The organism is Zestomonas insulae, assembly GCF_016901015.1.
GTDB classification, from domain to species: Bacteria; Pseudomonadota; Gammaproteobacteria; order Pseudomonadales; family Pseudomonadaceae; genus Aquipseudomonas; species Aquipseudomonas insulae.
In genome coordinates this window covers 395,810-505,910 of the sequence record NZ_JAFEUP010000006.1, presented here as the reverse complement: position 1 = coordinate 505,910, position 110,101 = coordinate 395,810, and the positions used below count along the sequence as shown (strand labels likewise).

Annotated in this window: 98 protein-coding genes and 1 tRNA gene (1 of these 99 only partly in view); 45 read left to right on the top strand and 54 right to left on the bottom strand. The window is 64.4% G+C overall.

From position 1 onward, the window contains the following. Positions 1-255: hypothetical protein (locus JQX08_RS20745; RefSeq protein ID WP_205350319.1), on the top strand; the 255-nt coding region annotated here is incomplete at its 5' end. A 133-nt stretch (positions 256-388) separates the two neighbouring features. On the opposite strand, the gene pssA is transcribed toward JQX08_RS20745, so the two are convergent. The 4 genes from pssA to JQX08_RS20725 all read right to left on the bottom strand — a co-directional run bounded on the left by pssA (position 389) and on the right by JQX08_RS20725 (position 4,634). After that, positions 389-1,207, bottom strand: coding sequence for a CDP-diacylglycerol--serine O-phosphatidyltransferase (pssA, locus tag JQX08_RS20740; protein WP_205350318.1), 819 nt, complete (start codon positions 1,205-1,207; stop codon positions 389-391). Between the two features lie 144 nt (positions 1,208-1,351). Further along, the gene (gene ilvC / locus JQX08_RS20735) at positions 1,352-2,368 is read right to left on the bottom strand and encodes a ketol-acid reductoisomerase (RefSeq protein ID WP_205350317.1); all 1,017 of its coding nucleotides are present in this window, start codon (positions 2,366-2,368) and stop codon (positions 1,352-1,354) included. Between the two features lie 41 nt (positions 2,369-2,409). Further along, entirely contained in the window at positions 2,410-2,901 is a 492-nt protein-coding gene (gene ilvN, locus JQX08_RS20730) for an acetolactate synthase small subunit (protein WP_205350316.1), read from the bottom strand. 2 nt (positions 2,902-2,903) lie between these two features. Next, a complete protein-coding gene (locus JQX08_RS20725; RefSeq protein WP_205350315.1) occupies positions 2,904-4,634 on the bottom strand; it encodes an acetolactate synthase 3 large subunit in 1,731 nt (576 codons plus the stop codon). A 407-nt stretch (positions 4,635-5,041) separates the two neighbouring features. Here JQX08_RS20725 and JQX08_RS20720 point away from each other — a divergent pair, with 407 nt between their 5' ends. Then, positions 5,042-5,473 carry a DUF4124 domain-containing protein gene (locus JQX08_RS20720; protein WP_205350314.1) on the top strand — a complete coding sequence of 144 codons (432 nt, stop codon included), beginning with the start codon at positions 5,042-5,044 and terminating at the stop codon, positions 5,471-5,473. Between the two features lie 27 nt (positions 5,474-5,500). Here the strand turns inward: JQX08_RS20720 and JQX08_RS20715 are convergent, their stop codons facing one another. The 3 genes from JQX08_RS20715 to mrcB are packed head-to-tail and all read right to left on the bottom strand — an operon-like array spanning position 5,501 to position 8,917. Continuing rightward, on the bottom strand, positions 5,501-5,830 hold the full coding sequence (locus JQX08_RS20715) for a YqcC family protein (protein ID WP_205350313.1): 330 nt from the start codon (positions 5,828-5,830) through the stop codon (positions 5,501-5,503). Then, positions 5,830-6,552 carry a tetratricopeptide repeat protein gene (locus JQX08_RS20710; protein ID WP_205350312.1) on the bottom strand — a complete coding sequence of 241 codons (723 nt, stop codon included), beginning with the start codon at positions 6,550-6,552 and terminating at the stop codon, positions 5,830-5,832. Before JQX08_RS20710 ends, JQX08_RS20715 begins: the two co-directional genes overlap by 1 nt. Positions 6,553-6,589: 37 nt before the next feature. Next, entirely contained in the window at positions 6,590-8,917 is a 2,328-nt protein-coding gene (gene mrcB / locus JQX08_RS20705; protein WP_205350311.1) for a penicillin-binding protein 1B, read from the bottom strand. Between the two features lie 156 nt (positions 8,918-9,073). Between mrcB and JQX08_RS20700 the strand changes: the two genes are divergently transcribed. The 3 genes from JQX08_RS20700 to JQX08_RS20690 all read left to right on the top strand — a co-directional run bounded on the left by JQX08_RS20700 (position 9,074) and on the right by JQX08_RS20690 (position 11,946). Further along, positions 9,074-10,636: an AAA family ATPase gene (locus JQX08_RS20700; protein WP_205350310.1), complete on the top strand. Its 1,563-nt coding sequence runs from the start codon at positions 9,074-9,076 to the stop codon at positions 10,634-10,636. 133 nt (positions 10,637-10,769) lie between these two features. Further along, positions 10,770-11,042 (top strand): TfoX/Sxy family protein, encoded by a 273-nt coding sequence (locus tag JQX08_RS20695; protein WP_205350309.1) that lies wholly within the window; start codon positions 10,770-10,772, stop codon positions 11,040-11,042. A 106-nt stretch (positions 11,043-11,148) separates the two neighbouring features. Beyond that, positions 11,149-11,946, top strand: coding sequence for a cyclic nucleotide-binding domain-containing protein (locus tag JQX08_RS20690; protein WP_205350308.1), 798 nt, complete (start codon positions 11,149-11,151; stop codon positions 11,944-11,946). A 292-nt stretch (positions 11,947-12,238) separates the two neighbouring features. Here JQX08_RS20690 and JQX08_RS20685 read toward each other — a convergent pair whose 3' ends face one another. The 6 genes from JQX08_RS20685 to JQX08_RS20660 form a co-directional block, all read right to left on the bottom strand. Then, complete coding sequence (locus JQX08_RS20685; RefSeq protein WP_205350307.1) at positions 12,239-13,114, bottom strand: ChaN family lipoprotein; 876 nt, start codon at positions 13,112-13,114, stop codon at positions 12,239-12,241. A gap of 19 nt (positions 13,115-13,133) precedes the next feature. Beyond that, positions 13,134-13,901 carry a heme ABC transporter ATP-binding protein gene (locus tag JQX08_RS20680; RefSeq protein WP_205350306.1) on the bottom strand — a complete coding sequence of 256 codons (768 nt, stop codon included), beginning with the start codon at positions 13,899-13,901 and terminating at the stop codon, positions 13,134-13,136. Continuing rightward, positions 13,901-14,938 (bottom strand): FecCD family ABC transporter permease, encoded by a 1,038-nt coding sequence (locus JQX08_RS20675; RefSeq protein ID WP_430472556.1) that lies wholly within the window; start codon positions 14,936-14,938, stop codon positions 13,901-13,903. The genes JQX08_RS20680 and JQX08_RS20675 overlap by 1 nt, the downstream gene beginning before the upstream one ends. Continuing rightward, positions 14,935-15,825 carry a heme/hemin ABC transporter substrate-binding protein gene (locus tag JQX08_RS20670; RefSeq protein ID WP_205350305.1) on the bottom strand — a complete coding sequence of 297 codons (891 nt, stop codon included), beginning with the start codon at positions 15,823-15,825 and terminating at the stop codon, positions 14,935-14,937. Before JQX08_RS20670 ends, JQX08_RS20675 begins: the two co-directional genes overlap by 4 nt. A 167-nt stretch (positions 15,826-15,992) precedes the next feature. Then, positions 15,993-17,051: a hemin-degrading factor gene (locus JQX08_RS20665; protein ID WP_430472558.1), complete on the bottom strand. Its 1,059-nt coding sequence runs from the start codon at positions 17,049-17,051 to the stop codon at positions 15,993-15,995. A 26-nt stretch (positions 17,052-17,077) separates the two neighbouring features. Continuing rightward, entirely contained in the window at positions 17,078-17,800 is a 723-nt protein-coding gene (locus tag JQX08_RS20660) for an energy transducer TonB (RefSeq protein ID WP_205350303.1), read from the bottom strand. 226 nt (positions 17,801-18,026) lie between these two features. On the opposite strand from JQX08_RS20660, the gene JQX08_RS20655 reads away from it, so the two are divergent. Both JQX08_RS20655 and JQX08_RS20650 read left to right on the top strand, forming a co-directional pair. Then, positions 18,027-20,330 (top strand): TonB-dependent hemoglobin/transferrin/lactoferrin family receptor, encoded by a 2,304-nt coding sequence (locus JQX08_RS20655; protein WP_205350302.1) that lies wholly within the window; start codon positions 18,027-18,029, stop codon positions 20,328-20,330. 87 nt (positions 20,331-20,417) lie between these two features. Continuing rightward, positions 20,418-20,735, top strand: a complete 318-nt coding sequence (locus tag JQX08_RS20650; protein ID WP_205350301.1) for a Rieske (2Fe-2S) protein — start codon at positions 20,418-20,420, stop codon at positions 20,733-20,735. A 13-nt stretch (positions 20,736-20,748) separates the two neighbouring features. Here JQX08_RS20650 and sfsA read toward each other — a convergent pair whose 3' ends face one another. Both sfsA and JQX08_RS20640 read right to left on the bottom strand, forming a co-directional pair. Then, a complete protein-coding gene (gene sfsA, locus JQX08_RS20645) occupies positions 20,749-21,456 on the bottom strand; it encodes a DNA/RNA nuclease SfsA (RefSeq protein WP_205350300.1) in 708 nt (235 codons plus the stop codon). Then, positions 21,446-22,627 carry a pyridoxal phosphate-dependent aminotransferase gene (locus tag JQX08_RS20640; protein ID WP_205350299.1) on the bottom strand — a complete coding sequence of 394 codons (1,182 nt, stop codon included), beginning with the start codon at positions 22,625-22,627 and terminating at the stop codon, positions 21,446-21,448. The genes sfsA and JQX08_RS20640 overlap by 11 nt, the downstream gene beginning before the upstream one ends. A gap of 195 nt (positions 22,628-22,822) precedes the next feature. Between JQX08_RS20640 and dksA the strand changes: the two genes are divergently transcribed. From dksA to JQX08_RS20545, 19 genes are all read left to right on the top strand, one after another. Beyond that, entirely contained in the window at positions 22,823-23,266 is a 444-nt protein-coding gene (dksA, locus tag JQX08_RS20635; RefSeq protein ID WP_205350298.1) for an RNA polymerase-binding protein DksA, read from the top strand. 48 nt (positions 23,267-23,314) lie between these two features. Beyond that, the gene (gluQRS, locus tag JQX08_RS20630; protein ID WP_239482270.1) at positions 23,315-24,202 is read left to right on the top strand and encodes a tRNA glutamyl-Q(34) synthetase GluQRS; all 888 of its coding nucleotides are present in this window, start codon (positions 23,315-23,317) and stop codon (positions 24,200-24,202) included. A gap of 63 nt (positions 24,203-24,265) precedes the next feature. Then, the gene (locus JQX08_RS20625; protein ID WP_131183612.1) at positions 24,266-24,442 is read left to right on the top strand and encodes a hypothetical protein; all 177 of its coding nucleotides are present in this window, start codon (positions 24,266-24,268) and stop codon (positions 24,440-24,442) included. Further along, the gene (locus tag JQX08_RS20620; RefSeq protein WP_205350297.1) at positions 24,426-27,398 is read left to right on the top strand and encodes a sensor histidine kinase; all 2,973 of its coding nucleotides are present in this window, start codon (positions 24,426-24,428) and stop codon (positions 27,396-27,398) included. The genes JQX08_RS20625 and JQX08_RS20620 overlap by 17 nt, the downstream gene beginning before the upstream one ends. A gap of 4 nt (positions 27,399-27,402) precedes the next feature. Then, entirely contained in the window at positions 27,403-28,845 is a 1,443-nt protein-coding gene (locus JQX08_RS20615; protein ID WP_205350296.1) for a sigma-54-dependent transcriptional regulator, read from the top strand. Between the two features lie 672 nt (positions 28,846-29,517). After that, positions 29,518-30,930 carry a polynucleotide adenylyltransferase PcnB gene (locus JQX08_RS20610; RefSeq protein ID WP_205350295.1) on the top strand — a complete coding sequence of 471 codons (1,413 nt, stop codon included), beginning with the start codon at positions 29,518-29,520 and terminating at the stop codon, positions 30,928-30,930. Between the two features lie 4 nt (positions 30,931-30,934). Next, positions 30,935-31,411 (top strand): 2-amino-4-hydroxy-6-hydroxymethyldihydropteridine diphosphokinase, encoded by a 477-nt coding sequence (gene folK, locus JQX08_RS20605; RefSeq protein ID WP_205350294.1) that lies wholly within the window; start codon positions 30,935-30,937, stop codon positions 31,409-31,411. Positions 31,412-31,546: 135 nt separating this feature from the next. Further along, entirely contained in the window at positions 31,547-32,347 is an 801-nt protein-coding gene (gene panB / locus JQX08_RS20600) for a 3-methyl-2-oxobutanoate hydroxymethyltransferase (RefSeq protein ID WP_205350293.1), read from the top strand. Beyond that, positions 32,344-33,204 (top strand): pantoate--beta-alanine ligase, encoded by an 861-nt coding sequence (gene panC / locus JQX08_RS20595; RefSeq protein ID WP_205350292.1) that lies wholly within the window; start codon positions 32,344-32,346, stop codon positions 33,202-33,204. Before panB ends, panC begins: the two co-directional genes overlap by 4 nt. An 83-nt stretch (positions 33,205-33,287) precedes the next feature. Then, positions 33,288-33,668 (top strand): aspartate 1-decarboxylase, encoded by a 381-nt coding sequence (gene panD / locus JQX08_RS20590; protein ID WP_205350291.1) that lies wholly within the window; start codon positions 33,288-33,290, stop codon positions 33,666-33,668. 89 nt (positions 33,669-33,757) lie between these two features. After that, positions 33,758-35,422: a glucose-6-phosphate isomerase gene (gene pgi / locus JQX08_RS20585; RefSeq protein WP_205350334.1), complete on the top strand. Its 1,665-nt coding sequence runs from the start codon at positions 33,758-33,760 to the stop codon at positions 35,420-35,422. Between the two features lie 151 nt (positions 35,423-35,573). After that, complete coding sequence (acs, locus tag JQX08_RS20580) at positions 35,574-37,511, top strand: acetate--CoA ligase (RefSeq protein WP_205350290.1); 1,938 nt, start codon at positions 35,574-35,576, stop codon at positions 37,509-37,511. A gap of 71 nt (positions 37,512-37,582) precedes the next feature. Beyond that, complete coding sequence (locus JQX08_RS20575) at positions 37,583-38,461, top strand: oxygenase MpaB family protein (protein WP_205350289.1); 879 nt, start codon at positions 37,583-37,585, stop codon at positions 38,459-38,461. A 93-nt stretch (positions 38,462-38,554) separates the two neighbouring features. Further along, positions 38,555-39,733 (top strand): acetyl-CoA C-acetyltransferase, encoded by a 1,179-nt coding sequence (locus tag JQX08_RS20570; protein WP_205350288.1) that lies wholly within the window; start codon positions 38,555-38,557, stop codon positions 39,731-39,733. Positions 39,734-39,917: 184 nt separating this feature from the next. Beyond that, positions 39,918-40,934, top strand: coding sequence for a class I SAM-dependent rRNA methyltransferase (locus JQX08_RS20565; RefSeq protein WP_205350287.1), 1,017 nt, complete (start codon positions 39,918-39,920; stop codon positions 40,932-40,934). A 126-nt stretch (positions 40,935-41,060) separates the two neighbouring features. Then, positions 41,061-44,150, top strand: a complete 3,090-nt coding sequence (locus JQX08_RS20560) for a DUF748 domain-containing protein (RefSeq protein ID WP_205350286.1) — start codon at positions 41,061-41,063, stop codon at positions 44,148-44,150. A 97-nt stretch (positions 44,151-44,247) separates the two neighbouring features. Then, positions 44,248-44,562, top strand: a complete 315-nt coding sequence (locus JQX08_RS20555) for a DUF2845 domain-containing protein (protein WP_430472555.1) — start codon at positions 44,248-44,250, stop codon at positions 44,560-44,562. 39 nt (positions 44,563-44,601) lie between these two features. Next, positions 44,602-44,886, top strand: a complete 285-nt coding sequence (locus JQX08_RS20550; RefSeq protein WP_205350284.1) for a DUF2845 domain-containing protein — start codon at positions 44,602-44,604, stop codon at positions 44,884-44,886. A gap of 29 nt (positions 44,887-44,915) precedes the next feature. Continuing rightward, entirely contained in the window at positions 44,916-46,358 is a 1,443-nt protein-coding gene (locus JQX08_RS20545; protein ID WP_205350283.1) for a rhomboid family intramembrane serine protease, read from the top strand. Between the two features lie 47 nt (positions 46,359-46,405). Here the strand turns inward: JQX08_RS20545 and JQX08_RS20540 are convergent, their stop codons facing one another. From JQX08_RS20540 to JQX08_RS20525, 4 genes are all read right to left on the bottom strand, one after another. Then, entirely contained in the window at positions 46,406-46,603 is a 198-nt protein-coding gene (locus tag JQX08_RS20540) for a CsbD family protein (RefSeq protein ID WP_205350282.1), read from the bottom strand. Between the two features lie 75 nt (positions 46,604-46,678). Further along, positions 46,679-47,038, bottom strand: a complete 360-nt coding sequence (locus tag JQX08_RS20535) for a BON domain-containing protein (RefSeq protein ID WP_205350333.1) — start codon at positions 47,036-47,038, stop codon at positions 46,679-46,681. A gap of 221 nt (positions 47,039-47,259) precedes the next feature. Then, positions 47,260-48,675, bottom strand: coding sequence for a hypothetical protein (locus JQX08_RS20530; RefSeq protein WP_205350281.1), 1,416 nt, complete (start codon positions 48,673-48,675; stop codon positions 47,260-47,262). Positions 48,676-48,740: 65 nt separating this feature from the next. After that, on the bottom strand, positions 48,741-50,372 hold the full coding sequence (locus tag JQX08_RS20525) for an NAD+ synthase (RefSeq protein WP_205350280.1): 1,632 nt from the start codon (positions 50,370-50,372) through the stop codon (positions 48,741-48,743). A 166-nt stretch (positions 50,373-50,538) separates the two neighbouring features. On the opposite strand from JQX08_RS20525, the gene JQX08_RS20520 reads away from it, so the two are divergent. Genes JQX08_RS20520 through JQX08_RS20510 form a run of 3 tightly spaced genes read left to right on the top strand, consistent with a single transcriptional unit; the run spans position 50,539 to position 53,693 of the window. After that, positions 50,539-50,769 carry a PP0621 family protein gene (locus JQX08_RS20520; RefSeq protein WP_205350279.1) on the top strand — a complete coding sequence of 77 codons (231 nt, stop codon included), beginning with the start codon at positions 50,539-50,541 and terminating at the stop codon, positions 50,767-50,769. Beyond that, positions 50,759-52,348, top strand: coding sequence for a sensor histidine kinase (locus JQX08_RS20515; RefSeq protein ID WP_346727625.1), 1,590 nt, complete (start codon positions 50,759-50,761; stop codon positions 52,346-52,348). The genes JQX08_RS20520 and JQX08_RS20515 overlap by 11 nt, the downstream gene beginning before the upstream one ends. Positions 52,349-52,352: 4 nt before the next feature. Then, the gene (locus tag JQX08_RS20510; protein WP_205350277.1) at positions 52,353-53,693 is read left to right on the top strand and encodes a sigma-54-dependent transcriptional regulator; all 1,341 of its coding nucleotides are present in this window, start codon (positions 52,353-52,355) and stop codon (positions 53,691-53,693) included. Positions 53,694-53,844: 151 nt separating this feature from the next. Here the strand turns inward: JQX08_RS20510 and thiO are convergent, their stop codons facing one another. Beyond that, complete coding sequence (thiO, locus tag JQX08_RS20505; RefSeq protein ID WP_205350276.1) at positions 53,845-54,987, bottom strand: glycine oxidase ThiO; 1,143 nt, start codon at positions 54,985-54,987, stop codon at positions 53,845-53,847. 110 nt (positions 54,988-55,097) lie between these two features. Here thiO and JQX08_RS20500 point away from each other — a divergent pair, with 110 nt between their 5' ends. The 7 genes from JQX08_RS20500 to JQX08_RS20470 all read left to right on the top strand — a co-directional run bounded on the left by JQX08_RS20500 (position 55,098) and on the right by JQX08_RS20470 (position 62,528). Further along, positions 55,098-55,607 carry a GspH/FimT family pseudopilin gene (locus JQX08_RS20500; protein WP_205350275.1) on the top strand — a complete coding sequence of 170 codons (510 nt, stop codon included), beginning with the start codon at positions 55,098-55,100 and terminating at the stop codon, positions 55,605-55,607. Positions 55,608-55,730: 123 nt separating this feature from the next. Beyond that, positions 55,731-56,213 carry a GspH/FimT family pseudopilin gene (locus tag JQX08_RS20495; protein WP_346727623.1) on the top strand — a complete coding sequence of 161 codons (483 nt, stop codon included), beginning with the start codon at positions 55,731-55,733 and terminating at the stop codon, positions 56,211-56,213. An 8-nt stretch (positions 56,214-56,221) separates the two neighbouring features. Further along, positions 56,222-56,740 (top strand): type IV pilus modification protein PilV, encoded by a 519-nt coding sequence (pilV, locus tag JQX08_RS20490; protein WP_205350274.1) that lies wholly within the window; start codon positions 56,222-56,224, stop codon positions 56,738-56,740. A 10-nt stretch (positions 56,741-56,750) separates the two neighbouring features. Then, a complete protein-coding gene (locus JQX08_RS20485) occupies positions 56,751-57,542 on the top strand; it encodes a PilW family protein (protein ID WP_205350273.1) in 792 nt (263 codons plus the stop codon). Then, positions 57,539-58,135: a pilus assembly PilX family protein gene (locus JQX08_RS20480; RefSeq protein WP_205350272.1), complete on the top strand. Its 597-nt coding sequence runs from the start codon at positions 57,539-57,541 to the stop codon at positions 58,133-58,135. Before JQX08_RS20485 ends, JQX08_RS20480 begins: the two co-directional genes overlap by 4 nt. Before the next feature lie 2 nt (positions 58,136-58,137). Beyond that, positions 58,138-62,100, top strand: coding sequence for a pilus assembly protein (locus tag JQX08_RS20475; protein ID WP_239482269.1), 3,963 nt, complete (start codon positions 58,138-58,140; stop codon positions 62,098-62,100). After that, entirely contained in the window at positions 62,100-62,528 is a 429-nt protein-coding gene (locus JQX08_RS20470) for a type IV pilin protein (RefSeq protein WP_205350271.1), read from the top strand. Before JQX08_RS20475 ends, JQX08_RS20470 begins: the two co-directional genes overlap by 1 nt. Before the next feature lie 60 nt (positions 62,529-62,588). Here the strand turns inward: JQX08_RS20470 and ispH are convergent, their stop codons facing one another. From ispH to murJ, 6 genes are all read right to left on the bottom strand, one after another. Beyond that, entirely contained in the window at positions 62,589-63,533 is a 945-nt protein-coding gene (gene ispH, locus JQX08_RS20465) for a 4-hydroxy-3-methylbut-2-enyl diphosphate reductase (RefSeq protein ID WP_205350270.1), read from the bottom strand. 137 nt (positions 63,534-63,670) lie between these two features. Continuing rightward, the gene (locus tag JQX08_RS20460) at positions 63,671-64,111 is read right to left on the bottom strand and encodes an FKBP-type peptidyl-prolyl cis-trans isomerase (protein WP_205350269.1); all 441 of its coding nucleotides are present in this window, start codon (positions 64,109-64,111) and stop codon (positions 63,671-63,673) included. After that, the gene (gene lspA / locus JQX08_RS20455; protein ID WP_205350268.1) at positions 64,104-64,613 is read right to left on the bottom strand and encodes a signal peptidase II; all 510 of its coding nucleotides are present in this window, start codon (positions 64,611-64,613) and stop codon (positions 64,104-64,106) included. Before lspA ends, JQX08_RS20460 begins: the two co-directional genes overlap by 8 nt. Beyond that, complete coding sequence (gene ileS / locus JQX08_RS20450; protein ID WP_205350267.1) at positions 64,606-67,437, bottom strand: isoleucine--tRNA ligase; 2,832 nt, start codon at positions 67,435-67,437, stop codon at positions 64,606-64,608. The genes lspA and ileS overlap by 8 nt, the downstream gene beginning before the upstream one ends. Before the next feature lie 10 nt (positions 67,438-67,447). Beyond that, positions 67,448-68,386, bottom strand: coding sequence for a bifunctional riboflavin kinase/FAD synthetase (gene ribF / locus JQX08_RS20445; protein WP_205350266.1), 939 nt, complete (start codon positions 68,384-68,386; stop codon positions 67,448-67,450). 84 nt (positions 68,387-68,470) lie between these two features. Further along, a complete protein-coding gene (murJ, locus tag JQX08_RS20440; protein WP_205350265.1) occupies positions 68,471-70,009 on the bottom strand; it encodes a murein biosynthesis integral membrane protein MurJ in 1,539 nt (512 codons plus the stop codon). Positions 70,010-70,193: 184 nt separating this feature from the next. On the opposite strand from murJ, the gene rpsT reads away from it, so the two are divergent. Then, on the top strand, positions 70,194-70,469 hold the full coding sequence (gene rpsT / locus JQX08_RS20435; protein ID WP_205350264.1) for a 30S ribosomal protein S20: 276 nt from the start codon (positions 70,194-70,196) through the stop codon (positions 70,467-70,469). A 55-nt stretch (positions 70,470-70,524) separates the two neighbouring features. Here rpsT and JQX08_RS20430 read toward each other — a convergent pair whose 3' ends face one another. The 5 genes from JQX08_RS20430 to rplU form a co-directional block, all read right to left on the bottom strand. Beyond that, positions 70,525-70,983: a CreA family protein gene (locus JQX08_RS20430; RefSeq protein WP_205350263.1), complete on the bottom strand. Its 459-nt coding sequence runs from the start codon at positions 70,981-70,983 to the stop codon at positions 70,525-70,527. A gap of 22 nt (positions 70,984-71,005) precedes the next feature. Further along, on the bottom strand, positions 71,006-72,124 hold the full coding sequence (gene proB, locus JQX08_RS20425; protein ID WP_205350262.1) for a glutamate 5-kinase: 1,119 nt from the start codon (positions 72,122-72,124) through the stop codon (positions 71,006-71,008). A 74-nt stretch (positions 72,125-72,198) separates the two neighbouring features. After that, a complete protein-coding gene (cgtA, locus tag JQX08_RS20420) occupies positions 72,199-73,422 on the bottom strand; it encodes an Obg family GTPase CgtA (RefSeq protein ID WP_205350261.1) in 1,224 nt (407 codons plus the stop codon). A gap of 146 nt (positions 73,423-73,568) precedes the next feature. After that, on the bottom strand, positions 73,569-73,826 hold the full coding sequence (rpmA, locus tag JQX08_RS20415) for a 50S ribosomal protein L27 (protein ID WP_205350260.1): 258 nt from the start codon (positions 73,824-73,826) through the stop codon (positions 73,569-73,571). Positions 73,827-73,863: 37 nt separating this feature from the next. After that, positions 73,864-74,175, bottom strand: a complete 312-nt coding sequence (gene rplU / locus JQX08_RS20410) for a 50S ribosomal protein L21 (RefSeq protein WP_205350259.1) — start codon at positions 74,173-74,175, stop codon at positions 73,864-73,866. A gap of 242 nt (positions 74,176-74,417) precedes the next feature. Here rplU and JQX08_RS20405 point away from each other — a divergent pair, with 242 nt between their 5' ends. Continuing rightward, the gene (locus JQX08_RS20405) at positions 74,418-75,386 is read left to right on the top strand and encodes a polyprenyl synthetase family protein (RefSeq protein WP_205350258.1); all 969 of its coding nucleotides are present in this window, start codon (positions 74,418-74,420) and stop codon (positions 75,384-75,386) included. A 132-nt stretch (positions 75,387-75,518) separates the two neighbouring features. Continuing rightward, complete coding sequence (locus JQX08_RS20400) at positions 75,519-75,761, top strand: PA4570 family protein (protein WP_205350257.1); 243 nt, start codon at positions 75,519-75,521, stop codon at positions 75,759-75,761. A 192-nt stretch (positions 75,762-75,953) separates the two neighbouring features. Here the strand turns inward: JQX08_RS20400 and bamJ are convergent, their stop codons facing one another. From bamJ to JQX08_RS20375, 5 genes are all read right to left on the bottom strand, one after another. Beyond that, positions 75,954-76,571, bottom strand: coding sequence for a BamJ family beta-barrel-assembly machinery protein (gene bamJ, locus JQX08_RS20395; protein ID WP_205350256.1), 618 nt, complete (start codon positions 76,569-76,571; stop codon positions 75,954-75,956). 115 nt (positions 76,572-76,686) lie between these two features. Next, entirely contained in the window at positions 76,687-77,175 is a 489-nt protein-coding gene (locus tag JQX08_RS20390; RefSeq protein WP_205350255.1) for a TIGR00645 family protein, read from the bottom strand. 159 nt (positions 77,176-77,334) lie between these two features. Further along, a complete protein-coding gene (locus JQX08_RS20385; RefSeq protein ID WP_205350254.1) occupies positions 77,335-77,676 on the bottom strand; it encodes a PA4575 family protein in 342 nt (113 codons plus the stop codon). A gap of 190 nt (positions 77,677-77,866) precedes the next feature. Beyond that, positions 77,867-80,344, bottom strand: a complete 2,478-nt coding sequence (locus JQX08_RS20380) for a Lon protease family protein (protein ID WP_205350253.1) — start codon at positions 80,342-80,344, stop codon at positions 77,867-77,869. Between the two features lie 84 nt (positions 80,345-80,428). Further along, positions 80,429-80,752, bottom strand: a complete 324-nt coding sequence (locus tag JQX08_RS20375) for a TraR/DksA family transcriptional regulator (RefSeq protein ID WP_205350252.1) — start codon at positions 80,750-80,752, stop codon at positions 80,429-80,431. A gap of 170 nt (positions 80,753-80,922) precedes the next feature. Between JQX08_RS20375 and JQX08_RS20370 the strand changes: the two genes are divergently transcribed. The 3 genes from JQX08_RS20370 (at position 80,923) to JQX08_RS20360 (ending at position 84,585) form a co-directional block, all read left to right on the top strand. Continuing rightward, complete coding sequence (locus JQX08_RS20370) at positions 80,923-82,785, top strand: Lnb N-terminal periplasmic domain-containing protein (protein ID WP_488169045.1); 1,863 nt, start codon at positions 80,923-80,925, stop codon at positions 82,783-82,785. 127 nt (positions 82,786-82,912) lie between these two features. Continuing rightward, positions 82,913-84,133 (top strand): RtcB family protein, encoded by a 1,221-nt coding sequence (locus JQX08_RS20365; protein ID WP_205350251.1) that lies wholly within the window; start codon positions 82,913-82,915, stop codon positions 84,131-84,133. A 95-nt stretch (positions 84,134-84,228) separates the two neighbouring features. Further along, positions 84,229-84,585 carry a hypothetical protein gene (locus tag JQX08_RS20360; RefSeq protein ID WP_205350250.1) on the top strand — a complete coding sequence of 119 codons (357 nt, stop codon included), beginning with the start codon at positions 84,229-84,231 and terminating at the stop codon, positions 84,583-84,585. A gap of 77 nt (positions 84,586-84,662) precedes the next feature. On the opposite strand, the gene gdhA is transcribed toward JQX08_RS20360, so the two are convergent. Beyond that, complete coding sequence (gdhA, locus tag JQX08_RS20355; protein WP_205350249.1) at positions 84,663-86,000, bottom strand: NADP-specific glutamate dehydrogenase; 1,338 nt, start codon at positions 85,998-86,000, stop codon at positions 84,663-84,665. A gap of 178 nt (positions 86,001-86,178) precedes the next feature. Further along, a complete protein-coding gene (gene ettA, locus JQX08_RS20350) occupies positions 86,179-87,846 on the bottom strand; it encodes an energy-dependent translational throttle protein EttA (protein ID WP_205350248.1) in 1,668 nt (555 codons plus the stop codon). 375 nt (positions 87,847-88,221) lie between these two features. Between ettA and JQX08_RS20345 the strand changes: the two genes are divergently transcribed. Both JQX08_RS20345 and glyA read left to right on the top strand, forming a co-directional pair. After that, the gene (locus JQX08_RS20345; RefSeq protein WP_430472554.1) at positions 88,222-92,382 is read left to right on the top strand and encodes a sensor domain-containing protein; all 4,161 of its coding nucleotides are present in this window, start codon (positions 88,222-88,224) and stop codon (positions 92,380-92,382) included. Positions 92,383-92,504: 122 nt separating this feature from the next. Then, positions 92,505-93,758, top strand: a complete 1,254-nt coding sequence (gene glyA, locus JQX08_RS20340; RefSeq protein WP_205350246.1) for a serine hydroxymethyltransferase — start codon at positions 92,505-92,507, stop codon at positions 93,756-93,758. Between the two features lie 206 nt (positions 93,759-93,964). Here the strand turns inward: glyA and pnp are convergent, their stop codons facing one another. The 13 genes from pnp to ftsH all read right to left on the bottom strand — a co-directional run bounded on the left by pnp (position 93,965) and on the right by ftsH (position 108,297). Continuing rightward, entirely contained in the window at positions 93,965-96,073 is a 2,109-nt protein-coding gene (gene pnp / locus JQX08_RS20335) for a polyribonucleotide nucleotidyltransferase (RefSeq protein ID WP_205350245.1), read from the bottom strand. Between the two features lie 164 nt (positions 96,074-96,237). Further along, positions 96,238-96,507 carry a 30S ribosomal protein S15 gene (rpsO, locus tag JQX08_RS20330; protein WP_205350244.1) on the bottom strand — a complete coding sequence of 90 codons (270 nt, stop codon included), beginning with the start codon at positions 96,505-96,507 and terminating at the stop codon, positions 96,238-96,240. Positions 96,508-96,627: 120 nt separating this feature from the next. Then, entirely contained in the window at positions 96,628-97,545 is a 918-nt protein-coding gene (gene truB / locus JQX08_RS20325; RefSeq protein ID WP_205350243.1) for a tRNA pseudouridine(55) synthase TruB, read from the bottom strand. Positions 97,546-97,548: 3 nt separating this feature from the next. Continuing rightward, positions 97,549-97,938, bottom strand: coding sequence for a 30S ribosome-binding factor RbfA (rbfA, locus tag JQX08_RS20320; RefSeq protein WP_205350242.1), 390 nt, complete (start codon positions 97,936-97,938; stop codon positions 97,549-97,551). Between the two features lie 107 nt (positions 97,939-98,045). Continuing rightward, complete coding sequence (gene infB, locus JQX08_RS20315) at positions 98,046-100,550, bottom strand: translation initiation factor IF-2 (RefSeq protein ID WP_205350241.1); 2,505 nt, start codon at positions 100,548-100,550, stop codon at positions 98,046-98,048. A gap of 24 nt (positions 100,551-100,574) precedes the next feature. Further along, positions 100,575-102,056: a transcription termination factor NusA gene (gene nusA, locus JQX08_RS20310; RefSeq protein WP_205350240.1), complete on the bottom strand. Its 1,482-nt coding sequence runs from the start codon at positions 102,054-102,056 to the stop codon at positions 100,575-100,577. Between the two features lie 47 nt (positions 102,057-102,103). Further along, complete coding sequence (rimP, locus tag JQX08_RS20305; RefSeq protein WP_205350239.1) at positions 102,104-102,562, bottom strand: ribosome maturation factor RimP; 459 nt, start codon at positions 102,560-102,562, stop codon at positions 102,104-102,106. A gap of 298 nt (positions 102,563-102,860) precedes the next feature. Beyond that, positions 102,861-102,946: transfer RNA gene (locus tag JQX08_RS20300), tRNA-Leu, on the bottom strand. Between the two features lie 7 nt (positions 102,947-102,953). Continuing rightward, positions 102,954-103,337: a preprotein translocase subunit SecG gene (gene secG / locus JQX08_RS20295; RefSeq protein WP_205350238.1), complete on the bottom strand. Its 384-nt coding sequence runs from the start codon at positions 103,335-103,337 to the stop codon at positions 102,954-102,956. Positions 103,338-103,340: 3 nt separating this feature from the next. Further along, positions 103,341-104,096, bottom strand: a complete 756-nt coding sequence (tpiA, locus tag JQX08_RS20290) for a triose-phosphate isomerase (RefSeq protein WP_205350237.1) — start codon at positions 104,094-104,096, stop codon at positions 103,341-103,343. Between the two features lie 65 nt (positions 104,097-104,161). Further along, a complete protein-coding gene (gene glmM, locus JQX08_RS20285) occupies positions 104,162-105,499 on the bottom strand; it encodes a phosphoglucosamine mutase (protein ID WP_205350236.1) in 1,338 nt (445 codons plus the stop codon). A 17-nt stretch (positions 105,500-105,516) separates the two neighbouring features. Continuing rightward, positions 105,517-106,368 carry a dihydropteroate synthase gene (folP, locus tag JQX08_RS20280; RefSeq protein WP_205350235.1) on the bottom strand — a complete coding sequence of 284 codons (852 nt, stop codon included), beginning with the start codon at positions 106,366-106,368 and terminating at the stop codon, positions 105,517-105,519. 9 nt (positions 106,369-106,377) lie between these two features. Then, positions 106,378-108,297 carry an ATP-dependent zinc metalloprotease FtsH gene (gene ftsH, locus JQX08_RS20275; RefSeq protein ID WP_430472553.1) on the bottom strand — a complete coding sequence of 640 codons (1,920 nt, stop codon included), beginning with the start codon at positions 108,295-108,297 and terminating at the stop codon, positions 106,378-106,380. A 563-nt stretch (positions 108,298-108,860) separates the two neighbouring features. Between ftsH and yhbY the strand changes: the two genes are divergently transcribed. Continuing rightward, complete coding sequence (gene yhbY, locus JQX08_RS20270) at positions 108,861-109,175, top strand: ribosome assembly RNA-binding protein YhbY (protein ID WP_205350233.1); 315 nt, start codon at positions 108,861-108,863, stop codon at positions 109,173-109,175. Positions 109,176-109,197: 22 nt separating this feature from the next. Here yhbY and JQX08_RS20265 read toward each other — a convergent pair whose 3' ends face one another. The 3 genes in view from JQX08_RS20265 to carB are tightly spaced (at most 10 nt apart) and all read right to left on the bottom strand, a layout consistent with a single transcriptional unit that may run on beyond the window. Next, positions 109,198-109,599 (bottom strand): DUF4149 domain-containing protein, encoded by a 402-nt coding sequence (locus tag JQX08_RS20265; protein ID WP_205350329.1) that lies wholly within the window; start codon positions 109,597-109,599, stop codon positions 109,198-109,200. A gap of 10 nt (positions 109,600-109,609) precedes the next feature. Next, a complete protein-coding gene (gene greA, locus JQX08_RS20260) occupies positions 109,610-110,086 on the bottom strand; it encodes a transcription elongation factor GreA (RefSeq protein ID WP_205350232.1) in 477 nt (158 codons plus the stop codon). Then, positions 110,083-110,101: the end of a carbamoyl-phosphate synthase large subunit gene (gene carB / locus JQX08_RS20255; protein WP_205350231.1), read on the bottom strand. It continues 3,203 nt past the right edge of the window; the window shows 19 of its 3,222 coding nt (coding positions 3,204-3,222); the start codon falls outside the window, past its right edge; its stop codon occupies positions 110,083-110,085. Before carB ends, greA begins: the two co-directional genes overlap by 4 nt.

The window sequence follows — 110,101 nt, the reverse complement described above, 5'->3', positions numbered from 1 at the left end:
GTCTTACCTCACAAGCACCCACACGAATTGCTTGATTCAGTTGTTAAAGAGCGTTCGGTGAGTCTTTCGCCTCAACCAAGGCCGCGCATTCTACAGCAGCCTTTCGTTCCGTCAAGCGTTTTTCGAAAATTTCTTTTCTACTTCAACCGCTTGCGCTTCCGACTCAGCTTCAACCTCGTCGTCAGCGGGAGGCGAATCTTACAGCATCCTAAGACCCTGTCAACCTCCCCGAAGCACCTTTCCAACGCCACCTGATTATTCATCAGGCCGCCTCGCAAATCTCGCTAACCTATTGATTATCAAGACCTTTTGAAGCGCTTCCGCGCTGGAAGTGGTGCGCATTATAGGGACGCCAGAATCCCCGTCAACTACTTTTTCGCGGCTTTAGCTAAATCGCATCATTCTTACGGCGACGCAGCTGCAACAAGTACTGCACCGGGCCAGACGCCGCATAGGCGAGGAAGATCAATAGCAGAATGCGCGGCGGATCGCTGAAGACCACAGCGAAGGCCAGCACCACCAGCAGGATCGCCACGAAGGGCACGCGCCCCTTGAGATCGAGATCCTTGAAGCTGTAGTACTTGATGTTGCTGACCATCAGGCAACCCGCAGCTGCCACCAGCAGGGCAATGACGAACGACATGTTCGAGCCCTTGATGCCGAAATCGCTAAAGGCCCATACGGTACCCGCAACCACCCCCGCGGCAGCCGGACTGGCCAGACCGATGAAGAAGCGCTTGTCGACCTTGCCGATCTGGGTATTGAAACGCGCCAGCCGCAGGGCTGCGCCCGCCACATAGATAAAGGCCACTGCCAGTCCCACGCTGCGCAGATCGCCGAGTGCCCACTCGAACGCCAGGAGAGCCGGAGCCAGACCGAACGCCACCATGTCCGACAGCGAGTCGTACTCGGCGCCAAAAGCACTCTGGGTGTTGGTCAGGCGAGCTACGCGACCATCCAGACTATCGAGCACCATGGCCACGAAGATGGTCGCCGCAGCCACCGTGAAGTTGCCGCTCATGGCATTGATGATGGAGTAGAAGCCGGCGAACAGATTGGCCGTGGTGAACAGGTTCGGCAGCAGGTAGATGCCGCGATGACGAACCTTGCGCCCTTCGGCGTCATGCCCCTCCTCGATGTGCTCATCGATAGGCAACAGGCTTTCTGCGTCTGGCGCCGGATTCGGCTCTTCGGGGCGTTCGTTCATGGACAACACCTTGCAACAGTTGGAGTTTCGACAGGAGTTACGCCGCGTGGTTCGACCGGCGCAAGCATTGCGCTTTATACCAGAAGCCTTCTCGCAGAATGAAAAAACGCGGCCGAAGCCGCGTCTTTCTAACCGCGAAAAGGCTTAGTTCTTGGCCTTGTCGACGATCTTGTTGGAGGCGATCCACGGCATCATCGCACGCAGCTTCTCACCCACCACTTCAATGCCGTGCGCGGCATTGTTGCGACGGTAAGCGGTCATCGAAGCGTAGTTGCTAGCACCTTCGCTGATGAACATCTTCGCGTACTCGCCGTTCTGGATACGCTTCAGCGCATTGCGCATGGCGGCACGGGATTCGGCGTTGATCACTTCCGGACCGGTGACGTACTCGCCGTACTCGGCGTTGTTGGAGATCGAGTAGTTCATGTTGGCGATGCCGCCTTCGTACATGAGGTCAACGATCAACTTCAGCTCGTGCAGGCACTCGAAGTAGGCCATTTCCGGCGCGTAGCCAGCTTCCACCAGAGTTTCGAAGCCGGCTTTCACCAACTCGACGCAACCGCCGCACAGAACGGCTTGCTCGCCGAACAGGTCGGTTTCGGTCTCGTCCTTGAAGGTGGTTTCGATGATGCCGGTACGGCCACCACCCACGCCACAGGCGTAGGACAGGGCGACGTTCTTGGCATTGCCGGAAGCGTCCTGGTAGATCGCGATCAGGTCAGGGATACCGCCGCCCTTGACGAACTCGGAACGCACGGTGTGACCCGGGGCCTTCGGTGCGATCATGATCACGTCGAGATCGGCACGCGGAACGACCTGATTGTAGTGGATCGCGAAACCGTGCGCGAAGGCCAGGGTGGCGCCCTTCTTCAGGTTCGGCTCGATCTCTTCCTTGTACAGCTTGGACTGGAACTCATCCGGGGTGAGGATCATCACCACGTCAGCGGCGGAGACTGCCTCTTTCACGCTCTTGACGGTCAGGCCATGCGCTTCAGCCTTGGCCACAGTGGCCGAGCCAGCACGCAGACCCACAGTCACGTCGACACCCGAATCTTTCAGGTTGCAGGCATGGGCATGACCCTGGGAGCCGTAACCGATGATGGCAACTTTCTTGCCCTGGATGATCGAGAGGTCACAGTCTTTGTCGTAAAACACTTTCATGGGAGTTCCCCTATCAATTGGCCGCTGTGGCCACTCACTAATTAGATGCTCAGCACTTTGTCGCCGCGGGCAATGCCCGTGACGCCGCTGCGTACGGTTTCCAGGATCGACGCGGTGCCGATCGCCTGGATGAAGCTGTCCAGTTTCTCGCTGGTCCCGGCGAGCTGGATGGTATAGACGCTGCTGGTCACGTCGACGATCTGCCCACGGAAGATATCCGTGGTGCGCTTGATCTCGGCACGCTGGGCGCCGGTCGCCTTGACCTTGACCAGCATCAGCTCGCGCTCGATATGAGCGCTTTCCGACAGATTCACCAGCTTGACCACTTCGATCAGCTTGTTGAGGTTCTTGGTGATCTGCTCGATCACGTCATCATGGCCGGCGGTGGTCAGCGTCAGACGCGACAGGGTCGGGTCTTCGGTCGGCGCCACGGTCAGGCTTTCGATGTTGTAGTTACGCTGGGAGAACAGACCCACCACACGCGACAAGGCGCCCGGCTCGTTTTCCAGCAACAGGGAGATGATATGGCGCATGGTCAGGTCCGCTCCGTCTTGCTCAGCCACATGTCACGCATCGCACCACCACGGATCTGCATCGGGTAGACGTGCTCACTGGTATCCACGGCGATATCGAGGAACACCAAGCGGTTCTTCATGGCGAAAGCTTCTTCCATCTTCGGCTTGAGGTCTTTCAGGTCGGTGATGCGCATGCCCACGTGACCATAGGCCTCGGCCAGCCGGACGAAGTCAGGCAGCGATTCCATGTAGGAGTGCGAGTAGCGGCTGTTGTACTGCATGTCCTGCCATTGGCGGACCATACCCAGCGCACCGTTGTTGAGGTTGATGATCTTCACCGGCAAGTCGTACTGCAGGCAGGTCGACAGTTCCTGGATGTTCATCTGGATACTGCCCTCGCCGGTAACGCACGCCACGTCGGCCTCCGGGAAGTTCAGCTTGACGCCCATGGCCGCCGGCAGACCGAAGCCCATGGTACCCAGGCCGCCGGAGTTGATCCAACGATTGGGTTTATTGAAGCGGTAGTACTGGGCGGCGAACATCTGGTGCTGACCGACGTCAGAACTGACGTAGGCGTCGCCATTGGTGACCTCACAGAGCGTCTCGATCACGGTCTGCGGCTTGATGATGCTGCCGTCACCCTCATTGAAAGGGAACAGACGGCCACCGCCACGCCACTCGTCGATTTGCTTCCACCAGCTGGCAACGGTGTCCTTGTTCGGCGTTTCGCCAATTTCCTTGAGGATCGCGACCATCTCGGTGAGCACGCTATCCACTGGACCGACAATCGGGATGTCCGCCTTGACCGTCTTGGAGATCGACGCCGGATCGATGTCGACGTGGATAACCTTGGCGTTCGGGCAGAACTTGGCCGCGGTTTCGCCGTTGATCACCCGGTCATCGAAACGCGCGCCGACGGCGAGAATCACGTCGGCATGGTGCATGGCCAGGTTGGCGGTGTAGCTGCCGTGCATGCCGAGCATGCCGACGAACTGCCGATCGGTGCCTGGGAACGCCCCGAGCCCCATCAGCGTATTCGTCACCGGAATGTTGAGCATGCGCGCCAGCTCGGTGAGCGGCTCGGAAGCGCCACCCATCACCACCCCGCCGCCGGAATACAACACCGGGCGCTTGGCGGCCAGCAGCATTTCGGCCGCCTTGCGGATCTGCCCGGAATGACCACGAGTCGCCGGACTGTAGGAGCGCAACTTGACCTTCTTCGGGTAGTTGTACTCGTACTTCTGCGATGGGTCGCCCATGTCCTTGGGAATGTCGACGACCACCGGCCCCGGACGACCGGACTGTGCCAGGTAGAAGGCCTTCTTGATGACCTCAGGAATTTCCGCAGGATGCTTGATGATGAAGCTGTGCTTCACGATCGGCCGGGAAATACCGACCATGTCGGTTTCCTGGAAGGCATCGGTACCGACCACGGTGCTCGGCACCTGGCCGGAGATCACCACCATCGGGATGGAGTCCATGTACGCCGTGGCGATGCCGGTGATGGCGTTGGTCGCGCCCGGACCGGAGGTCACCAGGACCACGCCCGGCTTGCCGGTGGCACGCGCATAGCCGTCGGCCATGTGGGTGGCGGCCTGCTCGTGACGCACGAGGATGTGCGTCACCTCGTCCTGACGGAACAGGGCGTCATAGATATGCAGCAGGGCACCGCCCGGGTACCCATAGATGTATTTCACGCCTTCGTCGCGCAACGAGCGGACGACCATTTCAGCGCCGGATAAAAGCTCCACGTTTTTCACCTCTAGAACGCTAGAAGACCGTCAATTCAGGACGGCAATCGATGTAGGTTTACCGCTAGACAGAGAGCATGAGCGACGTGTGGTCGCCGACTACGTCAGCTCCTGACTGAGCAAGTATTGGGATCGTCCCGGATGTTGAGGGAGTCTCCCACCCAGCGCGAGGTAACGCGGTGCGGGTAAAGCAGGTCGGCGCGGGTGTGCACCTCATGGTCTGCCGTGTAAAGCCGCCCTAGGCTGGCCCACTACAGCGAACCCCGAATTGTTCGGATTCGACCGGTTCAAGTCAAGCCATCAGGCATGCTAATTCGCGCGAACGCTGTGACATAACACAGGATGACGATGAACGGGTTTTGGTTATAGTAGCCGCCAGGTTCCGCCGCCCACAGAAGGAAACAGCAATGGGACGTATGCTTCTTACCGGCAGTTTGCTGCTCGCCCTCAGCACCAGCGTCATGGCCAGCCAGGTCTACAAGTGGGTCGACGACAAGGGCGTCACCCACTTCGGCGCCCAGCCACCGCAGGGTCAGGCCGCTACCGCGGTCAGTACGACGGTGCCGCAGATCAAGTCGGTCGCGCCCAAGCTGCCGAGCCTGGATAGCGGCGACGCGGCGCAGAAAGCCATCGACGAAAAGGTCAAACAGGACGTCGCGCAGAAAGAAAGCGAGCGCAAGCAGTACTGCGAACAGGAACGCACGAACCTAGCCCAGCTGCGCAACAACCCGCGCCTGCGCACCACCGAAGAGAATGGAGAAGTCCGCCGCCTCGACGAGAACGAGCGGCAGACGCGCATCCAGCAAGCAGAAAAGGCAATTCAGGAAAACTGCGACTGATGCCGGCGCGACCGGGTCGCGCTTCTCCTAAGCCTTACCGTTGATCAGGCGATCGAACTTGCCTAGCGCCTCGAGCAGCTGTCGCGTCTGCACTGGCTGTTCGCGGTAGGTCACCTCGGCCATTTCGCGGATACCCGAGGCTTGCGGCAGATCGGCTTGCTGCTCGATGAGGATCTTCATCCGCGGCAGAAAGATCCACTGCAGCCACTCAGCAAAACTCAGCGTGTCCACGCAGAACGGTTCCTGACTGGCCAGAGCCGCTGCCGACGGCGCCTGCACCGACCACCAGCCCAGCAGGCGCAACTCGCGCTCGATCAGCAGCAGCTGCTCCGCCAGCGCCGGTAGCCGCGCATCCATTACAGATTCACTCGCGTCTGCTGGCGCGCCTGAGAGGCACCCGCCACATCACCGCGGCGCTCCCGCGACTTGGCGATCAATTCCCACAGGCTCGCCTGCAAGGATGGGCGCCCGCCGGCGTAAGTCAGCGCGCGCTGGGCGAGCTGCTCGGCTTGCGCAGCATCGCCTTGTGCCAAACGCACCTCGGCCAGTTTGTAGAGCACCTGCGGTTCGCGCGGAGCGATGCGCTGGGCGCGCTCCAGGCTCGAGGCTGCGCCGTTGAGGTCGCCGCCGCCCTGCTGCTGCTGGGCAGTGGTCAGCAATGCCAGCACCGGGCCGTCCAATTGCTCGTCGGCCGCCAGGCCGCCCGCACTGGAGGCCGACGGAATGCCGCTCGGCGCCACCGGTGCCGGCGAGCTGTACGACGGGGTGTAGGTCGGCTGGCTGCCGGTCACTGGACCCGGCGTCATCGGCTCGCCATCAATGGAACCGGAGATCGGCGCGCTCGGCGCCGCGAAGACCTGCCCGGACGACTGCTGCGGCACCATGACCACCACCCCGGAGTCCTCGGCAGTCGGTTGCGCGCGGGTGGGCGCCTGCGCCTGACGATAGATCGCCCCGCTTTCTTGCTCTTCGGACAGCGGCGCACTGGAGTCCACCACGGGAATCGAGCCGCGCGGATTCGTTGCGCAACCGGTCAGCAGCGCGCCGGAGACCAGCATGGGAATCAACCACTTATTCACACATCTTCCTCGTCAGTTGGCCGCACAAAGCGCCGGCTCAATTCATCCAGCCGCGCACCCAGTCCATCACCGCATCGGCGGGAGCCTGGATGCCGCACGCAGGCCCGGCCGGCGGCTCACTACCGCGAATATAAGGCATCTGTACCGCGTTCGGGCAGCCGGAGGCCGAGCCTTGCCCGGTTCCGGCGTCGATCCAGGCCATGACCACGTTATCCGGCTGCGGCATGTTCAGCGGCAGAGGATCGGCGCGACGCATGAAGCCGGTCCACACCTGCAGCGCGCCTGTGGCGCCGGTCAGCGGGGTCGGGCCATTGTCATCGCGGCCCATCCACACCACCGCCAGCAAGTCCTGACTGAAGCCGGCAAACCAGCTGTCACGCGAATCGTTACTGGTCCCGGTCTTGCCGGCCAGGGTCAGCGAGCTGGGCAACTGGCTGTAGACCGAACGTCCGGTACCTTCGCGCATCACGTGCTGCATGGCGTTCTGCACCAGGTAGATCGCGCCCGGGTCGAAACGTTGCTGAATCTGGAACGGATAGCGCTTGAGCGGCTGGCCGTCGGCAGTCAGCACGCTGCGAATACCGCGCAGCGGGGTATTGAAGCCACCGTTGGCCAGGGTCTGGTACATGGTCGCCACCTCGATCGGGCTGAGCGCGCCCGCGCCGAGCAGCATCGACGGGTAGGCCGGCCAGTCGCGTGAAACACCCAGGCGCTCGAGAGTCTTGAGCACCGTCGGCACGCCGACTTCCAGCCCTAGCTTGGCAGTCGACAGGTTGTAGGAGTTGGCCAGGCCCTGATACAGGTAGATCGTGCCATGGGCCCTGCGGTCGTAGTTCTGCGGGCGCCAGACCTGGCCGTCCTTGCCCTTCACCGAAAACGGCTCGTCGGCCAGCCAACTGGTCAGGGTGTACTGACTCGGCCGCTCGAGCGCCGCCAGGTAGACCGCCGGCTTGACCAGCGAGCCGATCGGCCGCACCGCATCCAAGGCCCGGTTGAACCCGGCGAAGCGCGGCTGGCGGCTGCCGATCATGGCCTGGACCTCGCCGGTTTCCGGATTAGTCACCACCATCGCCGCCTCGACCTGGTCGATGTTCTTGCGCCCGGACATGCCCTTCAAGGAAGCACTCAGTGCCCCTTCGGCCTTGGTCTGCAGGATCGGATCGAAGCTGGTGAAGATGCGCAGACCTTCCTCGGTAAGGTCCTCCTCGCGATAATCCTGACGCAGCTGACGCTTGACCAGGTCGAGGAAGGCCGGATACGAGCTGTCCGCCATGCTGCCGCTCTTGGTCACGCCGAGCGGCTTCTGTTTCGCGGCGGCAGCCTCTTCGGCACTGACCACACCCTGCTCGGCCAGCAGGTCGAGGACCAGATTACGCCGGGTCAGCGCGCGCTCCGGGTTGCGGCGCGGGTTGTAGTAGGTCGGGCCCTTGACCATGCCGACCAGCAGCGCGACCTGATGCAGCTTCAGCTCGGACAGCGGCTGACTGAAGAAATACTGGCTGGCCAGACCGAAGCCATGTACCGCGCGCTGACCATCCTGGCCGAGGAATACTTCGTTGAGGTACGCCTCGAGGATTTCACGCTTGTCGTAGTGCAGCTCCAGCAGCACAGCCATCATCGCCTCGTTGAGCTTGCGCACGAGGCTGCGTTCGTTGCTGAGGTAGAAGTTCTTCACCAACTGCTGGGTCAGGGTACTGCCACCCTGGCGCACCTGGCCGCTGGTGGTATTGACCCACACCGCGCGAGCAATGGATTTGGGCGAAACGCCGAAGTGATGGAAGTACTCGCGATCCTCCACCGCCAGCAGCGTATCGATCAGGTATGGCGGCACCTGGTCGAGCTTGATCAGGATGCGGTCTTCGTTGTGCGCCGGGTACAGCCCTCCGACCAGCATCGGCTCCAGCCGCGCCACCGCCAGATCGGCGCCGTTGGCCTGCGACAAGCCAGCCACGTAGTCGCCGGAGAAGCGAACACGGACCCTCTGCGCCGGTTCGGCACCTTCATAGAACTGGAAGCCTCGGGTGTACAGCTCGACGCTGTTGCCGGCCACCGCCGCCGCTCCGGGCCCACTGGCGGCCGACTCGCGCCGGTAGCCGAGCGCATCCAGCTCGGTGAGGAAATCGCCCTTGACCAGCTTCTGGCCGACGAACAGCTCCAACGGCCGAGCGTAGACCTTGGCCGGAATGGTCCAGCGCTTGCCGGAAAACTTCTCCTGCACCACGGCATCGAGATAGACGGCAAAACCGGCCAGCAGCACCAGGCCAACCAGACCAAGCTTGAGCGCCCAGCCCAGCCAGGGACGCATGCCAGAGGAACCGCGCCGAGAGCGCGAACGGGGGGAGCGAGGGGATCGAGAGCGTGTCATGGCGGCGCATTATACGCACTTCAATCCGCCCCGGCAGGCACCCTCCGGCGGTTTGCACGGCCGTCCCCAGCGGTCATAATCAGGCCGCGCAACATTCTTCCCGAGCGAGCGCAGCCGCCCTGCCCGCTCCGCTCCGTCTGCACACAAGGACCCACCGTGAGCCAGCCTTTGATCGCCGCCCTGCAAAACCCCACCCTTTACCCGCATCCGGTCAAGGAATTCCAGGTCATCGAGACGCACATCTCCTGGGTCGTGCTGACCGGCGACTACGCCTACAAGATCAAGAAACCGGTGAACTTCGGCTTCCTCGACTTCACCGACCTGGCGGCGCGCGGGCACTTCTGCAATGAAGAGCTGCGTCTCAACCAGCGTCTGACCGAAGGCCTGTACCTGGACGTCGTAGCGATCAGCGGCAGCGCCGACGCGCCGCGCCTCGGCGGCGACGGCGCGGTCTTCGAATACGCCCTGAAGATGCGCCAGTTTCCGCAAAGCCAACTGCTCAGCGCGGTGCAAGCGCGCGGCGAGCTGACCGGCGCGCACATCGACGCCCTTGCCGTGCAGATCGCCGACTTCCACGCCACCACTCCGGCAGTGCCGGCCGATCATGCGCTGTGCTCGCCGCAAGCCATCGTCGCGCCGATGCGGCAGAACTTCGAACAGATTCGGCCGATGCTCAGCGAGACAGCCGACCTGCAACAGCTCGACGCCCTCGAAGCCTGGACCGAAACCAGCTTCAACCGACTGGAACCCCTGCTGGCCCGCCGCGCAGCCGACGGCTCGATTCGCGAGTGCCACGGCGACATTCACCTGGGCAACGCCACATTGCTGGACGGTCAGGTCGTGTTGTTCGACTGCATCGAATTCAACGAACCGTTCCGCCTGATCGACATCGCCTCGGACGCCGCCTTCCTCGCCATGGACCTGGAAGACCGCGGCCTCAAGCCGCTGGCGCGGCGCTTCGTCAGCGCCTGGCTGGAGCGCACCGGCGACTACGCCGCGCTGGACCTGATCAACTTCTACAAGGCCTATCGCGCCCTGGTGCGCGCCAAGGTCAGCCTGTTCCGCCTGGGCCAGGAACAGGACGCCGCACAGCGCGCAGCCATCCTTGCGCAGTACCGTGGTTACGCCAATCTGGCGGAAAGCTACAGCACCATCCCCTCGCGCCTGCTGGCCATCACCCACGGGGTTTCCGCGGTCGGCAAAAGCCATGTAGCGCTGCGCCTGGTGGAAGAGTTCGGCGCCATCCGCCTGCGCTCCGATGTCGAGCGCAAGCGGCTGTTCGGTGAGCAACCGGCCAGCACCGGGGCAAAGCTCGATGCGGGCATCTATGAACAGGACGCCAGCGCGGTTACCTACCAACGCCTGCATCAGCTCGCCAATCAGGCGCTGCAGGCCGGCTTCCCAGTGGTGATCGACGCCACCTACCTTAAACAGGCCCAGCGCGAAGCGGCCCGTCAGGTTGCCGAGAGCACCGGGGCGCCGTTCCTGATCCTCGACTGCCAGGCACCGCACGCGGTCATCAGCGAGTGGCTGCAGCAGCGTCAGCAAGCGGCCGTCGACCCGTCGGATGCCACCCTGGAAGTGATTGCCGCGCAGCAAGCCAGCCGCGAAGCCTTGAGCGCCGACGAGCTGGTCCAGAGCAAGCGCGTCGACACCGATCAGAGCGCCAGCCTGGACAACCTGGTCAGCGCGATTCGCCAGCGCCTGCCGGGGCTCTGAGCCCCTGAGCGCACGCCGTCTGGCGGGCGCCACGCCCCGCCCGACGGCTCAGGCCGCGCTTTTCCCGATGGCCGCTACACTTTCCGGCAGTGCCGTCGGTCAGCGCTGCGGCGGCCCAAAGGAAGGAGGCGTCATGAACGACGAATTACAGAGCCTGAAGAACCTCGGCAAAACGTCGGCCCAGTGGCTGCACGCCGTGGGCATCCACAGCACCACCGACCTGCGCCGCCTCGGCGCGGTTGACGCCTACCGCGCCGTGCAGGCCCGTGGATTCCGGGCCTCCAAGGTGCTCCTCTACGCCATCGAAGGCGCGTTGCTCGACGTGCACTGGAACGACTTGCCTCCAGCGCGCAAAGCAGCGTTGAATGGCCAGATCGATTCACTAAAGCCAAGTAACAAGAGCTAGCTCACAACCTCCGTCACAGGTGATTGTCGCAAAGTGTGACGCAGCATATTGTTTCCCGGCGTTGGGCCTTTTCACCGTCAGTTCAGTCAGGTCAAGGAATTACTGTATGTATCTACTCGGGGAGCAGCCGGCCTACGCCGATCAGTTGATCAATCGTCTCCAAAGTATCCCCACCCAGTTGCTCGAAGGCCTCCAGCCGGCGGGCGCTGCGCTGCAGGTCGAACGCAGTGACGATTTGGCGCAGATCCTGCCCGGCAACCAGCTGTTCCTGATCGAGAACGGACTGCTGCACGCACTGGTGGACGAACGCCCGCTGTTCTATCTGCAGGAAGGCGACTTGGTCGGTCTGCGTCAGGGCATCGAACTGCCCAGCTGCCGCTACGCCACCGAAGAGCCGCTGAGCCTGATTCCGTTCCAGCGCAGTGACGTGTTCCAGCACATCTATGCCAGCGAGCAGCGCCAGGAGCTGTTCATCCAGTACCTGGTCGGCCATACCGCCCTGCTCTCGGACGCCCTTGCACGCATCAAGCAACCGGAAATCCGCCCGGCCACTGGCTTCCAGCACTTCGCCGCCGGCGAGGAGCTGATTCACCAGGGCGATGAAGCGGACCATGTGTTCATCATCATCGAGGGCCACGCCGAGGCTTATGTCGATGGCCACAAGGTCGGCGACGTACAGAAGGATGAAATCTTCGGCGCCATGGCCGTGTTCACCCGCGAGAAGCGCAGCGCCACGGTAATCGCCAGCGAGCCCTGCACGGTGATGGTGATTCCCAAGGAGCAGTTCCTCAGCCTGATGCAGAGCAATCCGCGCATCGCCCACAGCCTGATCGAGAGCATGGCGCGGCGCATCGACCTGCTGAACAAGGAAGTCACCCAACTGCGTTTACCGCGCGACGCCTGACCTCTACAAGCGCTCAAAACCCGGCCCTGGTGCCGGGTTTTTCGTTTCCGGGATGCCGTCACGGAAAAGATGAAAAGAAGTGGTTGACTATGAAATGAGAATTGTTATTATTATCACAACTGGTCGCGAGATCAGTCGATAAGCTGAGAGACCAATCAGTCGGGCTCTTCAGATTATCTCCTCATCAGGCTAATCACGGTTATTGACCCGGCTCTGCCGGGTCTTTTTTTGCCTGCAGGTTTTGTCACCCCGAATCACGCCCATAAAAAAGCCGCCTCGCGGCGGCTTCTGTTTAGCGGCGCAACGTTGCGCAGTGATCCTTTTCCGGCAACGCCGCGGTGTACCAGACAAAGTCCGCCTCCTGCGCCGCCACCGGCTTGCCGACTTCCGCGAGCACCAGCACCTTCTCGTCAGTACTGCCCAGGTCCGCGAGATGCAGCGGCACGCCGAGGTCGCGCCGCACATGGAAAGCGCCAGCGAACAGCAGCGCCGGGCCAGGCGCAGCCAGCAAGCGCTCGGCCATGCGCCGGTCGCGTTGCTGCTGCACCGCCAACATGGCGGGCAGCTGGCTTTCCGGCAGTAAGCCGCAATGCGACTCACGAATCTGCGCGAACAAGGCGTCACGCACCGCTGGGGTGGTGGAGGCAGCACCGTTCAGGCTTGGCGCCGCCTGGTACACCTGCATGATCTCGCTGCGGTCCAGGTTGGCCGCCAGCAGCGGATAGGGCTGCATGAGGGCGTGACTAACAATCGGCCCGTACAACGCCCAGTCCCAATTCTTCTGCCAGGCCAGCGCGGTCGGCAGATCCTGAGGCAGCTGACCCGCGACGGCTTGCGCGCGAGCCTGTTCGACACGCGCCTGCTGGTCGGGGTTGAGCATCTCCATCAGCAGGCTGCCCTGGCTACGGCGCGCCTCCAAGGCCTGCAGCAACCACAGCTGCAGTGCATGATGATCCGGGTTGTCGTGTTGCTCGCCCACCAGCACGCGCGGCGCGTCCGCCAACTGCTCGACCAACTGCGCAGGGGTCAGCGTCGCCCCCGTATGCAGGTCGCGGATCAGTCCCAACTGGGGATCGTCACGTCCATTCGGGCTCTGCCAGGCTGGCAGTGGCGGGACCGACTGGCAGCCCGCGAGCAGGGCCAGCATCAGCACTCCAAGAAATCGCATTAGATACCTCGTGTTTTGGTCAGCGCGCGACAATCAGCGGATGGCCGCGCTCGGGATGTTGCTGCACCAGCACTTCCAGGCCGAATACCGCCTGCAGCGGTTCGGCGCGCAGGACTTCGGCCGGGGTGCCCAAGGCGTGGGGGCGGCCGTTGTGCAGCAGCAGGATGCGGTCGCAGTAGCGTGCCGCCAGGTTGAGATCGTGGAGGATCACCAGCACGCTGACGCCGCGGCCGGCGAACTCGCGCGCGGCCTGCAGCGTGGTGTGCTGGTGCAACGGGTCGAGCATCGAGGTCGGCTCGTCGAGCAGCAGGCTCTGCCCCGCGGCGCCCGGCCACAACTGAGCCAGGACGCGGGCCAGGTGCACGCGCTGGCGTTCGCCGCCGGACAGCTCCAGGTAGCTACGCCCGGCCAGGTGACCGGCATCCGCCGCCGACAGCGCCGCGGCGATGATCTCGCCGTCGCGCTGCCGCCCGCTGGCATGTGGCAGCCGGCCCATGCCGACCACGTCCTCGACGCGAAAGGCGAAATTCAGCGTCGAGGTCTGTGGCAGCACCGCCAGGCGCTGCGCCCGTTCGGGTCCCTGCCAGCTGCTCAAAGGACGATCCTGCAGCAGTACCGTGCCGGTCGCCGGCGCAAGTTCGCCGCACAAGGCGCCGAGCAGGGTGCTCTTGCCAGCGCCGTTGGGCCCCAGAACACCGAGCACCTCGCCCGGACGAAGGTCCAGCTCGACTTCGCTCAACACCGACTTGGCGCCGCGATGGACGCTGAGATTTTCTGCACGCAGCATCAGGCGCGTCCTCGCAACAGCAGATACAGGAAGAACGGCGCACCCAGCAGGGCGGTGACGATACCGATCGGCAGTTCCGCCGGCGCCAGGACCAGGCGTGCGATCAGGTCGGCAAACAGCAGCAGACTGGCTCCGGCCAGGGCCGACGCCGGCAGCAACACGCGATGATCCGGCCCCGCCAGCAAGCGCACCAGGTGCGGCACCACCAGGCCGATAAAGCCGATCAACCCCGCCGCGGCCACCGCCGCGCCCACACCAAGTGCGGTACACAACACCAGCTCGCGCTTGAGCCGCTCGACTTCGAAGCCGAGATGGCGCGCCTCCGATTCACCAAGCAGCAGCGCGTTGAGCGCCTTGGCCCGTTTCGGCAACCACAAGGACACGCCGATGGTCACCAGCAGCAACGGCCACAGCCGTGCATAACTGGCGCCGTTGAGGCTGCCGAGGTTCCAGAACGTCAGGGTGCGCAGCGTGGCGTCATCCGCCAGGTAGGTGAACAGGCCGATCAACGCGCCGGCCAGCGCGGTCAGGGCGATCCCCGCGAGCAGCATGGTCGCCACGCTGGTCTGCCCGTCGTGGCGGCCCAGCCGGTAGACCAGCGCGGTCACGCCGAGGCCGCCGGCGAAGGCACACAGTGACAGCAGGTAAGGGCTCAGCGCATCCGGCAGGCCACCGAGCGAGGCGCCGACCACGATGGCAAAGGCCGCCCCAAGCGCCGCGCCACTGGACACGCCGACCAGACCAGGATCGGCCAGCGGGTTGCGGAACAGGCCCTGCATCGCCACCCCGGAGAGTGCCAGCACGGCGCCCACCGCCAGCCCCAGCAAGGTGCGCGGCAGGCGAATCTGGCCGACGATCAGCTCGGCCTGGCCCTGGCCGCTATCGGCCAGCGGCAGACCGACTAGCCGCAGCGCCGCATGCAGGGTTTCGCCCAGCGGCAGGCTGACCGGCCCCAGCGCCAGCGACAACCAGAGCGCCAGCAGCAACAGCAGCGAGAGGGTGATGAACAGCGCGCGCGGCGTCAGCACCGGCCTCATGGTTGTGCGGCGGCCGCAGCATGGGCCGTCGGGTAGAACACCGCCGACAGCTGGGCCAGGCCATCCGGCAGGCGCGGACCGAGCCCACCAACCAGCAGGGTCGGGTCCAGTGCCACCAGGCGACCGTCACGCGCCGCGCGCGTCGCGGCCAAGGCCGGATTCTGCTTGAGCAGGGCCTGCTTGGCTTCCTCGCCGTTCAGACTGCGGTCGGCGAACACCACCACCTCGGGATCCAGCGCCATCAGGGCTTCGCTGGACAGCGCCTTGTAACCGGAATGCTCAGTGACGTTGCGGCCACCGGCCTGGTTGATTAGCCAGGCGCCAGAGGTGTCGGGACCGGCGGCCATCGGCCGGCTGCCGGCGTGGCCGAGCAGCAACAGCACACGCGGCGCCGCCTGGTTGCGTTGCGCCTCGGTGACCCAGGCCGCGCGCGCGGCAAGGCGCTCACGGTAGTCGCCGAGCACCAGAGCGGCGCGCGGCGAATTGCCGAGCAGCTCGCCCAGGCGGGTCAGATTTTGCGTCAGGGTGGCCAGGTCAGCCTTGGCCGAGAGGGTCTCGATGCGCACCCCAGCGGCCTTCAATTGTTCGAGTACCGGTGGCGGGCCCATTTCCTCGGTGCCCACCAGCAGATCAGGCTTCAGCGACAGAATGCCCTCGGCCGCCAGCTGACGCTGATAACCGATGCTCGGCAGGGTCTTGAGCGAAACCGGGTGCTGACTGGTGGTGTCGACGCCGACCAGCTTGGCTTCTCCGCCCAGTGCCACCACCCATTCGCTGATCGAACCGCCGGCACTGATCCAGCGCTGCGGCAGCGCCTCGGCGGCCACGGCCGCCTGGCTGAGCATCCAGACGGCGCACAGGCCGGCGATGCGTAAAGTGAATCCCATGGTCATTCCACTCCATCGAAAAGGGCCAGCCGCCTGGCGCGCCCCTGCGCGCCTGGCTACAGGCAGCGCGAGGTGCGGCATACGGTCAGCGGCTGGTTATAACGCAACGCCGGGAATAAGTCCCGGCGCTGGCAAAGGGCGACCCAGTCGCCCGAACTGGCGGAGCGTTAGGCCGGCAGCGCGGCGAAGCTTTCTGCCAGACCGCGCCAGTCGGCACGCTCAGGAATGCCTGGCTTGCGCGCCCCGAACAGCTGCACAACCAGCTCGCCGTCAGCGTCGAAGGCTTCCCAGCTGGTGATCACCCCATCGCTGCTCGGCTTGCGCACGCGCCACAGCTCGGTGATGCCCGGGGTTTTCAGGTGCAGGTTGAACTCTGGATCGAGCACGTTGAACCAGGTGTCCAGCCAGCGCAGGTTCTTCACCGGCCCGGAGTGGATCTGGATGCAGTGGCGATTGCCGACGAACACCATGATCGGCACTTCTTCGGTGCCGGCGGTTTCCATCAGCTTGGGCAGCTCGCTGGGTGCCAGCGGCTCGGCCCACTCGCGGCCGGCCAGGCGCAGCGCCTGGGTGCGCGCCACACCGTGCTGCTTGAGCAGGGCGAAGAAGTGGTGGGTGTCCTTCAGCTTCGACCAGGCATCGCGCAGGCTGGCCACGTCGATCGCCGAGTCGGCCTGGATCGCCACCGGCGCAGGCTGTGGCTGCAGGTCCAGCTCAGCGCTCTGCTCCTCGGCCCGGAAGCGCTCGACCAGCGGCGCCCAGGCGGCCTCTTCACTGCGCTCAGTGAGGAACACCTTGTGCACCGCGACCCCTTGGCGGTCGAACACCTGGATGCTGCGCTGCGGACCTTTGCCGGTCTGCTCCTCGATGGCGAACACGCTGGCCCAGCCGCCGAGGAACAGGCGCAGGTCGATGTCCGCCGAGACCACCAGGCCCATCATGCCGGTGACGGTGACGTCACGGTAGAAACCCTTGCGCTCATGCACGCAATGCTCGTTGCGGGTCAGCGCCATGATGTAGCCGAGCTCGCCGAACGCCGGCAGCAGCGCCGCCCACTCCGGACGCAGGCGCACGGCGTCGACGCCGAGGCGGCTGGCAGTCAGTTCCGCTTCGCTCACCGAGAGGTGCGCCGCAGCATCCCGCGCGCGCAGTTTCGGTTGTTCGCCACGCAGCGTCTGCCAGGCCTGATAGAGCGGGCTGCCTTGCGCGGTCTGCGATTGGGCCAATTGGGTCATCTCGAACTCCTTCACGATTATCGGCTCGCCGTCAGGGCGAACTGGATGGGGATTTGCACGCGGCTGGGTACCGCTTTTCCGTTTTGTGTTTCTGGGCGGAAGCGCCAGCCGGCCACAGCGGCCAGCGCGGCACGATCGAGGCTTTCCACGCCGGACGAGCGCAGCACCTTGAGCTCGCGTTGCGTGCCCTGGCTGTCGAGGCGCACTTCGACCAGAACCACGCCCTGCTGATTGCGCCGCCGCGCCAGGCTGGGGTAGGTCGGCTGTTTCGGTGGTTCCAGGAAAGCGGGCTCGCGACTGAGCACTTCCTCGACAGCAGTCGGTGGCGACTGCGGGGCCGGAGCGGCTTGCGGGGAGGTCAGTGGACTGCTGGCGAGCGACTCCGGGGCCGGCGTGGGGCGGTTGAGCGGCTGGGTCTTGGCCGGCTTGCGCAGCGGCTCGGGCTTCGGCTTGGGGTTCGCCTTCAGCTGCAGCTTGGCCTGCGCCAGCTTGGGGACCTCGAGCGGCTTCACCGGTTTGGCTTCGGCGACGGGCGCAGGCTTCGCCGGCGCCACTGCGGGCGGCGTCACCGCAGGCGTCGGCTTGGGCGCCGCCACGGGTGCCAGCATCACCAGCATGGCCGGCGCTTCCGGGAAGCGGGCTTGCGAATAGGCACGCGCCAGCCACTGCCCTTGCAGCAGCCAGCCAAAGGCAGCATGCAGGGTCAGCGAAAGCAGCACATAAAGCGGTATTCGCGCCATCTGGGAACTCTAGCTATCAAACACGAATCCATTTGATATTTATTTGCATTTACACGTCAAGCTGTCTAAGGTTCCCGGCCGTTGCCAACGCAACGCCGCACGACCGTACCAACAACCGCGATGGATCAGCGCGCCCCTGCTTGGCCCGCTTGATCAACTGAAATCCGCCGCAGAGCGGGACACATCGGCGTGCCGGCGAACACATGAAGATAACTAGGAGTCCTCCATGCTGATCCGTCCGCCCTTCGCCCGCAGGCCGCTGCTGGCGCTGCTCTTGCTGTCGCCGTCCCTCGCCCTGGCCGCCGAAGCGACCAAGACCGCCACCCAGTTCGATGCCGTCACCGTCACCGCCACCCGTACCGAGCAGACGCTCGACAAGGTGCCGAACACGGTCTCGGTGCACACCGAGCGCGAGATCGATCAGCAGAACATCAACGACATCCAGGATCTGGTGCGTTACGAGCCGGGCGTTTCGGTGAGTGGTACTGGCAGCCGCTTCGGCCTGTCTGGCTTCACCATCCGCGGCATCGGCGGCAACCGCGTGCTGACCCAGGTGGACGGCGTCAGCGTGCCGGACGCCTTCAACTTCGGCCCGTTCATGGACGCCCGTCGCAACTACGTGGACCCAGACACCGTGAAACAGGTGGAAATCATTCGCGGCCCGGCATCCTCGCTGTACGGTAGCGATGCGATCGGCGGCGCGGTGAGCTTCCTGACCAAGGATGCGGCCGACTACCTCGACGAAGGCGACGACGCCTACGCCCGCCTGAAGACCGGCTATGACGGCGCCGACGACAGCTGGCTGCGCAGCGCCACCCTCGCCGGCCGCCAAGGCTCGGTCGACGGCGTCGTGCACATCGGCCGCCGCGACGGCCATGCGCTGAACACCTACGGCGGCCGCGGCGGCGACGGTCGTGCGCGCGAAGAAGCCAACCCGCAGGACTACGAAGCACAGAACCTGCTGCTCAAGGGCGGCTGGAACTACGCTGGCAATGATCGCCTGCAACTCAGCTACGAGCGCTTCCAGGACGACGCGGACACCAACCTGCGCAGCGACTACCCGATCGTCACTCCGACCGGACTGGGCGGCGGCATGTTCAGCAACTCGCTGATCACCGCCAGCGACGCCAAGGACAGCACCGATCGCGAGCGCGTCAGCCTGCAGAACAAGTTCGAAGTCGGCAGCCTGCTGGCCGACAACGTCGATTGGCAACTGAACTATCAGGAAAGCCAGATCCGTCAGCAGACCATGCAGACCCGTTACTCCTGGACGGCGTTCAACACCAACCCGACTCCGCCGCCCACAGCCTATGAGCGTTTCCGTACCCGCGATTCGCGTTACGAGGAAACCCTGTGGTCGCTCAACACCAAGCTGGACAAGCAGTTCGCCCTCGGCGAGACCCAACACAACCTGATCTACGGTGTCGACCTCAAGCGCCTGGAAAGCAGCGACCTGCGTCGCGGCAATGAAATCCGCGTCAGCACCGGCCTGCCCACCCCGCCGGCGTTCGGTGCGGAGACCTTCCCGCTCAGCGACTTCCCCGATCCGGTTACCCACGAATACGCGCTGTTCGTGCAGGACAGCATCGAGATCGGCCGCTGGACCTTGCTGCCGGGCCTGCGCTACGACTACTACCAGCTCAACCCGCACGTCACCAACGAGTACCTCAACGCGCACCCGGTCGACACCAGCCCGTCGTCGTTCAGCGACAACGCGCTGTCGCCGAAGCTTGGCGTGACCTACCAGCTGGACGACGCGCACAGCGTCTATGGCCAATACGCCGCCGGCTTCAAGGCTCCCGAAGCGGTGGACATCTTCGGCGAGTTCGTCAACGCCGGGATGCAGTACCAGACCATCGCCAACACCAGCCTGAAAGCCGAAACCAGCGACAGCTACGAAATCGGCCTGCGCGGCCAGTACGACGTCGGCAGCTTCGGCGTGGCGCTGTTCTACAACCGCTACAAGGACTTCATCGACCAGGTCACTGTGCCGGACCCGACTGGCAACAACTTCCTCACCTACCAGCAGCAGAACCTGAGCAAGGTCACCATCCGCGGCGCCGAAGCCAAGGGTGAGTTGTTCCTCGACCGTTTCGGCCTGCCGGCCGGTACCCGCGCCCTGGGCTCCATTGCCTATGCTCGCGGCAAGAACGAGGAAACCGGTGCGCCGCTGAACTCCGTAGATCCGCTCAAGGCCGTACTGGGTCTGGGCTACACCGCCCCGAGCGGCCGTTTCGGCGGCGACCTGGCGTGGACCCTGGTGAGCGCCAAAGAGCGCGTCGACCAGAGCCAGAACGCCGCCATCCGCATCAACGAACAATTCGAAACGCCCGGCTATGGGCTGCTCGACCTGAACGGCTGGTGGCAGGTCACCGAGGAGTTCTCGGTGAATGCCGGCGTGTTCAACCTGGCCGACAAGAAATACTGGCAGTGGGGCGACGTCCAGGGCCTGGACAGCAACAGCGTCAGCCTCGGTCGCTACACCCAGCCGGGCCGCCACGCGGCGGTCAACCTGGTCTGGGAAATCTGAGTTTCAACGCGCAAGGACGCGCGCCCTCAGCTTTGCGCTCGCCACGGCTTACCGGATAATCCCCCGGTCTGCCGTGGGAGAGTCGTGATGAACCACCTGTGTGCCGCGCATGCCCTGGCCGAAGGCCAGAGTCGCGGTTTCGCCATCGATGGCATCAAGCTGTTCACCGTGCGCCGCGACGGCCAGGTGTATGCCTATCGCAACCAGTGCCCACATCGCGGCACGCCCCTCGATTGGACGCCCGACGAGTTCCTCGACGCCAGCCGCAGCTTGATTCGCTGCGCGCAGCATGGCGCGCTGTTCCTCATCGACAGCGGCGAGTGCGTCGCCGGCCCCTGTGCCGGACAGGCGTTGCAGCCACTGGCCTGCAGCGAACGGGACGGCGCGATCTGGGTCGAGCTGTAACGACCGCAGTCGCCTAGAGCAGGACGTCCAGGCGCCGCACCAGACGCACTTCCTCGGCCGATACCAGCGCGCCGTAGGCCAGCACCTCCACCCCTGCTTCCACCGCCGCGCGCAATCCCGCCGCGTAGGCCGGATCAATCTCCACCGCCGGGCGCACCGCGTCGATCCCCGAGAGATTCACGCAGTACAGCTGCACCGCACGCACGCCTTGCCGCGCCAGGGCGGCCAGTTCGCGCAGGTGTTTGCTGCCGCGCAGAGTCACCGCATCGGGGAAGGCCGCGACCGGCGAGGCGTCGAAGCCCAGCGTGACGCTCTTGACCTCGACGAAGGCCGAGCCCGTCGGGTAATCCAGGCGGAAGTCCGCGCGACTGCGCTCCTCGCCATAGGCCACCTCGCGCTTGAGCGTGGTGAAGCCAGCCAGCTCGGCGATCACCCCGGCGCGCAGAGCTTCCTCCACCACCGCATTGGCGCGCGCGGTGTTGACGCAGGCCAGACGCCCCTGCGGGGTCTCGCTGATCTCCCAGGTTCCCGGCAGCTTGCGCTTGGGGTCGCGGGAACGACTGAACCAGACGCGGCCGCCGTCCTGCAGGCAGTTGAGCATCGAGCCGGTGTTCGGGCAGTGAATGGTCAGTTGCTCGCCGCCGGCGGTCTCGATATCGGCGAGGAAGCGCTTGTAACGCCGCAGCAGACGGCCCTGCTCGAGCGGCGGATCAAAGCGCATCTGGCCGCCAGGTCTGCAAGCCGCGGGCGATGCGCTGCACCGCCTCTTCCAGACGCGACAGGCTCTGCGTGTAAGAGAAGCGCACGTGTTGGGTGGCGCGATGGCGGCCGAAGTCGATACCCGGAGTGAACGCCACGTGCTCGGTCTCGATGAAGTGCCGGCAGAACGCGAAGGCGTCGCCACCGAACGCGGAAATATCGGCATACAAATAGAAGGCGCCTTCCGGCTCCACCGCGATACCGAAGCCCAGCTCGCGCAGCGCCGGCAGCAGGTAATCGCGCCGCCGGGCAAACTCGCTCCGGCGCTCCTCGAGAATCGCCAGGGTGGCCGGCTGGAAACAGGCCAGCGCGGCGTACTGCGCGACGCTCGGGGCGCTGATGTAGAGGTTCTGCGCCAGCTTCTCCAGCTCGCCGACTGCCCCCGGCGGCGCCACCAGCCAGCCGAGGCGCCAGCCGGTCATGCCGAAGTACTTGGAGAAGCTGTTGAGCACGAAAGCCTCGTCGTCGACTTCCAGCACGCTGGTGGCGTCGCAGCCGTAGGTCAAGCCATGGTAGATCTCGTCGACCACTAGGTGCCCCTGGCGCTGCTTGACCGCCGCGGCCAGCGCCGCCAGTTCGTCGCGGTGCAGCAAGGTGCCGGTCGGATTGGCCGGCGAGGCGACCAGCGCGCCCACGCTGTCGTCATCCCAAAAACTATCCACATGCGCCGCGGTCAATTGATAACGCTCGCTCGGTCCCACCGGCACCAGCTTGGCGCCGCCTTCGACCAGGCGCAGGAAATGCCGATTGCACGGGTAGCCGGGATCGGCCAGCAACCAGTGCTTGCCGGGATCGACCAGCAGGCTGGAGGCCAGCAGCAGGGCCCCGGAACCGCCGGGGGTAATCAGAATGCGTTCGGGGTCTATCCTTAACCGGTAGCGCTCGGCGTAGAACCCGGCGATCGCTTCGCGCAGCGCCGGCAGTCCGCGCGCCGCGGTGTAACGGGTGTGGCCACTGGCGAGGGCGGCCTGTCCAGCCGCGATGATCGGTTCGGCAGTGGTGAAGTCGGGTTCGCCGATTTCCAGGTGAATGACGTCGTGACCGTCGGCCTGCAACTGGTTGGCCCGTGCCAGCAGGGCCATGACGTGGAAGGGTTCAATGGCGCGGCTTCGCGCACTGTAGCGGGGGGCCATGGGCCTTCCTTAATAAGGGTGAAAAGCGGATTCTATCCAACCAATTGAATTAGCGGCAGCAACGAAGACAACCGGGAGTGGCGCAGGCGGAATCGATCTGGTAAGTTCGCCCGCTTGCAACCGCAGGGCCGGCACCCAATGACGGCAATGGACAGCAATCCTGCGCAGTGGACCAGAGATAAGAGGCGGTCATCCATGCCTACCAAAGCAAAAGAAAAGAGCAGCCAACTGACTCGCGGTTTTGAGCCTTATAAAGAGGCCAAGGGTGAGGAGTACATGAGCGATGCCATGCGCGCTCACTTCACCGCCATTCTCAACAAATGGAAGATGGAGCTGATGCAGGAGGTCGATCGGACCGTGCATCACATGCAGGACGAAGCGGCCAACTTCCCTGATCCGGCCGACCGGGCCAGCCAGGAAGAAGAGTTCAGCCTGGAGCTGCGCGCCCGTGATCGCGAGCGCAAGCTGATCAAGAAGATCGACGAGACCCTGCAGCTCATCGAAGACAACGACTACGGCTGGTGCGACTCCTGCGGCGTGGAAATCGGTATCCGCCGCCTGGAAGCCCGCCCCACCGCCACGCTCTGCATCGACTGCAAGACCTTGGCGGAGATCAAGGAAAAGCAGATCGGTTCCTGATCGACCACGGGGCGCTTCGGCGCCCCGCTTCATTTATAGCCTCCGCTGATGATCGCCCCCGCCTACATTGGCCGCTTCGCACCCACGCCGAGTGGCTATCTGCACTTCGGCTCGCTAGTCGCCGCCCTCGCCTCCTACCTGGATGCCCGCGCCGTGGGCGGCCAGTGGCTGCTGCGCATGGAGGACCTCGATCCGCCCCGCGAAGTCGAGGGCGCCCAGGCCGGTATCCTGCACACCCTCGAGCAGTACGGCTTCGCCTGGGACGGCACGATGGTGCGCCAGAGCAGCCGGCACTCCGCCTATGACCAGGTGATCGAACGCTTGCTGCAACAGGGCCTGGCCTACGCCTGCACCTGCTCGCGCAAGCAGCTCGAGGGGCACGCCGGCATCTATCCCGGCACCTGCCGCAATGCCCAACACGACACCAGTAACGCGGCGATTCGCCTGCGCGTGCCGGAGCTCGACTATCACTTCGTCGACCGCGTGCAGGGCGAGTTCCGTCAGCACCTCGGCCGTGAAGTCGGCGACTTCGTCATCCGCCGCCGCGACGGGCTGTACGCCTACCAGCTGGCGGTGGTGCTCGACGATGCCTGGCAAGGCATGACCGACGTGGTGCGCGGCGCCGACCTGCTCGATTCGACGCCGCGCCAGCTGTACCTGCAGGAGCTGCTCGGCCTGCCGCAGCCGCGCTACCTGCATGTGCCGCTGATCATCCAGCCAGATGGCCACAAGCTCGGCAAATCCTACCGCTCGCCACCGCTGCCCGCCGACCAGGCGGCGCCGCTGCTGACCCGCGCCCTGCGCGCGCTCGGTCAGCAGCCGCCGGCGGAACTGGAGCGCGCGCCGGCTGCCGACGTGCTGGCCTGGGGCGTCGCCCACTGGGACGCCACGCGCATCCCGCGCAGCCGTACCCTGGCGGAAAGCCAGCTGCGCTGACGCCGGCTACCAGCTGGCCGCACAACTCCATTACCATCGCAGCAATCCCGATGAGAGAGCTGCATGTACATCTATCGACTGGTCTTGCTCCTGGTGGTGGGGATCTACCTGTTCTCCCCGGCCATCATGGATTGGTGGATCGACCCGAGCGGCGCCTGGTACCGGCCGTACCTGCTCTGGCTGATCCTCATCGTGGTGACTTTCATCCTGCAGAGTCAACGCGATGCTGACGAGCTTTAACCTCACCCAGCTGATCCTGATCAGCGCCCTTTACCTGTTCGCCCTGTTCGGCGTCGCCTGGATCACCGAGCGCGGGCTGATCCCGCGCAAGATCATCTACCACCCGCTGACCTACACCCTGTCGCTCGGCGTGTATGCCAGCGCCTGGGCGTTCTACGGCACGGTGGGCATGGCCTACCAGTACGGCTTCGGTTTCCTCGCCAGCTACCTGGGCGTGTCCGGCGCGTTCCTGCTCGCCCCGGTGCTGCTCTATCCGATCCTGCGGATTACCCGCACCTATCAACTGTCGTCACTGGCCGACCTGTTCGCCTTCCGCTTTCGCAGCACCTGGGCCGGTGCGCTGACCACCATCTTCATGTTCATCGGCGTGCTGCCGCTGCTGGCCCTGCAGATGCAGGCAATCGCCGACTCGATCAGCATCCTCACCCGCGAGACCGTGCATGAGCGCGTGGCGCTCAGTTATTGCGGATTGATCATCCTGTTCACCATTCTGTTCGGCGCGCGCCACATCGCCACCCGCGAGAAGCACGAGGGCCTGGTGTTCGCCATTGCCTTCGAGTCGGTGGTCAAGCTGCTCGCCCTCGGCGGCATCGGCCTGTATGCCTTCTATCACGTGTTCGGCGGCGCCCAGGGCCTGGAGCTGTGGCTGCTGCACAACCAGAGCGCCCTCGCCGCCTTGCACACGCCGCTGCAGGAAGGGCCGTGGCGCACCCTGCTGCTGGTGTTCTTCGCCTCGGCCATCGTCATGCCGCACATGTACCACATGGCCTTCACCGAGAACCTCAACCCGCGTGCGCTGGTCAGCGCCAGCTGGGGCCTGCCGCTGTACCTGCTGCTGATCAGCCTGTCGGTGCCGCTGATTCTCTGGGCCGGCCTCAAGCTCGGCGCCACCACCAACCCCGAGTACTTCGCCCTCGGCGTCGGCATCGCCATGAACCACCAGGCGCTGACCCTGCTGGCCTACATCGGCGGTCTGTCGGCCTCCAGCGGGCTGATCATCGTCACCACCCTGGCGCTGTCCGGCATGGCGCTCAACCACCTGGTGCTGCCGCTGTATCAACCGCCGGCGGGCGGCAATATCTACCGATGGCTGAAATGGACCCGCCGCGCGCTGATCATCGCCATCATCGCCGCCGGCTACGGCTTCTACCTGCTGCTCGGCGCCGAGCAGGACCTCGCCAACCTCGGCATCGTCGCCTTCGTCGCCACCCTGCAGTTCCTCCCCGGCCTGCTCTCGGTGCTGTACTGGCCGACCGCCAACCGTCGCGGCTTCATCGCCGGGCTGATGACCGGCATCGGCGTCTGGCTATTCAGCATGCTGCTGCCGCTGCTGGGCAACATCCAGGGCATCTACCTGCCGATGTTCAACGTCATCTACGTGCTCGATGACACCAGTTGGCACCTCGCTGCCATCGGCTCGCTGGCCGCCAACGTGCTGGTCTTCACCCTGGTGTCGCTGTTCAGCGAGACCAGCGCCGAAGAGCAGAGCGCCGCCGAGGCGTGTGCCGTGGACAACGTGCGCCGTCCGCAGCGCCGCGAGTTGCTGGCCAACTCGCCGCAGGAATTCGCTACCCAGCTGGCCAAGCCGCTCGGCGCCAAGGTCGCCCAGCGCGAGGTCGAACAGGCGCTGCGCGACCTGCACCTGCCGTTCGACGAGAACCGCCCCTACGCCCTGCGCCGCCTGCGCGACCGCATAGAGGCCAACCTCTCCGGACTGATGGGCCCGAACGTGGCACAGGACATGGTGGAGAACTTCCTGCCCTACAAGAGCGGCAGCGAGGGCTATGTCACCGAAGACATCCACTTCATTGAAAGCCGCCTCGAAGACTACCACTCGCGCCTCACCGGCCTCGCCGCGGAACTCGACGCGCTGCGCCGCTACCACCGCCAGACCCTGCAGGAACTGCCGATGGGCGTCTGCTCGCTGGCCAAGGATCAGGAAATCCTCATGTGGAACCGGGCGATGGAAGAGCTGACCGGCGTGCCGGCTCAGCGCGTGGTCGGCTCGCGCCTGGCGACCCTGGCGGAGCCCTGGCACGACCTGCTGGTCGGCTTCATCAACCTGCCGGATGAGCATCTGCACAAGCAGCGCCTGGCGCTCGACGGCCAGACCCGCTGGCTCAACCTGCACAAGGCGGCAATCGACGAGCCGCTGGCCCCCGGTAACACCGGCCTGGTCCTGCTGGTCGAGGACCTCACCGACACCCAGATGCTCGAGGACCGCCTGGTCCACTCCGAGCGCCTGGCCAGCATCGGCCGCCTGGCCGCCGGCGTCGCCCACGAGATCGGCAACCCGATCACCGGCATTGCCTGCCTGGCGCAGAACCTCCGAGAGGAGCGCGAAGAGGACGGCGAGATCAGTGAGATCAGCAGCCAGATCATCGAACAGACCAAGCGCGTGTCGCGCATCGTCCAGTCGCTGATGAGCTTCGCCCACGCCGGCGGCCGCCAGCAGGCCGAAGACCCGGTGTGCCTGGCCGATGTAGCCCAGGAAGCCATCGCCCTGCTGTCGCTCAACCGGCAGAGCGTCGAAGTGCAGTTCTACAACCTGTGCGACCCCGACCACTGGGTCGAGGGCGATGCCCAGCGCCTGGCCCAGGTGCTGATCAACCTGCTGTCCAACGCCCGCGATGCTTCACCACCCGGCGGCGCGATCCGGGTGAAGAGCGAGGCGCTCGAGCACACCGTAGAGCTGATCGTCGAAGACGAAGGCACCGGCATTCCCAAGGCGATCATCGATCGCCTGTTCGAACCGTTTTTCACCACCAAGGACCCGGGCAAAGGCACCGGATTGGGGCTTGCGCTGGTCTATTCGATCGTGGAAGAGCATTATGGCCAGATCACTATCGACAGCCCGGCCGATCCGGAGCAACAGCGCGGCACCCGTATCCGGGTGACTTTGCCACGCCATGTCACCACGACGTCCGCAGTGACCAGAGACCGTCGAGAGAGCTGAATTCATGCCACATATTCTGATCGTCGAAGACGAAACCATCATCCGCTCGGCGCTGCGACGTCTGCTGGAGCGCAACCAGTACGAGGTCAGCGAGGCCGGCTCGGTGCAGGAGGCGCAGGAGCGCTTCAGCATCCCCAGCTTCGACCTGATCGTCAGTGACCTGCGCCTGCCCGGGGCACCGGGCACCGAGCTGATCAAGCTGGCCCAAGGCACTCCGGTGCTGATCATGACCAGCTACGCCAGCCTGCGCTCGGCAGTGGATTCGATGAAGATGGGCGCGGTCGACTACATCGCCAAACCCTTCGACCACGACGAGATGCTCCAGGCCGTCGCACGCATCCTGCGCGAACGCCAGGAGAACCAGAACGCGCCAGCCAGCGAACGCGGCAACGCCGCTCCTGCCGCCAGCCGCGGCAATGGCAAATCCGCCGAAGTCAGCCACGGCGAAATCGGCATCATCGGTTCCTGTCCGCCCATGCAGGAGCTGTACGGCAAGATCCGCAAGGTATCGCCGACCGACTCCACGGTATTGATTCAGGGCGAGTCCGGCACCGGCAAGGAGCTGGTCGCCCGCGCCCTGCACAACCTGTCGCGACGCGCCAAGGCCCCGCTGATTTCGGTGAACTGCGCGGCGATTCCGGAAACCCTGATCGAATCGGAATTGTTCGGCCACGAGAAGGGCGCCTTCACCGGTGCCAGCGCCGGACGTGCCGGCCTGGTCGAAGCTGCGGACGGCGGCACGCTGTTCCTCGACGAAATCGGCGAGCTGCCCCTGGAGGCCCAGGCGCGTCTGCTGCGCGTGCTGCAGGAGGGTGAAATCCGCCGCGTCGGCTCGGTGCAGTCGCAGAAGGTCGATGTGCGCCTGATCGCGGCCACCCACCGCGACCTCAAGAGCCTCTCCAAGGTCGGCCAGTTCCGCGAAGACCTGTTCTATCGCCTCAACGTCATCGCCCTGAAGCTGCCGCCGCTGCGCGAGCGCGGCAGCGACGTGATCGAGATCGCCAAGCTGTTTCTCGCCCGCCAGGCCGCCCAGATGGGCCGCGGCGACCTGCGTTTCGCCCTCGATGCCGAGCAGGCGATTCGTCACTACAGCTGGCCGGGCAACGTGCGCGAGCTGGAGAACGCGGTCGAGCGCGCGGTGATCCTCTGCGAGCACTCGGAGATTTCCGCCGAGCTGCTGGGCATCGACATCGAGCTCGATGACCTCGATGACGACGAGCTCCTTGGCAATGGCAGCCCCTCGCTGCACACCGCCAGCAACGCCCACGAACCGACCGAAGACCTGTCCCTGGAAGACTACTTCCAGCACTTCGTGCTCGAGCACCAGGATCACATGACGGAAACCGAACTGGCCCGCAAGCTCGGCATCAGCCGCAAGTGCCTGTGGGAACGGCGTCAGCGCCTGGGCATCCCGCGTCGCAAAACCGGGAGCGCGGTCGACAATTGACCGCGTTACGGTGACACGCCGGGGGCGCATGAGTTCCCCCACGCTGTTACCGCCCTCATATTCCGTAACAAAGGCCGGGTTGTCGGGTAACGAAATCCGGCCTTTTTCTTGCCAGCGCCCAGCACCGAAAAATACCAAACCATTGAATTTAAAGGATTTTCAAAAACTGGCACGGCTTCTGCTTTATCTCTGGCACAACAACAATAACAAGCACTGCCCTACACAATAAGAACAAGACGTACCGACTCCGGCATAACAAAAACAACAACGCAGGGGACGCAGCTAACTGATTCTTTTGGAGAGGACTAGCCGTTGGGGTTCCGCCCCACAGCCAGACAGAGAACAACAAAACTGCTCTTAAAGCAGCGCCCGTACTGGTTGGATGATGGCTGTATCAGCTTCCAAAGCAATCCGTTTGCTACTGACTTCCGAGATTGGGAGTCTTTTTCCTGAAGCCACTGGGCCGAGGGAACGGGTCAACAAACAAAAACAACAAGCCCGCCATAATAATAAAAACAAAGCACGCACCTACTTGGGGGGGAGCTTCGGCTCCCCCAGTAGCTTCCAGCTCCCACCTCCCCTTCGTACATCCCTCGACTCAATGCTAGAATCCGCGGCTATCATGCGGTCATCTCCTATTCTGGCCGACCACTCCGTCACACAGTGCATCCCATGCTGAAGAAGCTGTTCCAGTCGTTCCGTTCCCCCCTGCGCCTCGCCAAGCACACGCGAAGCACGCCCGAGGTACTGACCAGCCGCCAACACAACCTGCGCCGCGGCCACAAGATCAGCCGCCACGCGGTGAGTGTCGTCGAACGTCTGCAGCACGCGGGCTACCAGGCCTACCTGGTCGGCGGCTGCGTGCGCGATCTGCTGCTGGACCTCGAGCCCAAGGATTTCGACGTCGCGACCAGCGCCACCCCCGAGCAGGTGCGTGCCGAGTTCCGCAATGCACGGGTGATCGGCCGCCGCTTCAAGCTGGTACACGTGCATTTCGGCCGCGAGATCATCGAAGTCGCCACCTTCCGCGCCAACCACCCGCAGGGCGAGGAAGAAGAGAACAGCTCGCTGTCGGCCCGCCACGAAAGTGGCCGCATCCTGCGTGACAACGTATATGGCAGCCTGGAAGACGATGCCCAGCGCCGCGACTTCACCATCAATGCCCTGTACTTCGACGTCACAGCCGAACGCATCCTCGACTATGCACGCGGCGTGCATGACATCCGCAATCGCCTGATCCGCCTGATCGGCGATCCGGAGCAGCGTTTCCTCGAGGACCCGGTGCGCATGCTGCGCGCGGTGCGTTTCGCCGCCAAACTCGACTTCGACATCGAGAAGCACACCGCGGCGCCGATCGTGCGCTTGGCGCCGATGCTGCGCGACATCCCTTCGGCGCGCCTGTTCGATGAAGTGCTCAAGCTGTTCCTCGCCGGTTACGCCGAGCGCACCTTCGAGCTGCTGCTCGAGTACGGCCTGTTCGCTCCGCTGTTCCCGGCCAGCGCCGCGGCGCTGAAGCACAACCCCGACTACACCCGCCGGCTGATCCAGCAGGCCCTGGCCAATACCGACCAGCGTATTCATCAGGGCAAGCCGGTCACGCCAGCGTTCCTGTTCGCCGCACTGCTCTGGCCGGCGCTGCCCGGCCGCGTCGCCCAGCTGCAGGATCGTGGCATGCCGCCGATCCCGGCCATGCAGGAAGCGGCGCACGATCTGATCGCCGAACAGTGCCAGCGGATTGCCGTACCTAAGCGCTTCACCATTCCGATCCGCGAGATCTGGGACATGCAGGAACGCCTGCCGCGCCGCAGCGGCAAGCGCGCTGATTTGCTTCTGGAGAATCCGCGCTTCCGCGCCGGTTACGACTTCCTGCTCCTGCGCGAAAGCGCCGGGGACGAGACCGACGGCCTGGGCGACTGGTGGACCGACTACCAGGAAGCCAGCGACAGCGAACGTCGCGGCATGATCCGTGACCTGTCGGCGAGCAGTAGCAGCGACAGCACCGGCGCACCACGCAAGCGCCGTCGTGGCGGCAAGCGGCGCCGCGCCGGCAGCGGCGAAACCAGCGGTCAGCCGTCGGGTGAGTGATCCGGTGCGCGCCTATGTGGGGCTCGGCAGCAACCTTGCCGAGCCGCAGGCGCAACTCAGCGCTGCCCTCGAGGCGATCGCCGCCCTGCCGCACAGCCGCCTGTCTGCCGTGTCGTCCTTCTATGCCAGCGACCCGCTCGGCCCGCCCGATCAGCCGCGCTACGTCAACGCCGTTGCCGCCGTGGACACCAGCCTGGCGCCGCTGGAGTTGCTCGACGCCTTGCAGGCCATCGAACAAAACCAGGGCCGCCAACGCAAGGCCGAGCGCTGGGGTCCGCGCACCCTCGACCTGGACATCCTCCTGTACGGCGACCGGATCATCGACGAGCCGCGCCTACAGGTACCGCACTACCACATGCACGCGCGACCGTTCGTCCTCTACCCGCTCGCCGAGATCGCCGCCGAGCTGCTGTTACCCGACGGCCGCCCGCTGGCAGCGCTGTTACAAGCCTGCCCGTTCCAGGGCCTGGAACGACTCTAGCGCCGGCGCCACGCGCCGGTAACGTCAGTAACAAGTCGGTAACACCTGCAATTGACTTCATGCAGTCCCATCGGGACTATAGGCGTCCCCGCCGCCCCAACTGGGTGCGCAAGGGCCCGATTGAGGAGCATTTCCATGCCTGACGTTACCGTGACCACCCTGCAGGAGCTGAAGCAAAAAGGTGAAAAAATCACCATGCTCACTGCCTATGACGCCACCTTTGCCCGTGCCGCCTGCCAGGCCGGGGTCGAAGTGCTGCTGGTCGGTGATTCGCTGGGAATGGTCGTGCAGGGACAAGACAGCACCCTGCCGGTGACCATCCAGGAAATGGCCTATCACACCGGCTGCGTGAAGCGCGGCAACCAGGGCGCACTGATCGTCACCGACCTGTCGTTCATGAGTTACGCCACCCTGGAACAAACCCTGGTCAACAGTGCGCTGGTCATGCAGGCCGGCGCGCACATGGTCAAGCTCGAAGGCGGTGCTAGCCTGGCGCCGGCGGTGCAGCGCCTGGCCGAGAATGGCGTGCCAGTGTGCATGCACATGGGCCTGACCCCGCAGTCGGTCAACGTCCTCGGCGGTTACAAGGTGCAGGGCCGCGGCGATGCCCAGGCGCGCCAACTGCGTGCCGATGCGATCGCCCTGGAACAGGCCGGCGCGGCGCTGCTACTGCTCGAGTGCGTGCCCAGCGAGCTGGCCGCGGAAATCAGCCAGGCGGTGCGCATCCCGGTAATCGGCATCGGCGCCGGCGCCGGCACCGACGGCCAAGTGCTGGTCGTCCACGACATGCTGGGCCTGTCGCTGACCGGCCGAACGCCGAAGTTCGTGAAGAACTTCATGGCCGGCCAGACCTCCATTCAGGCGGCCTTCGAGGCCTACGTCACCGCCGTCAAGGACGGCTCGTTCCCCGCCGCCGAGCACGGATTCTCCGCATGAACACCGTTACCACCGTCCGCGAGCTGCGCGCCGCGGTCGCCCAGGCTCGCGCCGAGGGCAAGGACATCGGCCTGGTGCCGACCATGGGCAACCTGCACGCCGGGCACATCGCCCTGGTGGAAAAGGCTGCGCAACGCACCGGCTTCGTGGTCGCGAGCATCTTCGTCAATCCGCTCCAGTTCGGCGCCAACGAAGACCTGGCCAGCTACCCACGCACCCTGGCGGCCGATCAGGAGAAGCTGATCGACGCCGGTTGCGACCTGCTGTTCGCCCCGACCGTCGACGAGATGTACCCGCATGGCATGCAGGGGCAGACTCTGGTACACGTCAGCGGCGTTTCCGAGGGCCTGTGCGGCGCCAGCCGTCCCGGCCACTTCGACGGCGTCGCCACCGTGGTGACCAAGCTGTTCCAGATGGTCCAGCCCGATCTGGCGATCTTCGGCCAGAAGGACTTCCAGCAACTCGCTGTAATCCGCACCCTGGTGCGCGACCTGAACATGCCGATCCAGATCCTCGGCCTGCCCACCGTGCGCGCCGACGATGGCCTGGCGCTGTCATCGCGCAACGGCTACCTGAACGACGAGCAGCGCGCCAGCGCGCCCGCCCTGTACCGCGAACTGCAGGCACTGGCCGCGCAGCTGCGCGACGGCCGTCGCGACTACCCGGCACTGGTCGCCAGCACCCACGAGGCGCTGGTCGCCGCCGGTTTCCGCCCCGACTATCTGGAAATCCGCCAGGCCGACAGCCTGCGACCGGCCGTCGCCGAGGACCAGCATTTGGTCATCGCCGCCGCCGCGTTTATGGGCAGCACCCGGCTGATCGACAATATCGAGCTCGATCTGGCCAACAGCCACTAATCCGGCCTCCGCCACCTTGAACGCCCGATTGGCTTCGGGCACACTCAGCCGCCGTTTTTAAGGGCCCCTCAGAGGAATCCGCCATGCACGCCATCATGCTCAAGGCCAAGCTGCACCGCGCCGAAGTCACTCACGCTGTGCTCGATTACGAAGGCTCCTGCGCCATCGATGGTGAATGGCTGGACCTCTCCGGCATCCGTGAATACGAACAGATCCAGATCTACAACGTCGACAACGGCGAGCGCTTCACCACCTACGCCATCCGTGGCGAGGAAGGATCGCGCATCATCTCGGTCAACGGCGCCGCGGCGCACAAGGCCAAGGTCGGCGACCGCGTGATCATCTGCGCCTACGCCCACTACAGCGAGGCCGAGCTGGCCAACTTCAAGCCGCGCATGCTGTACATGGCGCCGGGCAACGAGCTGAGCCACACCAGCAACGCGATTCCCGTCCAGGTCGCCTGAGACGCTAAAACGCTACACTCCAAGCCCGGAACGTTCCGGGCTTTTTCATGCTCAAAGTCGTCCCCATCTGGGAGAGGTCACCGCAGGTCATGGCGTATTACCAGCAACCACTCGACGCAACCACGCTGCCCGCCTGGCAGGCCCTGCAGCAGCACCGCCAGGCGATGCAGAGCTTCAGCATGCGCGAGGCGTTCAGTCAGGATGCCGAGCGCTTCAAGGAATTCTCGCTGAGCACCAGCGGCCTGTTCCTCGACTACTCGAAGAACCTGATCACCACGGAAACCCGCGACCTGCTGGTGCGCCTGGCCCGCGAAGCCGAACTGCAGCCGGCCATCGAGGCGCTGTTCCGCGGCGAGTTGGTGAACGCCTCGGAAGGCCGCCCCGCCCTGCACACCGCGCTGCGCCGGCCGGTCGCCGACCGCCTGAATGTCGGCGGGGTGAACATCATGCCGGAAGTGCACCGCGTGCTCGGGCAGATGACCGACCTGGTCGGACGCATCCATGACGGCCTGTGGCGTGGCTACAGCGAGAAGCCGATCACCGACGTGGTCAACATCGGCATCGGCGGCTCGTTCCTCGGCCCGCAGCTGGTCTCCGAAGCGCTGCTGCCGTTCGCCCAGCGCGGTGTGCGCTGCCATTACCTGGCGAATATCGACGGCAGCGAGTTCCACGAGCTGTCCGCCGGGCTGCGCGCCGAGACCACCCTGTTCATCGTCTCCTCGAAATCCTTCAGCACCCTGGAAACCCTGAAGAACGCCCAAGCGGCGCGGGCCTGGTACCTGGCCCAGGGCGGCACGGAAGTCGACCTGCACAAGCACTTCATCGCAGTGTCCAGCAACCGCCCGGCGGCGGTGGCATTCGGCATCCGCGAGGAAAACATTTTCCCGATGTGGGACTGGGTCGGCGGCCGCTACTCGCTGTGGTCGGCGATCGGCCTGCCGATCGCCCTGGCCATCGGCATGTCCAACTTCAAGGAGCTGCTGTCCGGCGCCTACAGCATGGACCAGCACTTCCTCACCGCGCCGTTCGAGCGCAACCTGCCGGTGCTGCTGGCCCTGCTCGGCGTGTGGTACGGCAATTTCTGGGGCGCGCAGAGCCACGCGATCCTGCCCTACGACCACTACCTGCGGAACATCACCAAGCACCTGCAGCAGCTGGACATGGAGTCCAACGGCAAGTCGGTGCGCCAGGACGGCAGCCCGGTCAAGGGTGATACCGGCCCGGTGATCTGGGGCGGCGTCGGCTGCAACGGCCAGCACGCCTACCACCAGCTGCTGCACCAGGGCACCCAGCTGATCCCCGCCGACTTCATCGTCCCGGTGGTCAGCTACAATCCGGTCACCGACCATCACCAGTGGCTGTATGCCAACTGCCTGTCGCAGAGCCAGGCGCTAATGCTTGGCAAGACCCGCGCCGAAGCCGAAGCCGAGCTGCGCGCCAAGGGCCTCGGCGACGACGAGGTGCAGCGCCTGGCGCCGCACAAGGTGATTCCCGGCAACCGCCCGAGCAATACCCTGGTGGTCGAGCGCATCAGCCCGCGCCGCCTCGGCGCGCTGGTGGCAATGTACGAGCACAAGGTGTTCGCGCAGAGTGTGATCTGGGGCATCAACGCCTTCGACCAGTGGGGCGTGGAGCTCGGTAAGGACCTCGGCAAGAACGTCTACCAGCGCCTTACCGGCAGCGACGAACTGCCCGCCGAGGATGGTTCGACCCAGGGCCTGATCGACTTCTTCCGCGGCCGTCACCGCGGCTAAGCCTGCCAAGTGTTACCCCCGAACCCGGCCATGCGCCGGGTTCGCCGTTTCTGGTGTTCTAAAGTTCAGATATGCCCACGCAGGGTTGAACCAAGCAAATGCTTGGGCCACCCTAGCGCCACTGCGAATCACACAATAAGAAGGCCTCGCCATGTTCGAAATCAGCAGTCATCCGGTTCCCGACGCGGTGCGCCAACGCGCCCACCTCAACGACGACGACTACCAGCGCCTGTACCGGCAGTCCGTCGAGCAGCCCGAGGCCTTCTGGGGCGAGCAGGCCAAGCGCTTTCTCGACTGGTTCAAGCCCTGGCACAGCGTGCACCACGGCGACATGCACAAAGGCCAGGCCAGCTGGTTCAAGGGCGGCCAACTGAACGTCAGCTACAACTGCATCGACCGCCACCTGGCCGAACGCGGCGAACAGATCGCCTTCATCTGGGAAGGCGACAACCCCAGCGAATCGGCGCACATCACCTACAACAAGCTGCACTCGCACGTCTGCCGCCTGGCCAACGTGCTGAAGAGCCGCGGCGTCGGCAAGGGCGACCGGGTGTGCATCTACATGCCGATGGTGCCGGAGGCGGCCTACGCCATGCTCGCCTGCACGCGCATCGGCGCGGTGCACTCGGTGGTGTTCGGCGGTTTCTCGCCAGACTCGCTGCGCGACCGCATCCTCGACGCCGACTGCCGCACGGTGATCACCGCCGACGAAGGCGTGCGCGGCGGCAAGTACATCCCGCTGAAGAAGAACGTCGACCAGGCCCTGCAGAGCTGCCCGAACGTCAGCACCGTGGTGGTGGTCGAGCGCACCCAGGGCGAGATCGCCTGGGTCGACGACCGCGACCTCTGGTACCACGAAGCACTGCGCACGGTGGACTCCGACTGCCCGCCGGAACCGATGGACGCCGAAGACCCGCTGTTCATCCTCTACACCTCGGGTTCCACCGGCAAACCCAAGGGCGTGCTGCACACCACCGGCGGCTACCTGCTGCAGGCGGCGATGACCCACAAGTACGTGTTCGACTACCACGACGGCGACATCTACTGGTGCACCGCCGACGTCGGCTGGGTCACCGGACACAGCTACATCGTCTACGGTCCGCTGGCCAACGGCGCCACCAGCCTGATCTTCGAGGGCGTGCCGAACTACCCGGACGCCTCGCGCTTCTGGCAGGTGATTGACAAGCACCAAGTGAACATCTTCTACACCGCGCCGACCGCCCTGCGCGCGCTGATGCGCGAAGGCGCCGGACCGGTGCAGAAGACGTCGCGCGCCAGCCTGCGCCTGCTCGGTTCGGTCGGTGAGCCGATCAACCCGGAAGCCTGGGAGTGGTACTACCACGTGGTCGGCGAGACCCGCTGCCCGATCGTGGACACCTGGTGGCAGACCGAAACCGGGGCGATCATGATCACCCCGCTGCCCGGCGCGACCACCCTCAAACCCGGCTCGGCGACCCGGCCGTTCTTCGGCGTGCAGCCGGTGCTGCTCGATGAGCAGGGCAAGGAAATCAGCGGAGCCGGCAGCGGCGTGCTGGCCATCAAGGCCAGCTGGCCGAGCCAGATCCGCAGCGTCTACGGCGATCACCAGCGCATGCTCGACACATACTTCAGCGCCTACCCCGGCTACTACTTCACCGGCGACGGCGCACGCCGCGACGAAGACGGCTACTACTGGATCACCGGCCGCGTCGACGACGTGATCAACGTCTCCGGCCACCGCATCGGCACCGCCGAGGTGGAAAGCGCGCTGGTGCTCCACGACAGCGTCGCCGAGGCGGCGGTGGTCGGCTATCCGCATGACGTCAAGGGCCAGGGCATCTACACATTCGTCACCCCGATGAGCGGTGTCGAGCCCAGCGATGCGCTGAAGCAGGAGCTGCTCGCCCTGGTCAGCAAGGAGATCGGCAGCTTCGCCAAGCCGGACCTGCTGCAGTGGGCTCCAGCGCTGCCAAAGACCCGCTCCGGCAAGATCATGCGGCGCATCCTGCGCAAGATCGCCTGCAACGAGTTGGACAGCCTCGGCGACACCTCGACGCTCGCCGACCCCTCGGTGGTCGACGGCCTGATCGACAAGCGCCTGAACCGCTGACAGCCGTCTAGTCCAGGCCTTTCCAGCGCGACGCGCTTGCAACTTGGCGCGCCGCGCTCGAAGCTTGTGCCATGGAATTCATTCGCCAACGCATCGAAAGCCAGGTGCTCAGCCTCAGCGGGCTGGCTCTCGGCGGTATCGACTATGAGGCGCCACGCGGCGATCCCGGCCTGTTCGGCCCCGATTCGGTGTGCTGGCAGGTGCACTGCGACTTCAGCTCGATGCTGATCGGCGGAGTCGGCGCGCTGCTCCTGCAGATGCTCCACCCGTTGGCGCTGGCCGGGGTCTGGGACCACTCCAACTTCCGCGACGACATGCTCGGCCGCCTGCGCCGCACCGGCCAGTTCATCGCCGGCACCACCTACGGCCCGCAAGCCGATGCCGAACGCCTGATCGAGCGCGTACGGCGCATCCACGCCGGCGTCACCGGCACCCTGCCGGACGGCAGTGCCTACGCCGCCAGCGACCCTGAGTTGCTCACCTGGGTGCATGTGGCCGAAGTCAGCAGCTTTCTCAAGGCGCACCTGCGCTACTTCAACCCCGATCTCAGCGCAGCCGCGCAGGACCGCTACTACGCGGAAATTGCCCTGGTCGCCGAACGCCTCGGCGCGCGCGACGTGCCGCGCTCGGCGCAGGAGGTCGCCGACTACCTGGAGCGCATGCGCCCCTACCTGCGCTGTGACGAACGCACCCGTGAAGTGGTGCGCGTGCTGCTCGCCGCCCCGGCGCCGAGCGCCTTCGCCAAGCTGTATGGCCGGGTGATGCTGCGCGCCGGCATCGACCTGCTGCCGGACTGGGCCAGCGCCCTGCTCGAACTCGAACAGAGCGCCCTTGAGCGCCAGCTAGTGCGCAGCAGCATCCAGCGCAGCGTGCCGCTGCTGCGCTGGGCGGTGCGCAACGGCTCCAGCCAGCGTGCACGGCGGCGCATGGGCCTGCCCCCGATCCGCTGAAGCACCCCACCCGCTGTGAGTGGTGGTCGCCGCCGCGACCGCTGTGCCACCATTGCACCCCGCTCCGCCCCGTCATTCGTGAGGACCCGCGTCATGCAAGAAGTCGTTATCGTCGCCGCCACCCGCACCGCCATCGGCAGCTTCCAGGGCTCGCTGGCCAACATTCCCGCGCCCGAGCTCGGCGCCGCGGTGATCCGCCGCCTGCTCGAGCAGACCGGTCTGGACGGCGCCGAAGTCGACGAAGTGATCCTCGGCCAGGTGCTCACCGCCGGCTCCGGGCAGAACCCGGCGCGCCAGGCAGCGATCAAGGCCGGCCTGCCGCACGCGGTGCCTGCGCTGACCCTCAACAAGGTCTGCGGCTCGGGCCTGAAAGCCCTGCACCTGGCCACCCAGGCGATCCGCTGCGGCGACGCCGAGGTGGTGATCGCCGGCGGCATGGAGAACATGAGCTTGGCACCCTACGTCATGCCTGGCGCGCGTACCGGTCTGCGCATGGGCCACGCCAAGCTGGTCGACACCATGATCCAGGACGGTCTGTGGGACGCCTTCAACGACTACCACATGGGCATCACCGCCGAGAACCTGGTGGAAAAATACGGCATCAGCCGTGAAGCGCAGGACGCCTTCGCCGCCGCCTCGCAGCAGAAAGCCGTGGCCGCCATCGAAGGCGGGCGTTTCGTCGACGAGATCACCCCGATCCTGATCCCGTCGCGCAAGGGCGAGCCGGTCAGTTTCGCCACCGACGAGCAGCCGCGTGCCGGCACCAGCGCCGAATCGCTGGCCAAGCTCAAGCCGGCGTTCAAGAAGGACGGCACGGTGACCGCCGGCAACGCCTCGACGCTCAACGACGGCGCCGCCGCGGTGCTGCTGATGAGTGCGGCGAAAGCCCAGGCCCTCGGCCTGCCGGTGCTGGCGAAGATCGCCGGCTACGCCAACGCCGGCGTCGACCCGGCGATCATGGGCATCGGCCCGGTCTCGGCGACCCAGCGCTGCCTGGCAAAAGCCGGCTGGCAGTTGGCCGACCTCGACCTGATCGAAGCCAACGAAGCCTTCGCTGCGCAAGCGCTGTCGGTCGGTAAAGAGCTCGGCTGGGATGCCAGCAAGGTCAACGTCAACGGCGGCGCCATCGCCCTCGGCCACCCGATCGGTGGCTCGGGCTGCCGCGTGCTGGTGACCCTGCTGCACGAGATGCTCAAGCGTGACGCCAAGAAAGGCCTGGCCACCCTGTGCATCGGCGGCGGGCAAGGCGTGGCCCTGGCCATCGAGCGCTAAGCGTCCCACCCATCGCTCGCATTCGCTGCGTCGGCGGTGCTTGCCGTAGCTGGTCTACTGCCTGCGCACCGCCTCCTTGCGACTACAAGCGCTGTGCGCGACGCACCCCGAGATTAACGCCGGCCTGGAGCCGGCGTTTTTCTTGGTAAACTGCGCACCCTTTTCTCCCGCCGAGACGCCGCGCATGCCCTCTCTCGACCAGGCGCTGCGCGCCGCGCTCGATGCTCGTCAGCCCCTGCTGGCCGAGCTGCACACCCAGGGCACCGACTGCTACCGGCTGTTCCACGGCAGCCAGGAAGGCGCCTCAGGCCTCACCGCCGACCGCTATGGCGCGCAGCTGTTGGTGCAGAGCTTCCACCAGCCGCTCGAGCGCGACGACCTGCTGGCCCTGCACGCGACCATCAACCAACACCTCGGCGACGAGCTGCTGCTGGTCTACAACGATCGCTCGCAAGGCAACTCGCGTATCGACCGCAGCGATCCGGTGTACCAGGCCGAACCGGCCGCCCTCGATGACCTGGTCGGCCACGAATGGGGGCTCAACTACCGGGTGCGCGGCCGTCACCCCGGCCAGGACCCGCTGCTGTTCCTCGACCTGCGCAACGCGCGCGGCTGGGTCAAGGCGCACAGTGCCGGGCGCGCGGTGCTCAACCTGTTCGCCTACACCTGCGGCGTGGGGCTGTGTGCGGCGGCGGGCGGCGCCCGCGAAGTGGTCAACCTCGACTTCGCCGAAGGCAACCTGGCGGTCGGTCGCGAGAACGGTGCGCTGAACCCGACACTGCCGACCATGCAGTTCATCCAGTCCGACTACTTCCCGGCGATCCGTCAGCTGGCCGGCCTGCCGATCACCGCGCGACGCGGGCACAAGCTGCCGCACTACCCGCGCCTGGCCGCGCGGCAGTTCGATCTGGTGTTCCTCGATCCACCGGCCTGGGCGAAAAGCGCGTTCGGCACCGTCGACCTGCTGCGCGACTACCAGAGCCTGCTCAAGCCGGCGATCCTCGCCACCGCCGCGAACGGCACGCTGATCTGCTGCAACAACCTGGCGAAGGTCGCCCTCGCCGACTGGCGCGATCAGGTGCTGCGCTGCGCCGAGAAACTCGGCCGACCGGTGCGCGACTGCCAGGTGCTCGCACCGGCGGCGGACTTCCCTTCGCAGGACGGCCAGCCGCCGCTGAAGACCCTGATCCTGCAGTTCTAACCCGCATCCTAGACGGCTCGCCCGGCGCCAGCGGGGCGTCCGGCATGGCGGCAGTTTGCCGGCCCCCGCTTCGGAAAGCCCATGCCATACTCCTAGGCACTTCAGCCAGGAAGATGACGCCGAGCCATGTACAAAGGATTGAAACGCGCCGTCGGCGCCCTGTTGGTCGCCGTGGGCCTCTATTGCCTGCTGGGCTTTCTGATCGTGCCGGGCGTGGCCCTGCACGTGATCAACCAGCAGCTGGCCAAGTTCGCCAAGGTGCCGGCGCATCTGGAGCGCCTGGAGTTCAACCCGTTCAGCCTGGAGCTGACCCTCTGGAACCTGCATGTCGGTGAGGGCGAGACCCCGCAGGCCGGCTTCCAGCGGCTGTACGCCGACCTGCAGCTGGACAGCCTGTGGACGCGCCGCCTGCACCTCGCCGACCTCGAGCTGGAAAAATCCCACACCGAGGTGCTGTTCGCCGAGGACGGCACGCTCAACCTCACCCAGCTGTTCGCCGTGCCGCCGAGCGAGCCGACCCCGGCCGACGCGCCGCCCAGCGAGCCCTTCCCGCTGCGCATCGACCGCATTGCACTGATCGAGGGCGGCCTGCACTTCCAGGACCTGCGCCCCAGCGAGCCGGTGGAGTTCGGCTATGACTCGCTGAACTTCGAGCTGAAGAACCTCAGCACGGTCGCCGACGACCAATCGGACATGACCCTGGTCGCCAAAGGGCCGTACGGCGGGCGCATCGACTGGAGCGGCGAAATCAGCGTGGTGCCTTTCACCTCCAAGGGCCACCTGCAGCTCAGCCACGGCAGCCTCAAGGCGTTCTGGCCCTATGTGCGCGATGTCGCCCCGCTGGCGCTCGAGAAGGGCGTGCTCAGCCTGTCCGCCGACTACCAGCTGAACCTCGCCAAGGGCACCGAGCTGCTGCTCAGCAACGTCAGCAGCAAGCTCGAGGACCTCGCCCTCAAGACCCCGGATGGTCGGCCGCTGGTCAACCTGCAGACCCTGGAGATCGGCGGCACGTCGGTCGACCTGGTCAAGCAGGAGGTGGTGGTCGGCACCATTCGCAGCCAGGGCCTGGAGACCTGGGCGGCGCGAGAGAAGGATGGCCAGCTGGACTGGCAGAAGCTGTTCGCCAATTACCAGCCGCCGAAACGCCCGGCGCCGAAGCCCGTAGCAGCACCCGCGCCCGCTGCGGACGTGTCCACACCATCTGCCGAAGCAGCGGCACCCGCCCCCGCTGCGGCCGCAACCCCGGCCCCTGCTCCGGCCCCGACGCCAGCCGAACAACCGGCTACGACCGCTGCCGCGGCACCCGACGCCACAGCCGCGCCAGCCGCCGCACCGGCTGCTGAGCCGGAGGCGCCGGCCAAGCCCTGGCAGGTGCTGCTGGTCGATACCCAATTGCGCAACTACCGCGTGCACCTCGCCGACCGCCAGCCGGCCACCCCGGTCGACCTGGAGCTCGGTCCGCTGAACCTCGACCTGCAGAACTTCGACAGCCTCAACCAGTCGCCCTTCACCCTCAAGCTCGACACCGGCCTGGGCAAGCAGGGCAAGATCGGCGCTACCGGCACGGTCAACCTGGTGCCGATCAGCGCCCAGCTCAAGGTCACCACCCAGGACATCGACCTGCGCGTGGCGCAGGCCTACATCGACCCGTTCATCCGCCTGGAACTGCGCAGCGGCCTGCTCGGCAGCGACCTCGACGTCGACCTGAAGAGCACCGAACCGCTGGCTTTCAGCGTGCGTGGCCGCGCCGTGGTCAACCAGCTGCACACCCTCGACACGCTCAAGGAGCGCGACTTCGTCAAATGGCAGACGCTGACCCTCGACGGTCTCGACTACCTGCACGACGACCGCCTGGAAATCGCCAAGGTCAGCTTCAAGCAGCCCTATGCGCGGTTCATGATCAACGAGGACCGCACCACCAACGTCAACGACCTGCTGATCCCGCAGCCCGCCTCGCCGACCGGCCACGCACAGACCGGCCAGGCCGCGGCCAAACCGGCGGCAAGCAAGCCACTGGGTATACGCATCGGCGCCATCGTCATCGACGACGGCTCGGCGAACTTCGCCGACTTTAGCCTGCGACCGAACTTCGCTACCGCCATCCAGCAGCTCAACGGGCAGATCGGCACGCTGGACAGCCGCAAGCCGCAGCCGGCCAAGGTCACCATCAAGGGCAAGGTGGACCGCTACGCGCCGGTCAGCATCCTCGGCAGCGTCAACCCGTTCGACCCGCTGGACAGCCTCGACCTGACCACCAGCTTCAAGAACGTCGAACTGACCACCCTCACCCCCTACTCCGGCAAGTTCGCCGGCTACCGCATCCGCAAGGGCCGGCTGAACCTCGACCTGCACTACCAGATCGAGAAGAAGCAGCTGAAAGCGGAGAACAAGCTGGTGGTCGAGAAGCTGCAACTCGGCGAGAAAGTCGACAGCCCGGACGCCGTCGACCTGCCGATCAAGCTCGCCGTGGCGCTGCTCAAGGACACCGAGGGCAAGATCTCCATCGAGCTGCCGGTGGAAGGCAACCTCGACGATCCGCAGTTCAGCGTCATGCCGATCGTCTGGCAGACCCTGCGCAACCTGGTGCTGCGCGCGGCGCAGGCGCCGTTCAAGTTCATCGCCGGACTGGTCGGCGGCAGCGGCGACGTCGACCTCAGCAGCGTGGCGTTCGCGCCGGGCAGCAGTGAGCTGGACAAGCCGGCGCAAGGCAATCTGGACACCCTGTCCAAGGCGCTCAAGGAACGCCCGCTGCTGCGCCTGGAAGTCGAGGGCGCCAGCGCGCAGAGCAGCGACGGCGCGCTGCTCGCCGAGCAGCGCCTGCAGCGCGAGTACCAGTCGACCTACTACAAGATCCTCCAGCGCCGCGGTGACAAGGTGCCGGCCGACGCCAAGCAGCTCGAGGTGCCGGAGGGTGAACAGCGCGTGCTGCTCGAAGGCATCTACCGCACCCGTCTGAAGCAGCAGCCGCCGGCGGAATGGAAGGAGCTCGGCAGCGACGAGCGCGAAACCAAGCTGCGCGAGGCGGTGCTGCAGTCCTGGGGGCAGAGCGAGCTGCTGTTGCGCCAGCTGGCCCAGGCCCGCGCCGCCGCGATCAAGGATTATCTGGTCGACAAGGGCGGCCTGCCCGACGAGCGCATCTACCTGATCGATGCGCGCCTCGGCGAAGCGGAAGCCGACGGCAAGGTGGTCACCGCCCTCAACCTGGACAGCGAATAAGCCCGGCTGGGCGCCCACGCGGCGCCCTCGCATGCCACGCCTGACAGGCGCACGGCCGCGGTATAGGCTGAGGCCATCGCCCCGACGGAATGCTGCCGTGAATCCTCTGCGCCTCGCCCTGCCCCTGACCCTGCTGCTCCTGCCGCTCGCCGAATCCGCCAGCGCCGCCTCCACCCTGCGCTGCGGCAGCAAGCTGGTCAGCCTCGGCGACCATGTCAGCGAAGTGCAGAGCAAGTGCGGCGCGCCGCGCACCCGCGAGTTCCGTGGCTATCGCGAAGTGACCGACGACTACGGCTATCGCCAGGAAGTCGGCGTCGAGGAATGGTCCTACGCGATGAGCGGCGGCATGCTGTATTTCCTGCGTTTCGAGGGCAACCGCCTGGCCAATATCGAGAGCAAACGCGGGAACTGATAGGCTTGCCGCATCATAGTCACGGATAGGATGCCGCCGATGAAAACCCTGCCCGTGCTCGCCCTCAGCCTGTTGCTGCCGCTCGCCGCAGCCAACGCCTCGACCCTGCGCTGCGACCACGGCATCGTCAGCGAAGGCGACCGCACTTCGGAAGTCATCAGCAAGTGCGGCAAACCCGACGACCGCAACTTCGTCGGTTACAGCGACGGCGGCGACATGCAGGTCGAGGAATGGGTCTACGGCCCACGCAGCGGCGGGATGATCTACTTCCTGCGCTTCGAAGGCGGGCGTCTCAGCGAGATCGAAAGCAAACGCGGTAACTAAGCGCTCGCCCACGCCACGGAAGGCTGCCCATGCTGATTCTCCCCGCCGAACACCCCCTCGACTGGAAGAAGCCGCCGGTCCTCACCCTGCTGCTGATCCTGCTCAACGTGCTGATCTACTTCGCCTACCAGGGTGGTGACCGCGAGCGTCAGGAGCAGGCGGTCAGGGTCTACCTCGACGGCGGCCTGCTCAACCGGGAGCGGGCGATGTTCCTCGACGACTTCAGCCAGCGCCGTGAACTGGATGCCGGCGAGCAGCGCGCCGTGGCCGGCCTGCCCCGCCAGCAACTGGCCGGGCTGGCGCTCAGCGACCTGAACTTCGAGCAGCGCGTGCACCACGACCCGGCCTATCAGGCCGATCCCGCCTGGCAGCAGGCACGCCAGCGCGCCGAGGCCGCCCGCGACCGAATCAGCGCCTACCGCTTCGGCTTCATCCCGGCCAAGTTCAGCGTGCAGGGTCTGTTCGGCGCGATGTTCCTGCACGGCGATTTCGGCCACCTGGCCGGCAACATGCTGTTCCTCTTCCTGTTCGGCTTCGCCCTGGAAATCGCCCTCGGCCGCTGGCTGTACCTCGGCCTGTACCTGGCGAGCGGCGTGGCCTCGCACCTGCTCTGGTGGGCGCTCGACCCGGTGTGGGTGACCGGCGTCGGCGCGTCCGGCGCGATCGCCGGGCTGATGGGCATGTACCTCGGCCTCTACGGCCTGCGCCGGATCAATTTCTTCTACTGGCTGGGCCCGCTGTTTGGCTACTTCCGCGCCCCTGCGCTGTGGATTCTGCCGGTGTGGATGGGCAAGGAGCTGTACGGCCTGCTCCTCGCCGACGACCACGTCAACTACTACGCGCACCTCGGCGGCATGGGCTTCGGCTTCCTCGCCGTGTGGCTGCCGCGCCAGTTCGGTCGCCTGCGCGTCGACGAGGACTACCTGCTCAAGGTCGATCCGGATGCCGGCTTCAAGCGGGAGCTGGCTGGCCTCGACCAGCTGATCGGGCGTTTCGCCCTGGACCAGGCCGCGCCGCGCGGCCTCGAGCTGCTGCAGCGCTATCCGGGGCGCCTCGAACTGCTCGAGCGCGTCTACCCGCTGGCCAAGAATCGCCAGGACAAGGCACTGCTCAGCGCCCTGCTCAAGCAGCTGTTCGGCTTGCCCGCCGCCACCAGCCAGGGGCTTCTGCAGCGCCTGGCCGCCGACAGCGCCGACAGCCCGCTGCTGCAGCACCCGGCCGTGCAGAACCACCTATTGCGCAGCCTGCTGCGCGTCGGTCAGCCGCAGGCGGCGCTGCCCAGCTGGCGGCGCCTGAGTGGCGGCGCAACGCGCAGAGAAGACTTCCCGGCGCTGACTCTGCAGTTGGCCAAGCAACTCGGTCAGCGCGACCTGGCCGCGGTCAGCGAACTGCAGCGCTTTCTCGCGCGCCACTACCCTGCCAGCCAGCAGGCCGAGCACCTGGCGCTGTATCGCCAGCATCTCAGCTCATAAAAAAACCCATCGGGGTGAGCCGATGGGTTGGGGTGGCGCAACCTGGGTTACAGGCGGCCGCTGAAGTCGCGAACTTCCTGTTCGGCGCGTTCCTTGCTCCAGCCATAGCGTTCCTGCAGCTTGCCGGCCAGGTATTCGCTGTGGCCTTCGGCGACATCCAGGTCGTCGTCGGTCAGGTCACCCCACTGGGTCTTGAGCTGGCCTTTGAGCTGCTTCCATTTGCCCTTGATGATGTCACTGTTCATGGTGTCACCTCGTCTGGGCGAGACGGTTCAGCTCTCGCCAAAGTGTGCGGAGCCTCCCTGCTCCGGGGTTACCGATCAGTCGGCGGATTTCAGGCCGTCAGCCGAAACGGCTTTGACGCCCTTGATGCTCTTGGTCTTGGCGATCGCCAGATCACGTTCCGCATCGGTGGCGACGACACCGGACAGGGCGACTACGCCTTGATTGGTCTCGACTTTGATGTCCAGCGCGCTGAGGTCTTTATCGGCGACGAAGGTGGACTTCACCTTGCTGGTGATCCAGGTATCGGAGACTGCGTCTTCCGCCTTGTCCATGGTTTCACTGGCAGCCAGCATGACCGGCTTGCCGGTGGATTCCGCAGCCATGACACCACCCGCCATGCTCAAGCTCATTACGGTGGCGGTAGTGGCAGCAAAAGCGAGTTGTTTAAAAGTCATGTTCATAAGCGAGTCACTCCTGTTTTTCTCGGGGAATCTGCGCCGTGTCCTGGCGGCAGTCTCACAGGAGTTATCGCAACAGCTGTGCCAGCTTTGCGCGATAATTAAAATCGTTAATTATCAATATCTTACAATCAAACTTTATCAGCGCCGGCCGTGCATTTTGCAAGACCGGCGCCGCGACCACCTGCATCTTGCAAGATCGCGGAGGCACCGCGCGGTCAAGATTGCGCGGCGAGCCGCGCCAGGGTCGCCTCCAGCGCCTCGACCTCGCCGAGCAGTGGCGAGTGCGGGTAACGCGCGCGGATAAACGCCAGCAACTGGCGCGCCGGCGGTACCTGGCCGAGGCCCTCGGCAAAGCCACGCGCCGCCAGCAAGTAGGCGCGCGGCACCTGCGGGTAGTCGGGGAAGCGCTGGTGCAGATTACGCAGCAGGCTCAGCGCCTCGCGGGTCTTGTGCCGGTCGAGCAGCGCCGCGGCAATCCGCTCGCAGACCAGCGCATCGTCAGGCAGGAAATCCGCCTGCAACTGCCGGGCATTGAGCAGCGCGGTGGCCGCCAGCGCCGGGTTGCTGGCCGCCACCAGCGGCAGGTAGTGGTGCAGATGGTGCAGGCAGCGCTGCCGCTCGTTGAGGCCAAACAGCAGCTGGTGGAAGCGCTCGTTCAGCTTCAAGTCGTCGGGACTGCGGTTGAGTGCGCTCTTCAGGGTTTCCAGGGCCTGCCCGCTGTGGCCTTCCTTGACGTGGATCTCCGCCTCGGCCAGCGCGCGGCGGCGCAGGTAGTCCGCCTCCGGGTAGGCGGCGCGGCCTTCCGCGTCGTCGACCACGTAGCCCAGCGCGGCCTGATACTGGAACACCGCGTAACCCATCATGGCGCACATGACCACCGCGAAGTAGCCGAACAGGAACGCCGCAACCGGCATCAGCACCACCCGCGGCAGGCCGCTGGAGAGCATGTAGGTGACCCAGCCCGGCGCCTGCCAGAGGATGAACAGAAACGCGCAGAGGATCAGGTAGCGCCAGCCCATGGCCTTGATCACCTGACCGATCTCCTCAGGGCTCAGCGCCGCGCCGAGGGTCTTGTCCAGGGCCAGGCGGATGATGCTCGCCGGCAGCGCCAGCAGCAGGCCGAGGGTCACCGCCCAGTGCAGCGCCTCGCTGTTGAAGTCGGCCGCCAGCCACAGCGCGGCAAACGCCAGGACGAACACCACCAGCTGCTTGAAGAACAGCGCGAAGCCGTCGCCGGTGAAAGCGCTGAGCAGGCTCGGCGCCTGCGGCTCGGCCTGGCTGCTGGCCTCGATGACGCTGTAGAAGTACTTGGTGGCGACGCTGAACAGGATGAACCAGAACAGCAGCGACGGCGGCAGGAACAGGCTGGCCAGCGCTAGCAGCGCGCTGATCGCCAGCGGCCCGGGCTGCAGGGCGTAGGCGAAGAACGTCGGGATACGCTCCCAGAACGGCTGTGCGGTGTTGGCCGCGCCGAGGAATTCCAGTGCGCCGTTGCACAGCGGGCACTGCGGGTGGGCGTCCGGTGCATCGGCGTTGAGTGGCACGCAACAGTCACCGTAGGGCCGCTGGCAGGGTGTACAACGCCAGGTGGCCGGTTGCGCGGGGTGGTAGTGGCAGAGCGTCTTGTCCATGCGATACGTCCTTGTAGGGCACAGCGAAGCAAGCAGGGGGCGCGATGCCCCCTGGGTTCAGACCATCAGTCGCCGATCCGCCAGCCGGAGGTGATCGGGTAGCGCCGGTCGCGGCCGAAGCCACGCTGGGTGATGCGTGGGCCGACGGCGGCCTGGCGGCGCTTGTACTCGTTGAGATCGACCAGGCGCAGCACGCGACGCACGGTGTCCTCGTCGAACCCCTCGGCAATGATCGCGTTGGCCGACAGGTCGTACTCGATGTACAGCTTGAGGATTTCGTCGAGCACCGCGTACGGCGGCAGCGAGTCCTCGTCCTTCTGGTCCGGCGCCAGCTCGGCCGACGGCGGCCGGTCGATGACCCGCTGCGGAATCACCATGCCGAGGCGGTTGCGGTATTCACAGAGGCGGAACACCAGGGTCTTGGGCACGTCCTTGAGCACGTCGAAGCCGCCGGCCATGTCGCCGTACAGGGTGGCGTAACCGACCGCCATCTCGCTCTTGTTACCGGTGGTCAGTACCAGATAGCCCTTCTTGTTGGAGATCGCCATCAGCAGCGTGCCGCGGCAGCGCGCCTGCAGGTTCTCCTCGGTGGTGTCGCGGGCCAGACCCTCGAACACCGGCGCCAGGGTGCCCAGGAATGCCTCGACCATCGGCGCGATCGGCAGCACCCGGTAGGTGACGCCGAGCGCCTTGGCCTCGGCCTCAGCATCCTCCAGGCTGATCTGCGCGGTGTAGCGGTACGGCATCATCACCGCTTCGACGCGTTCGGCACCCAGCGCATCGACGGCCACGGCCAGGGTCAGCGCCGAATCGATGCCGCCGGACAGGCCGAGCACCACACCCTTGAAGCCGTTCTTCTGCACGTAATCGCGCACGCCGACCACCAGTGCCTGGTAGACGCTCTCCTCCAACTCCGGCAGCGCCGCGCAGCTGGCCGGGCGCGGGCTGACCGCCGACGCCGCGCACTGCAGGTCGACCGGGTAGAGTCCTTCGACGAACGCCGGCGCTCGCTGGCTGACCTGGCCGGCGACGTCGATCACGCAACTGCCGCCATCGAACACCAGCTCGTCCTGGCCACCGACCTGGTTGACGTAGACGATCGGCATGCCGCCTTCGCGGGCCCGCTCGCCGAGCATTTCCTCACGCTCGCCCTGCTTGTCGCGGTGGAACGGCGAGGCGTTGAGGCTGAGCATCAGCTGCGCGCCGGCGGCCTGCGCCTGGCGCATCGGCTCGGCAAACCAGATGTCCTCGCAGATGGTCAGCGCCACCGGCACACCCTTGATGTCCAGCACGCAGGCTTCGTGGCCGGGCTCGAAGTAGCGCTTCTCGTCGAACACCCGGTAGTTGGGTAGTTTCTGCTTGTAGTAGGTCGCCAGCACTTCGCCGTCGGCAATCGCCGCGCAGGCGTTGTAGCGCACCTCGCCGTCCAGCCAGGGGTAGCCGACCACCAGGTAGATGCCGCGCACCTCGTTCTGCAGGCGCTGCAGGCCCTGCTCGATGCGCCGCTGCATGCTCGAGCGCAGCAGCAGGTCTTCCGGCGGATAGCCGCACAGCGCCAGTTCCGGGAAGACGATGACGTCGGCCTGCCACTGGTCGCGGGCGACACCGGCCGCCTCGATGATGCGCTCGACGTTGCCGTGCACATCGCCGACTCGCAGGTTCAACTGGGCCATCACGACCCGCAGGGTTTGGCTCATCGCCGCCTCCATCAATAGTTGCCCGCCCGCCTTATGGTCGGACGGCAGAGACCGCCATTGTCCCGCATCGACCCCGGCGGAAACAACGCACCGCGTGCGGTTGTGCGGCTGGGCGGGCCGGATGAGCTTGGATACACTGCGAAACTCAATAAAGAAGAGAACACCCATGGGTCGTTTGCTGTTCTGGATCGCGTTGATCGCCGTGGGCTACTGGCTCTGGCGCCGCTTCAACCGCCCTGCCCGCCCCGCCGCCAAGGCCGAGCCTGGCACCACGCCGATGGTGCGCTGCGCGCATTGCGGCGTGCATGTGCCGCAGAGTCTCGCCGTGCAGCAGGATCAGCACTGGTACTGCTCGCAGTTGCATCTGCGCCAAGGACCGCAATCCGGTGAGCGTTGACGCCCTGCCGCTCGGCAGCGAGCAAAGCCAGCGCATCCTGCGCCTGTACAACCTGTACCGGCTGATCATCGGCCTGGCGCTGGTGCTGCTGATCTCCAGCGAACTCGACGATCAACTGCTGGAAATCGCCAACACCCAGCTGTTCCGGTACGGCAGCTGGCTGTACCTGATCGTCAACCTGCTGGTGATCACCCTGATGCAGCGGCCACGGCGCCTGGCGCCGGTGTTCAGCCTGGCGCTGTTCGACGTGCTGCTGCTTGCCGGGCTGTTCTACGCCGCTGGCGGCACCCCGAGCGGACTCGGCAACCTGCTGATCGTCGCGGTGGCGATTGCCAACATCCTGCTGCGCGGGCGCATCGGCCTGCTGATCGCCGCGGTGGCGGCGATCAGCCTGATCTACCTGACCTTCTACCTGAGCCTCAGCCGCCCCGCGGCCGCCGCGCAATACGTGCAGGCCGGCGCACTCGGCGCGCTGTGCTTCGCCGCGGCGATCTTCGTCCAGGGCCTGTCGCGCCGCCTGCAGCTCAGCGAAACCCTGGCCGAGCAGCGCGCCGCCGACGTCGCCAACCTCGAGGCGCTCAACGCGCAGATTCTGCAGCGCATGCGCACCGGCATCCTGGTGCTGAACACTCAGCGCCGCGTGCTGCTGGCCAACCAGGGCGCGCAGACCCTGATCGGCGCAGACGCGCTGGCCGGCCAGGTCATCGACCCGATCGCCCCGCCGCTGGTCGAGCGCCTGGCGCAGTGGCGCGACAACCCCGCGCTGCGCCCGTCCAGCGTGCAACTGCAGGAAGGCGGCCCAGCGGTGCAGCCGAGCTTCGTGCCGCTGCAGCGCGGCGAGCAGCAGCACACCCTGGTGTTCCTCGACGACATCTCGCAGATTGCCCAGCAGGCCCAGCAACTCAAGCTCGCCGCGCTCGGCCGCCTGACCGCCGGCATCGCCCACGAGATTCGCAACCCGCTCGGCGCGATCAGCCACGCCGCGCAACTGCTGCAGGAGTCGGAAGACCTGCAGGGCCCCGATCAGCGCCTGCTGCAGATCATCCAGGATCACTCGCGACGGATGAACCTGGTGATCGAGAACGTCCTGCAGCTGTCGCGACGCCGCCAGGCCGAGCCGCAACTGCTCGACCTGAAGTACTGGCTGCACCGCTTCGCCGGCGAATTCCGCAACACCCTGCCGAATACCCAGCAGGTGCACGTGGAGACCGGTGGCGGCCTGCAAACGCGCATGGACCCCAACCAGCTGACCCAGGTGCTGACCAACCTGGTGCAGAACGGCCTGCGCTACAGCGCCCAGCGCAACCCCTACGGCCAGGTGTGGCTGCGCCTGTACCGCGACGCCAGTAGCGACCTGCCGGTACTCGAGGTGCTCGATGATGGCCCCGGGGTGCCCGCCGAGCAGGTACAACACATTTTCGAGCCGTTCTACACCACCGAGAACAAGGGCACCGGCCTGGGCCTGTATATTTCCCGCGAGCTGTGCGAAAGCAACCAGGCCCGCCTCGACTACCAACCGCGCGAAGGGGGCGGCAGCTGCTTCCGTATCATCTTCGCCCACCCTCGCAAGCTGAGCTGAGCCCATGGCCAATCGACAACGCGCCCTGATCGTCGACGACGAACCCGACATCCGCGAACTGCTGGAAATCACCCTCGGCCGCATGAAGCTGGACACGCGCAGCGCACGCAACGTCAAGGAAGCCCGCGAGTGGCTGGCGCGCGAACCGTTCGACCTTTGCCTGACCGACATGCGCCTGCCCGACGGCACCGGCCTCGAGTTGGTCCAGCACATCAGCCAGCGCCACCCGCAGGTGCCGGTGGCGATGATCACCGCCTACGGCAGCCTGGACACCGCGATCAACGCGCTCAAGGCCGGAGCGTTCGACTTCCTGACCAAGCCGGTCGACCTCGGCCGGCTGCGCGAGCTGGTCGCCACCGCGCTGCGCCTGCGCGCTCCGGACGACGCCACGCTGCCGGTCGACAGCCGCCTGCTCGGCGACTCGCCACCGATGCGCGAGCTGCGCAAGCAGATTCACAAGTTGGCGCGCAGCCAGGCGCCGGTGTACATCAGCGGCGAGTCGGGCAGCGGCAAGGAACTGGTGGCGCGGCTGATCCACGAACAGGGGCCGCGCAACGAACAGCCATTCGTGCCGGTCAACTGCGGGGCGATTCCCTCCGAGCTGATGGAAAGCGAATTCTTCGGCCACAAGAAAGGCAGCTTCACCGGCGCCATCGAAGACAAGCAGGGCCTGTTCCAGGCGGCCAATGGCGGCACGTTGTTCCTCGACGAGGTCGCCGACCTGCCGCTGGCGATGCAAGTCAAGCTGCTGCGGGCGATCCAGGAGAAGGCCATCCGCACCGTTGGCGGCCAGCAGGAGCAGGTGGTCGATGTGCGCGTGCTGTGCGCCACCCACAAGGACCTCGCCGCCGAAGTCGCCGCCGGGCGCTTCCGCCAGGACCTCTACTACCGCCTCAACGTCATCGAGTTGCGCGTGCCGCCGCTGCGCGAACGCCGCGAAGACATCCCGACCCTGGCCGAAGTGGTGCTCAAGCGCCTCGCCGAGGGCAGTGGCCTGCCCGCCGCCAAGCTGGCCGCGGACGCCCTGGAAAAGCTGAAGAACTACCGCTTCCCCGGCAACGTGCGCGAGCTGGAGAACATGCTCGAACGCGCCTACACGCTGTGCGAAGACGACCGCATCGAGGCCCACGACCTGCGTCTGGCGGACAGCGGCTGCGCCACCGAGGCCGGCGAAGCCAGCCTGGCGCAGATCGACAACCTCGAGGACTACTTGGAAGAACTCGAACGCAAGCTGATCATGCAGGCACTCGAGGAAACCCGCTGGAACCGCACCGCCGCGGCGCAGCGCCTGGGCCTGACGTTCCGCTCGATGCGCTATCGGCTGAAGAAACTGGGTATCGATTGAGCGTGCAGATCGCGCTGCAGCCTCAGGCTAGCCTGCGCGCGGTTCCTGCCGATGCCGCACTCGAATCGCTATTGCACGACTGTTGTCGCGCCTACGCATACATGGTGCCGTCGTCCCCGCGCAGGCGGGGACCCAGCTCTCACGCCCCTACCTAGCCCAAGCGTCCCGCCGGCGCATACGGCGACGGATCGATAATCGGCTCGCGCCCCAGCATCAAGTCCGCCAGCAAGCGGCAGGACGCCGGCGCCAGCACCAGACCGTTGCGATAGTGTCCGCAGTTCAGCCACAGCCCCGGATGCGCCGGCACCTCGCCAATATACGGAATACCTTCTGGCGAGCCCGGGCGCAGCCCAGCCCAATGCTTCACCACCTCGGCGTCGGCCAGCGCCGGCAATAACTCCACGGCAGAGGCCTTGAGGCTGTCCAATGCGGACTCGGTTGGCCTCTTGTCGAAGCCGGCGTGCTCCAGGGTACTGCCGACCAGAATGTGGCCATCCTTGCGCGGGATCGCATAACGCCCCTTGGCCAGCACCATGCTGGGCAGAAAATCCTCGGCGCATTTGTAGAGAATCATCTGTCCCTTTACCGGCTCGACAGGCAACTCGATACCGAGCCCGGCCAGCAGCTCGCCGCTCCACGCCCCCGCCGCAACCACCACGCGCTCGGCGCGCAGTTCCTCATCCGCCGTGCGCACGCCGACGACCCGCCCGGCTTCCTGCACGAAGCCCTGCACCGGGCAATGCTCGCGCAAGGTCACATTGGGCATGCGCAATAGCGCCTCGCGCAGCGCACGGGTCAGTCGCGGATTGCGCACATTCGCCACCCCAGCCATGTAAATGGCCCGCGAGAAGCCAGCGCCCAATCCCGGCACGGCGCCATGCACCTCGTCGATCCCCACCGCGCGCAATGGCCGCCCTTCACGCCACGCCCAGGCCAGCGCCTCAGCCTCGTCGTCGAGATCCAGCCAATACAAACCGGTGACATGCACCTCGGGATCAACGCCGGTCTCGGCCAGCAACTGCTCCGCCAACAGCGGATAGAAATCCTGCGACCAATGCGCCAACGCCGTCACCGCCGAGCTGTAGCGCCACGGATAAAGCGGCGAAACGATCCCGCCGCCGGCCCACGAGGCTTCCTCGCCAGTCCCTTGACGCTCCACCAAAGCGATTCGCAGCCCCTCCTTCGCCAGCAAGAACGCGCTCAGCAGACCGACCGCACCACCACCAACGACCAGGAAATCGATCTGCTCATCATCACTAGCCAGAGAAACCACTCTCCCCTCCAATAGATACATCGGTCACATAAGCGAACCCCATACACGACAGGGTGGTTTGACAGGCAAACCGCAGCACGTAAACAGAGGCGCGGCCAAGATGGCCCACGTAAGCAAAGGATGCTTAGACCATGCCCCTCAATCGTCCGAAGGCATTTAGCCTTATCGAGCTACTTTACACCCTGGCGTTGCTATCCCTGTTCGCATTCATGGCATTGCCAGCGTTCGGTCAGTTGATCGAAGCCAATCGAATCCAGAGCCTGTACAGCTTGCTGTACCGCCAGCTGTACCAAGCTCGCGCCAGTAGCATTCTGCACAACCGTGATATTGAGGTTTGTGGCTCCCGCGATGGTCTGGTCTGTGACGACCACTGGGAGTCCGGCTGGCTAGTACGCGACCACGACAGCGGCGAGCCGATAACCCAACACCGCCTAGCCCCCACCGACCATCTGAACTGGTCTGGAGCAACAGCCCGCATCCGTTTTCGACAAAACGGAACAGCCCCGCTGGGCAATGGCCGATTCTATCTGTGCGACCGAAAAGCAAAGGTCGTCCTGCAGATTGTGCTCAACAGGCAAGGCCGCATGCGTCGGGTGAGTGGCCTGGAGTCCACGCAGGATCCGCAGATGCGATGCTCCTGAAGTGCTCCTGAATTAACAGAAATGCCAGCCATCGCGTGTTCAACTCCGATCATCCCGACATAAGGGACAAACCGCCGGCTCCTGCCCATTATCACGCTTGCCAAATTTGAGGAGTTACAGACGGTGTGTAAACAGGGACAAACCGGGTTCACTTTGATAGAGCTAATGCTCGTCGTTGCGTTGCTGGGAATCTTTGCAGCTATTGCCGTTCCCAACCTCGCCGGGATGATTAGTACTAATCGGCTGGAAGCGGCGAGCAACGAGCTGTACAACCTCATCCAGTCTGCACGCACCCTGGCCGTGCAGAACCGCACCACCATGACAGTCTGCCTCAGCAATGGCACTTGGACCGTCAAGACCGCCTGCACCGCAACAGACTCGGCCCGTCAATTCGATAAGCCAACCAGCGTCGACATCGCCTCAACCCAAGCTTCGTTCAGCTTCCGCCCCAACGGCACTGCTTCGACGGCCGTCAGCATCATTGCTTGCCACGATGCCAAACCGGCAATGGGCTACAAGTTGACGGTACAACCCAGTGGGTTCGTCCGCGTCTGGCCGCGGGGTAAGACCGAACTCAGTGCTGCTCTGAGTTCATGCACCCCATGAGGACCGGAATGAAAAACAACCATGGCTTCAGCCTAATCGAAGTTCTCATCACGCTTCTGCTGGTCTGCATTGGCGTCCTGGGAATGGTTGCCCTGCAAAGCCGCACAATCCAGTACACCCAGGACTCGGTACAGAGGAATACAGCGGCCGCAATCGCCAATGATCTGGTCGAGCTGATGCGCGCCAATCCGGCCGGCCTGCCTGTCAACTCAGGTTTCTACAAAGCTGCAGGGAGTGCGTTCCCCGCCCTACCGGCGGCGGGTTGTGCCGACACCACTAAAGTCGCCTCTGAACAGCTGGCCTGCTGGGCGCAAAAGGCCGGCCGGCTCCTCCCCGGCGCAAGCTCGCTGCTCACCAGCGATTTCTATGTTTGCCGCTCACAAAATGCCGGTGTTTGTGCCACCACAGGCTCTGCAGTGGAAATCCAGATTGCTTGGACGGTTAAGGCAGGGGAATGCATGGACAGCACTAACGCAAACAACAGTACGAGTACGACCTGCCGCTATCGGCTGCGCACGGAAATCTAGGACGCCCCCTATGCTCACCCCCAAATATCAGAGTGGCCTTTCACTCATTGAGATGATGATTGCGCTGGTAATCAGCAGCTTTCTGATCATTGGAGTGACCCAGATCTACATCGACAACAAGCGAAGCTATGCCTTCCAACAGAGCCAGGCCGAAAACCAGGAAGGAAGCCGCTTCGTTCAGCTTTTCCTGCAGGACGAGTTGACCAAGGCCGGGTATCGGCGACGCCCCGATGAGCCATTCGAAAGCGCATTTCCGGCAGACACCACGCAGGGATGCGGCTTCAACGCCGGGGAAACGATCAAGCGACTGAGCGGCAGCTCTATTTGCCTTCGCTACCAGCCGCGTGATGGCACCGATCGCAATTGCGAAGGCAATACAGTCGGCAGCGCGGCGAGCGTTCAGAACCCATACACCAAGCCTTCAGCCAACATTGTCGAGAAAATCGAACTCGACACTACCAAGGGCGAAATCACCTGCAATGGCAGCTCGCTGGTTAGCGGTGCCGCTGACTTGCGCTTCGAATTTGGGGTCGGCAGTGCTGTCGCGCCACAAACTATTGCCAAGTACATAAAAGTGGCCCCTGCGAGTACCGAACCGATCCTGACAGTGCGTTACACCGTCCTGATGCGCGCTAGCGGCAAGAGCCAGCGCGATGCGGTGACGGTCGATACCGCGCTGCAGAACTGGACGAATCTGACCGGGGCCACCACTGCAGAAGTCGCAGCGTTGAAGGCAGCAGATAGCGGCCAGCTGTATCAGGTTTCGCAGGGAACCGTAATGCTTAGGAATCGCATGCCATGAACAAGAACTTAGTCAAGTCGGCAGGCTCGTCGCCCCAAACACAGAGGGGCGCTTCCTTGCTCATCGCCCTGGTCATCTTGCTTGTGGTAACGGTGCTCGCGTTGTCCAGCGCCCGTGAAACCACCTTGGAGTCACGTATTACCGGCAACTTGGTAGAACAACAGAAGCTGATCAATGCCGCCGAATCCGGGCTGCGCGATGGCGAACTAGGCATGACCGCCCGCATACGCCCTCTTGAGCCAACCGATGACTGCGCAACCGCCAGCGCAGGCACAGTACCGGCCCCCTGCCTCCTCAAGTTAGCGAGTACCGGCTACAGCTACGCGATGCTGTTCTCTACCGCCGGCAAGAGCCGCCCGTACTACCCCAAAGATGCCACAACGCCTGAAACCAACTTTGCCATTGCCTGGTACGGCTTGCCCGCACCCAGCGGCGGAGAGTCCGGAGAAGCGGAGAACCCGGAGTACGGCAACATGCTGAACCAAACAGGGATATTCCGTTACGAGATCAACAGCCAGGCAGCCAACAACGTCACAGGCAATGCCGACGCTATCCGCTCGACCACCGCAAAACTATTCGATAACGGGAACTGACTATGAAGACCCGCGGCTTTTACCCGAAATCCGCCCTCAGCCTGCTGACCTTCAGCTTCCTGCTGAGCGGCGTGCAACAAGCTCAAGCCACGCTTCTGAACATTAGTCAGTCCCCGTTGATTCTTTCTGAAAGTGTTGCTCCGAACCTGATCTTGACCCTGGACGACTCCGGAAGCATGGAGAACGCCTACGCGCCCGACTCGATCAACGGCCAGAGTGCGACCCGTCGTGCCAAGTCGGCGCATTTCAACCCGCTCTATTACGACCCGACGGCCACTTATCAGGTGCCGCTCAAGATCGACAGCAACGGCAGCAAAGCGACCACTCAATACAGCACCAGCTTTACCGTTGCTTACCACAACGGGACCACCACAGCTAACGGCTCACTTGACCTAAGTACCGCCTACAGACCAACTTGGACCTATGACCCGACTTCAAGCACGCCGACGTACGCCAATAACCCGGCAGCAGACTTCGTCCAATTTAATAATGGCGGAGTGGTCTTAAGCCTGACCAATGGCAGCACGTCGGCAAACCAAACCACTAATGGGGTCACCTACAAAGTTACACGAGTCAGCAACAGTGAATGCCAAGCCACCATTTCAAACCCCGTCGGCCTGCAGAACGTTACTTGCAGTAGGAATAGCTCGACCTATACAGTCATAGCCAACGACAGGACACAACGAGGTGTTCCAGCTTACTACTATGCGTTCGACACAAGCCTGACGAACTGCACAACCGTCGTAGCTAATAGAGACTCCGATGACAACTGTTATCGGCTAGTTAACGTAAGTAGCACTTCAGGCGTGATCCGTGCTGACGACACCGCCTCAGGCAGAGACGAACGCCAGAACTTCGCCATCTGGTATTCGTTCTATCGCAACCGTGCACTAGCCACCCTGACCGCTGCCAACCTGTCATTCAACGGACTGCCAGAGCAAGTTCGCCTGACGTGGCAGCTGTTGAATAGGGACGGCTGTAAGACCCTGAATACCAGCGGCTGCGGCACCAACTACTTGCGCGAGTTTTCGGGCAAGCATCGTGGCAACTTCTTCAACTGGCTCACTGGCATCGGTTTTGGAGATAGCACGCCACTACGTGCCGCCATGGACCGCGCGGGCAAATTCCTGCAGAACCAAAACAACCAAAGCAGCATCGCTTGGGCCAAAACTCCGAACCCCTTCAATGCCGACGGCTCGCTAGGAACCACGATAACAACACCGGTATACGCTTGCCGACCCAGCTACCACATCATGATGACCGACGGGCTGTGGAGAGACGGCGATTCCTTTACTAGCACCAACGCAGACAACACTGCGATTACCAGCCTGCCCGACGGGAAGAGCTACTCACCACGCACACCTTACTTGGGCGCCACGCAGGACACGCTTGCCGATTTGGCGTTCAAGTATTGGGCAACCGACGCATCCAGCGGTACCAGCGGAATAGCGAACAACCTCAAGCCCCTGATTCTCGCCCCCAACAGCGCTAACCCTGATGCAGAGTACTGGGACCCGCGAAACGATCCTGCAACCTGGCAGCACCTGGTCAACTACACCATTGGCCTGGGGCTGAACAGCATGCTGACCAACCCGGACATTCCGTGGACCGGAGATACTTTTGGCGGTGCCGGCTATACCGCGCTAACGCGCGCCACCAACCCGGTTGCCTGGCCGGTTCCAGCTGACAACAGCGTCAACAACGTATACGACCTCTGGCATGCAGCACTCAATTCCCGTGGTGAGTTCTTCAGCGCCGACAGCCCGGACAAGGTCGTCGATGCATTTCGCAACATCATCAACCGCATTACCAACCGCACCACCTCAGCCAGTGCGCCTGGGGTAACTGCATCAATCATCGAAGACCAAATCACCCGAGAGGTCTACGAGACGCAGTTCAACAGCGCCAACTGGAGCGGCAATCTCATCAAGTACAGAGTTGATGCACAAAGCGCCCGCACTCAAGCTTGGGATGTCACCACGCGCATTGCTCGCCAGAGCGCAAGCAGCCGCAACATCAAGATGTTCAGCAGCACAAACTCCAACAAATTGCAGGACTTCAGCTGGACCAACCTCAGCAGCACGCAGCAAGCGCTGCTGAATCAGGACTTCGACAGCACGTCTGGCATTGCGACAGATAGCAAAGGGCAAAGTCGAGTCAGCTATCTTCGTGGCGATCAAACAAACGAAGGCGGTATCACCGGCACTTTCCGGGAGCGCAGCACTGTTCTTGGCGACATCATCAACTCAGCCCCCGTAGTAGTTGGCACACCCAAGTATCTCGCCTACCTGGCGGATGCCATTGAAGGTACGAGCAAGTACACGGCATTTCGCGCGGCCAATCGGACAGAACTGCAAGGTAGCGAAACGCAAGCTCCGCGCCGGCCTGTTGTGTATGTCGGCGCAAACGACGGCATGCTTCATGGATTCGATGCCAATACTGGCGATGAAGTATTCGCGTTCATTCCCAGTGCAGTAATCCCGAACCTTTACAAGCTGAGTGCGCAAAAATACAAGGGAGGCACCGGTGCACAACACCAGTTCTATGTCGACGGCAGCCCGATCGTGGCCGATGTCTACTACGACGATAACTGGCATACGGTGCTGATTGGGACCCTGCGTTCCGGTGGGCGCTCCATGTTCGCTCTGGACATCACCAACCCCGACGATATCAAGCTGCTCTGGGAACGCACTTTTGACGACCGCGCAGCGGGAAACAGCGATAACCTGAACGAACTCGGCTACACCTTCCCTCAACCCACCATTGCTCGCCTGCATACCGGAAAATGGGCAGTCGTTACCGGCAACGGTTATGGCAATCAGTCCGATGTCACTGCCGATAAAGCCGCATTGCTCATTCTCGACGTCAAAACCGGCACCTTGGTCAAGAAGCTGACAGTGACTGGCGACACCAGCAAGGCAAACGGCCTATCCACCGTCAAACTGGCCGACAACAACAGCGACGGTGTTGCTGACTATGCCTACGCTGGCGACCTGCAAGGCAACATGTGGCGATTTGACCTAGTTCCATCGAGTGTTCGTGACAGCACTGCTGTCGATCCGTTCAAACGCTACAACGCAGTCGCCAACCCAACCGGCATCCAGGACTCAGCGACCAACGCCGACACCTTCGCAGTAGCCTATGGCGGCAAACCGCTATTCACTGCTCTGGATGATCGGACCACCGGAGCGGAGGCTCAGGCGATCATGGCCCCTCCCTCACTGGTACGACACCCTACGACTCAGGGCTATCTCGTAATTTTTGGTACCGGCAAGTATTTCGAGACGAGCGACGGAAACGTCAATACCACTCGCGCCATGAGCCTGTATGGCATCTGGGACCGAAAAACGAAAGCCCAGACGACCATCGCCCCAAATCCGACCCGCACACGTAGCGACCTAGTTACCCAAACGATCGACGAACAACCGACCACCAATCCTTTCGCGGCCAACTCCAATGTCCAAGGGATTCGCCTGCTCAGCCAGAACTCCATCCAGTGGTACAAGACAGGTACTACGGACCCCAGCAACGATAGCAACGTGAACAAATGGGGCTGGTTGCTCGACTTCAAGGTTGGAACGACTCGCTCCGGGGAGATGATGATTAGCCCGATGTCTAGCCGCGGCCAAGTCCTGCTTCTTAATACCCTGACACCTAACGCAGACCCCTGCGCTGGCGGAGTTGACTCTTGGCTGTATGGTATTGACCCCTTCACTGGTGGTCGCACCAACTTCAACGTGTTCGACCTCGACAACAGCAGAACCATCGACAGTGGTGACTCCGTCCGCCGTAACAATATCGACACGGTAGTATCCAGCTACAAGAAGCCAGGCTCCGGAGGCTTCACTACCAACAACGGAGAAATCTTCACCGCGCCGGGCCTTGGCGGCGGGATGATGTACAACGCCGGGCCGACTTCCAGCGGCCGGCAGAGCTGGCGTGTTATTCCGAAGGATGCTCAATAATGCGAACACCGTTTGAAGCTCGAGGCTTCACCCTCATCGAAATGATGATTGTTGTGGCGATCGTCGGCATCCTCGCCGCCATTGCTTACCCCAATTACATGGAATACATCCAGCGCAGCAACCGCGCAGAAGGACAGGCTCTTCTTAACGATGCAGCAGCCCGGCAAGAACGGTTCTTTGCTCAGAACAACGCATACGTCACTGCCCAAGCCAACATCGCCAACTTGAATATGCGCAACACCGTTGGCACTACTGTGACCTCTGATACTGGTAAGTACACACTGGGTGTAGCAGGTGGCAATGGCGGCTACACGTTGACAGCTACCCAGAAATTCAACGACACCGCCTGCGGAAATCTCACCCTCACTGCGCAAGGAGTGAAAGGTAGAACGGGTAGCGGTAAAACCGTCGAGGCATGCTGGAGATAACCGAGAAAACAAAAAGGCCCGAGTATTCGGGCCTTTTTGCTTGTAGCGTGGCGCCGTGAGCTAAATCGCCTTTACCCGCAGCTCTTTCGGCATCGAGAAGGTCACATTCTCCGGCCGACCATCCAGCTCCTCCGCGCCAACGGCGCCCCACTCCCGCAGCTGCTCGACCACGCCGCGCACCAGTACCTCCGGCGCCGAAGCGCCCGCGGTGATACCAACGCGTGTGGCGGCGGCGAACCAGTCGCGCTGCAGGTCTTCGGCGCCATCGATCAGGTAGGCCGGTGTGCCAATGCGCTCGGCCAGCTCGCGTAGGCGGTTGGAGTTGGAGCTATTCGGACTGCCGACCACCAGCACCAGGTCGCACTCGCTGGCCAACTGTTTCACCGCGTCCTGACGATTCTGCGTGGCATAGCAGATGTCGTCCTTGCGCGGGCCGCCGATGTTGGGGAACTTGGCGCGCAGGGCGTCGATCACCCGACTGGTGTCATCCATGGACAAGGTGGTCTGAGTGACGAACGCCAGCGCATCGGCATTGCGCACCTGCAACTGGGCTACGTCCGCCTCGTCCTCGACCAGGTAGATCGCTCCGCCATTACGAGTGTCGTACTGGCCCATGGTGCCCTCGACTTCGGGGTGCCCTTCGTGGCCAATCAGGATGCACTCGCGACCGTCGCGGCTGTAACGAGCGACTTCCATGTGCACCTTGGTCACCAGCGGGCAGGTCGCATCGAATACCTTCAGGCCGCGTCGGTCGGCCTCCTGGCGCACGGTCTGGGATACCCCGTGGGCGCTGAAGATGACGATGACGTTGTCCGGCACCTGATCGAGTTCTTCAACGAACACCGCGCCGCGCGCGCGCAGGTCTTCGACCACGAACTTGTTGTGCACCACTTCATGGCGCACATAGATCGGCGGACCGAACACCTCGAGAGCGCGGTTGACGATCTCGATGGCGCGATCGACTCCGGCGCAGAAACCACGGGGATTGGCGAGTTTGATTTGCATACTGGCGGATCTCGGCGCGCGAAAACTGATGAAAGTGTACTGCGGGAGCGACTGGCAGTGCGCGCTGTCGTCGCCGACGCCTTCTCAGACGGGCAATCCACATGCGCCCCCGGCCAACGTCAGGGGCGTAGGTACGCTTAGTGGAGCGCTTTAACGTCGACGATCTCGACGTCAAAGCTCAGGGTCTTGCCGGCCAGCGGGTGATTGAAATCGATGGTCACCTGGGCATCGTCGAACGCTTTGACCACTCCGGGCAGCTCGGTATTGGCCGCATCGTTGAAGATCACCAGCAATCCGGTGGACAGCTCCATATCCTGGAACTGGCTACGCGGCATCACCTGGACGTTCTGCGGATTGGGCTGACCGAAGCCATTTTCCGGGTCGACACGCAACGTGCGCTTGTCGCCCGCCTTGAGGCCAAACAGAGCCGCCTCGAAGCCCGGCAGCAGGTTGCCGTCGCCGACCTTGAAGGTCGCCGGCTGCTTGTCGAAGGTGCTGTCGACCACTTCGCCGGACTCCAGGCTGAGGGCGAAATGCAGGGTGACTTCCTTGTCCGGACCGATACGCAGTTCAGTCATGGACGGGTTCTCCGGATTTCTTGGTTCGGAACATATCCAGCGCCAGCATTACGGCGCCGACGGTGATGGCGCTGTCGGCCAGATTGAAGGCCGGGAAGCGATACTGGTTGTGCCAGTGCACCAGGATGAAGTCGATCACATGGCCATAGGCGATGCGATCGAACAGGTTGCCGAGCGCGCCGCCGAGTACCAGGGCAAGGGCAATCGCCAGCCAGGTCTCGTCGTGCTTGAGGCGCTTGAGCCACACCACCAGTACGGCGCTGACCACGATGGCGATCAGGGCGAACAGCCAGCGTTGCCAGCCGGAACTGTCGGCGAGGAAGCTGAATGCCGCGCCGGTGTTATAGGCCAGGGTCCAGCTGAAGTAGTCGGGAATCACCACGATCTGCTGGTACAGGCTCAGCACACCCTCGAAGTACAGCTTGCTGGCCTGGTCGAGCACGAACACCAGGGCACTCAGCCACAGCCAGGCCAAGCGGCCGAAACGGCTCGCATCAGGCATAGTGGCGCACCTCGCCGGCACCGTCGATGTTATCGACGCAGCGTCCACAGATCTCCGGATGCGCCGGGTTCACCCCGACATCCGCGCGGTGGTGCCAGCAGCGCCCGCACTTGGCGTGGCCGGACTTGACCACCTTGAGCTTGAGCCCCGCCACTTCGGTTTCCACCGCGTCCGCCGGAGCTGCCGCCAGCGGTGCCAGGCTGGCCGCCGAGGTGATCAGTACGAAGCGCAGCTCATCACCGAGCTTGGCCAGCTCGCCGCTCAAGGCCTCTTCGGCGTACAGCGTCACTTCGGCCTGCAGGTTGCCGCCGATCAACTTGGCGGCGCGCTGGTTCTCCAGCTCCTTGTTGACGGCGGCCTTCACCGCCATGACCTGCTCCCAGAACTCGCGGCCCAGGTCGAAGCCGTCCGGCAGCTCGTTCAAGCCCTGATACCAGGTGTTCAGCATCACCGACTCGTTGCGTGCGCCCGGCAGGTACTGCCACAACTCGTCGGCGGTGAAGGCGAGGATCGGCGCGACCCAGCGCACCAGCGCCTCGGCGATATGGAACAGCGCGCTCTGGCAGGAGCGGCGCGCCACGCTGTCGGCGGCGGTGGTGTACTGACGATCCTTGATGATGTCGAGGTAGAAGCCGCCCAGCTCCTGCACGCAGAAGTTGTGCACCTTGGAGTAGACGTTCCAGAAGCGGTACTCACCGTAGGCTTCTTCGACCTCACGCTGCAGCAGCAAGGTACGGTCAACCGCCCAGCGGTCCAGCGCCAGCATGTCTTCGGCGGCCAACAGGTCCTTGGCCGGGTCGAAACCATTCAGGTTGGCGAGCAGGAAGCGCGCGGTGTTGCGGATCCGCCGGTAGGCGTCGGCACTGCGCTGGAGGATCTGCTGGGATACCGCCATTTCGCCGGAATAGTCGGTGGCGGACACCCACAGGCGCAGGATGTCGGCGCCGAGGCTGTCGGTCACCTGCTGCGGGGCGATGACGTTGCCCAGCGACTTGGACATCTTGCGGCCGTTCTCGTCGACGGTGAAACCGTGGGTGAGCAGCTCGCGGTACGGTGCATGGTCGTCGATCGCGCAACCGGTCAGCAGCGAGGAGTGGAACCAACCGCGGTGCTGGTCGGAGCCTTCCAGGTAGAGGTCGGCGCGCGGGCCGCTGGCGTGGCCGAGGTTGTGCGAGCCCCGCAGTACGTGCCAGTGAGTGGTGCCGGAATCGAACCAGACGTCGAGGGTGTCGCTGATCTTGTCGTATTGCGCCGCCTCGTCGCCGAGCAGCTCGGCGGCGTCCAGCTTGAACCAGGCCTCGATGCCCTGCTGCTCGACGCGCTCGGCCACCGCCTCCATCAGCTCGATGGTGCGCGGGTGCAGCTCACCCGTGGCCTTGTGCAGGAAGAACGGAATCGGCACGCCCCAGTTGCGCTGCCGCGAGATGCACCAGTCCGGACGACCGGCGATCATGCTGTGCAGGCGCGCCTGGCCCCAGGCTGGAACGAATGCGGTCTGCTCGATGCCCGCCAGGGCGCGCTCGCGCAGGGTGCCACCGGCAAGCGGTTGCTTGTCCATGCCGACGAACCACTGCGCGGTGGCGCGGTAGATCAGCGGCGTCTTGTGCCGCCAGCAGTGCATGTAGCTGTGGCTGATCGCCTCATGCTTGAGCAGCGCGCCGACTTCACGGAGCTTCTCGACGATCTGCGGATTGGCCTTCCAGATGAACTGGCCGCCGAAGTACGGCAGCGACTCGACGTACACGCCGTTGCTCTGCACTGGGCTGAGGATGTCGTCGTTGCTCATGCCGTAGTGCTTGCAGGAGCGGAAGTCGTCTTCGCCGTAGGCCGGCGCCGAGTGCACGATGCCGGTACCGGCACCCAGCTCGACGTACTCGGCCAGGTACACCGGGGCGGAGCGCTCATAGAACGGGTGCTGGAAGCGGATCAGCTCCAGCGCCTCACCCTTGGCGGTAGCCACTACCTGCCCTTGCAGGCCATAGCGTTGCAGGCAGCTCTCGACCAGCTCTTCGGCCAGCAGCAGCAGGCGCTCGCCGGTGTCGACCAGCGCGTAGGTGAACTCCGGATGGACGTTCAGCGCCTGGTTGGCCGGGATGGTCCACGGCGTGGTGGTCCAGATGACGATGGCCGCCGGCTTGCTCAGGGCGCTCAGGCCGAAGGCGGCGGCAAGTTTGTCCTGATCCTCAACAACGAAAGCGACGTCGATGGCGTCGGACTTTTTGTCCTGGTACTCCACCTCGGCCTCGGCTAGCGCCGAGCCACAGTCGAAGCACCAGTTGACCGGCTTCAGGCCCTTGAATACGAAGCCCTGTTTGACCATCTCGGCCAGCGCGCGGATTTCTCCGGCCTCGTTGGCAAAATCCATGGTCTTGTACGGATTGGCCCAGTCACCGAGCACGCCGAGGCGAATGAAGTCGGCCTTCTGCCCCTCGATCTGCTCGGCGGCGTACACGCGGCACAGCTCGCGGGTCTTGTCGGCCGGCAGGTTCTTGCCATGGGTGACCTCGACCTTGTGCTCGATCGGCAGGCCGTGACAGTCCCAACCCGGCACGTACGGGGCGTCGTAGCCGGACAGGGTTTTCGAGCGGACGATGATGTCCTTGAGAATCTTGTTGACCGCATGACCGATGTGAATGCTGCCGTTGGCATAGGGCGGGCCATCGTGCAGGAGGAACTTCGGCCGGCCGGCGCCGATCTCGCGGAGCTTCTGGTACAGACCAATGCTGTCCCACTGCTGCAGGGTCTGCGGTTCGCGCTGCGGCAGGCCAGCTTTCATGGGGAAAGCTGTGTCCGGAAGATTTAGCGTGGCTTTGTAGTCGGTCATCTCAGGCTCTTCACTTAAGCGGTTGGCCCTGCCAGAAGGCACGGGCGGCGGCGACATCCGCATCGATCGCCGTCTTCAGCGCCTCCAGGGAGGCGAAACGCTGCTCATCACGCAGCTTGTGGTGGAAAGCCACCGTCAGGTGCCGGCCATAGATATCGCCAGCAAAATCCAGCAGGTGGACTTCGAGGTGGGGGCGGCCATCGCCGTCCACTGTCGGTCGCACACCAATGTTGGCAACCCCAGGCCAGCGCAGGCCATCCAACTCGACGCTGACCACGAAGACTCCGCTGAGCGGCGCACGGCGGCGCTTGAGCTGGATGTTGGCGGTCGGCGTACCGAGCTGGCGCGCCAGTTTCTGTCCATGCAGCACGCGCCCTTCGATCTGGAAGGGGCGTCCCAGCAGATGTTCGGCCAGGGCGAAATTGGCCTCGGCCAGCGCCTGACGCACGCGTGTGCTGCTGACGCGCTCGCCGGCCACTTCGATGGTCGCCGCCGCCTCGACGGTGAAGCCCTCACTGGGGCCGACCTGACAGAGGAAGGCGAAGTCGCCCGCACGGTCGCACCCAAAGCGGAAGTCGTCACCGACCTCCAGGTGTTTGACGCCCAGCCCTTCGACCAGCACGGCATGCACGAACTCGGCGGCGCTCAGCTCGCGCAAACGGCGGTTGAAGCTCAGACACAGGACCCGGTCGATACCCTCGCCGGCCAACAGCTCGAGCTTGTCGCGCAGGCGCGTGACGCGCGGTGGCGCGCTGTCCGGCGCAAAGAATTCCCGGGGTTGCGGTTCGAAGATCACCACGCAACTCGGTACGCCGAGCTCGGCCGCACGTTCGCGCAGGCGCGCCAGAATGGCCTGATGGCCACGGTGCACTCCGTCGAAATTGCCGATGGTGGCGACGCAGCCCCGATGCTGGGGCCGCAGGTTATGAAGGCCTCGGACCAGATGCATAACGCGCTTCTTGCTCACAAAGTGGTCGATTATACCCACAGCGACGGCTCGGCGACAGGCGCAGCGGGCGCCTGCCGCCGCCCTTTAGGATATGGCCTTGCGGGAGAAGTCGCGCAAGCGAAAGCCCAACGCGGCCAAACTGGCGAAATAGGCCAGCACGCCCGCCCCGACCAACGCCGCCAGACGCAGCAGACGCGCAGCCATGCCACCCTCCGCCCACGCCGGCATCCACTGCATCAGCCCCCACAGCACGCCACACATCACCAGAACCGCAAACAGCAGCTTGCCGAGAAATTTCGCCCAACCGGGCTGCGGCTGGTACATCTGCCGCCGCCGCAGCTGCCAGTACAACAGCGCGGCGTTGACGCACGCACCGAGGCTGATCGCCAGCGCCAGGCCGGCATGCTTGAGCGGCACGATGAAGGCGAGGTTCATCAACTGGGTGAGAATCAGCACGAAGATCGCAATGCGCACCGGGGTGCGGATGTTCTGCTGCGCATAAAACCCCGGGGCCAGCACCTTGACCAGAATGATGCCGAGCAAACCCACCGCATAGGCGATCAGCGCGCGCTGGGTCATCTGCGCATCCCAGGCACTGAACTTGCCGTACTGGAACAGCGCCACGGTCAACGGCTCAGCCAGCAGCGCCAACGCCAGCATGCACGGCAGCACCAGCAGGAAACACAGGCGCAGCCCCCAGTCGAGCAGCCGCGAATACTCCTGGCGATCAGCATTGGCGTAGGTCTTGGCCAGCGAAGGCAGCAGGATGGTGCCCAGCGCGACACCCAGCACCCCTGATGGCAACTCCATCAGACGGTCGGCGTAGTACATCCAGGACACCGAGCCGGCGACCAGGAACGAGGCGAAGATGGTGTTGATGATCAGCGAGATCTGGCTGACCGAAACCCCGAGAATCGCTGGTCCCATCTGCCGCATCACCCGCCAGACCCCGCTGTCGCGCAGGTTAAGGCGCGGCAGCACGAGCATGCCGATTTTCTTCAGGTGCGGCAGTTGATAGAGCAACTGCGCCAGGCCGCCAACCAGCACCGCCCAGCCAAGCGCCATCACCGGCGGGTCGAAATACGGGGTGAGAAACAGAGCGAAGATGATCATGCTGACGTTCAGCAGGGTCGGCACGAACGCCGGCACCGAAAAGCGGTTCCAGGTGTTGAGGATCGCCCCGGCCAGCGACGCCAGCGAGATCAGCAGAATATAAGGAAAGGTCACCCGCAGCAGGTCGCTGGTCAGCGCGAACTTCTCCGGCGAATCGACGAAACCGGGCGCAGTCACCCAGATCACCCAGGGCGCGGCAACGATGCCCAGCAAGGTGACCAGCGCCAGCGCCAATGTCAGCAGTCCGGAGACATAGGCGATGAAGGTGCGCGTCGCCTCCTCGCCCTGCTGGGTCTTGTACTCGGCGAGAATCGGCACGAAGGCCTGGGAGAAGGCACCTTCAGCGAAGATCCGCCGCAGCAGGTTGGGCAACTTGAACGCCACGAAGAAGGCGTCGGTCGCCATGCCCGCGCCGAAGATGCGCGCGACGATGGTGTCGCGCACGAAGCCCAGCACGCGCGACAACATGGTCATCGAACTGACGGCGGCCAATGTCTTGAGCAGATTCATAGATTCGGTCGGAAAGCTGCAGCGGATCGGGGCCGCCGAGTGTAGAGTGCAGCCGCGAAGAAAGCACGCGACCCACCGATCGCCGAGACCGCCCTTCGTCCTTGACAAGGCACTCGCTCGACGGCATCATTCGCGGCCTTAATTTGATCCACAAATCCCCCCACAGATTTCTAGGAGCTCGACGGTGGCAAATACACCTTCTGCCAAGAAACGCGCTAAACAGGCTGAGAAGCGTCGTAGCCACAACGCCAGCCAGCGCTCCATGGTCCGCACTTACATCAAGAACGTGGTCAAGGCGCTCGACGCCAAAGACCTCGACCTGGCTAAGAGCGCCTACACCCTGGCTGTCCCGGTGATCGACCGCATGGCCGACAAGGGCATCATCCACAAGAACAAAGCCGCTCGTCACAAGAGCCGCCTGAATGCCCACATCAAGGCACTCGGCGCAGCTGCTGCCTAAGGCGGCGACCAGCGTTAAAAAACCGGCCATTGGCCGGTTTTTTATTGCCTGCGATTTATGGCCGGCTCGGCCAGGGCAGGATCGGAATCGCCGTCACCGCATTCTGCGGACTGCCCTCGATCACCCGATCGCTGTACACCAGATAGACCAGCGCATTGCGCTTGCGGTCGAAGAAGCGCACCACCTGCATGCTCTTGAACACCAGCGAGGTGCGCTCCTTGAACACCTCATCACCATCCTTGAGCTGCTCACGAAAGCTGATCGGACCAACCTGCCGACAGGCGATCGAGGCCTCGGCACGATCCTCGGCCAAGCCCAGACCGCCCTTGACCCCACCAGTGCGGGCGCGCGACAGGTAGCAGGTCACGCCATCGACCTTGGGATCATCGAAAGCCTCAACGACGATCTTGTCGTTGGGGCCGACCCACTTGAACACCGTCGACACTTCGCCGATCTGCTCGGCCGACGCCAGCAGCGGCAACCACAGCATTCCAGCCAACCAGACTTTGCGCATACGCCCTCCCTGAGCAGCAATCTCAGACCAGAATCAGGTTATCCCGATGCACCAACTCAGGCTCGTCGACATAACCGAGTAACCGCTCGATCAGATCGGACGGCTGACCAACAATCTTCTGCGCCTCGGCCGCGCTGTAATTGACCAGGCCGCGCGCCACTTCGCGCCCGTCCGGCGCCACGCACAGCACCATTTCGCCGCGCCGGAAGCTGCCTTCGACCGCTTTGACGCCGACCGGCAGCAGACTCTTGCTGCCGCGCACCAGAGCATCCACTGCACCCGCATCGAGCGTCAGCACGCCGCGCGTCTGCAGGTGACCGGCCAGCCACTGCTTGCGCGCCGCCAGCAGCCCGCGCTCGGGCGCCAACAAGGTCCCCAGGCGTTCGCCCGCCTTCAGCCGATCGAGCACGCGCTCGATGCGCCCACCAACAATCACCGTGTGCGCCCCGGAACGTGCCGCCAGACGCGCCGCGCGCAGCTTGGTCTGCATACCGCCACGCCCCAGCGCGCCGCCAGTACCGCCAGCCACCGCATCCAGCGCGGCATCATCGGCACGCGCCTCGAAGATCAGCTGGGCATCCGGGTTGTGCCGCGGATCGGCGTCGAACATGCCATCGCGGTCGGTGAGGATGACCAACAGATCAGCCTCGACCAGATTGGCCACCAGCGCCGCCAGGGTGTCGTTGTCACCGAAACGGATCTCGTCGGTAACCACCGTGTCGTTCTCGTTGATCACCGGAATCACGCCGAGACTGACCAGGGTGCGCAAGGTGCTGCGCGCATTCAGGTAGCGCTTGCGGTCGGACAGATCGTCATGGGTCAGCAGAATCTGCGCGGTATGCCGGCCATGCTGGGCGAAACTCGACTCCCAGGCCTGCACCAGACCCATCTGCCCCACTGCGGCGGCCGCCTGCAGCTCATGCATGGCACTCGGCCGCGCGACCCAGCCCAGCCGGCTCATGCCCGCCGCCACTGCGCCGGACGACACCAGCACCAGCTCGATGCCCGCCTCCCGCAGCGCGACCATCTGCTCGACCCATACCGCCATCGCCGCGCGATCCAGGCCACGCCCATCCGCAGTCAGCAGCGCGCTGCCGATCTTCACCACCCAGCGCTGCGCGCCAGTCACCTTGTCCCGCATGTCTCTCAACCTTAGCCAGTCGAACGAAGCCCCAATCAGCACAACGCCGCAATCAAGCGGCGCCGTACAATACCTCAATCGCGAACGTAGATGATCTCCGGACCATCGTCGTCATCTTCGAAGTCGTCATCCCAGTCATCATCACTGACATCGTCGACGCTCTTCAATCCGGCACGGCGCAGCGCGCGACGATCGTCGAGCGCCTGCAGACGGGCGCGCGCCTCGTCTTCGATGCGCTGATCCAGCTCGACCAGCGCCGCCGCGTAAGCCGGCTCCTCGGCGATGCGCAAATCGCGCTCGTCGAGATAACGCATGATCGCCTGCCCGAGCACCTCGGTACCCTGCCGCTCGAGGGCGGAGATCACGAACACCGGACCCTCCCAATTGAGGCGCTCGACCACCGCGCGCACGCGCGCCTCATGCTCTTCCTCGAGCAATTGGTCGGCCTTGTTCAGCACCAGCCAGCGGTCGCGCTCAGCCAGCGCCGGGCTGAATTTCGCCAGCTCTTCGACAATCACTTCCGCCGCATCGGCCGGATCGCTTTCGTCCAGCGGCGCCATGTCGACAAGGTGCAGCAGCAAGCGGGTGCGCGCCAGGTGCTTGAGGAAGCGAATACCCAGCCCCGCCCCCTCCGAAGCACCCTCGATCAAGCCGGGAATGTCGGCGATCACGAAGCTCTTGTAGCGACCGACACTGACCACCCCAAGGTTCGGCACCAGGGTAGTGAAGGGATAGTCCGCCACCTTCGGCTTGGCCGCCGACACCGAACGAATGAAGGTGCTCTTACCCGCATTGGGCAGGCCCAGCAGACCAACGTCTGCCAGTACCTTGAGTTCCAGCTTGAGGTCGCGCGACTCGCCCGGCTTGCCCGGCGTGGTCTGCCGCGGCGCCCGGTTGGTGCTGGACTTGAAGCGCGTGTTGCCCAGCCCGTGCCAGCCACCCTGAGCCACCAGCAGGCGCTGCCCAGGCTTGGTCAGGTCGCCGATGACTTCCTGGGTCCCGGCATCGATCACCGTAGTGCCGACCGGCACCGGCAGGATCAGATCTTCACCTTTGGCCCCGGTACATTCGGTGCTACCGCCCTTCTCGCCATTCTGCGCATTGAAACGGCGGGTGTAGCGATAATCGACCAGGGTATTGAGGTTCTCGTCGGCTTCCATATACACCGAACCGCCGTCGCCGCCGTCACCGCCGTTGGGACCACCCTTCTCGATGAACTTCTCACGGCGGAAACTCATCATGCCGTTGCCGCCATCGCCGGCCTTTACAAAAATCGATACTTCATCGACGAATTTCATCGCTTTGCCTCCCGCACTGGCGGGCCAGATAACACATGGAACATAAGGCCTTTGCAAAATCATGCACGGATATTTTGCAAAAGCCTCACGACTTCAGAAACAAAAAAGCCCCGTCGCGAGACAGGGCTTTTCCAGCAGCATCGCGATTAGGCCGCGACGACGCTCACGTAACGGCGGTTTTGCGCGCCCTTTACTTCAAACTTGATCACGCCTTCGATTTTCGCGAAGAGGGTGTGATCTTTACCCATGCCAACGCCGTAACCGGCGTGGAACTGGGTGCCGCGCTGACGCACGATGATGTTGCCGGCCTTGATGACCTGGCCGCCATACATCTTCACGCCAAGGCGTTTACTTTCGGAATCGCGGCCGTTACGGGTAGAACCGCCAGCTTTTTTGTGTGCCATGAGTCAATACTCCTATCAAGGATCGGGGCCGAACGAATCAGGCCTGGATACCGGTAATTTTGATCTCAGTGAACCACTGACGGTGGCCCTGACGCTTCATGTGGTGCTTACGACGGCGGAATTTGATGATGCGGATCTTGTCGTGACGGCCTTGGGAGACCACTTCAGCGACGACTTTAGCGCCATCAACCACCGGAGCGCCGATCTTGACATCGTCGCCATTGCCGACCAGCAGAACGCGGTCGAAGGTCACGGCTTCGCCGGTACCGATCTCAAGCTTTTCAACCTTGAGGAATTCGCCTTCGGTGACTTTGTACTGTTTGCCACCGGTAACAATTACTGCGTACATGGGGTATCTCCGTTAATCCTGCTCACCCAGCGCTTTATAGGAAGAGGTATTGGCTGGCATGGCTGCACGAGGCCGGAAGGACTTCGCGCATTTGCGTAAGGCAGGTGCTGCCCAGGGAAGTTCAGGGGCCGCGATTGTACGCAAGCCAAGCGACCTCCGCAAGCCCGCGACAGTACTCGCCTTGACAGCCCCTACCCCGGAACCTAGCATGCCGCGCAACCTACGAGGAGCACGAGTCACTGATGCAACCCCAGGCATTCTATCGGGTGGTGGCGGACGATTTCACCGCCGTCGACAGCATTATCAGGAAACAGCTCACCTCCCGTGTGCCCCTGGTGGAAAAAATCGGCGACTACATCATCTCGGCCGGCGGCAAACGCCTGCGGCCGCTGTTGGTGCTGCTCTGCGGCAAGGCGCTGGGTCGCGAAGGCGATGACCTGCGCCTGCTCGCCGCAACCATCGAGTTCCTGCACACCGCCACCCTGCTGCACGACGACGTGGTCGACATGTCCGGCATGCGCCGCGGCCGCTCCACCGCCAACGCGCTGTGGGGCAATGCGCCGAGCGTGCTGGTTGGCGACTTCCTCTATTCGCGCTCGTTCGAAATGATGGTCGAGCTCGGCTCGCTGCCGGTGATGCAGATTCTCTCCCGCGCCACCCGGGTCATTGCCGAGGGCGAAGTACTGCAGCTGTCCAAGGTCCGCGACGCCAGCACCACGGAAGAAATCTACATGGAGGTCATCCGCGGCAAGACCGCCATGCTGTTCGAAGCCTCGACCCACAGCGCCGCCGCCCTGGCCGAAGCAAGCGACGAACAGATTGCCGCGCTGCGGCAGTTTGGTGATCACCTCGGCATCGCCTTCCAACTGGTCGACGACCTGCTCGACTACCGCGGCGACAGCGAGACGCTGGGCAAGAACGTCGGCGACGACCTGGCCGAAGGCAAGCCGACCCTGCCGCTGATCTACACCATGCGTGAAGGCAGCGCAGACCAAGCGGCGCTGGTGCGCAAGGCCATCCAGCAAGGCGGTCTCGACGACCTGGAAAGCATCCGCGCTGCGGTGGAGAGCTCCGGCGCCCTGGACTACACCGCCCGCCTGGCCCGCGACTATGCCGCACGCGCGATCGCCTGCCTGGACACGCTGCCGGCCAACGCGTACCGCGAGGCGCTGATCGAACTCAGCCAGTTCGCCGTCGCCCGTACGCACTGAGCCAACGCGTCACGAAGCAGCCCGCCACTCGGCGGGCTTTTTCATGGGCGGCGAAAAATCACCAATTGATGCTTGCTATTTTGCTAATAAGAATTATTCTCATCTTACGCAATGACCAAGGAGATGAGTGCCATGACCTACATGATCGACGCCTGGTTGGAACGCCCGCATCCCTATCTACGAATCCTCCACCGCGACACCGGTGAAGTCTGCGCGCTACTGGAAGAGGAAGCCCTCGCCGAGCTGAGCGAGCAAGGCGACCTGGACCTCAGTAGCCTGAGCTCCACCGAACCGCTGGTGCTCAAGGAGCTGGTGCGCAACCTGTTCCTGTTCTGCTACGCCCGCGCCTTGCGGCCGCACGGCGACCTCCACTAACCCCGAACGAGGCCGCCGGGATGCGGCACTCACGCGCCCGCCCCACAAGGTCGGACGCCCATCAGCGGCAACGGCGCCACTGACGATTCCGCGGCGGGACAGGGAAAGGTCCGCCGCGGAATCACTTATCCCAGCATGCAAAAGGCCGAAAACCGTCGCCGGTTTTCGGCCTTTTCGTCACTGCGGATCCGCTTAGAGGATGTCCAGCAGCTCCACGTCGAAGATCAGCACACTGTGCGGCGGGATGCTGCCGGCAGCCTGGCCGCCATAGGCCAGCTCGCTCGGCACGTACAGGCGCCATTTGCTGCCGGTGTTCATCAGCTGCAGCGCCTCGACCCAACCGGCGATCACGCCGCCGACCGGAAACTCGGCCGGCTGGCCGCGCTCGTAGGAGCTGTCGAACACCGTGCCGTCGATCAGGGTGCCGTGGTAGTGGGTACGCACGGTGTCTTCGCGGGACGGCTTAGCGCCTTCGCCGGCGGTCAGCACTTCGAACTGCAGACCCGACGGCAGCTGGGTGATGCCGGCACGTTTGGCGTTCTCGGCGAGGAAGGCGACACCCTCGGCGGCGGCGGCTTCGGCCTTGGCCTGCGCTTCGGCCTGCATGCGCTCACGAATCACACGGAAGCTGGCGGACAGCGCGTCCTGACCGACCTGACTGGGCTGGCCGTTGAAGGCGTCGCGCAGACCGGCGAGCACTGCTTCCAGGCTCACGCCCGGCGGCGGGTTGTCGCGCAGTTGGTCGCCGAGCTGGCGGCCGATACCGTAGCTGACGCGGGTTTCGTCGGTGGAAAGATCGAGTTCGGACATGACGGGCTTCCGCTTGCAGTAAAAAAGGGCGGCCAGCCTAGCACAGCGGGCGCCGCCCAGAAACGCGAACGCCCGGCGCCGTGAGCGGCCCGGGCGTTGCGCAATACCAGCTAGATCAGTGCTTGGTCAGCTTGTCCAGGTAGCCCATGGCGAAGGCCGAAACCACAAACACCATGTGGATGACCACGTACCAGAGCAGCTTGTCGTTGGCGATCTGCTCGGCGTTCATGAACATGCGCAGCAGGTGGATCGAGGAGATCGCCACGATCGAGGCGGCGACCTTCATTTTCAGCGAGCCGGAGTCCATCTTGCCCAGCCAGTCGAGCTTCTCTTTGCCCTCGTCGATGTCGAGCTGCGACACGAAGTTCTCGTAGCCGGAGATCATCACCATCACCAGCAGGCCGCCGACCAGCGCCATGTCGATCATCGACAGCAGCACCAGGATCAGTTCCGCCTCGGTCTTCTCGAACACATGCGGCAGCAGGTGGTAGAGCTCCTGGAAGAATTTCAGGGTCAGCGCCAACAGGGCCAGCGACAAGCCGAAATAGATCGGCGCCAGCAACCAGCGCGAGGCGTACATCGTGTTTTCGATAAAGCGTTCCATGGATTCTCACCGTCTGCGCACAACGGCGGCGAGTATACCCAGACGATCCCGGCCGGCAACACCGCGACGCCGCCAGCGCACTGTGGATAACTTTGTGGACACGCGCACGCCGACGCCGGCGCCAGGCCGTGCGGACGCCGCAAGTGAGGCAATGACGGGCTAGCCGTCAGGATGGAACTGGCAGTCGCCCAGACAACGACCGCGCGTGGCATTCACCCGGCGCAGCTCGGCCTGCATGTGCAGGCACCAGATGGACGGCTCGGCAGAGTCCTCGTAGCCCATCATGGCCAGGTTGCTGGCGATCGCATCGAGTACCGACTCGGCGACGAAGGGCCCGTGGAATGGGCCTTGTGCCTTGATCGCAGTGGGTTGGCTGTCCGCCATGCCGGCGGCACAGATCAGGGTCCAGAGACCGCTTTCGCCTGACAGCGGCCGAACGACGCACTCGATGCGCGTGGTCAGCCCTAGACACTGGCGGGTGAGGCAGAAGCTACGCGACATGGCGGCGCTCCTTGCAGGGTCCAGCCTGCAGACTACACCCCGAATGGCGGCGCAGGGAAGCGCCGCGGCTTATCCCCAGTCACTGTGGATAACTCTGTGGATGGCGCGTGGGAAAACCGGCAGGAAGCAGCTCGGCCGCGGGGTGGCGAAAATCGATCAGCGACTGATCAGCCACCCGCGGCCGCGACGGTCAGCGACGGCGGGTGTGCGCCCGCCGCGAGGCGTCCTTGGCCTGCTCGGCGGCGACGCTGGCGGCGTTCAAGCGCACGTCGTTGGCGGGCGCCTTGTCGTCCTCTTCCAGCTCCAGCTCGGCGATGTCGCGTAGACGCTCGACCACCCGTGCGTTGACGCTGCCTTCGGGGAACTGGCCGTCTTCATCGGGTGCACCGACCTCGCGACCGACAAGCAGGCTGAGCGCCTCGTCGACGTGGCGCACCGCGTAGATGTGGAACTGGCCGCTGCGCACCGCCTGCAGCACGCGCTCGTCGAGCATCAGGTTAGTGACGTTGGCGCGCGGGATGATCGCGCCCTGCTCGCCACTCAGACCGCGCGCCTCGCAGAGGCGGAAGAAGCCTTCGATCTTCTCGTTGACCCCGCCGACCGCCTGCACCTCGCCGAACTGGTTGATCGAGCCGGTGATCGCGAAGCACTGCTTGAGCGGCGTGCGCGACAGCCCGGAGATCAGCGTGCAGACCTCGCCGAGCGAGGCGCTGTCGCCGTCGACGTAGCCGTAGGACTGCTCGAGGGCGATGCTCGCCGAGATCGCCAGGGGGAATTCCTGGGCATAGCGGCTGCCCAGGTAGCCGGTGAGGATCATCACGCCCTTGGAGTGGATCGGCTGGCCGAGGCTGACTTCGCGCTCGATGTCGACGATGCCGCTGCCACCCGGGTAGACAGTCGCGGAAATCCGCGCCGGCACGCCGAACGCCGAATCGCCGACCTCCAGCACGGTCAGCCCGTTGCACTTGCCGACTGCCGCGCCGGCGGTGTCGATGAGGATGATGCCGGCCAGCATGTCATCGAGAATCCGCGCCGAAACCCGCCCGGTGCGCGTCGCCTTGGCCTTCAGCGCACGCTCGATGTGCCCGGCGTCGGTGATTTCATCATTGGCCAGCTGGCGGATGAAGTCCGCCTCGCTGACCAGCTGGAACAGGTCGCCGATACGCGCCGACAGGCGCTGCTGGTGCTCAGCCAGGCGCGAGCTGTAGGTCGCCAGGCGGGCCACCGCATCGGCGGTCAGCGGCGCCATGCCCTCCTCGCTGGTACGGGTCTTGAGCAGTTGGGCGAACTGTTCGAGGTTGTCCTTGGACAGGGAGATTTCCTCGTCGAAGTCGACCAGCACGCGGAACATCTCCTGGAAGTCTGGATCATGGTCCTGCAGCGCATAGTAGAGCTGCCGCGAGCCGATGATGATGACCTTGACCTGCAGCGGGATGACCTGCGGGGTGAGCGTCACGGTGGCCAGTCGACCGAGCTCGCCGAGCGGCGACTCCATCTTCAGCTTGCGCGAGTGCAGCGCGCGCTTCAGGGCGTCCCAGACGAACGGCTCGCCGAGCAGCTTCTCCGCTTCCAGCACCAGGAAGCCGCCATTGGCGCGGTGCAGCGCGCCGGGGCGCAGCTGCCGGTAACTGGTGTACAGCGCGCCTTGGTCGGTGCTGTATTCGATGCGGCCGAACAGGTTGTCGTAGGTCGGGTGCGTCTCGAACACCACCGGCGCGCCGCCGTCGGCATGGTGGCCGACCACCAGGCACGGTAGGTATTGCTCCTCGAGCAGCTTGCGGGTCTGGCCGTCGACCTTCTCCACCTCGACCAGCTGATCGACCACGGTCTTCAGCAGGTTGATCTGCAGCGCCTGCAGGTAGCCGCAGACCCCGGCGTTCTCCGCGTACTTCTCCGACAGCGGGGCGAGCAGCGGCTGCAGCGCCAGGGTGATGGTCTCTTCATTGAGCTGGCGCAGCTGGTTGCTCGACTCGCGCTTCCACTGCGGCAGACTGGCCAGCTCTTCGTTGAGGCGCTCCTCCAGCTCCGAGATGTCCTTGTGGAAGCGGTCGCGCTCGGCCTCCGGCAATTGGGCGAACTCCGCCTCGTCGAGGGCCTTGCCGTCGCGCATCGGGGTAAAGGCGATGTTGCTGCTGTCGCGGTATAGGGCGACGTTGCGCTCCAGCGCCAGGCGTTCGATGGTCTCCAGCGCGTGGTCGTAGCGCTGGTTGAAGGCGCGGTCGATGGCGCCCTTCTTCTGCTGGTAGGCCGGGTGCTCGAAGGCCGCCGGGAAGGTCGCCATCAGGTTGTCGACCAGGCCTTCGATGTCGCTGACGAAGGCGCTCGCCGTGCCAGGCGGCAGCTCCAGCGCCTTGGGCTCGCGCGACTCGTCGAAATGGTTGACGTAGACCCAGTCGGCGGGCGTCGCCAGGCGCTTGGCCTCGGCGCGCAGGTAGCGTTTGACGAAGGAGAAGCGCCCGGTCCCCGGCTCACCCATCACATAGACGTTGTAGCCGGGACGCGGCATCGCCACCCCGAACTGCAGCGCCTCGACCGCGCGCTCCTGGCCGAGCACGCCGCGGAACGGCTCAAGCTCTTCGGTGAGGACGAAATCGAACTGATCGGGGGAGAAGGGACGCGTCAGCGCTTCGGGAGGTAGGCGCAGGCCGGCGGCGAGAGAATCAGGCATCACAAGTCCTTAGGTCGTCCGGGACGAGCCGTGGAGAGATGGCCTCATTCTGGCGCCGGCCGAACGCGGCTGGCAAGGCAAGACTCAGTGCGCCAGATCGGCGCACGCCAGGCAGTATTCGGCGGCCGGCAGCACGCGCAGGCGCGCCTCTTCGATCGGCTCGCCGCAGCGCAGACAATCGCCGTAACTGCCCTCGACCAGGCGCAGCTTGGCCTTGCCAACCTGCAGCAGCGAGCTCTCGGCTTCCGCCAGCAGCGCCTCGAGCACCTCGTCGTTCTGCCGCTGCACGGCCTGCTCGGCGAAGTCCGGCGAGTGGCTGCGCGCCAGATCACGGCGGATCGCCGCGGCGCGGGCGCTGTACTCCTTGGCCAGCGTGTCGAGCGCAGCCTGGGGATCGAAAGCGGTCATGACGGGACTCCTGCAAACGAAGGGGATGTGTTCAGTGTGGACAAGCGCCGCCCTCCCGGTATTGAGCTGCGACAAAAACTTGCACAAATCTGCGCGCCGGGCTTGCTTGACACCCGTCATCGCCATCCCCAAAGCTCCGCACAGGCCATCCGCAGAAGAAGAACGCGCCCTTGAAACGGATTTTCGTCGCCCTGACTCTGGCCCTTTGCGCCGCCCCTGCGGCTCACGCCAAACCCGTCTGGGACGCTGCGCAGCTCGATGCACTGGCCGCCGATCCGTACTGGATCGCCCTCGGCCACTACGAAACCGCCAAGCTCGGCGGCTGGCGCAGCTACGTCGACGACGAGCGTTTCTTCCTGGCCGCCGACGGCGACAGCCAGCCGCGTGCCGAGCTGGCGGCGACCCTCGACGCGCTGTACGCCCCGGCCACGCTCGGCGACCAGCACCCGCAATGCGTCTACCCGGCTCGCACCCGCTGGCTGCGCGAGCGCCTGCAGCTCAACGACCTGCCGCAGCCCGACTGCGCCGAATTCAACGCCTGGTTCACCGATATCGCCCCGCACAGCACGGTGCTGGTGTTTCCCGCCGCCTACCTGAACAGCCCGTCGTCGATGTTCGGCCACACCCTGCTGCGCATCGACCAGGCCGACATCGACGAGAACAACACCGCGATGCTCAGCTACGCGCTGAACTTCGGTGCGTTCATCGAGGGCATGGACAACAGCATGCTGTACGCCTGGAAGGGCCTGATGGGCGGTTATCCCGGGCTGTTCGCGCTGGTGCCGTACCGCGAGAAGCTCTCCGAGTACCGCAGCCTGGAGAACCGCGACCTGTGGGAGTACCGGCTGAACCTCAGCGCCACGGAAACCGCGCGGATGGTCGAGCACGTCTGGGAACTCAAGCAGATCCGCTTCGACTACTACTTCTTCGACGAAAACTGCTCCTACCGGCTGCTCGAGCTGCTGGAGATCGCCCGCCCGGGCATCGAGCTGACCGACCAGTTCCCGATCAGCGCGATCCCCACCGACACCGTGCGCGCGGTGGAGAACGCCGGACTGGTGGCCAGCGTCGATTTCCGCCCCTCGCGCGAACGCGAGCTGCTGGCCCGCGCCAAGCCGCTCGATACCGGCGAGCAGGACTGGGCGCTGCGCCTCGCCGACGAGCCCGCCAGCGCGCTGGCCGACCCCGCGTTCGCCGCCCTGCCGCGCGAGCGCCAGGCGCTGATTCAGGATGCCGCGTTCCGCCTCGGCCGCTACCGCGCGGTTGGCGAAGCCCGCGATCCGGCCGCCGCAGCGCGCAGCTACGCGCTGCTCCAGGCGATCAACCGCAACCCGCCGCCAGAGCTGCAGATCGCCCGCCCCGACCAGCCCGAAGACGGCCATCCCTCGCGCACCTGGCAGCTCGGCGCCGGCAGCCGCGACGACCGTGCCTTCGCCGAATACGGCCTGCGCATGGCCTATCACGACCTCAACGACAACGCCTATGGCTTCCCGCTCGGCGCGCAGATCGAAATCCTCCAGCTCAAGCTGCGCCAGTACGAGGGCAACCACTGGCAGCTGCAGCGCCTCGACCTGGCCAACATCCGTTCGCTGACGCCGCGCAACGAGCTGCTGCAGCCCTGGTCCTGGCAGGTCGGCGGCGGCCTCGAGCGCGTGCTCGGCGAGGACGGCGACGAGCGCCTGGTCAGCCACCTGCAGGGTGGGGTTGGCGGCAGCTGGCAGCTCGGCGAGGAACTGCTCGGCTTCGCGCTCGGCACCCTGCGCATCGAGAACAACGAGGACTTCGCCGCCTTCATCGCCCCGGCCGCCGGCTTCAATAGCGGCCTGCTGTGGCGCAACCCGCTCGGCAACCTGAGCCTCGAAGCGCGCGGCGACTATTTCCACAACGGCGAAGTGCGCCGCAGCCTGGCGCTCAACCAGCAGTGGGAGCTGTCACGCAACCTCGGCGTGCGCCTGTCGGCGCAGCGCCAGTTCAGCCAGTTGGCCAGCCCGGTCAACGAGGTGTCGCTGGAATTGAAGTGGTATCACTACTGAAGCGCAGCGCCTGATTCGTAACGCGATACCCACGCGCGCACCGTGATGGGTATCGTTGGACGGCCACCGCTGCGCTGCGCCGCGAACCAGGCGCACAATAGGCCATCGCCCATACACGGACCCGGCCATGCACGCGCCCGCCCCTGAACTGCTGGAAGTCGCCGGCGGCAAACCGATCAAACTGTGGACCCACGGCGTGCCGGTGGAAGACGAAGCGCGCCGCCAGCTGCAGAACACCGCCAAGCTGCCGTTCATCTTCAAGCACATCGCGGTGATGCCCGACGTGCACGTCGGCAAGGGCTCGACCATCGGCAGCGTGATCCCCACCGTCGGCGCGATCATTCCCGCCGCGGTTGGCGTCGACATCGGCTGCGGGATGATTGCCGCGCGCACCTCGCTGATGGCCAGCGACCTGCCGGACAACCTGCACGGCCTGCGCCGCGCCATCGAGCAGGCCGTGCCGCACGGCAAGAGCTTCGGCAAGCGCGACAGCGGCGCCTGGCAAAGCGTGCCCGGCCATGCCGACCAGGCCTGGAAAGCGCTGGCCACGCGCTTCAAGCGGATCACCGACAAGTACCCGCGCCTGGAGAAGACCAACAACCGCAGCCACCTCGGCACCCTGGGCACCGGCAACCATTTCATCGAGGTCTGCCTCGACGAAGCGCAGCGCGTCTGGTTCATGCTGCACAGCGGCTCGCGCGGGGTCGGCAACGCGATCGGTACGCTATTCATCGAATTGGCCCAGGCCGACATGCGCCAGCATCTGGCCAACCTGCCGGACCGCGACCTCGCCTACTTCGAAGAAGGCAGCAGGCATTTCGCCGACTACGTCGAAGCGGTGGAGTGGGCGCAGGACTTCGCCCGGCAGAATCGCGCGCTGATGATGCAGGCGGTGATCGGCGCCGCCCGCCAGGTGCTGCGCAAACCCTTCGAGGCCGAGCTGGAGGCGGTCAACTGCCACCACAACTATGTGCAGCGCGAGCAGCACTTCGGCCGCGAGGTGCTGGTCACTCGCAAGGGCGCGGTGTCAGCGCAGCACGGCGAGCTGGGCATCATCCCCGGCAGCATGGGCGCGCAGAGCTACATCGTCCGCGGCCTGGGCAACGCGGAGGCGTTCTGCTCGTGCAGCCACGGCGCCGGGCGGGTGATGAGCCGCACGCAGGCGAAGAAACGCTACAGCGTCGCCGATCAGGTGCGCGCCACTGCGCACGTCGAATGTCGCAAGGACGCCGAGGTGATCGACGAGATCCCCATGGCCTACAAGAACATCGACGCAGTGATGGCCGCCCAGCGTGAGCTGGTCGAAGTGGTGCACACCCTGCGCCAGGTGGTCTGCGTCAAGGGTTGAGCCGTGCAACGCTTTGCCCACGGCATTTTGACAATTTGCCGACGTGGCGCGCGCGAGACTAAGCGCCTCTCCGCTCGCTTCGTTGTGACCCTGTGATGTGGCGCTCCCTGCCCCCGCTTCTGCTCGCCCTGCTGCTCGCCGGCTGCCAATCGACCCACGACTACCTGCTCGAGCAAGGCTATCCGCCCGCCTATGCCGATGGCTTCCGCGACGGCTGCAGCAGCGGCCGCCAAGCCAACGGCTCGATCAGCGCCGGCTTCAGCAAGGATGTGCCGCGCTACCTGGCCGACCGGCACTACGAAGGCGGCTGGGATGACGGCTTTCGCCAATGCCAGGCGATGGCCGCCAGCGAAGAGCGCCGCCAGTACGAGCAGCAGCGCAACGAGGATCGCGACGACGACTGGCAGCAGGACAAGAGTCGCGGCACCAGCCGGGCATTGTTTGGCCACTGAGTGCACAAACACAAACGGGGCCTTGTGGCCCCGTTTGGTATTGCGGCGCTAGTGCGCCAGCGGCAGGTCAAGCGGACTCAGACCACGCCTTGGGCCAGCATGGCGTCGGCCACCTTGACGAAGCCGGCGATGTTGGCGCCTTTCACATAGTTGATGCGGCCCTGCTCTTCGCCGTGGTGCACACAGGCGTGGTGGATGTTCTGCATGATGCCGTGCAGACGCTGATCCACTTCTCCGGCAGTCCAGTGCAGGCGCATGGCGTTCTGGCTCATCTCCAGACCGCTGGTGGCCACGCCGCCGGCGTTCGACGCCTTGCCCGGCGCGTAGAGGATGCCGGCCTCGATGAACAGGTCCACGGCTTCCAGCGTCGAGGGCATGTTGGCGCCCTCGGCGACGCAGATGCAGCCGGCCTTGAGCAGTGCCCGTGCGTCGTCGGCGTCCAGCTCGTTCTGCGTCGCGCACGGCAGCGCGATGTCGCAGGCCAGGCGCCACGGGCGTTGGCCGGCGAGGAACTGCAGGCCGAAGTGCGCGGCCATCTCGCTGATGCGCCCACGACGGACGTTCTTCAGGTCCATCAGGTAGTCCCACTGCTCCGGGGTCAGCCCCGCTTCGGCGAACAGCGTGCCTTCGGAGTCGGACAGTGAGATCACCTTGCCTCCCAGCTCCATGACCTTCTGCGCCGCATACTGGGCGACGTTGCCGGAACCAGAGATCGCCACGCGCTTGCCGTCGAAGCCCTGGTTCTGGCGCTTGAGCATCTCCTGGGCGAAGTACACGCAGCCGTAGCCGGTCGCTTCGGGGCGGATCAGGCTGCCGCCGTAGGTCAGGCCCTTGCCGGTGAGCACCGAGGTGAACTCGTTGGCCAGGCGCTTGTACTGGCCGAACATGAAGCCGATCTCGCGACCGCCGACGCCGATGTCACCGGCCGGCACGTCGAGGTCGGCGCCGACATGGCGGTACAGCTCGCTCATGAACGACTGGCAGAAACGCATCACTTCACCGTCGCTCTTGCCCTTCGGGTCGAAGTCCGCGCCGCCCTTGCCGCCGCCCATGGGCAGCGAGGTCAGCGAGTTCTTGAACACCTGCTCGAAGGCGAGGAACTTCAGCACGCCGAGGTTCACCGACGGGTGGAAGCGCAGACCGCCCTTGTACGGACCGATGGCGCTGCTCATCTGCACCCGGAAGCCGCGGTTGACCCGCACCTTGCCCTGATCGTCGACCCACGGCACGCGGAACAGGATGGCCCGCTCCGGCTCGACGATGCGCTCGACGATGCCGGCTTCGAGGTAGTGCGGATGGGCTTCGAGGAACGGCCACAGGCTGCGCAGCACCTCTTCTACCGCCTGGTGGAATTCGGGCTGGTCGGGGTCGCGGCGCTTGAGCTGGTTGAGGAAAGCATCAACAGAAAGGGTCATGGCAGAGGTACCGGCGTTGGACTGTCTTCTTTTTTGAGGCGCCGGACTTTATCAGGCTGAAAAGCACCTTTACAGTGCATTATGTCGCCATGATGTATCTTTTTGGTGCAAATGTGTAAACAGCGGTTCCCGCAGCCATAAAAAAACGGGGCCCGTAGGCCCCGTTCTTGAGTGCGCGTTACTGTGCCAGCTTCTTGTAGCGCACCCGGTGCGGCTGGGCGGCCGCCTCGCCGAGGCGTTTCTTGCGATCGGCTTCGAACTCGGTGTAGTTGCCTTCGAAGAAGGTCACCTGGCCGTCGTCCTCGTAGGAGAGGATGTGGGTGGCCACGCGGTCGAGGAACCAACGATCGTGAGAGATCACGATGGCGGCGCCGGGGAAGTCCAGCAGTGCTTCTTCCAGCGCACGCAGGGTTTCCACGTCGAGGTCGTTGGACGGTTCGTCGAGCAGCAGCACGTTGGCGCCCTGCTTGAGGGTCAGCGCCAGGTGCAGACGGCCGCGCTCACCACCGGAGAGGTCCTTGACGAACTTCTGCTGGTCGGCGCCCTTGAAGTTGAAGCGCCCGACGTAGCCACGCGACGGCACCTCGTAGTTGCCGACCTTGATCATGTCGAAGCCGTCGGAAATCATTTCCCACACGGTCTTCTTGCCTTCCAGGTCGTCGCGGCTCTGGTCGACGCACGCCAGTTCGACGGTGTCGCCGATCTCGATGCTGCCCGAATCCGGCTGCTCCTTGCCCATCAGCATGCGGAACAGCGTGGACTTACCGGCACCGTTACCGCCGATCACGCCGACGATCGCGCCTTTCGGCATGCTGAACGACAGGTTGTCGATCAGCTGGCGATCGCCATAGCCCTTGCTGACGTTCTTGAATTCGATGACCTTGTCGCCCAGGCGCTGGCCGGCGGGGATGTAGATCTCGTTGGTCTCGCTGCGCTTCTGGAATTCCTGCGATTGCATTTCCTCGAAGCGCTGCAGACGGGCCTTGGACTTCGACTGGCGGGCCTTGGCGCCTTTGCGCACCCACTCCAGTTCGTCCTTCATGGCCTTTTCGTGGGCCGACTGCTGCTTGGACTCCTGCTCCAGACGTGCGGACTTGGTTTCCAGCCAGCCGGAGTAGTTGCCCTCGTAGGGGATGCCCGCGCCGCGGTCGAGTTCGAGAATCCAGCCGGCGACGTTGTCGAGGAAGTAGCGATCGTGGGTGATCGCCACCACGGTGCCGGGGAAGTCGTGGAGGAAACGCTCCAGCCAGGCCACCGAGTCGGCGTCCAGGTGGTTGGTCGGTTCGTCGAGCAGCAGCATGTCGGGGGCCGACAGCAGCAGGCGGCACAGCGCCACGCGGCGCTTCTCGCCACCGGACAGGTGGGCGACCTTGGCCTCCCAGGCCGGCAGACGCAGGGCGTCGGCGGCGACTTCCAGCTGGCGCTCGAGGTTGTGGCCGTCGGCGGCCTGCAGGATGGCTTCCAGCTTGCCCTGCTCGGCGGCCAGCGCGTCGAAATCAGCATCCGGCTCGGCGTAGGCGGCGTACACCTCGTCGAGGCGGGCCTGGGCGTCCTTGATCACGCTGACCGCTTCTTCGACCACTTCGCGGACGGTCTTCTCCGGATCGAGCTGCGGCTCCTGCGGCAGGTAGCCGACGTTGATGCCGGGCATCGGCCGGGCTTCGCCGTCGAACTCGGTGTCGACCCCGGCCATGATGCGCAGCAGGGTGGACTTACCGGAACCGTTGAGGCCGAGCACGCCGATCTTCGCGCCGGGGAAGAACGACAGGGAGATGTTCTTGAGGATTTCCCGCTTCGGCGGCACGACCTTGCCGAGCCGATGCATGGTGTAGACGTATTGAGCCATTGGGCACCTAGCTGCTGATGACAGAACAAACAGAGGGGAAGCGACAGGACGGGAACGACGCCAGGCCTGCGACCACGTCACGGCCCTGGGCCGGCGGATCGATTTCTCTGGCGTATGCGGTGTTACGCCAGCGCTCCCACGCGCGTGCGGCAAAGCTACCGGATTGCGCCAGACAGGGCAAACCGGCACTCGTCGGCAAGGCTGGCACCTGGCCATATTTATAGGCATGCTAACCGGCTGCATTCGTCGGGAAATTTCGCGAAATCGCGCTCCATCGCTCAAGCACTCGCGGGATCAGGCCGACAAGCTGTCGACCGGGAACGCAGGCCGAGCCGCCACTGTCCTGATCATGTCGTCCTCGCAGGAAATCCAGTCGTGTCCACACCGCCATCTGCCCAGCTCTCCCCTGCGTCGCCGGCCCGTGCCCTGGCGCGGCTGTTTGGCGCGGTGAAGGGCCTGCCGCTGGCCCTGGCGCTACTGCTGCTGACCCTGCTCGGCTGGCAGCTACAGCAGGAAGTCGGACAGCAGCTGGACCATCAGCGCCAGCGCGAAAGCGAGTTCGGCCGCCGCCTCGCCGAACATTTCACCCTGACCATGGAGCTCAAGGCGCAGGCCTGCCTGGCGCTGCTCAGCCATCGCGACCCCAGCGACGACCCGACCCAGACCCTGCGCAGCGTGCTGCCGACGCTGCGCGCGGTAAGCCTGCTGGACCCGAACGATCCCGGCAGCCCGCGGCTGCGCGCGCAGATCGACGCGCTGCGCACCAGCCAGACCACGCGCAACTACCGCTTCAGCTCGCGGCCCGACGGCCAGGCCGAACTGCTCCTGCGCCTCGACGACCAGCAGTACTGGCGAGTTCAGCTCGGCGCCGATGCGCTGCAGCAGGGCCTGCACGGCTTCGACGAAGGCCGCCATCGCTGGCTGCTGAGCGACGCCCAGAGCGGCCAGGTGGCGGTGCGCCAGGGCGGCGACGGCCCCGCAGCGAGCCGCGCGGCACTGATGACCGCGCGCGAACACGCCACGCAACTGCTCGACATCCCCCTCGAAGGCAGCGACTGGCGCCTGCATGTGCTGTTCGACAGCCGCCAGGCCACCCTCGCCCTGGTACCGATGCTGGCCGGGCGGATCCTGCTGTTCGGCCTGTGCATCGCCTTCGCCCTGTACATCCTCGGCCGCCTGCAGCGCCAGCAGCTCGGCCTGCGCGAGGAGAACGCCCGCTCGCTGCGCGAGCTGCGCCAGGCCGACGAGGCGCTGTGCGCCATCGACGAATGCCTGCTGGTCAGCGATGCCGAGGGCGTGCTGCGCTACCTCAATCCACAGGCCGAACAGCTGCTCGGCCTGAGCGCCAAGCTGGCCCTCGCGCGCCAGCTCGCCACCCTGCTGCCGACGGTCGCGGTGGCCGCCGAAGACAGCGACGGCGAACCGGTGCAGCTGAACCTGGCGCCGCACGGCGAGCCGCGCCTGTTTGCGGTCAAGCGCAGCCCACTGGAACAGGGCGGGCACGCCTGGGTGCTGCGCGACGTGACCGACAAGCAGCGCTCGCTGCAGGTGCTGGAGGAAGCCCGGCGGCGCTACCAGAACATCTTCGAAGGCAGTGGCATCGGCCTCTGCCTGCTCGACCTCAGCGCCCTGCACGCCTACCTGCAGCAGCTCGGCCTGCACGACAGCCCGCGTCTTCAGCAGTGGCTGGACGACCACCCAGCGCGGCATGTCGAGGTGCTGCGCCACCTGCATTTCACCGAAGCCAACCAGATGGCCCTGCGCCTGCTCGGCGTGGACTCGCCGCGGGCGATCTGGGACCACCTGATCGGCCAGGGTGGCGTGCGCCCGAGCGGCTTCCGCTTCCGCCTGATGGCCGCACTGATCGAAGGCCAGCGGCAGACCGAGCTGGAAACCCGGATCATCACGCCGCAGGGCCATGAGCGGCACCTGTGGCTGCAGATCTACCTGCCCGAGCACACCGCCGACTATCGCGCGGTGACCCTGAGCATCAACGACATCACCAGCCGCAAGCGCGTCGAGCTGTCGCTGATCGAGCGCGAGCGCTTCTGGTCGCAGGTGGTCCGCAGCCTGCCCGACACCCTCTACGTGCACGACCTGCAGAGCCGCCGGGTACTGTTCCACAACAACCGCCTGGGCCCGGACCTCGGCTACAGCAAGGACGAACTGCGCGCCCTCGGCGAGCGCATGTGGGAAAAGATCCTGCATCCCGACGACCAGGAGCTGTACCAGCGCATGCGCAACCTGCAGCAGGTGGTCGCCAGCGCTCAGCTGCTCACCTGCCAGCTGCGCTGGCGCCACCGCGACGGCAGCTGGCACTGGTTCGACATCCGCGAACAGGCGCTGAGCCGCGACTCGCACGGCCGGGTTAGCCGCCTGATCGGCGTGGCCAAGGACATCACCGAGCAGATCGAGGGCAGCCAGTCGTTGCTGGCCAGCAAGCAGCGCTACCGGCTGCTGGCAGAAAGCATCAGCGACGTGATCTTCTCCACCGACAGCTGCCTGCAGCTCAACTATGTCAGCCCGTCGACCTTCGGGACCCTCGGCTACAGCGGCGACTGGCTGCTGCAGAACGGCCTGACGCCGCTGCTCGCCAACCCGCGCCAGGTCGAAGGGGTGTTCGCGCTGATCGACGAGGTGCGCGATGCCCTCGGCCATCCGCGCCGCCTGGCCGAGCTGCGCCGCCGCCTGACCACCCAGCTGTTCATCTTCGACAGCCTGCACGCCGACGGCCGCAAGCTGCCCATGGAACTGCGCCTGAGCCCGATCTGGAACGACAACGGCGGCTTCGAAGGCCTGCTCGGCGTGGCACGCGACATCAGCCAGCAGCGCCGCGCCGAGAAAGAGCTGCGCATGGCCGCGACGGTATTCGAGCACTCCACCTCCGCAATCATGGTCACCGACCCGGCCGGCTACATCGTCCAGGTCAACGACGCCTTCACCCGGGTCAGCGGCTACGCACCGAGCGACGTCCTCGACCAGTTGCCCGGCATGCTCACCGCCGACCGCCAGCAGGCGCAGCAACTGCAGTACGTGATGACCCAGCTCAACCTGCGCGGCAGCTGGGAAGGCGAGCTGTGGCTCAAGCGCCGCGACGGTGAAGCCTTCCCAGCCTGGGTCGGCATCACCGCGGTGCAGGACGAAGAAGGCGACCTGGTCAGCTACGTGTGCTTCTTCAGCGACATCAGCGAGCGCAAGGCCAGCGAGCAGCGCATCCACCGCCTGGCCTACTACGACGCGCTCACCCACCTGCCGAATCGCACGCTGTTCCAGGACCGCCTGCACACCGCCCTGCAGCATGCCGACCGGCATCAGGAGTGGGTAGTGCTGATGTTCCTCGACCTCGACCGTTTCAAGCCGATCAACGACTCGCTCGGTCATGCCGCCGGCGACCGCATGCTCAAGGACGTCGCGATCCGCCTGGCTGCCTGCGTCGCCGAGGACGATACCGTGGCGCGCATGGGCGGCGACGAGTTCACCCTCCTGCTGCAGCCGCGCACCACCCGCGAAGGCGCGCTGAACCGGGCGATCCACGTCGCCGAGCAGATTCTCGCCAGCCTGGCCCGACCGTTCATCCTCGAAGGCCGTGAATTCTTCGTCACCGCCAGCATCGGCATCGCCCTCAGCCCGCAGGACGGCCGCGAGTTGAGTCAGCTGATGAAGAATGCCGACACCGCGATGTACCACGCCAAGGAACGCGGCAAGAACAACTTCCAGTTCTATCAGGCCGAGATGAACGCCTCGGCGCTGGAGCGCCTGGAGCTGGAAAGCGACCTGCGCCACGCCCTCGAGCAGAACGAGTTCGTCCTTCACTACCAGCCGCAGTTCAGCGGCAACGGCCAGCGCCTGACCGGCGTCGAGGCGCTGCTGCGCTGGCGCCACCCGCGCCGCGGCCTGGTGCCGCCGAGCGAGTTCATCCCGGTGCTGGAAGAGCTCGGCCTGGTGGTGCAGGTCGGCGACTGGGTGCTGGGCGAGGCCTGCCGGCAGTTCCGCCACTGGCAGAACAGCGGTGTGCGGGTGCCGAAGATCGCCGTCAACCTGTCGGCACGACAGTTCGCCGAAGGTCTGCTCGCCGAGCGCATCGCCGAAATCCTCGGCGGCAGCGGCGTGGCGCCGGCGTGCCTGGAGCTGGAGATCACCGAAAGTATCCTGATGCGCGACGTCGACGCGGCGCTGCAGACCCTCGCCGACTTCAAGCGCCTTGGCGTGTCCATCGCGGTCGACGACTTCGGCACCGGCTACTCGTCGCTCAACTACCTCAAGCAATTCCCCATCGACGTGCTGAAGATCGACCGCAGCTTCGTCGACGGCCTGCCGTCCGGCGAGCAGGACGCGCAGATCGCCCGCGCCATCATCGCCATGGCGCATAGCCTGAACCTCGCGGTGATCGCCGAGGGTGTGGAGAGCGTCGCCCAGCTGGACTTCCTGCGCGAGCACCATTGCGACGACGTGCAGGGCTTCCTGTTCGGCAAGCCGATGCCGGCTCACCAGTTCGCTGCGCAGTTCGGCGGCGCCGCGCTGTTCATCTTCGACTGAGCGGCGCTGGCGGCCAGGTGAATTCCGCTCGTCCGTGACGTGATTGCCTTTCATACCCCAGCCAGGAAGGGATGCGTTAGAATGCGCGCCTTCCCCCAGTACCGATCCTTATGAGGACCGCCATGTTCAGCCGTGATTTGACCCTCGCCCGCTACGATGCCGAACTCTTTGCCGCGATGGAGCAAGAAGCCCAACGCCAGGAAGAACACATCGAGCTGATCGCCTCGGAAAACTACACCAGCCCGGCGGTCATGGAAGCCCAGGGTTCGGTCCTCACCAACAAGTACGCCGAAGGCTACCCGGGCAAGCGCTACTACGGTGGTTGCGAGTACGTCGACGTGGTCGAGCAACTGGCCATCGACCGCGCCAAGCAACTGTTCGGTGCCGACTACGCCAACGTCCAGCCGCACGCCGGCTCGCAGGCCAACGCCGCGGTCTACCTGGCCCTGCTCAGCGCCGGTGACACCATCCTCGGCATGAGCCTGGCCCACGGTGGTCACCTGACCCACGGCGCCAGCGTGTCCTCGTCCGGCAAGCTGTACCACGCCGTGCAGTACGGCATCACCGATGCCGGCCTGATCGACTACGACGAAGTCGAGCGCCTGGCCGTTGAGCACAAGCCGAAGATGATCGTTGCTGGCTTCTCCGCCTACTCGCAGGTGCTGGACTTCGCCCGCTTCCGCGCCATCGCCGACAAGGTCGGTGCCTACCTGTTCGTCGACATGGCCCACGTGGCCGGTCTGGTTGCCGCTGGCGTGTACCCGAACCCGGTACCGTTCGCCGACGTGGTCACCACCACCACTCACAAGACCCTGCGCGGCCCGCGCGGCGGCCTGATCCTCGCGCGCAAGAACGAGGAGATCGAGAAGAAGCTCAACTCCGCGGTCTTCCCGGGTGCCCAGGGCGGCCCGCTGGAGCACGTCATCGCCGCCAAGGCAGTGTGCTTCAAGGAAGCCCTGCAGCCGGAATTCAAGACCTACCAGCAGCAGGTCGTGAAGAACGCCCAGACCATGGCCCAGGTGTTCATCGAGCGCGGCTTCGACGTGGTCTCCGGTGGCACGCAGAACCACCTGTTCCTGCTCTCGCTGATCAAGCAGGACATCACCGGAAAGGATGCCGACGCCGCCCTCGGCCGCGCGTTCATCACCGTGAACAAGAACAGCGTGCCGAACGACCCACGTTCGCCGTTCGTCACCTCCGGTCTGCGCATCGGCACCCCGGCCGTAACCACCCGCGGCTTCAAGGAAGCCGAGTGCCGTGAGCTGGCCGGCTGGATCTGCGACATCCTCGAGAACATGGGCGACGAGTCCGTGGTCGACAGCGTGCGCGCCAAGGTCAAGGCGGTATGCGCCAAGTTCGCCGTGTACGGCAACTAAGCCCAGCCCTGCAACGAAGAAGCCCGGCCTAGCGCCGGGCTTTTTTGTGCGCGTAGCCAAAATCGCCCGCTGTGCGCCATCTACCGTAGGCGCGACCTCATTCGCGTTCGGCGGTCACCGCCGCCTGTCGTGGATGAATTCGCCGCTACAAAAGCGTCGGCCATAAAAAAGGGCCCCGAAGGGCCCTTTTCATTCAGCTAGACGACTCAGACGCCGGAGGCTTCAGCCGCCGCGACGTCCTTGATCGACAGCTTGATGCGGCCGCGGTTGTCCACGTCCAGCACCAGGACCTTCACTTCCTGACCTTCCTGCAGCACGTCGGTGACTTTCTCGACGCGCTGATCGCTCAGCATCGAGATGTGCACCAGACCGTCTTTGCCCGGCAGGATGTTGACGAAGGCACCGAAGTCGACGATGCGCTCGACGCGACCCACGTAGATCTTGCCGATTTCCGCTTCCGCGGTGATCGCCAGGACGCGTTGCTTGGCCGCTTCGGCCGCTTCCTTGGTCTCGCCGAAGATCTTAATCGAGCCATCGTCTTCGATGTCGATCGACGCCTTAGTCTCTTCGCAGATACCACGGATGGTCGCGCCACCCTTGCCGATGACGTCGCGGATCTTGTCCTGGTCGATCTTCATCGCCAGCATGGTCGGGGCGTTCTCCGACAGCTCGCTGCGCGACTGGGCGATCACCTGGTTCATCTGGCCGAGGATGTTCAGACGCGCTTCCAGCGCCTGATTCAGAGCGATCTCCATGATCTCTTCGGTGATGCCCTGGATCTTGATGTCCATCTGCAGCGCGGTGACGCCATTGGCGGTACCGGCCACTTTGAAGTCCATGTCGCCGAGGTGGTCTTCGTCACCGAGGATGTCGGTGAGGACCGCGAACTTGTCGCCTTCCTTGACCAGACCCATAGCGATACCGGCCACCGGCGCCTTCATCGGCACGCCGGCATCCATCAGTGCGAGGGACGCGCCGCACACCGAAGCCATCGAGGAGGAACCGTTGGACTCGGTGATTTCCGAGACGATACGGATGGTGTACGGGAACTCGTCGGCAGCCGGCAGCATGGCGGCGACGCCACGACGGGCCAGGCGGCCGTGACCGATTTCGCGGCGACCGGTGGCGCCCATGCGACCACACTCACCGACCGAGTACGGCGGGAAGTTGTAGTGCAGCATGAAGGGGTCTTTGCGCTCGCCTTCGAGGGTGTCGAGCAGCTGAGCGTCACGCGCGGTACCGAGGGTGGCCACGACCAGCGCCTGGGTTTCGCCACGGGTGAACAGCGCCGAACCGTGGGTCTTGTCGAGCACGCCGACTTCGATGTTCAGACCACGTACGGTGCGAGTGTCGCGACCGTCGATACGCGGCTTGCCGTTGACGATGTTCTCGCGCACGGTGCGGTATTCGATCAGGCCGAAAGCGTCCTTGACCTCACCGGCCGGGGACTTGCCGTCTTCTTCACCAGCGAAGGTGGCGACGACCTGGTCGCGCAGCTCGCCGAGGCGGTTGTAGCGGTCCTGCTTGACGGTGATGGTGTAGGCCTGGGAGATGGCATCACCGAACTCCGCCTTGATGGCGTTCAGCAGTGCGCTGTTCTCGACCGGAGCGGTCCAGTTCCAACGCGGCTTGCCGGCTTCGGCAGCCAGCTCTTCAACGGCCTTGATCACCGCCTGGAATTCGTCGTGGGCGAACAGCACGCCACCCAGCATCTGGTCTTCGGTCAGCTCTTTGGCTTCCGATTCAACCATCAGCACAGCGTCCTTGGTACCGGCCACGACCATGTCCAGGCTGGAAGCTTTGAGCTGCTCGTAGGTCGGGTTCAGCAGGTAGCCGGTTTCCGGGTGGAAGGCCACGCGCGCGGCACCGATCGGGCCATCGAACGGGATACCGGAGATCGCCAGGGCCGCCGAAGTACCGATCATCGCAGCGATGTCCGGATCGGTTTTCTTGCTGGTGGAGATCACGGTGCAGATGACCTGCACTTCGTTGAGGAAGCCTTCCGGGAACAGCGGGCGGATCGGACGGTCGATCAGACGCGAGGTGAGGGTCTCCTTCTCGGAGGGACGCGCTTCACGCTTGAAGAAGCCACCGGGGATCTTGCCGGCTGCGTAGGCTTTTTCCTGATAGTGCACGGACAGCGGGAAGAAGCCCTTGCCCGGATCGGCTTGCTTGGCACCGACCACGGTTACCAGCACGCTGACGTCGTTGTCGACGGTAACCAGCACGGCGCCGCTGGCCTGACGGGCGATACGGCCAGTCTCGAGGGTGACGGTCGACTGACCGAATTGGAATTTCTTGATAACCGGGTTCACGGTGATTTTCCTTCTCTTTGTTGCCTTTGGGGAAATTGGCGGAAGTGTCGGGAGTCGGACCCGAGGCAGTCCCTAAAAAGCTTGAAGCTGGAAACCCGAAGCTGGGAACAAGCGCGATGTCCTGTTCCCAGCCTCCGGAGTCCAGCTTCCAGCTCGCTTGCGTCTTAGCGACGCAGGCCCAGGCGACCGATCAGGGCGCTGTAACGAGAGGCGTCCTTACCCTTCAGGTAGTCCAGCAGCTTGCGGCGCTGGTTAACCATACGGATCAAGCCACGACGCGAGTGGTGGTCTTTGCCGTTGGCCTTGAAGTGGTCCTGCAGCTTGTTGATGTTGGCGGACAGCAGTGCAACCTGCACTTCCGGCGAGCCAGTGTCACCTTCAGCTTGCTTGTAATCGTTAACGATCTGGGCTTTTTCTTCGACGCTCAGTGCCATGATGGGCTCCTTGAGTGAACAGGCCAGGGATCACTCCCTGTATGAGTAAATGAGGTATGACCGCGCCTGTTGACAGCCACCCTCGTTGCCACGCACGGACACCGCCGGACGTGGTTTCGGTCACGCGGACCGAATCAGTCGACGCGGCGCAATGCGCCCGTCTTCGCTCACTTCACCGATGCCGATGAAGCGACCGTTGTGATCTTGCACCCGCACCATGCCGAACTTCGGCGCTTCCGGCGCGCGTACCGGCTGACCATGCAGCCAGTAGAAGGCGCTGTGCTCGGAGAACTGCAGCAGCGGCCAATGCTCCAGGCCACTGTCGGACGGCAGCAGGAAGCGATCCAGGGCCTCGTTGCCACCTTCGGCGTGCGCCTGCTCCAGCTCTTCCAGGCTGACGCTCTGCGCCAGGCTGAACGGTCCGGCCTGGGTACGCCGCAGTTCCGCCACGTGGGCACCGCAGCCCAGCAGTTGGCCGATGTCTTCGACCAGGGTACGAATATAGGTGCCTTTACTGCAGTCCACCGCCAATCGCGCCTGCGACTGCTCGACCGCCAGCAATTCCAGGCGCGCAATAGTAACAGAACGCGCCTCGCGCTCCACCACTTCGCCGGCCCGCGCCAGCTTGTACAGCGGCTGGCCATCGCGCTTGAGCGCCGAGTACATCGGCGGAATCTGGCTGATCGGGCCACGGAAGCGCGGCAGCACCGCTTCGATCTCCGCGCGACCAACGGTCACCTCGCGGCGCTCGAGCACTTCGCCTTCGGCGTCGGCGGTGGTGGTGGTCACGCCCAGTTGCATCAGCGTCTCGTAGCCCTTGTCGGCATCGAGCAGGTACTGGGAGAACTTGGTCGCCTCACCGAAACACAGCGGCAACACGCCGGTGGCCAGCGGGTCGAGACTGCCGGTATGCCCGGCCTTCTCGGCATTGAGCAACCAGCGGACCTTCTGCAGCGCGGCGTTGGAAGTCAGGCCGCGCGGCTTGTCGAGGATCAAGATACCGCTGACGTCGCGGCGAACACGTTTAACCTGAGCCACGATCTACTCCTCGTCGTCGCCCGCACGGTGCTGATTGTCCTCAGCCACCGCGCGCTCGATCAACGCCGACAGATGGGTGCCGCGCAGCACGCTTTCGTCGTAGTGGAAATGCAGTTGCGGCACGCTGCGTAGCTTCATCGCTCGCGCCAGCTGCATACGCAGGAAACCTGCCGCATCGTTGAGCACCTTGATGCTCTGCGTCACGGCCTCGTCGCCGTCGACGCTCATCACCGTGGTGAACACCTTGGCGTGGCCGAGATCGCGACTGACCTCGACCGCGGTGATGGTCACCATCCCCAGCCGGGGATCCTTGATTTCCCGGCGAATCAGGTCCGACAGCTCGCGCTGCATCTGATCGCCAATGCGCTGGGTACGGCTATAATCTTTGCCCATCGTTCACTTACCTATCACCCGCCGCCCAGGCAGACCTGCACGGCTTAAAAGCGGCAAACGCCCGGCCGGGCAGAGCCGGACCGGGCGTTGCGTTTGCGGCGCGCGGCTTAGAGGCTGCGAGCCACCTGGACTTTCTCGAACACTTCGATCTTGTCGCCGACTTTGACGTCGTTGTAGCTCTTCACGCCAATACCGCACTCCATGCCGGCACGCACCTCGGACATGTCGTCCTTGAAGCGGCGCAGGGACTCCAGTTCGCCTTCGAAGATCACCACGTCGTCGCGCAGTACACGGATCGGGCGGTTACGGTGCACGGTACCCTCGATCACCATACAACCGGCGATCGCGCCGAACTTCGGCGAGCGGAACACATCGCGCACTTCGGCAACGCCGAGGATGTTCTCGCGAACGTCGCTGCCGAGCATGCCGGTCAGGGCTTTCTTCACGTCTTCGATGATGTCGTAGATCACGTTGTAGTAACGCATATCCAGACCTTCGGCTTCGACGATCTTGCGCGCGCCGGCATCGGCACGCACGTTGAAGCCGAACAGCACCGCGTTGGAGGCCAGGGCCAGGTTGGCATCGGACTCGGTGATACCACCGACGCCGCCACCGACCACACGCACCTGAACTTCATCGTTGCCCAGCCCGCTGAGCGAGCCCTGCAGCGCTTCCAACGAACCACGGACGTCGGATTTGAGGACGATGTTGAGCGTCTTCTTCTCTTCCTGCCCCATGTTCTCGAAGATGTTTTCCAGCTTGCCGGCATGCGCGCGAGCCAGTTTGACCTCGCGGAACTTGCCTTGACGGAACAGCGCGACTTCGCGGGCCTTCTTCTCGTCGGCAACCACGGTCATGTCGTCGCCAGCATCCGGGGTACCATCCAGGCCGAGGATCTCGACCGGAATCGACGGACCGGCTTCCTTGATCGGCTTGCCGTTCTCGTCGAGCATGGCCCGCACGCGACCGTAGTTGACACCGACCAGGACCATGTCGCCCTGACGCAGAGTACCGTCCTGGACCAGCACGGTGGCCACCGGGCCACGGCCCTTGTCCAGGCGCGACTCGACCACCACACCACGACCCGGGGCAGACGGTGTGGCCTTGAGCTCGAGCACTTCAGCCTGCAGCAGCACGGCTTCGAGCAGCTCGTCGACGCCGGTACCGACTTTCGCCGACACCGGAACGAAAGGTGCATCGCCGCCCCACTCTTCCGGAATCACATCCAGCGCGGCCAGGCCGTTCTTGATGTTGTCCGGGTTGGCTTCCGGCTTGTCCATCTTGTTCACCGCAACCACGATCGGCACGCCAGCCGCTTTCGCGTGCTGTACAGCTTCCTGGGTCTGCGGCATCACACCGTCGTCGGCAGCAACAACGAGGATGACGATGTCGGTCGCCTGGGCACCGCGGGCACGCATCTGGGTGAACGCGGCGTGACCCGGGGTATCGAGGAAGGTGACCATGCCACGCTCGGTTTCCACGTGGTAGGCACCGATGTGCTGGGTGATACCGCCCGCCTCGCCCGCGGCGACCTTGGCGCGACGGATGTAGTCGAGCAGCGAGGTCTTGCCGTGGTCGACGTGACCCATCACGGTCACCACCGGTGCACGGGAGAACGCCTCACCTTCGAACTTCAGCGATTCGGCCAGCTGCTCTTCGAGCATGTTGTCGCTGACCAGCTTGACCTTGTGGCCATGCTCTTCGGCGATCAGCTGCGCGGTTTCCTGGTCGAGCACCTGGTTGATGGTCACCGGCGTGCCGAGCTTGAACATGAACTTGATGACTTCAGCCGCCTTCACCGACATCTGCTGAGCCAGCTCGCTGACGGTGATGGTCTCGCCCAGGGCAACTTCGCGCACCACCGGGCCGCTCGGGCTCTGGAAGCCATGCTGATTACGCTTCTTCAGCTTGCCCTTGCCACGACCGCCACGGCGGAAGCTGTCCGACTCTTCGTCGACGCTGCGCGGCGCGGCACGCGGTGCCGGAGCCTTTTCCTTGACGGTCGGGCGGTGCGCGGTGTTCTTGCGCTCGCCACGGCGATCGCTGTCATCGGCAACGCGAGCGCGCTCAGGACGACGCACTTCGTCTTTCTTGCGAGCATCGGCGTCGGACGGTGCCACCACGGGCTCGATAGCAGCCACTGGCGCCAGATCCGCAACCACCGCTTCGGCGGCATGCTCCTGCGCGACAGGCTCGGCAACCTTCTGCCGAGACTCCTCGTCGGCACGGCGCTTGGCTTCGTCTTCGGCCTTGAGGCGCGCAGCCTCTTCGGCGGCACGCTGCTCTTCCAGCTCGCGCGCCTTCTCCGCTTCGATCTCTTCAGCGCTGCGCTTGACGAAGGTTTTCTTCTTGCGCACTTCGACACTGATGGTCTTGCTACCGGCAACCCGCAGGGTGCTGGTGGTCTTGCGCTGCAAGGTAATCTTGCGCGGCTCTTCGACCTTATCGCCGTGACTGCGTTTGAGGTGGGCCAACAGGGCCTGTTTCTCGGTATCGGTCACAACTTGCTCGGCGCCGGTGTGCGGCAAACCCGCCTCGCGCATCTGCAGCAGCAGGCGTTCTACCGGTGTATCGACCACTTGGGCCAGTTCTTTCACCGTGACTTGCGTCATGCACTTCTCTCCTCAGACCGCCACTTACTCGAACCAATGGGCTCGGGCGGCCATGATCAACTTGCCGGCTCGCTCTGCGTCGATGCCATCGATATCCAGAAGATCATCGATCGACTGCTCGGCTAGGTCTTCGCGGTTCAGCACGCCACGCACAGCCAGTTCATGCGCAAGCGATTTATCCATGCCCTCGAGGGACAGCAGGTCTTCGGCCGGTTGGGCGTCAGCCAGTTTTTCCTCGGTGGCAATTGCTTTGGTGAGCAGGCGATCTTTTGCCCGCACACGCAGTTCGTTGACGATGTCTTCGTCGAAACCTTCGATGCTGAGCATCTCTTCCATCGGGACGTAGGCGATTTCTTCCAGGCTGGTGAAACCTTCCTCGACCAGCACTTGCGCCAGCTCCTCGTCAACACCGAGCTCGTCGACGAACGACTGCATGATGTCGCCGGTTTCGGCTTGCTGCTTGGCCTGAATATCGGCCTCGGTCATGACGTTCAGGGTCCAGCCGGTCAGCTGACTGGCCAGACGCACGTTCTGCCCGCCGCGACCAATGGCCTGCGCCAGGTTGTCTTCACCGACGGCGATGTCCATCGCGTGCGCATCTTCGTCGACGATGATCGCCGCGACTTCGGCCGGCGACATGGCGTTGATGACGAACTGCGCCGGGTTGTCGTCCCACAGCACGATATCGACACGCTCACCGCCCAGCTCGCCGGAGACGGCCTGCACACGGGAACCACGCATGCCGATGCAGGCACCCTGCGGGTCGATGCGCTTGTCTTTGGAGCGCACGGCGATCTTCGCCCGCGAGCCCGGATCGCGCGAGGCGGCCATCACTTCGATGAGCTCTTCGGCGATCTCCGGCACTTCGATACGGAACAGTTCGATCAGCATTTCCGGCGCGGTGCGCGACAGGATCAGCTGCGGACCGCGGTTCTCGGTGCGGATTTCCTTGAGCAGTGCACGCAGGCGCGCACCGACCCGGAAGGTCTCGCGCGGAATGATGTCTTCGCGCGCCAGCAGCGCCTCGGCGTTGTTGCCCAGGTCGACGATCACGTTGTCGCGGGTCACCTTTTTCACGGTGCCGGAAATGATGTCGCCCAGTCGCTCGCGATAGGCCTCGACCACTTGCGCCCGCTCGGCTTCGCGCACTTTCTGCACGATGACCTGCTTGGCGGTCTGCGCGGCAATCCGGCCGAACTCGATCGACTCGATCTTCTCTTCGACCACGTCGCCGACTTTCGCGCCCGGCTTCAATTCCTGGGCTTGCTCGACCGTCAGCTCAGCGGCCGGGCTTTCAATGTCGTCTTCCTCGGCGACGACCCACTGACGGAAGGTGTCGTAATTGCCGGTGTGGCGATTGATCTCCACCCGCAGTTCGACCTCGTCTTCAAAACGCTTCTTGGTCGCCGTCGCTAGCGCCAACTCCAGCGCTTCGAAAATTACGCCAGCCGGCACGCCCTTTTCGTTGGACACCGACTCAACAACTAGCAGTACTTCTTTGCTCATCGTACGCCTCGCCTTTCGCAATCCATTGGATCCGCGGGATCCGCGTCTCAGTCAAACCTGGGGACAATGTTGGCTTTTTCGATCGAGTCGACCGGCAACAGGTATTCATGGTCATCCACCAGCACCACGATGTCCTGCTCCTCGACTCCACGAAGAACGCCTTGGAAGTTGCGCCGACCGTCGAACGGCGTACGCAGCTTGATCTTCACCTGTTCGCCGGCATGTTTGGCGAACTGCTCGACGGTGAACAACGGCCGGTCCATACCGGGCGAAGAAACCTCGAGGGTGTATTCACTGGAGATTGGGTCCTCGACATCGAGAACACCACTCAATTGACGACTGACTTTTTCGCAGTCCTCAACCAAGATGCCGTTGGCATGATCGATATAGACGCGCAGCAACGAATGCCGCCCTTGGGAAAGGAACTCGATGCCCCAGCATTCATAGCCAAGCGCCTCGACCACCGGGGCCAACAAGCCCTGCAAATCTTCTAGCTTGCTCGCCACCTGAGCCTCACCTGGGTATTACACAAATAAAAAATGGGCGAAACGCCCATCCCTTCAGATCGCCTCGCTTCGGGCGACCGCAGACTGTCCAGCTAACAAAAAGCCCCTGAAAAGGGGCTTTGCGACACCTGGTTGCGAGGACTGGATAAACCAACGACCTCCGGGGCATGCACCCGAATTGCTACCAGACTGCTCCACCCCTTGCCAAAGCTGGGGGCGAAGTATACGTCCAGCTCACCCGAGGGTCAATCGAAGCCGCACAAACGAGAAGACCCGCAACAGCGGGTCTTCTTGTAATTGGTACCGAGGAGGGGACTCGAACCCCTACAGCCTAAGGCCACTACCACCTCAAGGTAGCGTGTCTACCAATTCCACCACCTCGGCAAAACTCTTACTTCCGCTCCGAACCAGCCGGAACATCACCCGCACCACCAGTCGCAGGCTTCTCATCCAACACCGGCAAATCACCAGCTGCCGGCTTTTCCTGCGGCACTTGCAGCACCGCGGGATCCGGCAAACCTACCTGAGCCAGAGCTTCAGCCTTTTCCTTAGCAAAGTAGCCTAAGCCCAAGCTAGTAATGAAAAAAGCGGCTGCAAGTATAGCAGTAACTCGACTCAAAAAGGTAGCAGAACCTTGGCTACCGAAAACAGTAGCGGAAGCACCTGCGCCGAACGAGGCACCCGCGTCCGCACCCTTGCCCTGCTGCAGCAAAACCAGCAACACGACGCACAGCGCCGCCAACAGATGCAATACAACTACGACTGTTTCCAGCATTTCTTAATTTCCCGCGGCGCGACAGATCGCACCGAACTCATCCGCATTGAGGGAAGCGCCACCAACTAGCCCCCCATCGATATCCGGCATGCGGAATAGCTCAGCCGCATTGGCCGCCTTCACGCTGCCGCCGTATAGAATTCTTACTCCGCGCGCCACATCAGCATTCTCAGCTGTCAACTGCGCCCGGATTGCCGCATGCACCTCTTGAGCTTGATCCGAAGACGCCGTCAAGCCCGTCCCGATAGCCCAAACCGGCTCGTAGGCGATCACAGCCTGCGCGAAGGCACCAACACCCAGCTCTTCGATCACACTACCGAGCTGCCGAGCAACCACCTCAAGCGTCTTACCCGCCTCACGCTGCTCTCGCGTCTCACCGACACAGAGCACCGGCAGCAGACCACACGATTGCGCCGCAGCGAACTTGCGACTGACCATCTCATCACTCTCACCCAGAATCAACCGACGCTCCGAGTGACCAACCAACACCATGCCGCAACCCGCATCAGCCAGCTGACTCGGGGCAATCTCGCCCGTCAGCGCGCCCTGGACCGGCTCAACAGCACAATTCTGTGCACCTACGGCAATCGACTTGCCTTCGAGCCCGACCATGACCTGAGTGACATACAAGCACGGTGGAAAAACTGCGACTTCGACACCACCGGGCAACGCCAGATGACGAAGGCCCTTGATCAGCTCTGCGACACTGGCGCGGGTACCGTGCATTTTCCAGTTACCTGCAACCAAGGGGCGGCGCATGCTTTACCTCGTCGATCAAAGTGGGCGCAGATGTTACCCAAGAGAATTCACAGTAGCAAGTCGAATCAGGCGCAAACTTCCGCAACAACTTTAGCCAATTCATCGGCATAGCCGCGCACCTGGACTTCGTCATCACCTTCGACCATAACTCGCACCAGCGGCTCGGTTCCGGATTTGCGTAGGAGCACACGACCACGGCCTTGCATGCTCTCGGTGACGCGCGCGCAGGCATCCTTCACCGCGGGATGGGAGACCGGATCCACCTCACCACCAAAGCGCACATTGACCAGCACCTGCGGGCACTTGCGCACGTCTTGCCGGACTTCGGCGAGCGTCTTGCCACGATGCTTGAGCGCCAACAGCACTTGCAACGCAGCGATAATCGCATCGCCAGTGGTGGTGTGCTGGAAGCACACCAGATGCCCCGAGTTCTCGGCACCTAGCTGCCAACCGCGCTCGAGCAGTTCAGCGATAACGTAGCGATCCCCAACATTGGCGCGCACAAACGGAATGCCCAATTTGCCCAGAGCCAACTCCAGACCAAGATTACTCATCAGAGTCCCGACCACGCCGCCCACCAGAGTGCCGCGCGCCTGCAGGTCGCTGGCAATGATATAGATCAGCTCATCGCCATCCACCACGGCACCAGTGTGATCGACCATCAGCACGCGATCCGCATCCCCGTCAAAGGCGATACCGAGATCAGCCCGCTGCGCCACCACTTCCGCCTGCAACGCGGCGATATGCGTCGAGCCGCATTGATCGTTGATGTTCAGACCGTTCGGCTGCGCCGCCAGCACGGTAACCTGCGCACCCAGCTCACGGAAAACACTCGGCGCGACTTTGTAAGCCGCACCATGCGCGCAATCGATCACCAGCTTGAGTCCGGCGAAACTGGTATTGGTCGGCACGCTGCTTTTGCAGAATTCGATGTAACGCCCGGCGGCATCGTTGATACGCGACACTTTACCGAGCTGCGCCGACTCGACTACCGTCATCGGCGCATCGAGCAGCTCCTCGATCATCAGCTCAACTTCGTCCGGCAGCTTGGTACCCTTGCCGGAGAAGAACTTGATCCCGTTGTCGTCATGCGGGTTATGCGAAGCGCTGATGACGATGCCCGCCTGCGCCTGGAAAGTACGCGTCAGATAGGCAATCGCCGGCGTCGGCATCGGCCCCAACAGCATGACATCGGCGCCGGCCGCGGAAAGCCCGGCCTCCAGCGCCGACTCGAACATGTAGCCGGAAATCCGCGTGTCCTTACCAATCAGCACGCGGCAAGCGCCTTGACGGCGGAACGCCATACCCGCGGCCCAACCCAACTTGAGCACAAACTCGGGCGTGATCGGATACTCGCCGACCCGCCCGCGAATGCCGTCGGTACCGAAGTATTTTCTGCTCATCTGGATGCTTTCCTTTCTTATTCGGCCGACTGCACAGCGGCGATCATGCGCACGACGTCGACCGTTTCGGCCACGTCATGCACCCGCAAGATATTGGCGCCCGTTGCTACGGCCAGCGCAGCAAGGGCCAAACTGCCATAAAGACGCTCATTGACCTCACGCCCCAGCGCCTGACCCACCATGCTCTTGCGCGACACGCCGACCAGCAGCGGACAGCCCAAATCCCGCAAGACATCGAGGCGTTTAAACAGACTGAGATTATGCGCCAAGGTCTTGGCAAAGCCGAAGCCCGGATCAAGCACGAGCCGCTCTCGCCCAATTCCGGCCGTGCGACAGGCCTCGATGCGCCGAGCGAGAAAGTCGTGCACCTCACCAAGCAAATCAGCGTACTGGGGGTCGACCTGCATGGTGGTCGGCTCGCCACGCATATGCATCAGGCAGACAGGCAGACCGGTGTCCGCCGCCGCATCCAGCGCACCCTCGCGCTGCAGCGAGCGCACATCGTTGATCAATCCCGCACCTAGGCGAGCCGCCTCGCGGATGACCGCCGGCGTCGAGGTATCCACCGAGATGACTACGTCCAGCTCGGCAGCAATGGCTTCGACCACTGGCGCCACGCGCTCGAGCTCCTCCAGCGGCGCGACCGCACGCGCCCCAGGACGCGTGGACTCACCACCGACATCGATCAGCGTTGCGCCGGCACGCACCATGGCTTCAGCATGCCGCAACGCCGCATCGCGGCGATTGAAGCGCCCGCCATCGGAGAAGGAGTCCGGGGTCACATTGAGAATCCCCATCACATGAGGATGGCTTAAATCGAGAAACCGGCTGCCACACGACAGCCGGTTGGGGTACTGCAGAACAGACATGAGTCGCCCTTAGTGCTCGGCGGCCGGGCCACCGATGGGCTTTTCAGGGAGTTCAGGCACATCTACATTGACCGGTGTGCCGGCATCGTCGCCACCTTGCCAGTCGCGCGGCTCGCGCGGCTGACGCCCGCTCATGATGTCGTCGATCTGCTCGGCATCGATAGTCTCGTACTTCATCAGCGCATCGGCCATGGCAGTCAGCTTGTCGCGGTTCTCTTCGAGCAGACGCTTGGCGGTGCCATAGCACTGATCGATGATGCTACGGACTTCCAGGTCGATCTGCTTGGCGGTTTCGCCTGAGACGTTCGAGTGCTGACTACCCATGCTGCGACCGAGGAACACTTCGCCCTCCTCCTCCGCATACATCAGCGGCCCGAGTTTCTCCGACAAGCCCCACTTGGTCACCATGTTCCGCGCGATCTGAGTGGCGCGCATGATGTCATTGGACGCACCGGTGGTGACGCCATCGAAGCCCAGAGTCATCTCCTCGGCGATACGCCCGCCGAACAGCGAGCAGATCTGACTGATCAGCGCGCGTTTGGACAGGCTGTAGCGATCTTCCTCGGGCAGGAACATGGTCACACCCAGGGCCCGACCACGCGGAATGATCGACACCTTGTAAACCGGGTCATGCTCCGGCACCAGGCGACCGACGATGGCGTGCCCCGCCTCGTGGAACGCAGTATTGAGCTTCTCCTTCTCGGACATGACCATGGATTTGCGCTCGGCGCCCATCATGATCTTGTCCTTGGCCAGCTCGAACTCCTTCATTTCCACGATGCGCTTGCCGGCGCGCGCAGCGAACAGCGACGCCTCGTTGACCAGGTTGGCCAGATCGGCGCCGGAGAAACCCGGCGTGCCACGGGCGATGACCGCCGGCTTGACGTCGTCGCTGATCGGCACCTTGCGCATGTGCACCTTGAGAATCTGTTCCCGACCACGAATATCCGGCAGGCCGACCACCACCTGGCGGTCGAAACGACCGGGGCGCAGCAGCGCCGGGTCGAGCACATCAGGACGGTTGGTTGCAGCAATGACGATGATGCCGTCATTCATCTCGAAACCGTCCATCTCCACCAGCAACTGGTTGAGGGTCTGCTCACGCTCGTCGTGACCGCCGCCCATACCGGCGCCACGATGGCGACCGACGGCGTCGATCTCGTCGATGAAGATGATGCACGGCGCGTGCTTCTTGGCCTGATCGAACATGTCGCGGACCCGGGAAGCCCCCACGCCGACGAACATTTCCACGAAATCCGAGCCGGAAATGGTGAAGAACGGCACTTTGGCTTCGCCGGCGATCGCCTTGGCGAGCAAGGTCTTACCGGTACCCGGCGGACCCACCATCAGCACACCGCGCGGGATGCGCCCACCGAGACGCTGGAACTTGCCCGGGTCACGCAGGAACTCGACCAGCTCACCGACCTCTTCCTTGGCCTCATCGCAACCAGCGACGTCAGCCAGGGTGGTCTTCACCTGGTCTTCGGAAAGCAGCCGAGCCTTGGACTTGCCGAAGCTCATCGGCCCGCCCTTGCCACCGGCACCACCCTGCATCTGGCGCATGAAGAACATGAACACGGCGATGATCACCAGGATCGGGAAGCTGGCGACCAGCAATTGCGTCCAGATACTCTGCTGCTCGGGCTTCTTGCCTTCGACCACCACGTTGTTGTTGATCAGGTCACCGATCAGGCCCGGATCTTCGATCATCGGTCGCACGGTAGTGAAGGTCTTGCCGTCGGTGCCGACGCCACTGATGGTGAAGCCTTCAATGGTCACACGCTGGACAGCACCGTCCTTGACCTGCTCGATGAACTGCGAGTAGTTCAGCGTCTGCGGCTCACTGGGGCTGGAGAAGTTGTTCATCACCGTCACCAGTACGGCGGCGATGATCAACCACAGGATGAGGTTCTTTGCCATGTCGTTCAATTAGCTACCCTCTGAAGCAAGCCGTCCTGGAACGCGCCTCGCATGATGGCTGGTGGATCACCCGCCTAACTTACTACACAACGCCCGCCCCAGGCAGACGCCGTCTGTAACCCTTTATGAGGCATAGCCCCTCGGCTTGGACCGCCAGGCGCCCCACTCCGTTTCACTCTAGACCGCCACGGCAGCCACGAACCAGCAGGCATGGCTCGCGGAAACGGTTATGTGCATGTCACCCATATGGGGGCCGTATTGGAAATCACAAGGCCGACCGACCGCTCGCCGACCAAGTCGAGAGGCCGCGCAAAAGTCGCGTCATCGGCAAGGTCACACTGCAATATGCCCAGATCGAAAACACAGGCGATTTCGAGACTATCGGACGCGATCAGGGAGCCGTTGTCACCGATCACTCGACTGGTGACCGGCATCCCACCGGCCAGCGAGGCGCCTCGCCAGCCAGCGTGAACCGAGCGCGGGATGGGCTTTGTCATTAATTGGGCGGCAGCCGGGCCACTCGGTTAAAATAGCGATCGATTTTTTACCAGACCAGACGCAGGGGTCGGATTATGCCGCTCACGCAAGAGCAGAAGAAACAATACAAATCTATCGGCCACCACCTGAAACCGGTATTGATCGTGGCTGAAAACGGATTGACCGAAGGCGTGCTGGCCGAGCTGGAGCGAGCTCTCAACGATCACGAGCTGATCAAGGTTCAGCTGCGCCTGCCGGAACGCGAGGATCGCCAAGGCGCCATCGCCGAGCTGTGCAGCGTCAGCCGAGCCGAGCTGGTGCAGACCATCGGCAAGATGGCCCTGCTCTACCGCAAGAACCCCAAGCCGAACCGCAACCTGTCGAACATCAGCCGCTTCAGCGGCCTGTGAGACCAAGCGGGGTGGCGGCGCGCTAGCGCGGGTCGCTACCCGGCACCGGCTGCAGCGCCAGCAGCACGCCACACAGCGCCAGCACCAGGTAATTGAAGAGCAGCCAGCGCAACGATTCAGGCGCGATCGCCCGCACGATGAAGTAGAGCGCCGCCATTACCAGCACGGTCAACAGCAGCTGTCCGCGCATGTCCCGCCACCACCGCGCCTGCCGCTCGGCCTGCCAGAGCACCAGCAACTGCAACAGCGCGCAGAACGCCGCGAAGCCAACCAGCAAGGGGCGCAGCACGTCACCGATCTCCTCGATCAGCAGCGGCGCCAAACCGATCTTGCCCAACGCGGGCAGCATGACGAAATGCAGCAGCCACAGACCGCCGACCCAGAAGGTCTGAGCCAGACGCCAACTGATGGCGCCGGCTCGCAGCGGCGTTTGCTTAGAGATGGCGGACTTCGACAATCTCGTACTCGACCAGGCCACTCGGGGTCTTCACCGCCACCACGTCGCCTTCGTCCTTGCCCACCAGGGCGCGGGCGATTGGCGAGCTGACCGACAGCTTGCCCTGCTTGATGTCGGCTTCGTCTTCTCCAACGATCTGGTAAGTCACGCTTTCGTCGGTTTCGACGTTGGCGATCTCCACCGTGGTGCCGAAAATCACCTTGCCGGTGTGGGCGATGGTCGTGACATCGATGATCACCGCGTTCTGCAGGCGACCTTCGATATCGCGAATGCGCGCCTCGACCATGCCCTGCTGTTCGCGAGCAGCATGGTATTCGGCGTTTTCCTTGAGGTCACCGAGCTCACGCGCGGTACCGATGTCCTGGCTGAGCTTCGGACGGACAACCTTGGTCAGATGCGCCAACTCTTCTTCCAGGGCGCGCGCGCCCTGGACGGTCATTGGGTATTTAGTCATGCCTTGATTCCTGCA

Coding starts and splice junctions, on each gene's coding strand:
- pssA (WP_205350318.1), bottom strand. CDS start 1,207: ATGAACGAACGCCCCGAAGAGCCGAATCCGGCGCCAGACGCAGAAAGC.
- ilvC (WP_205350317.1), bottom strand. CDS start 2,368: ATGAAAGTGTTTTACGACAAAGACTGTGACCTCTCGATCATCCAGGGC.
- ilvN (WP_205350316.1), bottom strand. CDS start 2,901: ATGCGCCATATCATCTCCCTGTTGCTGGAAAACGAGCCGGGCGCCTTG.
- JQX08_RS20720 (WP_205350314.1), top strand. CDS start 5,042: ATGGGACGTATGCTTCTTACCGGCAGTTTGCTGCTCGCCCTCAGCACC.
- JQX08_RS20715 (WP_205350313.1), bottom strand. CDS start 5,830: ATGGATGCGCGGCTACCGGCGCTGGCGGAGCAGCTGCTGCTGATCGAG.
- mrcB (WP_205350311.1), bottom strand. CDS start 8,917: ATGACACGCTCTCGATCCCCTCGCTCCCCCCGTTCGCGCTCTCGGCGC.
- JQX08_RS20695 (WP_205350309.1), top strand. CDS start 10,770: ATGAACGACGAATTACAGAGCCTGAAGAACCTCGGCAAAACGTCGGCC.
- JQX08_RS20690 (WP_205350308.1), top strand. CDS start 11,149: ATGTATCTACTCGGGGAGCAGCCGGCCTACGCCGATCAGTTGATCAAT.
- JQX08_RS20685 (WP_205350307.1), bottom strand. CDS start 13,114: ATGCGATTTCTTGGAGTGCTGATGCTGGCCCTGCTCGCGGGCTGCCAG.
- JQX08_RS20680 (WP_205350306.1), bottom strand. CDS start 13,901: ATGCTGCGTGCAGAAAATCTCAGCGTCCATCGCGGCGCCAAGTCGGTG.
- JQX08_RS20675 (WP_430472556.1), bottom strand. CDS start 14,938: ATGAGGCCGGTGCTGACGCCGCGCGCGCTGTTCATCACCCTCTCGCTG.
- JQX08_RS20670 (WP_205350305.1), bottom strand. CDS start 15,825: ATGGGATTCACTTTACGCATCGCCGGCCTGTGCGCCGTCTGGATGCTC.
- JQX08_RS20660 (WP_205350303.1), bottom strand. CDS start 17,800: ATGGCGCGAATACCGCTTTATGTGCTGCTTTCGCTGACCCTGCATGCT.
- JQX08_RS20655 (WP_205350302.1), top strand. CDS start 18,027: ATGCTGATCCGTCCGCCCTTCGCCCGCAGGCCGCTGCTGGCGCTGCTC.
- JQX08_RS20650 (WP_205350301.1), top strand. CDS start 20,418: ATGAACCACCTGTGTGCCGCGCATGCCCTGGCCGAAGGCCAGAGTCGC.
- sfsA (WP_205350300.1), bottom strand. CDS start 21,456: ATGCGCTTTGATCCGCCGCTCGAGCAGGGCCGTCTGCTGCGGCGTTAC.
- JQX08_RS20640 (WP_205350299.1), bottom strand. CDS start 22,627: ATGGCCCCCCGCTACAGTGCGCGAAGCCGCGCCATTGAACCCTTCCAC.
- dksA (WP_205350298.1), top strand. CDS start 22,823: ATGCCTACCAAAGCAAAAGAAAAGAGCAGCCAACTGACTCGCGGTTTT.
- gluQRS (WP_239482270.1), top strand. CDS start 23,315: ATGATCGCCCCCGCCTACATTGGCCGCTTCGCACCCACGCCGAGTGGC.
- JQX08_RS20625 (WP_131183612.1), top strand. CDS start 24,266: ATGTACATCTATCGACTGGTCTTGCTCCTGGTGGTGGGGATCTACCTG.
- JQX08_RS20620 (WP_205350297.1), top strand. CDS start 24,426: ATGCTGACGAGCTTTAACCTCACCCAGCTGATCCTGATCAGCGCCCTT.
- JQX08_RS20615 (WP_205350296.1), top strand. CDS start 27,403: ATGCCACATATTCTGATCGTCGAAGACGAAACCATCATCCGCTCGGCG.
- JQX08_RS20610 (WP_205350295.1), top strand. CDS start 29,518: ATGCTGAAGAAGCTGTTCCAGTCGTTCCGTTCCCCCCTGCGCCTCGCC.
- panB (WP_205350293.1), top strand. CDS start 31,547: ATGCCTGACGTTACCGTGACCACCCTGCAGGAGCTGAAGCAAAAAGGT.
- panC (WP_205350292.1), top strand. CDS start 32,344: ATGAACACCGTTACCACCGTCCGCGAGCTGCGCGCCGCGGTCGCCCAG.
- panD (WP_205350291.1), top strand. CDS start 33,288: ATGCACGCCATCATGCTCAAGGCCAAGCTGCACCGCGCCGAAGTCACT.
- pgi (WP_205350334.1), top strand. CDS start 33,758: ATGGCGTATTACCAGCAACCACTCGACGCAACCACGCTGCCCGCCTGG.
- acs (WP_205350290.1), top strand. CDS start 35,574: ATGTTCGAAATCAGCAGTCATCCGGTTCCCGACGCGGTGCGCCAACGC.
- JQX08_RS20575 (WP_205350289.1), top strand. CDS start 37,583: ATGGAATTCATTCGCCAACGCATCGAAAGCCAGGTGCTCAGCCTCAGC.
- JQX08_RS20570 (WP_205350288.1), top strand. CDS start 38,555: ATGCAAGAAGTCGTTATCGTCGCCGCCACCCGCACCGCCATCGGCAGC.
- JQX08_RS20565 (WP_205350287.1), top strand. CDS start 39,918: ATGCCCTCTCTCGACCAGGCGCTGCGCGCCGCGCTCGATGCTCGTCAG.
- JQX08_RS20560 (WP_205350286.1), top strand. CDS start 41,061: ATGTACAAAGGATTGAAACGCGCCGTCGGCGCCCTGTTGGTCGCCGTG.
- JQX08_RS20550 (WP_205350284.1), top strand. CDS start 44,602: ATGAAAACCCTGCCCGTGCTCGCCCTCAGCCTGTTGCTGCCGCTCGCC.
- JQX08_RS20545 (WP_205350283.1), top strand. CDS start 44,916: ATGCTGATTCTCCCCGCCGAACACCCCCTCGACTGGAAGAAGCCGCCG.
- JQX08_RS20540 (WP_205350282.1), bottom strand. CDS start 46,603: ATGAACAGTGACATCATCAAGGGCAAATGGAAGCAGCTCAAAGGCCAG.
- JQX08_RS20535 (WP_205350333.1), bottom strand. CDS start 47,038: ATGACTTTTAAACAACTCGCTTTTGCTGCCACTACCGCCACCGTAATG.
- JQX08_RS20530 (WP_205350281.1), bottom strand. CDS start 48,675: ATGGACAAGACGCTCTGCCACTACCACCCCGCGCAACCGGCCACCTGG.
- JQX08_RS20525 (WP_205350280.1), bottom strand. CDS start 50,372: ATGAGCCAAACCCTGCGGGTCGTGATGGCCCAGTTGAACCTGCGAGTC.
- JQX08_RS20520 (WP_205350279.1), top strand. CDS start 50,539: ATGGGTCGTTTGCTGTTCTGGATCGCGTTGATCGCCGTGGGCTACTGG.
- JQX08_RS20510 (WP_205350277.1), top strand. CDS start 52,353: ATGGCCAATCGACAACGCGCCCTGATCGTCGACGACGAACCCGACATC.
- thiO (WP_205350276.1), bottom strand. CDS start 54,987: ATGTATCTATTGGAGGGGAGAGTGGTTTCTCTGGCTAGTGATGATGAG.
- JQX08_RS20500 (WP_205350275.1), top strand. CDS start 55,098: ATGCCCCTCAATCGTCCGAAGGCATTTAGCCTTATCGAGCTACTTTAC.
- pilV (WP_205350274.1), top strand. CDS start 56,222: ATGAAAAACAACCATGGCTTCAGCCTAATCGAAGTTCTCATCACGCTT.
- JQX08_RS20485 (WP_205350273.1), top strand. CDS start 56,751: ATGCTCACCCCCAAATATCAGAGTGGCCTTTCACTCATTGAGATGATG.
- JQX08_RS20480 (WP_205350272.1), top strand. CDS start 57,539: ATGAACAAGAACTTAGTCAAGTCGGCAGGCTCGTCGCCCCAAACACAG.
- JQX08_RS20475 (WP_239482269.1), top strand. CDS start 58,138: ATGAAGACCCGCGGCTTTTACCCGAAATCCGCCCTCAGCCTGCTGACC.
- JQX08_RS20470 (WP_205350271.1), top strand. CDS start 62,100: ATGCGAACACCGTTTGAAGCTCGAGGCTTCACCCTCATCGAAATGATG.
- ispH (WP_205350270.1), bottom strand. CDS start 63,533: ATGCAAATCAAACTCGCCAATCCCCGTGGTTTCTGCGCCGGAGTCGAT.
- JQX08_RS20460 (WP_205350269.1), bottom strand. CDS start 64,111: ATGACTGAACTGCGTATCGGTCCGGACAAGGAAGTCACCCTGCATTTC.
- lspA (WP_205350268.1), bottom strand. CDS start 64,613: ATGCCTGATGCGAGCCGTTTCGGCCGCTTGGCCTGGCTGTGGCTGAGT.
- ileS (WP_205350267.1), bottom strand. CDS start 67,437: ATGACCGACTACAAAGCCACGCTAAATCTTCCGGACACAGCTTTCCCC.
- ribF (WP_205350266.1), bottom strand. CDS start 68,386: ATGCATCTGGTCCGAGGCCTTCATAACCTGCGGCCCCAGCATCGGGGC.
- murJ (WP_205350265.1), bottom strand. CDS start 70,009: ATGAATCTGCTCAAGACATTGGCCGCCGTCAGTTCGATGACCATGTTG.
- JQX08_RS20430 (WP_205350263.1), bottom strand. CDS start 70,983: ATGCGCAAAGTCTGGTTGGCTGGAATGCTGTGGTTGCCGCTGCTGGCG.
- proB (WP_205350262.1), bottom strand. CDS start 72,124: ATGCGGGACAAGGTGACTGGCGCGCAGCGCTGGGTGGTGAAGATCGGC.
- cgtA (WP_205350261.1), bottom strand. CDS start 73,422: ATGAAATTCGTCGATGAAGTATCGATTTTTGTAAAGGCCGGCGATGGC.
- rpmA (WP_205350260.1), bottom strand. CDS start 73,826: ATGGCACACAAAAAAGCTGGCGGTTCTACCCGTAACGGCCGCGATTCC.
- rplU (WP_205350259.1), bottom strand. CDS start 74,175: ATGTACGCAGTAATTGTTACCGGTGGCAAACAGTACAAAGTCACCGAA.
- JQX08_RS20405 (WP_205350258.1), top strand. CDS start 74,418: ATGCAACCCCAGGCATTCTATCGGGTGGTGGCGGACGATTTCACCGCC.
- JQX08_RS20400 (WP_205350257.1), top strand. CDS start 75,519: ATGACCTACATGATCGACGCCTGGTTGGAACGCCCGCATCCCTATCTA.
- bamJ (WP_205350256.1), bottom strand. CDS start 76,571: ATGTCCGAACTCGATCTTTCCACCGACGAAACCCGCGTCAGCTACGGT.
- JQX08_RS20390 (WP_205350255.1), bottom strand. CDS start 77,175: ATGGAACGCTTTATCGAAAACACGATGTACGCCTCGCGCTGGTTGCTG.
- JQX08_RS20385 (WP_205350254.1), bottom strand. CDS start 77,676: ATGTCGCGTAGCTTCTGCCTCACCCGCCAGTGTCTAGGGCTGACCACG.
- JQX08_RS20380 (WP_205350253.1), bottom strand. CDS start 80,344: ATGCCTGATTCTCTCGCCGCCGGCCTGCGCCTACCTCCCGAAGCGCTG.
- JQX08_RS20375 (WP_205350252.1), bottom strand. CDS start 80,752: ATGACCGCTTTCGATCCCCAGGCTGCGCTCGACACGCTGGCCAAGGAG.
- JQX08_RS20365 (WP_205350251.1), top strand. CDS start 82,913: ATGCACGCGCCCGCCCCTGAACTGCTGGAAGTCGCCGGCGGCAAACCG.
- JQX08_RS20360 (WP_205350250.1), top strand. CDS start 84,229: ATGTGGCGCTCCCTGCCCCCGCTTCTGCTCGCCCTGCTGCTCGCCGGC.
- gdhA (WP_205350249.1), bottom strand. CDS start 86,000: ATGACCCTTTCTGTTGATGCTTTCCTCAACCAGCTCAAGCGCCGCGAC.
- ettA (WP_205350248.1), bottom strand. CDS start 87,846: ATGGCTCAATACGTCTACACCATGCATCGGCTCGGCAAGGTCGTGCCG.
- glyA (WP_205350246.1), top strand. CDS start 92,505: ATGTTCAGCCGTGATTTGACCCTCGCCCGCTACGATGCCGAACTCTTT.
- rpsO (WP_205350244.1), bottom strand. CDS start 96,507: ATGGCACTGAGCGTCGAAGAAAAAGCCCAGATCGTTAACGATTACAAG.
- rbfA (WP_205350242.1), bottom strand. CDS start 97,938: ATGGGCAAAGATTATAGCCGTACCCAGCGCATTGGCGATCAGATGCAG.
- infB (WP_205350241.1), bottom strand. CDS start 100,550: ATGACGCAAGTCACGGTGAAAGAACTGGCCCAAGTGGTCGATACACCG.
- nusA (WP_205350240.1), bottom strand. CDS start 102,056: ATGAGCAAAGAAGTACTGCTAGTTGTTGAGTCGGTGTCCAACGAAAAG.
- secG (WP_205350238.1), bottom strand. CDS start 103,337: ATGCTGGAAACAGTCGTAGTTGTATTGCATCTGTTGGCGGCGCTGTGC.
- tpiA (WP_205350237.1), bottom strand. CDS start 104,096: ATGCGCCGCCCCTTGGTTGCAGGTAACTGGAAAATGCACGGTACCCGC.
- glmM (WP_205350236.1), bottom strand. CDS start 105,499: ATGAGCAGAAAATACTTCGGTACCGACGGCATTCGCGGGCGGGTCGGC.
- folP (WP_205350235.1), bottom strand. CDS start 106,368: ATGTCTGTTCTGCAGTACCCCAACCGGCTGTCGTGTGGCAGCCGGTTT.
- yhbY (WP_205350233.1), top strand. CDS start 108,861: ATGCCGCTCACGCAAGAGCAGAAGAAACAATACAAATCTATCGGCCAC.
- greA (WP_205350232.1), bottom strand. CDS start 110,086: ATGACTAAATACCCAATGACCGTCCAGGGCGCGCGCGCCCTGGAAGAA.